This is a genomic window from Paenibacillus sp. NN59 (genome assembly GCF_057597225.1).
In genome coordinates, this window is the sequence record NZ_CP199678.1 from 4,959,481 (window position 1) to 5,074,823 (window position 115,343).

Sequence of the window (115,343 nt, forward strand, 5' to 3'; positions counted from 1 at the left end):
CCCCGCAATGTGCTCGTCATCGGCGCGTCCACAGGTTACGGACTGGCTTCGCGCATCGTCTCCGCTTTTGGAGCAGGCGCTAATACAATTGGTATTTACCGTCCCTCCAGCTCTACGGATAAACGAACAGCTTCTGCTGGATGGTATAACTCTGCGGCATTTGAGAAAGCTGCGGATGCCGCAGGTCTTAAATCCTACAGCATCACCGGCGATGCTTTTGCCAATGAAACCCGTGATAAAGCTGTTGAACTGATTCGCAGCGAATTGGGTCAAGTGGATCTGGTCGTATACAGCGTTGCTTCGGCACGCCGTACCGATCCAAATACAGGCGAAGTGTCCAACTCCGTGCTGAAGCCGATCGGACAAGCGTACACCAACAAAACCGTCAATTTCCATACAGGTGAGATCACTTCAGTGACTCTCGAAACAGCGACAGAAGAAGAGATTCGTCAGACGGTTAACGTTATGGGCGGAGAAGACTGGGAACTGTGGATGGATGCACTGAAGCAAGGCGGTGTACTCGCAGACAATGCAACAACGATTGCCTTCTCTTACATCGGCCCTGAGCTGACACAAGCAATTTATCGTGAAGGCTCCATCGGTCAAGCGAAAGATCATCTGGAAGCAACGGCGCGCAAAATGCATGAGCAACTGAGCGCAAAAGGCGGACGTGCCTACGTTACCGTAGCCAAAGCACTGGTTACACAGTCCAGCTCGGCTATTCCAGTTGTGCCACTATATATTTCCGCATTGTATAAAGTGATGAAGGAAAAAGGACTGCATGAAGGATGCATCGAACAGTTGCAACGGCTGTTTGCGGATCGTCTGTACGCTGGGGGTGAAGTGCCAACAGATGAGCAAGGACGCATTCGGATCGATGATTGGGAGATGAGAGCAGACGTACAGGAAGAAGTGGCGAAGATCTGGAACGATCTTACGAGCGAGAATATCTATGACCTGTCCGATCTTGAAGGTTACCGCCGCGAGTTCTTCCAGCTGTTTGGTTTCGAAACCGATGGCGTCGATTATGAGGCCGATGTGGATCCAAACGTGGAAGTACTTCATCTCGTTCAGTCATAAGTTTAATGTATATTGCATCCAAGGAGGAGATTCCATGCTTCTCCTTTTTTTATTTCCATACGTCTCCGTACGTCTCCTTCCATCCACGCACACATTCATCACCTTTTCCTGACCTACTCGGCTCGAAGATAAAATAAAAAGAAGCACCACCATCCTGGATGATTTGCTTCTTGTGTTTGACCTTTTGCAATTTTTCGTTCTTGGTTGGTGTCAAGCGAACATGTTGCGATAATGCGCCATAATTTCCATTCACTCTGCGGCTTTGCTCTGGGGTCCATTGTCCGGACCGCTCTGCTTTGCGTAGTGCCTTTTGTGTCTGTGTACGTGCCATAATGATGAACACACTCCTTCAGTTGAACTACGTTCAATATATCATGTGTAACGTTGCAAGTGAAGGTGCAACCAGCCCAAACTCATATATATCCGTATACAATCGAGACCACTCCTCGTTAACTAAGGAACGAAGGAGTATTCCAAGTACTCAAAGAAAAACTTGGGCTCCTGCTCCTAGTTTGTAACCTCCCATAGTTGAACGGAAAAGAACTATCTTTATATACTAAAATTGAGGCCTTTACATCTAAGTAATCTTAAACTTGTTTAACAAAAAGTCATAACGTCTCTTTAACCATTGAAGTGACCTACTTATGATCTTTGTAAATACATATGTATGAGTAATCCAGTAGGACGTCCAATTTTATAAAAAAAATAATCCCAACCTTTATTTCTCCTGGCACACTATATAATTGTCAGGAATTACAGATGCAAATATGGAGGAAAAAATGGATTCAATCAGTAATAACGGAAAAGAAGCCGCGGAAGCGATTCGGAGCTATGTCAAACCGATTTTCGGTTATGCGTTAAACCGGGTCAAGCACCGGGCCGAGGCGGAGGATCTGGCTCAGGAGATTATGCTGCAGTTGTTGAAATCCTTCTCTGGGGTGCGAGACATTAGAAGCCTTGACGCTTACGTCTGGACGGTTGCTCGATACACTTGGGTGAATTGGTTGAAAAAGCGCGAGCACGCTCCCCAAGTGATTGAAATCAACGGTATGTCTGAATTGTCTGCCGCCCCTTCCCGGGAGCCGCTTGACCGGCTACTGGCAACCGAAGCTTCACGGGAGCTGCGCCGAGAAGTCGCGTTTCTGTCCGACATCCATCGCCGGATCGTGGTCATGCACTACTACGATGAGTTTAAAATCGGCGATATCGCGATTGCTCTGAACATTCCTGAAGGCACGGTGAAGTGGCATTTGAGCGAGGCTAAAAAGAAGTTACGGAAAGGGATGAAACGTATGCGTACAACAGGAACTTTAAGTGTCAATCCGGTCAGCATGGGGGAAATGGGCCATTCGGGTTCGGCCGGCAGACTGGGCGAAACCAACGATTTTCTTGGACGCGCCTTGGCGCAAAATATCGTTTATGCGGCTTATCACAAGGCGCGCACCGTACATCAAATCGCGGAGGAACTGGGAATGCCGCCGTCTTTGTTGGAAGGCGAAGTCCGGCACCTAACTGATTACAATTTTCTCATCCAAACCTCTCCCGGCAAATACCAAAGCAATACCATCGTCTGGGACCTCTTCGAGTTGGCCGTAGCTGGTCATGCATTTTGGCAAGATTGCGCTGCCGAAGTAGCCGATGTTCATTTTGACGCGTTAATGGAAGTTCGCCATCAAGTCGAGGATAGCGGAGTGTACGTTCCGGATGGCGACTATAACTTCCTGCTCTGGACCTTGCTGCCCAAAAACATCGAGGAGCAATCCTGGCGGAGCATGCCAGCGGGCGAAAACTTCGATGCGGTCGCACCAATTCGAAAAGACGGTGGTCAATATATTGCCTATGCGGCGTTAGATCGAAGCCACTATGCCGATCCGGGTTTTGATATGGGTAGTTACGTCACCTTCGGTCCGTCGCTCCGCTACGTCGAAGACACTCCTTTATACTTATGGCAATTCAATACTTACTGGAGCGACCGCGAGACGGATTGGCGTTTCCTGGAATACCGGAATGTCGAGATTTGTCATGCGTTCCAACAAGGGGAACTGCCCGACAACGAAGAGAACGCCGAGCAGTATTCGTTCCTGCTGGAGAAAGGATACATCCGCAAGACGAAGGAGGGGTACAAGTTCAATGCGGTTTGGTTTGACTCTCCGCAAACGTTGGATCGGTTGAACAAGGCAATGCCGGATTTGTCCGCTCTGTATGCGCCTGCTGTCGGCAAGCTCTATGACAAAATGCTCAACCTGTTCCTGCAAAATCAGCCGAAACATTTGGAGCCGCAGCTTGCTTACATGGTGAGAGGCAACACCGGCGGAGGCCGGCTGGTCGCTTATATTTTGAAGCATTTGATCGATAACGGGAAGCTGAAACCGCCGTTGCCGCACCAGCAGAAGACGATTTCAACCTGGATGGGACCAGTCAAGTAAGTCGCTTCGGAATTGTATACGAAGAACGTATGAAAATGATTGAAAACTACCCATGATGCATGTGCGTCATGGGTAGTTTTCAATCGCAATTATATATGCCGGATTTCTCCTTTACCTTACTGACATCAAGATCGCTTGCGCCGAGACTGCCACGTCTCAATGGGTTCGTGGTCATGCTCTTCGATCAGTTCCATCGCTTCGTCCAGCCTGCGCGACTTAAACAGGGCAATCAGCTCGATCAAGTCCTCGCGATCCAGCAGTTTTACCTCATTCACCGCAGCCAGCGTGCGGCAAGCCTCCGTGTACCGGGCAGAAGTCAGTACAATGGATCGATCCGCCTCATAATAACGAATGGAGGTATAAATCTCTTGCACCGCGCTAAGACCAACAGGATGATTGGCACCGTAGCGTTTGGCCTGTACCACCGTGCGTCTGCCCAGTCTATCCACAAACACGAGGTCTGCACCGAAATCCCGGCTGCTCGTCGTTTTGTGAACCTCTTCATAACCGAGGCGCTCGAACAGATTGAAGAGATATAATTCAAACTCTGATCCATCCTCCATTTTATCGATATCCTTTATCGTGATTTTCTGGGGATTCGCCTCACTTCGTATGCGTTGCCCACGATAAATGATCCGCCGAGTCATCCAGGTTAACAGCAACAACAGGACAATGCCTGCGATAACCCATAAGATGATGTTTTCACTCCAATTCATGCCGCTTCTCCTCGTCATCGTTACTTCGTATTTCTCTTGTCACAGCCCTAAATATATCAAACTTTAAAGGTCTTCTAAAGAAGATGAATTCCCTGTAACTGTTTCACCTCTTTTAACATTGCATTATCACATCCGTGGTGTAAAAAGGTTACAGCGTGTTCGGTTGAATTACACTAGAAATCAATGGTAGAATTCTACAATCGGTGTTATTTTACCGAAGACGAAAGGTGGTTTATCACTTGCATACTACTTATACGAATCGCAAACGCAAATCCACAACTTGGGCCGTTCTTTTGCTCAGTGGCATGCTGCTCTTGAACATGAATACAACTACAGGATACGCGGCGGCGTCCACAGAATCCTTGTCTAAACCGGCATGGACCTCCTCCTCCCTCATGTTAAATGAGGCTAATACGGAGAAAGACGTCATGATCAGGAACATTTACGCTGTACCTGCTAAAAATCTGGTATATGTACACACTTCTCAGCCCGTAACCAAAACCAGTAGCAAAACAACGCTGGACTGGCAGCTCGATTCGCTTCAGGCACTGGATGCCAAAACAGGACAGCTCAAGTGGAGCACTATTTTCCATGAGAAAAGTGGCCCTTATACAACCTACTCCAATTCTGTATATGCAAGCAACGGTACGGCCTACGTATATATGGAGTATTCGGATAAAAGCAAGAAATTATATTCGTTTAATACGTCCGGCAAGACCAACTGGGTGAAAACCGTGAATTCGTCAGCTAACATCTCGCTCATGGATAACGATAATCTACTGGTCGCTACAAGTCAGGGCGTACAATCCAATGGCTCTGTGCGTTCTACCCTTTCTCTTTATGACCAAAAAGGTAAGCTGTTGACCGAAAAAACAATTGCAGGCACTGTACTCAAAGCAGCTCAGGGCAGGATTGTTGTCGATGCTAGCAAACAGGTCAAGTCGGGAAACTTCTGGCAACCGGTTGCCAATCCGAAAGTTGAAATCTATGACACCTCATTAAACCGTCTGTCCTTCTATCAATTCCCGGCTGATGCTAATACACAAGGAGATGGCGGCGGTGAAGCTCTGGCGATTCTGGATGATGGTTCCGTCCTGATGCGTGCCAACTTCGAAACCACCGGCAATCGGTTGATGGGATTTGGTTCGGATGGCAAGCTTGCATGGGGGCGTGCAATCGCCGGAGATGCGTATATTCAAACAGCGGGTAATGGGTACACCGTGCTCACTGGCTCAAAGCTTGAGTTATACACGATGAAAGGCAAAGTGACGGAGCGTATGTTCAAGGATGCTCAGCCTGTGCTCATGCATGTGGACCGAACACAAGACGGGCAATACCAGCTTGATTTTGCTAAAACAGGATATATTCTGAACCCACAGACATTGGAAGACGTGCATGTGTACACCGTCAGCACTGCTGTTCCTTCATTAGAAAGTATCTCCACTTATATGAATGATGTGATCTATTCGATGAAGGGTGAAGCTCTTTCTAAGTATGCACTCAAGTCGTCGTCGCCTAAATAATGAATGTTGCTCTTACCTGACATAGCTTTAGTCAAGAAAAAGCCGGAACAGCTCCTCGCGGTGCTCTCCGGCTTCTCTTATTTCCAATTCTCGTTAATGAATTCGTCCCTACCGGACAGTGCCCGGTCTTCCTTGTAATGCTTCTCGTTTTTCTTGTGATAGTCCTGGTGGTAATCCTCTGCCGGGTAAAAAGTAACAGCATCCCGAATCTCGGTCACGATGGGCTGATTGAACCGCCCACTGGCCGCGAGTTCCTGTTTGGATTGCTCGGCAAGCTGCCGCTGGCGTTCATTGTGTACAAAGATGGCGGTACGATACTGCGATCCTCGATCCTGAAACTGTCCTCCATCATCCGTGGGGTCAATCTGAGGCCAGTATAATTCTAATAAGCGCTCGTAAGGGAATACATCTGGATCAAATGTAATCTCCACGACTTCCACGTGCCCTGTTTCCCCAGTCTTCACCTGCTCATAGGTCGGATTTTCGACATGGCCACCTGTATAACCTGATACGATACCGTGGATGCCTGGTTGTTCCTCAAACGGGGTAACCATACACCAGAAACATCCGCCAGCAAACGTTGCTTTTTCCATTCCATTCAACTCCTCTGGTTCAAAACAATATCATGAAAGCATTAGCTCAGACACGCATTCATATTCCTACATTGTAAAACAACAAGAGGTTGATGGAAAGCCACCGCAATGGCTCTTCATCAACCTCTTCATTCAGCTTCGCATGGAAGCATTCATATCGATATGGTTCATACAGCTTTCAGCTGCACCATAACTTCTTAATCAGGAACATCGCTCGCTCTAGTTTACCCGCGGCTGCGTCCCATCGAACGGAAGATCAAGCTGACAATCGCTACAAGCACAATCGCACCAATCAATGCCGGTACAATGTGGAATCCGCCCATCTCAGGACCCATGTCTCCAAGAATGACTCCACCTAACCATCCACCGATAAAACCAGCAACGATATTACCAATAATACCGCCTGGGATGTCACGACCAACAATCAGACCTGCGAGCCAACCAATGATACCACCGATAATTAATGACCATAACCAACCCATATCATTCACCTCTATTTTATAATTTTTGTTGCGTCTGACTACTATTAACCGCTCCGAAGGCATTTAAACAACTGGCATAAAAATTGTTGCATATTACCATTGTCCAAAATGCTTCTTTCTCTGCTAACAGGTGCTCTGCGAGGGCATGACAACAGGCCGTGTCAGTTTCCGGCATCTCATCAGCACATGGCTGCGATATGTACCTCCCGAGAGTCATTGTATGTTACCAAAGACAAGGTTAGTATACCCAGTAAAGGTGAATTTATATTTATGGCTCAGAACCATTTATACTCCAAACTTTATAGTCCATCAGAATGGTATCAGTCAACGTATTAGATCAGAAAACAAGACTCATATAACAGATCAATAAAATCCAGCCCGACCCTTGCCCGGTTGTGCAAGCCAATTATGTTTATGACTTTTGTCCAGTTCTCCCCGCATGGACTGAATGACCTGAACAATATCGGTTCGCCCGTTTTGATGCCACTCCAGCGCAACGCTGACATACAATTCGCCGAGTTGGGCAAGCGAGAACGTATCTGTCAAGCGGGCCGCTTCGATCGTCCCTTCTTCACCTGCAAACACGCTAAACCCACGCTGCCGCAAATATTGCAAGCGTAAAGCTTCATCAGGCAGTGGAATCTCATAGGCCCGGTCGAATCGTCCGGCACGGTTCATGAGACCTGGATCGATTTTTTCCGGATAGTTTGTCGTACCGATCAAGAAAATCCCTTCTTTCGACGTCGCACCATCCAGTGTATTCAGGAAAAAGGAACGAACTTCATCCGGCATCGAGTCGATATCTTCAATGATCAGCACCATCGGTGCCAGTCGTTTGGCTGCATCAAAAACTTCACGCACAGACTCGCTGTTGGTGTACTCCGTAATTTGCCAATAAGCTGCCGGTCCAGGAATACTGCCTGCTATCGATTTCACCAGCGTTGTTTTTCCGTTCCCTGGATGCCCATAGAGCAGAATACCGCGTTTGTAAGGGATGTCATAGTCCCGGTAAAAGGAACGATCCGCTTCAAAGAACTGATCCAGCGAGCGGAAAATATCCTGTTTGATCTGTGCGGAGAGAACTACATCTTCTCGGCTTACCGAACGAGTTATGGACTCTACATGACGGTCACTGCCATTGCGGGCATCCGTGTAAACCGTTACTTTTTTCATATTTTGCTGACGTTCGCGTTCCCTTACACTTCCCAGGAAATGCTTCATCTCTTCATCCCCTACAGCGAACACAAAGTCTTCACTATAGATCCCGTTCTCTCGGAAAAAAGGTACCCGTACCAAAGCTACGCCCCATTTGGGATAAGCAAATACGTTGTTGCGGATGGAATAATGCACACCGTATGTTGGCACATCTCCATCATCATCGTAATGCAACGTTTGGAGCTCCAGATCCTCAAAGATACGAGCAACAAGCTCGACCTCGTCACTTCCGTTCTGCAAGTCTTCCCGCAACAGTTCCCAATATTCGTTGTTTGGATCAGAACTTGAATACAACTTGTATTCAACGCCGTAACGCTTTAGAAGTGCCTCACCAATTCCCCGAATCAGTCTCGAATAGACCGCGTATCCTTCAACCCGGATACGTGTATCATGCTGTTCGTCGTAGGAATAGATGGCTTTTGTTTCGTTCATTGGATTCATCTGTTTATCGTTATCGTTCATCATTTCGCTCCCTTTACCGCAGCAAGCGGTTTACATTTGGCTACCACTTGAGCCAGTCCGGCGCCGGTAACACTATCTATAATTTCATCAACGTTTTTATACGCCTGAGGTGATTCATCAATAATGGATTCCAAGGATCGCTGGTTCACAACGATCTCGTCCGCCGTTCCTACGCCAAGAGCTGTAGCAAAATCTTCAACCGTCACCAAACGTTTCGTTGCGGTACGCGACCGTACACGGCCCGCACCATGACATATCGAATAATAGTTGTCTGAGCCTTCTGGCTGACCGACCATGATATACGAGGCCGTCCCCATCGAGCCAGGAATCAGAGCCGGATGGCCTGTAGCCATGTAAGGTTTTGGATTATCCTGGTGGCCTGCAGGCAATGCCCGTGTTGCCCCTTTCCTGTGTACAAACACCGAACCACGCTCTGCATGGGATTCCTCCCAAGCATAGTTATGCATCAGGTCGTACAGTGTACGAAATTCGCATTTTGACCCGAATACATCCCGGAATGCTTCCCGGATTGCATAAGCGATGAGATGGCGATTCACTACGGCATAATTCAATGCGGAATACATCATGTTGACGTAATGGCGGCCTTCCGCATGCTCCAGCGGGGCAAATACCAATCGGGGATCGGAAGTTCCAAGGCCCAGCCGCTGCATGACTTTGGCAATCGCTGTCGAACTTGTCTGGCTAACATATCCGCCCCAAGCGCGGGAACCAGAGTGAATCATAACAGCAATCTGTCCATCATAAAGCCCCCAAGCCTCAGCTACTTCGCGATTTTCCTCAGCAATCTCAATCGCCTGAATCTCGGCAAAATGGTTCCCGCCCCCCAGCGTCCCCAGTTGACGATGCGAACGGTGCCAGGTCATATCCGGAACAAGATTCAGTACATTCTCGTCATACGTAAACTTACTGCTCTCCACATGCGTCAGTGAAGTCGACTTTTTCGGTGTATAGCTATCCGGAATATATTTTTTCGGCAGTCCGTGTAGTCCTTTTTTCACAATATGCTCTAATCTTATATCGGAAAAATGGCCTCGCTGGCTGGCTTCCATCGGTAACACTTTTTCGATCGCTTTAACCAATTTGCGGCGCAGCTTTACATCTTTCAGATCATCCTTATGCAGATTGGTCAGATGAACTCGCATGCCACAGCCGATATCACTACCCACGATGGAAGGTGATACATATCCACTCTGTGCCTCCCATACCGCCGTCGTCCCAATACATGTTCCTACACCGACATGCACGTCCGGAGTATAACCCATATAAGAGATATCCGGAATCTGCAGATTATTGTTAGCCATCTCGAATACTTTGTAGTCCAGAGAAGAAAATAATTGCTGTGCCGCATATACGGTAAGTTCTCCCGCTGGTAATATCACTTGATGGCGATAACCCTCAGTCATGTTGCTAAAATTTCCAACATTGTTCATTTCGTTATTCATAAATGATTGTAATTCCTTCCTGTTCCGTTCAGCAAATGTAGTTTGCCGCGTGTTGTTTTGTAAAAAATACATAAAAAAGCCATGGACTGATCGTCCATGGCTTCTACTACATGACAATAACGGATAACAGCACAAATGAGTTTGCACCTGTTATCCATCGCTGGATACCGCGAAGAACACACATTGCCTATAGCGCTACACGCTGTATTCTATAAACAATATGCCCGTTCTTTATGTCGACCGTATGAGGCCAAAAAGACGATGAGCCGGATATACAATTGTGTCGATGCTTCTGTGTCCTAGATTCAATTCATAACCTAACGTCATGTCTCTCGGCCTCCCTTCATCATTGATATGTATATATTAATAGCACATCTTTTCAAATGTCAACCCTTTTCTTGGAAATTAATGCATTCTTATATTCTAACGAATGATGAAAAAGAGGAGGTTGTCCGGGGACATCCTCCTCTTTTTCATCAGTTTATTAGGTTATTCACCGCTGTTTCTGTCATATTCATCAGGCAAACAACATTCTCATGATCATGACCTTAGAGTTTAGCCTGTTCTTGCAATTCTTCCACAGGATTCTCATCTTCCTTCTCAGGTACTTTGGATGAAAGGAACCATCCACATACCGCAATCGTGATCAGTACAACATAAAAACCGATTTTCCATATTTTATTTTCCGGGAAATGCTCATCCAGTACGCCTAAGGAAGGGTGCGCCAATGTAATTACGGACAGCTTAACCCCTACCCAACCTACGATTACAAAAGCAGCAACTTCTAGACCCGGACGCGAATGAAGCAATTTCACGAAAAACGATGCTGCAAAACGCATGATAACGAGCCCGATAAAACCGCCGAGGAAGATGACAATGAACTGTCCACCATCCAAGCCGCCAATTGGCGGCAATCCGCTTGGTGGCAACGCAACCGCCAAAGCAACAGCTGCTAAGATTGAATCTACTGCAAAAGCAATATCTGCGACTTCAACCTTAAATACAGTCATCCAGAATCCAGATTGTTTCTTTGGTTTTTTTGGTGTATCGTCAGCTGCCTCGTCTGTTTTATTTCGACCACTCAATATCTTTTTGACGATATGGTTTATCGAAATGTACAGAAGGTATAATGCCCCGATCGCTTGAACCTGCCACACATCCACAAGGAATGAGATAAGGAATAACGACCCGAGACGGAAAACAAAAGCCCCCATCAAACCATAAAACAATGCTTTTTTACGCTTTTCCTCAGGTAAATGTTTTACCATAATTGCGAGTACCAGGGCATTATCTGCTGCCAGTAATCCTTCAAGGACAACAAGGACTAAAAGTACCCACCCATATTCTAATAACAGTGCTGCATCCAACATTGACTCCTCCTTAATATGCTTATGATGTACAAAAAAAAGGATCTTTACCATCGCTGGTAAAGATCCTTTTATAACCACAAAAAGAGACCTTTACCGAGCATAAAAACTTGGTAAAGGTCTCGCTAACAACAAAATGCTGCCAATAAAGCCGGGGATGTGATCCCGAATTGACGACTTTACTGTAAAAGCTACTCCCCTTTAACAGGAATATGTAGTTTTAGTTGAAACCGGTGAATAACCTGTATACATCATATTTCATAACATAAAATAAAGTCAAGCTTTATTTTCAGTGTTAAGGGCCAATTTTCGAAAAACAAAAAAATCATAAATCATATTGCCCAGCGGTACAAACGAAATGAAGAATAACGCAATGGGACGGCGCAAACGCCACTTCTGAGTTGTGTATAAAGATACCATAAACAAGAGATGCATCAGAAACAAAAAACCATACAAGTTTCCGAACCAAGTCACCGCTTGAGGCATAACTCCTGCATCCCGAAGGGGAAACGCAACGAACAACAGTAAAATATATGAAATCCCCTGTAACCATAACATTAGCCGGAAACGACCCAGCATTGAACGTAACATCATCTTCCTCCTGCTTCTATGCAATACACGCTAGTTGAACCCTGTACATTATATCACAAAAGCAGTGTCGATTTGCATCCAGCCAGGCTGTATTATATTCCATGTCATTTGCATGATCCAATATACGTCTCACAGGAGCCAAATATCCACCTCTAACATACAATGCATGAAATGTGTCATGAACATGTCGGACAAGGAGGAGTGGATTCATGAAGATCGTTCTGGTTGCACCAGAGAAGTTACCACTGCCTGGCAATGGTTCCGTGGAAATCTGTATATTAGGTATCGCACACGAACTTGCGCTCCGTCATCAGGTAACCGTTGTAAGCCGTCAAATTAAAGGGCTGTCGGCACTTCAACAGATCGGACAGATAACGATTCAGCGAATCTTTGCATCCAGTATTGTAGATTATACCCGGTCAGTTATTCGTTTGCTTCGTACACTCGATGTTGATGTTATTCAAGTGGATAACAGACCTCACAGTATGGCTACCATTAAACAAGCCTTTCCGCGAACACCTGTTATCCTCTATCTCCACTCACTTACATTTGTTCAACCCGGACCTCGGAAACTGTCTAGTCTGAAAAAAGCGGATTGTATTGCCGTGAACAGCCAATCATTGAAGCGTAGACTCAGCCGCCGTTTCCCTCCTGTAACGAAACGGTTAAATGTCGTTCCGCTAGGTACTGATCTTGACCGTTTCCGACCCGTTGCCAGCAATGAAGAACGGCTTCACTTGCGAGAGAAGTTTGGAATTACTGAACGTTTCACAGTCCTGTATGCAGGCAGAGTCGTCCCTGGCAAAGGGGTCGATATTCTAATTCGTGCTATTGCTTTAGCACAAAAGCAAGTACCTGTCCAGCTGGTCATTGCAGGCAAGGGCCCTCCAAAGTATGTACGCTCATTACGTAAACTGACACAAAAACATAACGTTCATGCCGCCTTTTTAGGGCAGATGAATCATGAACAGATTGATCAGCTCTATCGAAGTGTAGACTGCCTGGTCTGTCCTTCACAGAACCACGAGGCCTTTGGCTTGGTGAATGTAGAAGCTATGGCCTCCGGCATTCCTGTCATCGCTTCGGATAATGGGGGTATAAGGGAGATTATCCATTCGGGAATGAACGGATACTTGATATCAGAGTATAAGCACCCTCAGCAGTTTGCTTCATCCTTGCGTCAATTGGCCACACGACCTGATCTTGTGCAATCCATGGGAAGAAGTGGCCGCGAAACAGCAAGTTCTCATTTCAGTTGGTCAAGAACCGCTCTCTACTTGGAGGCAGCTTACACAAGGCTCATCCGTTCATGAGCCTTTTTTCTTGATCAGGCTTTCTCACGGAACTGCCATTCCGTAATAATAGAGTCCATCTGAGATACAGGTACATGCATGATTTCGATCAGTTCAATAATCACCATATCCTTCATCATAAATCTTACTTTTGCACAAGTTTGTTGGTAGAAGGCATCGTAGAATCCCGCACCAGTCCAGCATCCATGAGGTACCATAGCAGCATGGTTTACGATATACCCCACCTCCCCTATTGGGGGGATAACCACTTTAATGGCTTGATGATCCAAGCGATTATCCGGGTCCTTTACAAGATACAGTGTATCCCCCACATGCAGAGCTTGTGCTCCATGATAGTTTTCCATGCCCATCAAAGCGGCAAAAATTTTGTTACTCATACGAATGCTCCTTTTTACAGATATTCCTTGGCTTATGGCTATAAAGCCTCTTCATCTTTATAGTGCTCCAACCATTCCAAAAGTTGTTTGCGAATCTCTCTCCGATACTCGCGAGGTTCAAGTACCTCAGCCTCAGCACCGAACTGATATAACCATTGCAAAAATTCACGACTGCTATTCAGTGTTACTTCGAATAACAAACCACCATCCATAAGATCTGTCATTCGTGGACGAACAAACATCTCTTCTTCTTTTATGTAAGGGGCCACCTTTTCGGAGAATCTTACCTTAAAATGAATATGCTCGTCCCCTCGGTCAACAGACCAAGTATTCTTCATATACTGAGTGATATTGAAGTCACCCATATCAAATGCAGCATTGGTTCGTGTTACATCCAGGAAGCGGCTAATGCGAAACAACCGAACTTTCTGCTGTAAATGACAGTACCCAATCAGATAGAAACGTTGATCACGCGGTACGAGATAATAAGGGTCTATTTGTCTAACCGTAATCTCGTTATTCGTGAGCGTATGATATTGCGCTTGAATCGTCCGTCCATCTAAAATCGCTTCGATAATGGGAATTAACAAGTTTGGATCCTTTCCTTCTTCTCGGTAAGCAGGTATCCCCATCCGAATAATTCCTGCAATATTTTCCACAATTTCACTGTTCCTTGTTTTTTGTTTAGTATGTGCCGATATAACCTTATCATATGCTGAGTCAAATTCAGCAGGTAATTTAGATGTATCGACTAAGGCCGGAAGCATACAGAATAGCATGGCTTCCTGTTCGGTAAAATCTAAAGGATACATGGCAAACTCACCGATAAATCGATAACCCTTTCCATATCCTTCGTTCATTATGGGAGCAACCCTGTCCAAAATCCGGAGATCGCGGTAGATTGTGCGCACCGTTGTACCACATTTCAGCGCCAATTCCTTTGCAGAGATTCCGGGATTAGCTTGTATAGCCTGAAGTATACGCAGCAGACGAATTAATTTCTCTGTCATGTAGTTTCTCCCCTTCGATATTTTATCGGCAAGGAAAACTAGTTCCTTTAGTTCATATATAAATCTTTAGTCCCAATTGATTTTTCGCAATTTCACCTTTTATTTATAGTCCAATTGCACTTTTCCCCTCTCTAAATATACCTTCTCTTACTTGCTTGCGTAAATTAATAACCCGAAATCTAATTTTCCTATGCCTGAAAGCCTATACAAATATCTAAAAAAAATACAAAAAAAGCCCTGATCTCCAAACGAGACAAGGCTTCAAAAAGTTCTATTTGTCATATTTTTATTAGTTTATTTCCCTCAACTTGTTCAGCACGTGAACCATGCAATCACATAACACTGGAATATCATGCATTTGATCCTCATTCACATGCCTTCCGAAATATATATTGGCAGAAACGTTAAATGATACCGGAGCTTCTCCAAAAAGGTAGTGGATATGCTGAACTATCCGCTGATCGGGCCAATTTTCCTGCATGATCGACTGGACGTTGTGACAACGTGGCTCCAGTTCTTTAGTTACCCACGCAAAGCGAAGCTCTAGTTCGCAGCCGGGATGGCTGCCTGGGGTCTCCAGAATCTCTGCGGCTATAGCCTGCAGCGAACTTCTCAGTACCACTTCGGCAGTAACAGCCGTATGATTTCTTAGGCAGAACCGCAAGGTGAATTCCCGGGACATGCTTGCCAATTCTAATTGATCCCTGCGATGGGTAATGTGAATGCTCTCATCCAGATTGTCCAGGTCATAGAGGTAATTCTCGAAAGCTACTTTTAAATTATCGTATATCGTGGGGTCAAACATAGGGCAGACCTGCTTTCTTTTCGATTTCATCTATCTTCACGTTGTACCACAAATACGCTCCTTAAATCCATATGAAAAAGCCCAGCCCACAAGAAGTGGACTGAGCTTGGACCTGATTTACGCAGAATTTTTGAAATTCCAGCGTTCGCCTATTCTTCTGCAGATTGACCTTCTTCTGCTTCTGGGGCCGCTTCATCAGCAGAAGCGGTTGGTTCCTCTTCAACAGCTTGCGGTGGCATAACCGAAGCCACGATAGAATCTGGTGATGTCACGAGCGTCAAACCTTTATCCAGTTTAATATCGCCTGCTGTCAAGCGGTCACCAATTTCCAGACCACTGACGTCGACTTCGATCGAAGTTGGCAGATCTGCTGGCAAACCTTCAACCTCCAGTTGCGTTTCTTGCGTCTGGAAGACACCGCCTGCTTTGGAACCAGCAGCAGTACCTTGGAAATCAATCGATACACTAACGCTAATCGGTTTATTTTTCGAAATTTGTAAAAAGTCAACGTGTAGCAGACGTCCATTACGCTCCTGCTGATCCTTGATCAGTACAGGAACGGTTTTTCCGCCCTCTACATTAAGGTTAAACATCTCTGAGCGGCCTGTACGAGCCATTTTCAGCATTTCTTTTTCATCCACATGTATGGCGGCACCTTCTTGTCCCGGTCCGTATACTACGGCAGGAACTCGTCCACCTTGTCTTAACAGGCGCAATGCTGCACCTTTCTTTTCAGTTCTTGGCGTTGCTGTAAGTTGAGCCATTTTTCCGTTGGATTTCATGGTTGAACATCCTCCTTCAAGGGATCCCTACTTTGGTTTTGTTGGCAAGCTCTACGGCTTCTCTCATAGACCAAAACGGTCTTTTTTCTGAGGCCATATGTTGGGCCATATCTATATTTACCCCAATGATCCGACATCTAAAACATAAATCCGGAGTTTTTTATCCTTTTTTTGTAATTATATGTGTTTTGGAGCATAAGAAAACAGCCGGAATTCCTTCCGACTGTAAGATTAGTAGTGCTTGGAGTGATGAAACGAATTACCTGTTCAAAACATTACAGAGAAGCATACATCATGCACTATTCAAATCATCCTTTTCAGGATTTTCTCGCACAATCTGCATTTCATCTGACCCACTTTGTACCCTAATCTGCAGGTCACCATCCTCAGGCATGATATCCACATAGCGATCTCCACAAGTGTCCTTGGCCTCCCACTCATTCAGCCTGATGACAAAACCCAGATGATGCAGACCGGGAGCTACGCGGAACCGTGCTTCCCCAACATGTCCTGCTCGCTCCAAGCGAATGGCCCCATCCTCCATACCCGTTCCCCATACCCAAACATCCCAGCCGTCATAACAGCCATCAGCGCGTTCGTAACAGATGGTCACGGTTCGTGACAGGTATCTGTGAACCGTAACCGCATATGCCGCACGAACGGAGCCTACTTCTGCGATGATCATGGACTTCCCCGAAGTCAGCGCCCTCACGATTCCCGCTTGGCTTACAGCAGCTACATCCGAATGAGCAGAACTCCAGCGAATATGAGCATCTGTAAGGGGTTGCCCATATTGATCCAGCACCAACGCACGGAAACGACTAACTCGAGTTGTATATAGCACTGGTTCACCTATGATCTCGATTCGCTCAGCGTAGCGGATATCGACCTGAACGGTACAAGACGCTGTGATCGAACCAACGCTTGCCGTAATTGACACTACACCACGACTCAATGTACGAATAGTGCCATCTTTTTCTATACGAACCATGTCTGGATCAGAAGAGTTCCATACCACAGGTACATTTTCCAATACATTGCCGATATGATCCCTCACCGTTGCTCGTAGCTGAGAAGTTTCCTGCGGAGCAAATACCCTGCGCGGAAGAGCGATTTGCAGTGCAGCCGGTTCTGACTTGGGCGTAAGCTCCTTGTCGTACAGAACCATAAGCGACCAACGTTCCACCTGAACCTCCCCCGTAACCGTCTCGATCACGTCGGTTCCAGCGGTATGATGATTCACAACAACCTTCCACTCACCCTCATCCAGGTGTATGGTCTGAGATTCCTCCGAGCCGTTATATATAATCATAATCCGATGCCATGAATCTTCGTTCGCTCCATGTTCAAGCATATACGCAACAACGTTTCCATCCATCCGAATGAAGCGGAGATGTCTGCGAATCTGTTCTGCCTCCATCATACGGAACGCCGGATGGGTGCGCCGCAAGTGGATCAGCCCACGATAATAGTCAAATACAGGCCTGAATCGGGCTTTATTGGCCCAAGTGATCGTATTTACCGCATCACCGCTTCGATAACTGTTATGATCTCCAGCCTTTGATCTTAACATCTCATCGCCGGCATGTAGAAACGGTATTCCCTGTGAAGTAAGCAGGATGCCAGATGCAAGAATGGAACGGCGAACCATTTCATTATGCAATACATCTGCTTCATCGACATATCGATACGGATCTGCCGCCTTAACCGCCGACTCGGCACTGCCTCCCTCCAAAGGCTGTCCGTCTTTCCATACAGGAAAGCCTAGATCATGTCGAAGATGGAGCGAGGTAGCCATTTTATCCCAGAGATTCAGGTTATCATGGGCGGTCACATAATTAACGGTTTCGGCGGGGGATGAGGTGAAGTCATCCAGTGCTCCCGCGACACCTTTGCTTATTTCATATTCCAAGCCGCCGGCACCTGTGATGAATCCTCTACTGCTACCGTCACTGTCTCCTTTAATCGCACCGCGAAAATGATCATTGAATACTGCAAATCCTTTGCCTCTCTGTGTTCCCTTGAGGGTTTGACGAGCCAGCGGAGAGTCGCCTCCCATCCACGGCTCTCCATAGATCAGAAAGGTAGGGTCTATCTTCTCTTTTAACTGACGGGTAAGCTCACTCATCGTGTCCAGATCAATCAGTGCCATCAGATCAAACCGGAATCCGTCAATATGATATTCTTCTGCCCAATAGCGTAAGGAATCCAGAATATATTTTCGTACCATAGGACGTTCTGTTGCCAGTTCATTCCCTACACCTGAACCGTTGCTGAGTGTACCATCTTCATAATAACGATAGAAGTAACCTGGCACGATTCGCTCAAAAGGGCCTTTTTCCACACTGTACGTATGGTTGTAGACGACATCAAGCACAACACGGATCCCTTGCTGGTGCAAGGACTGAATCATCGCTTTGAACTCCCGAATACGAACAGCAGGATCTCGGGGATTCGTCGAATAGGAACCCTCAGGTACATTATAGTGTTGCGGATCATAGCCCCAGTTATAGGGTACTTTGGCCGTTGGATCGGTGTTCGCTACTGCGAGTTCATTTACCGTCTGGTAATCGGCCACAGGCAGCAGATGTACATGGGTAATCCCCAGTTCAACCAAATGATCGACGCCAATTCGGTTGCCTGTCTCATCGGTAAGCCCGGTAGCCGTAAAAGCCATATACTTTCCTTTGTACGGAAGTTCGGCCTGAGGATCGGAAGAGAAGTCTCTTACGTGCAGTTCATAGATGATCGCATCAACCGGGCTTACAAAGGCGGGCTTTACATCTTGATCCCATCCCTCTGGATGAGTCATATTCAGATCAATGATTGCCGTCCGTTGCCCATTGGCTGTAACTGCTCTGGCGTAAGGGTCCGCTACTATTTCTGCCCGTTGATCATGATGAACGATGCGATACATATAAAAGTGTCCTGCCCAATCGCCCGAAAGAGTCCGTTGCCAGATCCCGTCCGGGTCACGTGTCATCTCAAATGCCTGACCATCCTCATGATGGGACACTTCGCCTAGATCGTTATACTCTCCCTCATTTTCGAAAACTAATATATTAACCAGCTGTGCTGTAGGCGCCCATACTTTGAACGTACTCGCAGCACTGGTATAAGTTAAGCCAAGATCGCTGCCTTCATAACAAAAAGAAGTCCATTCCGGCATCGTTCTCACCGCCTTTATATCCTTTAATTTCGTATTGTCCCGATGTTACGAAGTGGGACGCCTTTTGTCAACCCGGGGTTGTCTGTACTCAACATATCGGTTAGATCGAAACAATTGATGAGCAATCGCTTTCATCTATCATATGTAAACAAGCGCACCGGTTGACAACGTATGTACCTATGGAATCAAAAAAACACCCTCTTTTGATATCAAAGAGAGTGTTCCACTGTGTGACTTTTAAACTGAAATACATCGTTATGACTTACTGCCCTGTTGTTAGATAAAAGCAGACATTTTGTCATCCTTGTACAAGCCTGACTCTCTTCAAGAGGACTGCGAAAATAATACGGTCATGGATAACATGTTGACCTGTACTTGATTGTTGTTAGTCTCTTGATTGTCTGAGCTGCTCTTGGTGCTCTTTTTGCTATGCTGAGTCTGATCGTGGATGGTGCGAAGCGTATTTACACCAGCCTGTCCATCTTCAACTACCACTCCCCATGCGCCTGAAGGGATAGAGATCCGACGAGATTCTTTGGTCGCATTGTAGATCACGATAATCCGTTGCCATGCATCATTCACATCTGCACCCTGCAACTCGAATGCTAAAAGTCCTTTATCTTTTTGCAAAAGTCGAACATGCTTCTCAATCGCTTCGCGTGTACGCAGGCGAAAAGCAGGATGCTCCCGCCGCAGTCGAAGCAGGCCACGGTAATAGTCGAATACGGGCTTAAATCGTTGCTTCTGATCCCAATGTATGGCGTTGACTACGTCTCCACTCTCATGACTGTTAGCGTCCCCGTATTTACTTCGTAATATCTCATCTCCTGCCGCAATCAGCGGAACACCTTGTGAGGTAAGTACAATACCGTTTGCAAGAAGGCAGCGTCTCACGGTTTCGTTTCCGAGCACATGCGCTGGATCGATCTGAAGATAAGGATCAGCCTGTCGCACAGCCTCTTCCACATTGTCGAACCCCCGGATACTCCCATCCTCATCATACGTCAGAAAGCCTAGCTTATCTTGTAACCCTTGCGTACGGGCCACCTTATCCCACAGATTAAGATTGTCATGTACAGTTACATAATTAATAGTCTCAGATGGACCTTCCGTAAAATCATGAATAGACCCTTGCACGCCTGTCCATAACTCCGCTTCTTTCCCGTCTTCACCCGTCGCAAAACCTTTGCCGTCCCCATCACTGTCTCCTTTAATGACACCACGGAAATTATCATTAAACACGGCAAAGCCTGATCCGCGCTGTGTTCCTTTCAAGGTCATCTCATCACCCAAAGGTGATTCCATTGCTCCCCAAGGTTCGCCGTATAACAAGATGGAGGGAGATACCTCAGTATGAAGCTCGGATGCGAGCTGTTTCATCGTCGTAACATCCATCAGCCCCATCAGATCAAAACGAAAACCGTCCACATGATATTCCTCTGCCCAGAAACACACCGAATCGATAATAAATTTACGAACCATAGCTCGTTCTGTTGCCACTTCATTGCCTGTGCCTGAACCGTTACTGTACGTTCCGTCGGCATGCTGACGATAATAATATCCGGGAACGAGCTTCTCAAATGAACTCTCCGCTGTATCAAACGTGTGGTTGTACACGACATCCATAATGACACCTATCCCTTTACGATGAAGTGCAAGCACCATGGACTTGAATTCACGAATTCGCGTTACGGGTTCATCTGCGCGTGATGCATAAGATCCTTCCGGAACATTGTAATGTAGCGGATCGTAACCCCAATTATAGTTAGAGGCATCCTTAGGATCATCATCTACCTTCGCCTCGTCTACCGTAGCAAAATCAAATACAGGCAACAGGTGTACATGTGTAATGCCTAGTTCAACCAAATGATCAATTCCAAGCGTATTACCTGTTGCATCTTGAAGCCCAGTCTCGGTGAAAGCCAGATACTTTCCTTTGTTCGCAATCCCGGAAGAAGCATGAATGGAGAAATCCCGGACATGTAGCTCATACAGGACAGCATCCGTGGGATGACTCAGTTCGGGACGTTCATCCTGTTGCCAACCCTCAGGGTGAGTCTCTTGCATGTCCACAATAACACCCATTTCACCGTTCATGGTTACGGCTCGCGCGTAAGGATCAACCGCGATCGTTGAAGTTCCATCGGCAAAAGTTGGCTTGAACATATAGCGATAACCTCGTAAATCCCCTTCCACTTCTAAAACCCACACATCCTGTTCACCGGAATGCATTGGGATGTTGCTCTGCTTCAACGCGTTCGGGATGTCATTGGGACTTCCACCTGTGAGGGGTGGGTACAGAAGCAGTTCCATTTGAATCGCAACGGGAGACCAAACTTTGAAAGAACAAACAGCCGGTTGAAGGGTAACTCCCAGATCCCCCCCTTTATATGTACTCGTGATCGAAGCTATATCTGTTTTCCGGGCGATTTGCTGTTGCTGTTGCTGTTGCTGAACTTCGTCAATCATATCAATTCCCCTCTCGGTGAGCGTCGTATGTTATTCATATAAAACGGAATGTAGAGCGTAGTGTCGAGTGAGTATCAGGAAAGTGCTCCTTACCCTTTATACCCGTTCAACGGATCAAGCATAATCTGTTTATACAAAAAAGAAGTAGCCGTGACGCAGACTCACATCACAGCTACTTCGTATATAAAGCTTCTACTTTTATTTCAAACCCGTCGTTTCGCTAATGAGATACCTGCGCTTGAAAATCATCACGGCTAGATTGATCTGCATGATACCACACCACATCTCCATCTCTCGTCTGCCATCTTATCCCCTGTTCATCCACTGGACTTCCATTAAAACCTTCCAGTTTCCATTGATTCATTAATGGGGCGTGCATATATTGCAGATGAGGCGCGAGTGTATTGCCATTTTGTAACGTTTCCAGATTAAAGTTCACTACGATGTATCCATCTTGCAGGAATACAGGAGCCTTGTCATCTAGCAAAGTTTCTCGGGCCAGACGCTCCAGATTCGTGCCTTTGGGAACAGCATATACATCGGCTGGCAGGCTATATTCTCCGTACCAGCGCTGTATGGCGGCATTCGCCCGATCTATATCCACCCCGGAAGGAAGCTCTGTTTTTGGACCTATGAGTGTACGAATCTGTGACGGGAGAATCATCCAATCGTACCTGCCTGTCCAAGTTTGACGATATGACGTCTGGGTCACAAACCAAACCATCGCCTGTTCCAGCGTATACAACTGCCGATCTTCTGATGTCCATTCATGGGTGTACTGATAGCGTGCTGTATCGCTGAGTTCCATTCCAGGCACGTTTCGTAGCCTTGCGTTCAGCACTACATAACGCTTCTCAACATCCTGTGCAGATCCAATACGGATAAGTTGCTGCTGACCTCGATGGTAGTACAAATCCACTTCCTGCCTCTTGGTTCCGTCTTTGGGGATATAAAAGAAAGTTGGAGTTATTCGGATACCATCCTGTTTTCCAAACATGTTCCCCTTGGTCTTCACATCAAACTTAAAGTGATAACCTGTCTTCACAGCGACATTGCGGTATCCCTGCACAGGGTGGCTACCTGGGCGGATTGGCAAAACATACGGAGCCAGGTTGCCCCTCGGATCTCCATCAATTTCATTTGTTCCTGTCCAGTAGTTAACACCCGTAGGCTCGGGACTTCCTGGTCTTTGACGAAACACTTTCTCCCAATGATAGTCCGCAATATCTGTGATTCGAAAATCATACAATCGCCCAATGACCTCCACAGCTACCGTATCCGTTGCGACATGATGTGCCAGATCCGTATTAGCATCAGGTTGTTCTGTAAACTGCATGGTTGCATTTTCTGCGATGTTGCGGAACTCAATCTGATAGGCGCCTTCATCGATCCAGACAGGAAGCACAAAGGTAGTATCCAGTTGATTGACGGGAATATCAACCCAGGTTTTGGCTGGAATAAAGCTACTTTTGCCATCCGTGTAAACATCGAACGGGAAACGCACCTGTTTACTGCGAAAATACTTCCCGTAATCGCGATTTCCGTAACCTGGATAACGTACTCCATCTAGATGTTGTCCTGACGTGGGGATACGGACCAGGAATGGACGCTCCAGAATTAACGCCGCCCGCATATGATCTGGCTTCGTTTTCTGGTTATGCGGCTGGTCATCCGAAACCCAAGCATAGTCGACCACTGGTGTATGTACCGTGACCGGATTGATTCCGGGAATTGAAAACCGCTGATTTTGTCCACCGTTTACGTTTTCAGGCAGTAGTGCGTAGAATATTTCACCCGTGCTCAGCTGATCTGCTCTGTTCATCAGTGTGTTCTGAATGGTTAATCTGTTCTGATATAACACATCATCCCCGATCATATGTGGCTGCGGAATCATTCCAGGTCTGGGGGCTTCCTTCTGGGCTGGGCTATTATTCATAATAATCGTACCATTAAAGACCACTTTGTCATTGTTAACCGCATTCTCCTGAACCACCGCTTCTGCTTCTGCTTGAAAAAGTGAAGTTTCCATCGGCGTAGGCGGCTCAGTGGAACCTCCAGGGACAGTCTGGGTACCCAGATCAATCTCACGACATGGCGAAGGTTTAACATGGCTCTGCACAGCAGTATCCGTCATAGATTGTAGAGTTGGAGGTATGTAAGAATTTGGTGTCAGCGTAACCATACCTCCGTAACCACCAAGCGCATAGTTAGATACCTTGGCTTCATTTAATTTGTAGACTTCTAAGTTATCAATCTGCCAATAACTATATCCCCTTGTTACTCGCATCGATCGATCACCTGGCACATCACGTTCTTTGGGCTCTGGTTGTGTGCCTGGATCCCCCTCACCGCGAGAAGGTCGGCCTGGTATTGTCCACGTTTTGTGGTACGTCTTCTTGACTTTAACATCATAGGTCACTGTGCCCGTCATGTTCACCCATCGGTGCTGAAACAAATATCCTTTGGCGAGAACATTTGCATACAGATCTTCCGACGTTGGGATTCCACGCGTGACATCAAACTTCTCGGCACCCCGGATGTCTGCTCTGAGCACCCCTTGAACCGAAGGATCCATCACTTTAGCTTCAAGTACTGCGCCTCGACTTGGTGGACTGATGCTCACCGGACAGGCATTCGCAGGATCATTTCCTGGATCTTCACCGCCCGTGTCTCCTCCACCTCCGCCATTAGAGCAGTCCTTGACCTCAAGCTCTTGTTCAGCCTGTTCATCTATACGCTGGGCGGTATCCAGGAAATGAGCTTTGATGATCGTAGTACCCACAATACCCTTTGTTGTAATTTTGCCATCAGCACCGATTGTCGCCACAGAAGCATTCGAACTGCTCCACGTCAATTTGGGATGCACCGTCAATTTATGGATACTTCGATCCGATTTGGTAAGAACCGCTCCCGCCTGCAATGGTGTTGTCGTAGATTTACAGGCATTAGGCAGGTTCACAACCAGTCCCGGTTCGGACGTTACGGTAACGGTGGTTGTATCCGAAATGAGATATGTACCATTGTTCCAAATTGCACGTACCGTAACCGTTCCAGGGCTTTCTGCTTTTAACATACCTGTCTTTAGTTCAATGCTTGCCACCGCTTCGTCCGAAGAAAACCATTTAATCTCCGTCTCCCTGCCAGATACATCGACTCCCTCACTCCACGTTGTGGAACCATAGCCTTTGGTCTTTACTTTGGCTACCATCTGTTTGGTCTGGCCAATGGTTAGGGTAGTATCAGGTGTAACGTCAATTTCTTTTTCTTCCTCTAGATCACCTTCCCAAATGATGTCCATAGGGGTGAAGTAGGCTACGTTGTACTTTGGACAGCCAGCAGTTGTTCTACCACCATTATCAAATGGCTTATGCTCCGTTGGTACATGATATCCTCCAGTTATTGTCCTGATCCCAACAACAGTTGATAAGAACGGAGGTCTAATATCTCCTATACCAGTATACGAATTTTGATCTGCTCTTCCTTGATATTTAACATCATGAATACGTATGTTTTTAACTTTATTAGTATCAATTCTTGTAGAATTGTAATCAGGCCAGTCTGTTGGTGGCCAATTACTAAAATCTACACTATCGGGAACCTCTGTAGCTGCAGGAAATGGATTTGAGCAACTCCCTGCATTATTTGCATAGGTCGGTCCTCCTGAATGATCAGCTCTAAATTTCCCATTATTCTCTTGGTACCAATACACTCCTGGATTTCCCACTCTAGGGTTCGCTAGTATGGTAACATACTGAGGGCTCTTCATTCTTTTAGGGCCATACTCACTTGTAACAGCATTTACTATGTTTGACGTCAATATTAACGCTGTGAGTTGTAAGATCAACACTCCAAATAATATAGCTACACAAGAATATATTACTTTTCTCATTACAACCTACTCACCATCCTACTGAACTATCTTTGAATTCTAAATTCACCTAATTGATCTGTTTTCAGAGAATAAGACCACGATGTGTTTCTCAGAGTTGAAGTAACCCAAAATCTTTTTTGAATACCCTTCTTTAATAATTGTCCCGAGTCCATAGGTATTGTATTAATACCTTGTTTCTTAGCCACATCCAAATTGAGACGATTAAACTGTATTAGTGAATCAGGTAACCCCCTATTGAATGTGATCAAATTAGAACTTTCTAAATTAGATTTGAAGGAAATATCTACAAAAGTCCTATACGAACCACTTGCATATTTTTCAGGCATAAAAAGCTTAGCATAAATTCCTTCTGGTTTACTTTGAGTCGCATCCACAACGATAAAACGATGAATTTGTAATACTCCAGACTTGTTACTAAGGCTAATATCAGCTTCTGATAGATCTGAAATCATGACAGAGCCAGAGCTATACTTATAATTACTAATCGTCGTTAAATTCGTACCTGTCGTGCCCACTTCCCGCATCTCGTTCAGGTCGCTGTACTTGGAAGCATCTGTTCCCTCCACGTCCATGTAGCGAAGCAGAATAGCAGAAACCTCTGCACGAGTTGTCGTATCTGCCGGTTTTAACGTGCCGTCTTGAAATCCACCGACAATGCCTGTTCCGCGCACTAGGGCGAGGTACGGAATCTGTTCGTTACGAATCGTTCCGCGGTTTACTTCGGGTGTAGGCAGTAAGGTGTTTTTCGTATCATTAAAAGCATTCTGAAAACTGCTGTCTGACTTGATCAGTCCGTTTGCAATCCACTTCATCATTTCATATCGTGTCAGTTCCGTATTGGGCTTAAAGCCGCCTGCATAATCACCAGCGTCAATAAAGCCTTGTCCCACCAACTGGCGGACAGCCGTTTCAGACCAATGTCCTTGAAGATCAGAGAAAGAAGACTGCTCCTGCCCCTGAGCATTCTCGATTCTGGTCGCGCGAGCTAGTATTGCTGCATATTCCCCGCGGGTGATCTTACCATTCGGGCGGAAAGTGCCATCCTGATAGCCGGAAATCAATTTTTTCTCATATGCTTTTGCAATCGTTGCCTGAGCCCAGTGTCCTTTGATATCGCTGAACCGACTCACTGCGCTTTCACTCGTTCCTGCAGCACTAACCACTGTCGTCCACTTCCCAGACCCCATTCCAAAAGAAAGACATGTACCTGCCATCATGACTGCTGTTAACAGCCCTATCATATAAACAAATCTTCTTTTCTTCTTAACTTGAACCACTCGCTTCATCTTCAATCTGTTCACGCTCCTATGTACCTTAGTATGGGGATGCTTCATTTGCTCAAACGGATGACTTGCTTATCAAACATAAGCCAAAATCCTAAATATGGAATTATAATCAATATTCTACCATGTATAACTAGTATTTTGGTATCATTTTCATACCTCTCCATGATTCTAAGGTGACTATCTCCCCTCCTTGAGACCTAATATTTATCCTAAAAAACAAAAAAAGGCCATGAATCCGCAGATTCATAGCCTTATGCTTTAAGGTGTGGTCTCACTTATTAAATTATGGAATTTATCCTCTTTTATAGAATAAACTTATTCCTTGCATGAAATCAACCTTTTTTTATGGCAGTCTCATTTATTTCCCGTTCAGTTCTTTATACGAAGCTTCCAGTTCTGTGATCAGCTGGTCACCGCCTGCTTTTCTCCAGTTGGCAACTTCCTGTTCCCAGCCAGCATCATCGATCTTGCCCATAATGTATTTGGTCTGCGCATCCCAGATCATCTGATCCAGTTCCTGACCGCGCTCTGTATAGATCACCGAGGACAGCGTAAGTGCAGGATTAGCAATTGCATACTGTTCATTTTCTCGAGCCATCTTCGTGCCTTTCATACCAATAGGAACGTCGACCAGTTCAGGCACATTGTATCCTTCCACACTTAGCAGATTATCACGATATGGTTTAACCTCACGCTGATATGCGTCGAAGTCTTTCAATTCCGTTTTACCGTCAGCGGTCTTGCTGTAGTGCACATCGAGTAAACCACGCAATTGCAGCGTGCTGAGTTCCTCGTCCATCAGCTGATCCAGGAAGGTGAGTACCTTTTTGAGTTGCGCTTCATCCGTTACAGATGCTTTCGGAATGACAAGCATACCGTAGTTTCCAGGCTCACCGGCAATGCGAATGCCATCTGGCCCTTGAAACGGCGCTACATCAATGACACCATCCGGTGCATTAGGTGTGAGCCGTTGCTGGGATGATTTCCCGTTCTGAGCAACACCGTTCAGTTTCATAGCAACGAGACCTGAATCCATTTTTTTGTCCGCATCGGAAGGGTCCAGTGCAGGGAAATCACTATTGATCAACCCTTCATTAAACAATCGCTTGAACAGCTTCATCGTATCCACATATTCAGGAGTCAGAAATTCTGGTGTTAATTTACCAGCGTCGTCTACACCCCATTTGTTGACTCCACCAATACTTACAGCAATCCGGGTCAGCGGTGAAGATACACCCTCGTTATACTTTTTAAACAACAACGCACCATACGTATCTTCCTTGCCATTACCATCTGGATCATCCTTGCGGACAGAACGCATAACCTCATACCAATCATCCAGATTTTTCGGGATATCCAGTTTCAGCTTATCAAACCAGTCTTTCCGATATACGATTGCCGTTCGTCCTATATCCCGGAAATTCGGGATGCCGTAGATTTTACCTTCGATCTTGATGTTATTAAAATGAGCCTCCGACTGGGCAGACAAGTTTTTGTAATCTTTCAGGTAAGGCCCGAGTTCCCAGAACAATCCTGTCTTTGCCGCATTAAAAGTTGTGGGTACATAATTGACACGCATAATCGTTGGCATCTCCCCTGATGCCACCATGACATTGACTTTGTCGTCGAACGCCGATTGCGGAATCCACTGCACGTTTACATCGGTATTCGTGTATTCCTCAATCTTCTTCTCGATTGCATTTTCCTTAGCGGGCACATCACCCACCTGCATCAATGAAATGGAAAGGGGCATTTTGCCTTCCCCGGCGGCTGGAGCTTTTTCTCCCCCACATCCAGCCAGCAAACCGGCAGACATCGCGCCAACAATAACGAAGCTTCCTACGCGAAACATTGGACTCTTTGAACGTTTTGGACTTTTTGGACTCATGAACCATCTCTCCTTTTGGATAAACCTATTGTTCAGCGGACTTGCCCTCATTCCTCAATCATATATAAGTTGGACTAAAGATTTTACATAGAACACTCCGATGACAGAATAGCCTGGAGAGTAGCGGTATCCCCAGATTTTTTTGATTCCCTTTTCCCTTGGGAAAATCCGGTAATAAGCATATGCTTCCGATGTAGCTTTCTTGCAGAAAGCTTTTAGGCGAACGCTTCGCTTTTCCAGGTTTTTTCTGTCCTCTCCGTTAGAGTGTAAACGAATAGTTCAACTTATATAGATGTCTTCAAACTCGTAATGTATGCGCTATCATAATGCTTTGGAGAAAAGAACCGGCATTATGCCAGTTCCATCTCTACCCCTGCCAAAATAAATGGAGCAACGGATTTCGGATCATTAATACGAATCGATTCAGTCACATAGTACTCATAGGACCCGTCACGATACGGAGTTCCTCCAAGACCCGCTCCCCCGTTGCACTGTGTCAGGGAAAGCACACCCTCCTGGTCTGTTTGCAACAGATGTTGCAACAGGCCTTGATATCCTTTTTCCGCAATCGCTTTGAACTTCCCGCTCAAGTATCCTTTGCGCACACCCTTGGCAAGGGCATATACAAACATCGAAGTGCCCGAAGCCTCCAGATAATTCCGCTCGCGTCCTGGCTGATCGAGCAGATGCGGCCACAATCCTGTCTCCTGATCCTGTACATGGATAAGCGCATTTGCGAGTCGCTCAAAAATACCGATAATCTGTCCACGTTGCTCATGATCAACTGGCAGATAATCCAGCGTATCTACAACCGCCATCACGTACCAGCCTACTGCCCGGCTCCAGACATGTGGCGAACATCCCGTATCTCCGGAGCTCCAGCGTTGCTCTTTGCTCTCGTCCCAAGCGTGGTAGAGCAGACCACTGCGTGGATCACGAGTTTGTGCTTCCACCAAAAGCAATTGCAAAGCAGCCTTGTCAAACCACTTCTCTTCACCAGTCACGGCTCCATATTGAGTCAGATAAGGTGTCGCCATATACAATCCATCCAGCCACATTTGGAACGGATAGATTTTCTTGTGCCAGAAACCGCCCCCACTTGTGCGCGGTTGCCCTTTCAGTTGCGTCATCAGCAACTCAGAAGCTTTGCGATACTTTTCCTGACCTGTTTTCTCCAGCAGGAAAAATAGTGATTTTCCCTGGTTGATCTGATCCAGATTATATTCCTCAATCGTATAGGACCGAATCGATCCGTCTTCCTGAATGAAATGATCCATAAGTTCCTGAATATAGTCAAAATATCTCTGTTCACCTGTACGAGCGTAGAGTTCTTCCAGTGCTTTGAGCAGACAACCGTTCTCATAATGCCAAGTCGCATACAGCTCATGGCTGCGATAACTCTCCATAAACTGGTCGGCCATGCGCATCGGTGTATGTTGTAACGTTTCCTTCATGATCAAACCTCCGGTTTCGCTCCTTATTGAGCCTGTTTTTTGTAATCCTCGGCATATTCCTCGCGGATTTTGGTACCGCCTGCATTAGCCCAATTCTCAATTTCCTTTTCCCAGCCGCTTTGATCGATCTTGCCCATAATGTATTTGGTTTGCGCATCGGCAATCATCTGATCCAGATCTGCTCCGCGGTCACCATATGTTGGAGAATACAACGTCAATGCAGGGTTTGGTACTGCATGTTCTGCCAGTTCCTTCACCAAAGCTGTTCCTTTTTCTCCAAGCTCGGTGTCCTTCAGTTTAGGTACATTGTAACCATCAACATAAGGGAAATTATCCCGATATGGCTTCACTTCACGCTGGAAAGCATCGAAATCACTCATTTCCACTTCGTTGTCTCCGACTTTGGTGTAATGTTTGCCTTCCAGACCACGCATTAGCAGCGTTGCCATCTCTGGATCCATCAATTTATCCAGAAAGGAGAGCAAGTTTTTCAGTTCCTCTTCCGATTTTACCGTTGCTTTCGGGAAAGCCAGAATACCCGAGTTACCTGTCTGTCCAGCTACACGGTCACCATTTGGCCCTAACAGACCGGCAATATCTACAACACCGTCTGGATTATTTTTCGACAGACGTTCTTGCTGACTTTTACCATTCTGTGCCACACCTACACGCATGCCGACAACGCCGGAATCATACTTTTTCTCCGCTTCCGTTGAATCAAATACAGCGAAATCCTGGTTCAACAATTTCTCTTCATACAAACGTTTCAGCAAATCCATCACTTGCATATATTCCGGTGTCATGAATTCTGGTGTAAAGCTCCCATCACTCTCAACCTTCCATTTGTTCGGTGCGCCAAAGCTTACACCAAGACGAGTCGTAAAAGAATACTGATCTTCGTTATACTTTTTAAACAACATCAATCCAAACGTATTCGCCTGTCCATCGCCATCCGGGTCGGAAGTAGACAACGTCTTGATCGTTTCATACCACTCATCCGGTGTTGTTGGTACTTTCAGATTCAACTTGTCGAACCAATCCTTGCGGTAAATAACAGTTGCACGTGCAATATCAGAGAATACCGGCACTCCATAAATTTTCCCTTCAACCTTGATGTTGTCAAAGAAACGTCCGTTTTGGGCTGAAAGGTTTTTGTAATCATTGAGTAAAGGTCCAACTTCCCAAAATACGTCATTTCGCATCGCATTCGTTACCGTCGGGTTATATTGCACCTTTACGATTTTCGGCATGTCGCTGGAGGCGATCATGACATTAATTTTGTCATTGTACGCAGATGCCGGTATCCACTGGATGTCCAGTTTGGTTTTGGTATATTCCTCAATTTTTTTCTGTACATCGTTGCCCTTGCTCGGCACGTCACCCACCTGTGCAATAGCGATAGATACATTCTGTACGCCGCCTTCGGCAGCCTGACCTTCATCTGATCCGCATCCTGCCAGCAAACCGGTCACCAGAGCCAGTATACTCAGAACAGCTACGGCTTTCTTTTTTGTTGCCTTCATTCATGAAAACCTCCCTTTTGATATACAGTCACAGACTGGTATTCACAATTTCAGTAATACGCTTCACACCACACGCTACACTAATCAGCCTTTTACCGAACCGAGCATCACTCCCTTGGCAAAATGCTTTTGCAGGAATGGGTAGACCAGCATAATCGGAATGGTAGAGAATACGATTACAGCCATGCGAATCGTAAGCGGTTGAATTTCAGTTTCTTCAATGCTCGTATCTCCAATTCGACTCTGTGCCAAAATGACAATTTCACGTAGCCAGACTTGTACAGGCCACTTCTCACTGTCGTTGATATAGATGACGGCACTGAAGAAGCTATTCCAGTGTGCCACGGCGTAAAAGAGCGAAAAGGTAGCCATGGCTGGCATCGAGAGTGGAAGCACAATGCGGAACAAAACGCTGACATCGTTACAGCCATCGATTTTGGCCGCATCTTCCAGCTCATCCGGGATGGCTTGGAAGAAGTTTTTGAGTACGATCAGGTTGAAGGCACTGATAGCCGTTGGCAACATTAGAGACCAGAGTGTATCGGTAAGATGCAAGGATTTAACGACGAAATACGTTGGAATCATACCGCCACTGAACAGCATCGTGAACAGTACACCCAGCAGAATCGGCTGGCGTCCGCGTAAATACTTTCTGGATAGCGGGTAAGCCATAAGCGATGTAAACAGCAAGTTGATTAGCGTACCCACAACGGTGATATAGATCGATACACCAAGACTTCGAATCAATGTATCCGTAGAAAAAATGTAACGGTAAGCTGCCAAGGAGAACTCTTTCGGAAAAAGAATAAATCCTCCTTTGGCCACTTCATGCGGGCTGGTAAACGACACAGCCAAAATATAAATGAACGGGATTACGGTCACAATACCAATCAAAAGCAGCAAGCCATGATTCACAAAATCAAAGATCCGGTTGCTCCATGTTTTGTCCTGTTGCATCTAATGTTCACTCCTGTCTGATGAAGAGCGTCTGTCAATATTGCATTAATAGACGCCTTCCTCCCCGAATTTTTTGGCTAACGTGTTGGCACCAAGCACTAGCGCCAGTCCGACAACCGACTTAAACAATCCGACAGCAGCACTATAACTGTACTGTGCCTGGGTAAGCCCCTTCGTGTATACGTAGGTATCAAATACCTCGCCCACGTCACGGTTAGTAGGTGTCAGCATCAGGAAGATTTGTTCAAAGCCTGTATCCAGGAAGTGACCCAGACGCAAAATGAGCAAAATGATGATGGTACTCCGAATCGCTGGCAACGTAATGTGCCAGGTCTGACGCCAGCGGTTAGCACCGTCAATCCGAGCAGCCTCATAAAGCTGCGTATCTACGCCAGAGAGTGCCGCCAGGAAGATGATTGTGCCCCAGCCTACTTCTTTCCAAATGGATTGTCCTACAATCATCGTACGGAACCATCCTGGTTCAAGCAGAAAGGCAATTTTTTGTCCCGTCAGGTTGTAGAGCAGTTCATTGATTGCACCGCCTTCAGTCGTGAACAGCATGTAGAACACACCAACCACAACAACCCAGGAAACAAAGTGTGGAACGTAAACCAATGTCTGCACGAAGCGTTTAAACCGCTCCCGCCGAACCTCATTCATCATGAGCGCAAGCACAATAGGTAATGGAAAAAAGAAAACCAGATTATAAATCGCAAGCAAAAACGTGTTTCTAAATAAGGTCCAGAACTGCGGTTCTCCAAAAAAACGCTGGAAGTGTTTGAATCCTACCCAATCACTCCCCAGGATGCCTTTGTACGGCGTGTAATCCTGAAAAGCCATCGTAATCCCATACATCGGTATGTATTTAAAGATAACAAAGTAAAGCACTCCCGGAATCAGCATAATGTACAGCCACCGGTTTTTGATGACGTCCCTCCAGAGCAGGTTTTTGTCACTGCGGGTAGCGGGCCTTGTTCGAGCAGCCGTTTCGGCTTTCATAGTGTCTTCCTCCCCACGTTGGAAACGATTACAAAAGATCACTTCCTGAATTCATGTCTCCATTGTGGCGGATAATCGAATCACTGGCTATCATCTCGTTTTAGCCTCTTGTTTTTCCTTGTGTATCAAGGGTTTCAACCACTTAAGAATGGCTGGCGATACTTGAAATGAACTGCTTTCAACCTGCATGTTCCTGGTTTAACTATGGCTTATAAGCTGCAAATGGGCTTAAAAAGAAAGTTAAATTGAACGACAAAAGCCTGCCTGCCATGGGGGGCAGAGCAGGCCTTGTTCTCTAGCGTTGCTGCTCCCGGTACTTGCCGGGAGTTGTTCCTGTTATTTTGCGAAATGTACGGATAAAAGCTGTCGGGTTCGTGTAATTTAATTTTTCGGCGATTTCCGATATTTTTAAATCTGTCGTCTGTAGCCACGTTTTGGCTTTTTCCATGCGGTACTCTGCTAGATATTCGGTAAAATTAACACCCGCTTCCTTCTTGAAGACCCGGCTTAGATAGACAGGATGAAAGTTCAATTCCTCAGCACAAGCCTCCAGCGATAAATCCCGATCATACCGTTCCTCGATCAGTCGAATCATCCGGCGGGCGATATTCATATATTGTGACTCCTCTTGTTCCTTCCAGTAACGAATCACAGGCAGAAATAAACGCTTACGGAACCAACCCGTCATCTCGTCCAGTGTAGATAATTTCAGCAAGTATGCCATGGAAGCTTTCTCACCAAGCACTTCTGCCACATCTCCGCCCTGCTCTTGCACAAGTTGATATACCCGTGACAATAACTGCACCATGATGACTGGATACTCGGTGAAATGCAGCTTTTTATCCGCCAGTAATCCTAAATATTGTGTAAAATAGATATCTGTTTTTTCTTCGTCTCCCTGTTTAATCGCTGAAGCTAACTGATCTTCGATCATTCGTAACTGCGTATACAGCGCAGCTTCCATCTGACCTCTTGGTTGGATGTCCTCATAATGTAAAATAATACGGCTACCCAAGCTGACTCTGCCTTGCAACGCTTCTTTGCTCTCTTGATAGGCTCTAGGCGTATCTCCAATGCTGGAATAAGCCCGGCTAATACCTATGCTTACTGGCAGATTCAGATAGGTTACAACCCGTTCACGAATCCAATCGGCCTGTGTGTGCATCCATTCCTTCAGCTGCATCTCATCACTCAGTTCAGAAGCAAGCACGGTAACCTGCGCATCATCTAGCATGACCGGTGTGAACCGAATCTCGGAAGGAATCAACTCACCTACCATATTATTGACCGCAAATAGCAATAGATCCCGATCCTGCTCCTCATATCTCGTGCCTTCAAGCGTATCAATCTGAAGCATCAGTACGCCCAGATGTGACCATCCGGTCGGGAAATCATACAATTCGCCCTGATATCTGAAATCTTCTTCCGATATTTTACCTGTCAGCAGCTTGGTCATGAAAAACTCCTGAAGATGCACATGTTGCCCCTTCATCTGCTCACGCATCGTTCTCTCCGAACTGAACAGGGTAGACAAGCGTTCCTCAATATAAATAAACTCATCCTGACGGCGTCCAGCTGGAGGGAGCGGAGAATCTAACCCTTTTGTAAACTGCAACAGTCTAGAGATAGGTGAGTACATACGCCGGCTACCGTAGATGGCCACAAGCCCTGTCACCAATAACATGATTAACGTCGCCACACCGGTCACCACTGCGATTTTTTGCGACTGGGCTGTAATCTGTCCAAGCGAAACAACCGATACGTATAACCAGCCGTTTAGCGGAGACTGCCTGTAGCTGACGGCTACGGGTTTGCCCTCCACTTCTGCGCTGTAAAAACCTTGTGCTTCCCCCGTTGTCTGAACCTTCTCCTGAATGTCTTGGTTGAGCAGATCGTATTTATTTCCATAATTCGTGTCATTCAGAAAGTATTTCTGGTCTTTATCCAGAACATACAAATCACCCGAATTCGGATTCCGGCTCAAAAAGCTGCTCAGCTCTGCATCCGCAATATCAATGACAAGGAACCCTTTCGGTTTCACATTTGTGGGCACCATCGGAATTTTAAAAACCATGCTGACTACATTATCAGAAGAGATCAAGGTAGGAGCCTGTTCTGTTAAAGCCTCACCCATGCCAGCAGATACAGGCACACTCTCTTTGGATGAACTTTTATTCTGAGTCACCCAGAACAAACTGTTGGTGTATGTAAGATAAGTTCCGATTCGGTCTCGAATGCTGAAATCATTGATTTTACCAAATGAACGCATCGATACGACCCAGTCCTGTTCCAGATTTACAAGGTAAGCCTGATCAATACTTGTGACTGCCTGAAGATTGTTAAAACCGGATGTCAAATCACGAATTTCTTGAAATTCGCTACTATTCAGCGGTTGCTTCATTGCACGGAGCACCAAAGGTGAATTGACATACTGGATTGAGGACAGTTGTAAACTTCGTAATACTTGTTCCACTCGCATCTGAGTCTGATGTAGTATCTGAAGATTACTCTCGCGCACTTTCTGTTCGATATCACGCGAGGCAATCGTATACGAGACGGAACCAATCACAATGACTGGCAATGCCCCAAGAATCATCGTAAAGCAGAGCAGACGCAGTAGATATTTAGGCAAGAAGAGCATCTCCCTTTTATAAAAAATCGCTTACATTGGATTAAATTACTATTGTTATTTTAAAACCCAATCATAATCAAGTCCACATCTTTATTCAGAATTGTTGACTTGAAGTGATTTCCAGTTTATATTACATGTATATTCCTCAGGTCGAAGGAGAGATTTTGATGTCGGTGAGCGTTCTTAACTAATCAAGTTTCATATTCAGGAGTTTGGCTTTTCATGACACTTTTGCCGTCAAGGCATACGTGTGTTTCATGATGCGTCAGATCCCTGTACTTAGTTAAGAACAGCGGAAATCAAACATCGCCTCCGGGATTGCCTATGTCCGGGTCTATTTCCGCGCTGTGTTCAGCGCGGATTTTTTTTGTATAGACTCTCTTTATGGACTCTGCTTTCCCATACGTTCAGGGCGGAGAATGACGTTTGTTCATTCTCCGCCCTTTTTGTGTTTTCCATGAGGAATTTTTTTGACTATAAGCACAACAAAAACATTTTACATGAAGGAGAGATTTACACATGAACAACAATACCAACAATAATGACGCTAGCAATACGGCAAATATCAAGAGTTCAAACGAACAAACCCTAACCATTCTTGGCTTCCATCATATTCAAAAAAATATTGCTGACTGCGCCCTTTCCTATCTGGGCAAACGTTATGCCCGTGAACTCAAACCGATGACCGATGTGCATCTGATTCAGATGCGTCTGGACGAAGCTGCGGAGGCCACAGCTCTTGTCCGTTTTGGGGCGAGCGTGCCCATCCCTTCGCTGGAGGGGATGGAAACGATTATTAACCTGCTTGGCACGGGATATCTGTTCAGTGAACGCGACTTCAGTCATCTCGCGCAATTTCTACACAGCTGCACACAGCTGATGAAGTATATGGAGAGTAAATCCGGCATCGCTCCCATCGTAAGTCGTTATGCATCATCTATGATGCTTATGGAATCCTTACGAAGTGAAATTGAACGTTGTATCCACAACGGTCGAATTCAGGATCAAGCGAGCAAGGAACTCGTACGGATTCGAAAAAGAATGACCGTGCATGAGGAACGCATGAAGCGCAAGCTGGATTCACTGGTTAGTAAGCACCGTTCGATCATGCAGGAGCAGGTCGTGAGCCAGCGAAATGGAAAAACCGTACTGCCCATTAAAAAAGAGTTCCGTAAACAGGTTAAAGGCAGTGTACTCGACGAATCGGGTAGCGGCCAAACCGTATATATCGAACCAGCCGAGCTGTCAGGACTGCAGATAGAACTCTCTTCACTGCAAGCCGAGGAGTCCAGGGAAGAGATGAAAATCCTTGGAGACTTGACTTCTCTGACCGAATCGTACAGCCGGGAAATTGCACTGAATACAGAAACCGTTGGCGTGCTTGACTTCCTGTTTGCCAAAGCAAAATATGCGGCGGCTATAGATGGTCGATCCGTAAGCGTTAATAGCAACGGTAAAGTTAAACTGCAACGAGCGAGACACCCCTTGATGGGGCCGTCCATGGTCCCGCTTGATTTTTCCATCGGATACACTTACTCGTCCCTTATCATTACAGGCCCGAACACAGGCGGTAAAACCGTTGCTCTCAAAACATTGGGGTTGCTCACTCTCATGGTGCAATCTGGGCTGCTTGTTCCTGTGGATGAGAGAGGTGAAATGGCCGTGTATGAACAGATCGCAGTGGATATTGGCGATGGACAGAGTCTTGAGCAGGCACTAAGCACATTCTCAGCGCATATTCGGAATATGATTACCATTTTGGAGCAGGCGAATCCTTCCACGCTTGTACTGATTGACGAGATGGCATCAGGTACAGATCCTGGAGAGGGCGTAGGGCTTTCCATTGCTATGCTGGAGGAATTGCATCACCGCGGAGCAACCGTGGTAGCTACAACACATTTCGGAGAAATTAAGCATTTTGCCTCTGCGACGCCTGGGTTTGAAAATGCACGCATGGAGTTTGATACCGTATCTCTCCAACCTCTGTATCGACTTCGGATCGGAGAAGCCGGTGAAAGCTATGCATATTCGATCGCGCTGAAGCTGGGCATGCCCCAGCATATCATTGCTCGTTCCAAATCTGTTGTGGATGAAGCTCTCACGAAGAACATGATGCAAGATGTTGCAAAAGAATCGCAATCACAAACAAATAGTGAACATCACACTACCTTGTCTGTCTCTATGGAACACACTGATTCTATAGAGCAAAATGCACATACGACCGTCCCAAATAAGACTATATCTCCAAACGGTGCGCCTCCCGTCTCCGATCCGGCACCAGCACCAATACGTGCCTTTCGTAAAGGAGACCGCGTCTACGTTGCCTATCTGGATCAGGCAGGTATAGTAAGTGAAGAAGAGGATAACCGTGGACAGATCGGGGTCATGATTCGGGGCCGCAAACTAAAAATTCATAAGAAACGTCTGCGTCTGCACATCTCTGCTGATGAGTTGTATCCAGCCGATTATGATCTCGACATTGTGCTGGAAAGCAAAGAAAACCGCAAAAAACGCAAACTCATGGGGCGCAAGCATGTCGAGGGATTACAAATTGAGCTACCACCGGAAGATTGAAGGTACGCCCACGCATTTAAAAAATCAACCTGTGCATACGTTACTCTCATACGGGTACTTGCGGTGTAGATGGAGTAAGTCACGATTATAAAAGTTGGGAGCAAAACCAATGTATTTGTTATACTGAAATCAACAAAAGGTCATTGCCCGGATTGTAAAACAATGTAAAGGAGGGAGATAGGCCATGTCTGATCAACAGGACAGCACTCCCAAACAATCGCTCAATGCTCTGATATGTCCACTTTGTGGGGAAAGCAATGGTTGTGCCTATGCTGAAGGTAAACCACATTCGGAATGTTGGTGCGGCCATGTTTCCTTCCCCGAAGGTGTGTTTGAACGCATTCCAGCCGAGAAACGCGGCAAGTCATGCATTTGTCAGCAATGTTTGGAGAACTATGTACGTGAGCATGAGTAACTATTTTGCTATAACCAGCTCTTATTCGCTAAAAGCGATATGAAGAGCCGATTGTTAACTAGGATCGAAAAATAAAAGAAACCATTCCCTCTCAAATGGAACTGTATCATGAATTTGAAGGGATGGTTTCTTTATATTGGAGACTTAAGTTCGTTATTACGTTTGGTATCTCTATTTCATCTATATTTCTGTATAAACAGATAGATAAACTTGCTAACGTTCCAGCCTTAGTGGATCCACGCTGAGCTTTCAATACACTATGCCAGACTTCGATTACTGTTATACAAACCGATTACATCTGTTTGTACTGCTTCACTGCCTCCACCAGTACCGGATGATTCTCATCCATACCAGTATAGTGCGATAATGCGGCTTCAACGCCTTTTTCGCGAATCATGCTTTGTAGCTCCACCGCTTCGGGATCATCAGACACATCAAACTTGCAGGCCGCACCCATGCCCATGGCGAGATGTGTCACTGGCATGTCTTCTTCATACGCCAGAAGTGCCGGGCGAACGAGACGATCATTCGGGGAAAGCTTGCGTAGTGGCGAGCGCCCCACACGGGTTACCTCGTCGGTCAGATAAGGATTAACAAACCGCCCCAAAATTTTTACAATATACTGCTCATGTTCTTCCGGGTTGAAACCAAAGCGTTTCACCAGCACCTGACCCGTTTCCTGCAGTGCTCCATATACCACGGATTTCATCTTTTCATCGGCAATAGCCTTCTGAATGGTATCATATCCGTGCACATAGCCGATATATGCCGCAACGCAATGTCCCGTATTCACAGTAAACAGCTTACGCTCAATGTACGGTTCCAGATCGTGCACATAAACGACACCATCCATTGGTTTGAATGCAGGTGCCATTTGCGAGCGATCCACTACCCACTCGTAAAAAGGCTCCACCTGAACATGCAACATGTCTTCATGATTCTGGATGGGTACAATCCGGTCTACGGCCGAATTGGGAAAGTAAACATATTCATCAGCAAACCCGCGAGCCTGCTCATCCAGCAAAGCATACACATGCTCTTTCAGCTGAGCGCTTCCACCGATGGCATTTTCACAAGCGATAATATGCAACGGCTTTTGTACAGAACCTGCACGTCTTCTTTGCTCCAGACCTTCTGCAATTCCTGGTGCAATATGCTTTAGTATGCCTACACCAACTGCGGTTGTAACCAGGTCAGCTTCTGCCACGGCCTTAGCAACTGTCTGCAACTCCCGTCCATCAATGGCTGTTACTCCGGTTATGGTCTCCTGATCTTTGCTTTCATTGGCAAGCTCTACGGTGTACTCCCCGCGCCTCCGAAGAGCATTCACTAGTTCCTGATTTACATCCGAGAACGTCACTTCATATCCGGCACGGGACAGAATCAAACCAATAAATCCGCGTCCGATGTTACCTGCGCCAAAGTGGAGGGCCTTCATAGCTCCATTTCACTTTCTAGAATGGTGATTACTTCCTCAGCAGTTTTCGCATAACGCAGTGCTTCCATATTCTCTTCTTCGGCACAGATTACTGCAATGCTCGTCAGAATCTCCATATGTTCGCCGCCTTGTGCAGCGATGCCAATGACCATATAAGCTTTTTCTTCTCCAAAATCAACCCCCTGCGGAAACTGAATTACCGAGATACCGGTCGAGAGAATGAACGTTTTGGATTCTTTTGTACCATGCGGAATAGCCAGTCCATTGCCGACATAAGTGGATACAATCTCTTCACGCTCAATCATTTTGTCAATGTAATCTGCAGTGATATGACCTGCATCCTTCAAAATCTGTCCTGCCATACGAATCGCTTCATATTTATCTTGAGCCGTCGCGTTCATGATGACTTTGTCTTTTGTTAACATACTCATGTTAAATACCTCCAATTTCATTTTTACTGCGATAGAACCCAACCAGTTCACGGGAAAGGTAATGGATGATTTCATCCCTGTTTCCTTTGCCCAGCAGTGTAATCATCTCTTCTTGCAGAAGCAGTGCACTAATCTCGCTGAGCACCTCCAAACTTTCTTTGGACAACTCCTTTGGCCCCAGCATCAGTAATACATGACTGACACCTTCCGGGTCCTCCACTGTTCGAAGCAGAGGTTCCTCTAGTTGAAAAAGACTGATGGACGGCTTGTAGATACTCTCACTCCGTGTATGGAAAAGGGCCAGCTGCGTCCCGGGAATCTTCTGACTTCCCATCGACTCGCGAACCTCAAGCAACTTGGCGACCTCGCCCGGGTCTTTCAATATGCCTGAGCGATGTGCAACCTTACACATCCCAAGCACACTTTGAGCAAAATCAAGATGCGCATTATCCATTGCATGTACCTGAAACTTACCGATAATGCGTACAATTTCAAGCAGCGTTGCTTCCATTCCGTCCGCATCGGAGATCCTACGAGTGGGTGTCTCCTTGCCCATGTCGCGGGATTTGCGATGTTGCCGCTGTAACGTTGTAGTTTTGATAAAATGTCGCAAGCTCTCGCTTTCTTCGGCTGTCAATAGCGGACTGACCTTGTAATACTGATCTTCCTCCATCGGTAAATCGACCGTAGACAACACCAGATCATACTCATCGGTTGGCATTCGTGCGGCTTCGTACCAAGAGACACTGTCTATAATCTGGATCTCCGGAAATTCCTTCGACAACCGGCTGGATAACATGCGCGAGGAGCCAATGCCACTGTTGCATACAACGATGGCCCGAATTTCCTGCTTCAACGCTCGCAACCGTTCAATGGATGCACCAAAGTGCATGACTAGAAAACCGATCTCCTCATCCGGCACTTCTGCTCCCGGCCATGCATGTAACACAGACCTTTTCACCTGTTCAAAAAGAGTGTCATAATCCTTGCGAATTTGTTGCAGCAGTGGATTACGTATCATCTGATGCCCTTCAAGTCGCTCCATTACCGGTACCATATGTGCAATTAAACCTTCACGTAGCAAGCGGTCTTCATGAAACGCATAACCTGTTCTTTGTTGCATCTGGTCCGTAAGCGAATGCACCCTGTCCATCAGAATCAGATCATCGATCGGGAGCAGTCGTGAAGAATGGATCTGTTGCTCTGTCTCCGTAAGCAATTGGTGAAAATAAGCTTGCTCTTCATCCGAGAAGCCGACTCCAAGCTGTGAGGATAGAACACTGCAAAGGCGCGAAGCCATGAAAACTGGCACTCTCTCTTCATGTTGCTCTGCCACGGTTCCAGTGCCTGCAATCGTTCTTATCCCTGAGGAAGAACGTTCTATGTTAAAACCTTTACGTATCCGAACCACAGCAGCCGATAACTGAATGAGCAATTTCATGTATTGCCGCTCAGGTATCTTTTCAAGCCATTCGATATCCGGTTGCCACAATGCATTTTCAATGGTAAGTACATCGCTGTGACCAATCATACTGAGCAACTTTTGATTAACGATGGAGCCTCCTTGCTCAGGCTGTCTACCAAAGAGATCCGACTCATCCAGTACTTCCAAAGCAAGCGCTGCAATGGCTCTGCGATGAATCGCTTCACTTCCGGTAATTTTGACACCGTAGCCTCGCCTTCGAACAAGCTTCAGACCCGCCTGCCGAATGCGTGACTCCAGATCATCCAGATCGGTGGTGACCGTCGAAACGGTCACTTTCAGATCGGAAGCGAGAGCAAGCAGTTTGACCGGCTCAGCTTCATCCAGCAGGATGCAAAGCATGAAGAGCTTACGCTCTTCCGGCGTAAACTCTACATATTCATTACCCTCCAGTTTCTGGCGTAATGCACTGAGGTCATCTGAACCGGAATCAATGCGTATTCCGGTTCCCGACTTTTTTTCGAGGCGCATACCGAGTGGTTCAAGCCACTGTTCAATCATCAGCAGCTCACGATGCACGGTACGTGTACTCACTTTTACTTCAACGGCAATTTCACCCGCGGTGACTTCATGGGGATGTTCCAACAGGAATTCCACGATTTCACGTTGTCTTTTGGTAATACTCATATCTCAGCCTCCGGCTCTGGGAAAACGGCTGCCCTTGTTTGAAGCTGGTTCGCAGTCTGCTCCCTTTTACTTCAAACGTTCAACAAGCGCATCGTATTCCGGGCTTTTTAGGAAGTTGTCAATGGATATATGCTCTGCATTAGGTGCTACCGAACGTGCACGATCCGTTAGTGTTTTTTGCGTAATAACAACGTCTGCGTCTTGCGGAATTTCACTGATCGCCGTGTTAGTTACAGCAACGTCAATTCCTTCGGTTTTCATTTTCTTGCGCAGAATCGAAGCACCCATTGCACTCGACCCCATACCTGCATCGCAGGAGAAAACAATCTTTTTCACATCTGCTTTTGCCTTGGATGCAACGGAAGTTGCGATATCCGCTACTCTGTTCGCTTCATGGTTATCCGCTGTGATGGTTGCGTTTGCAGTGTTGCCTTGGCTCTTCATATCTTTCATTCGACTGGAGGCTTCTTCCAGATCCTCTTCCTTCTGTTTACCCGTTTTGAGTAGCAGAGAGGCAATCAGGAAGGAAACCACAGCTGCCACGATAACCCCGGCAAGCATTGGGATATATCCACCTTTTGGCGTCAACAGAAAATAGGCAATGATACTGCCTGGTGACGGTGCCGAAACCAATCCCGCGCCAGTTAGCATGAACGTTAACGTACCCGCTACACCGCCGGCGATGGCTGCCAGAATCAAAATAGGTCTCATCAGGATGTACGGGAAGTAAATCTCATGAATCCCGCCGAAGAAATGAATGACCACCGCACCAGGTGCAGAAGATCTCGCCATTCCACGACCGAAGAAACAATAAGCGAGCAAAATACCTAGTCCTGGTCCCGGGTTAGACTCAAGCATGTAAAGAACGGATTTACCTAATTCTCTTGCCTGATCTGTTGCAATTGGTGTTAAAATCCCGTGGTTAATGGCATTATTAAGGAACAATACTTTACCCGGTTCAATAATCAGATTGACGAGTGGTAGCAAGCCCAGGTTCATCAAACCTTGTACGCCAGCAGACAACACTTTGCTAATGGCCTCTACTGCCGGCCCGATACCGAGCAAAGCAAAGATCGCCAAAATACCACCGATAATTCCTGCCGAGAAATTGTTGACCAGCATCTCAAAACCGGCTCTGATCTTGCCCTCAATGGATTTATCGAACTTCTTGATCACCCATGCACCGAAAGGCCCCGCAATCATGGCCCCGAGGAACATTGGAATATCCGTTCCGACAATGACACCGATGGTCATAATCGCCCCGACGACACCACCACGCGTGCCATGCACCATCGTACCCCCGGTATAACCGATCAGTAGCGGCAGCAAATAAGTAATCATCGGCCCTACAAGCTGCTCTATTGTCGCATTCGGAAACCATCCTGTTTTAATAAACATCGCTGTAATTAATCCCCAAGCAATAAATGCTCCCATATTGGGCATGACCATACCGCTCAGAAATCGTCCGAAGCGTTGCACACCAACACGTAACCCACCTTTGGAATTGGATGTTTGATCCAAATTACTCATTGGTTTATCCTCCTTGAATCAAGTCATTATTTCGTATGAAAGGGGTATCATTGATCCCCTGCTGTAATCCTAAGCGAGAAAACCTTCCTGTTCAATCAAATGAAAGCGTACTTTCGTCATGAACAATGATGACAACATTGGATTATGTAGTCGCTCTTAATTAGGAATATATGCTCAACCCTTTGATACGCAAGGCTTTTCTTGCCTATGACTTTATTCATATACAACATACAAAGCAATAAAATAGCTTGGTCCGTTTGCAATTTTTTTATTCATGATGCTATGTCACTCCTACTTAAATTCCTCCAATATGCAGAAAAAAACAGCAAAAAAACCTGCATAAGCTCATAGCTCACGCAGGTTTAAATAGCAAGATTTTTTATATTCAATTAGGATCATATATATGTCAATAAGTACAAATCAACTCGACAATCCAGTCGAATTCTATTCCTCAGTATGTTTAAGATAAGCATCCGCCTTCAGCAATGTGGATAATGCAGCTGTTACATCTCCATCGACACGGATTTCGATCATCCAACCTTCTTCGTAAGGAGAGCTATTCACCAGTTCTGGCGAGTCTTGCAAAGCTTCATTCACTGCAACAATGGTGCCGCTGACAGGTGAGAACAGATCAGATACCGTTTTGACGGATTCAATCGTACCGATGCTGTCTTCTGCTTTTACACCGGCTTCAAGATCAGGCAATTCTACAAACACAATGTCACCCAGCTGATGCTGCGCGAACTCGGTAATGCCAATACGTACGGTATCCTCCCCTACGGTTTGCACCCATTCGTGCTCTTTACTGTACAGGAAATCATTTCTCAATTCGCTCATCGATATCCGCCTCGCTTTTCATTAATGAGTGCATGCGTTCTTTGACCTTCACCTTTTTCCCAGACAATAGCGTATGATATTTCAGATTCAAATGTCAAGTTAGCTCACAGTTTATTTCAATTTCGATACCCACCTTGTGTAACCTCACACTACTCTTTCTGCATATAATGGCGAATATTAGAATAGTAAGCGCACTCTTTTAAAATAACCGAACATTAATATAGTATAAACATTAAATATTCGTATTTTACACAATTTCAATGATATCGTTCTTGACATCAGGACTGTATTCACGTTTTAATGAGAAGAGCAACTGAAGTTAATTGGACTACGTATGAACCGCGGATGAATGTAAAGGGAGAGATTGCCCGTACACCCGGTTTGGGGATGTGCATGAGGCGGCGCCGAAGGAGTAAACCACCGACAAGCGGGGGTGAATCTCTCAGGCAAAAGGACTTTTACAGGACGCAACTCTGGAGAGCATCTAATCGTCCTATACGGACGTTATGATCACCCAAGGGGAAACCTGTCTGAATAAACGGCGGGGTAACTCTCAGGTACAAGGGACAGAGCCTAAGAATACAGCGTGCTACTTGGCATGCCGGTTCTTTGGCCTGTCCTTTTCCTTTTTCCCAAAAAATGAATTGCAGGTTCTAGAATCGTACTGAACATAACCAATGAAAAAATGTAGAACAGTCGGCTGTTAACTCTCGATTACCAAAATTACTTAAGCATTATTGATCTGGCTCACAGAACGTGTTTTCATACTTGGCCTACTACGGCCCATGACGAGGTGATTGGATGTCTGATTTATTAAGAACACCACTCTTCCCCCTATACGCGCAATATGAAGGTGTACGTTGCATTGATTTTGGCGGTTGGGAGTTGCCCGTGCAGTTTAGCGGTATTCAAAAAGAGCATGAAGCCGTGCGCGAGCGCGCCGGGCTGTTTGATGTATCCCATATGGGCGAATTCACCGTAACGGGTGAACAGGCAGAAGCCTTTTTGCAAAACATGACAACCAACGACGTGACCGCAACTGTACCAGGTCAGGCACAATACACACTGATGTGTTATCCCGATGGCGGTGTAGTGGATGATCTGCTCATCTATAAACTCGCGGAGCAACACTACATGCTGGTCGTCAATGCCTCCAATATCGACAAAGACTGGGCATGGTTGCAGGAGCACATTATACCTGGGGTGAACATCACCAATGATTCCGAGCAAACGGCGTTGCTTGCGCTACAAGGCCCTTTAGCGGTCGATATTCTCTCGAAGGTTACAGGTTCAGAGATAGATGCAAGCTCCATCGAACCGTTCCGCTTCGTGCAGCATGCCGAGGTATGCGGAGTAAAGCTGCTGCTATCACGAACCGGTTACACCGGAGAAGATGGCTTTGAACTGTATGTTGCAGCTGATCAGGCAGCCCTCGTATGGAACGGACTGATGGAAGCCGGTGCTGATGTAGGCCTCGTTCCAGCAGGACTTGGTGCACGTGATACACTGCGATTCGAAGCGAAGTTGCCTTTATACGGGCAGGAATTATCACCAACCATCTCTCCACTGGAGGCAGGGCTGGGCATGTTTGTGAAACTGAACGCCGGGTCTTTTATCGGACACGAAGCTTTGTTGCAACAAAAAAATGACGGCCCTGCCCGCAAGCTGATCGGTATCGAAGTGCTGGAGCGTGGCATACCGCGGCCCCATTACCCGATCTATGCGGATGGCGTTCAGATTGGTGAAGTGACAACCGGTACACAGTCGCCGACCTTGAAACGTAATCTGGGGCTTGCCCTGATTGACAGCAAATATACTGCACTGGGTACACCACTGGAGATTGAGATTCGTGGCAAAAAGCTAAAAGCCGAGGTCGTCAAGACCCCTTTTCATAAACGGACACGTACGTCAAAGACACCTACCCAAGGAGCTGAGCAAGCATGAGCAAGCACCGCTACATCCCCATGACAGAACAAGACCAGAGCGCTATGCTGGCCACGATCGGCGTGGATACTCTTGAAGATTTGTTCAAAGATATCCCGCAGGAAATTCGTTACCAAGGCGAGTTGCCTGTGTCCTCCAAACTGGATGAATATGCCTTAACTCGCCATATGTCGAAACAAGCTGGCTCCAATGCCAACTTTGAAACACACGCCAGCTTCCTCGGCGCAGGCATCTATGACCACCACATCCCTTCGGTCATCAACCATGTCATTTCCCGTTCGGAGTTCTATACAGCCTACACCCCTTATCAGCCGGAGATCAGCCAAGGAGAATTGCAGGCTATCTTTGAATTTCAGTCGTATATTTGTGAACTGACAGGTATGGCGGTAGCCAACGCGAGTATGTATGATGGTGCAACGGCTTTTGCAGAAGCTGGCAATCTTGCCGCCGCAGCTACCCGTCGTAAACAGCTTATTGTATCTCGCACCGTTCACCCTGAAGCCCGTCAAGTATTGCAGGCGTACGCACATGGCCTGAGTCTGGAGATTGTAGAGATTGGTTATAAAGATGGGGTTACAGATTGGGATGCCCTGCAAACGGCAATTTCGGAAGATACCGCAGCGGTTATGATTCAGAGCCCGAACTTCTTTGGTGCCGTGGAAAATATAAAACAGGCTGCCGACCTTGTGCACACGCACAAAGGACTGCTCGTGGTGAGCGCCAACCCGCTGTCGCTCGGTTTGCTGGAAGCCCCAGGCAAGCTGAGGGCCGACATCGTCGTAGGCGATGCGCAGCCCCTCGGAATCGCCGCTTCGCTCGGCGGACCCACTTGCGGATACTTCGCCGTGTCCCAGGCTCACATGCGCCGGATTCCTGGTCGAATCGTCGGCCAGACGACCGATCGCAACGGCAAACGAGGCTTCGTGCTGACGCTGCAAGCCCGCGAGCAACACATTCGCCGCGAAAAAGCGACATCTAACATCTGCTCAAATCAGGCGTTATTAGCGCTTAGTGCTTCTGTCTATATGTCTACCATGGGAAGACAAGGCATGATTGATGTTGCTGATCTGAATTTGCAGAAGAGTCACTATGCACGAAATACGTTAACAGCTATTCCCGGAGTGAGACTTACTTTTACTGCTCCTACGTTTAACGAGTTCGTCATCCAGCTCCCTGAAGAAACCGATGTGGATGCTCTTCAGCTGAAACTGCTGGATGCAGGCTTCATCGGCGGTTATGAACTCGGACGTGAATATTCGGAACTGGCAGGACATATGCTCATTGCGGTCACCGAACGACGCAGCAAAGAAGAGATCGATGAATTCGCACGTGTATTGGAGGGAACGCTGTGACTCAGGAAACGACCACAAAAGTAACCATTGCGGGAGCTTCATCGGAAACATCTAACCTACATCAGTCAGTCAATCAGCAGACTGGAGTGGACTCGCAAGCATTAGGAACCCCAACCAGTCCGCAAGTCGCACCATCCGTTGCTCCCGAACAAACTCTGATTTTTGAACTGAGCAGTCCCGGACGTGTGGCCTATTCCTTGCCGGAATGTGATGTTCCCCGTCAGGATGCTGATACGTTGATTCCCCGGGAAATGCTGCGCTCGGAAGCGGCCGCGTTGCCGGAAGTATTCGAGGTTGATGTTATTCGTCATTATACGGCATTGTCCCGCCGCAACTTCGGGGTAGATAACGGCTTTTATCCACTTGGTTCCTGTACAATGAAATACAATCCAAAGATCAACGAAGATGTAGCACGTTACAACGGCTTTGCCAAAATCCATCCGTATCAGCATGAATCCAGTCTTCAAGGTGCTCTCGAACTGCTCCATACTTTACAAAATGATCTTGCAGGTCTGACCGGTATGGATGCCGTAACTCTGCAACCTGCTGCCGGAGCACACGGGGAATGGACCGGGCTTATGATGATTCGAGCTTATCACGAAAGCCGTGGTGAACTGCGTACCAAGGTTATCGTACCCGATTCATCTCATGGCACGAACCCGGCCAGCGCAACCGTAGCTGGATTCGAAACGGTGACAATCCCGTCGCGTACGGACGGTTTGGTCGATCTTGATGCTCTCCGTGCAGCAGTCGGTTCAGATACCGCAGCACTCATGCTGACGAATCCGAATACGCTCGGTTTGTTTGAAAAGGATATTCAAGATATTGCGTCCATCGTACACGAAGCTGGCGGATTATTGTATTATGACGGAGCTAACTCCAATGCCATCATGGGCATTACACGTCCGGGAGATATGGGCTTTGATGTGGTGCATCTGAATTTGCATAAAACGATGAGTACACCTCACGGTGGTGGTGGACCTGGTGCCGGACCTGTCGGTGTGAAGAGCCGCCTGATCCCGTTCTTACCTAAACCGATGGTTGTTCAAAATGATCAAGGCATGTACGCTCTGGATTACGAAGGAGATCAATCGATCGGTCGGGTCAAAGCCTATTATGGTAACTTCGGTATTCTTGTTCGTGCTTATGCTTATATTCGCACTTATGGACCAGAAGGGCTTCGCCGTGTGTCCGAATGTGCTGTGCTGAACGCCAATTATATGATGGCTCGCCTGGCACCTCATTACGAGATTCCTTATCCTGGCGTGTGCAAACATGAATTTGTCATGTCAGGCCGTGGCCTGAAGCAGTATGGTGTACGCACACTGGATGTAGCCAAACGCCTGCTGGACTTTGGGTATCACCCGCCAACCATCTACTTCCCGCTTAATGTCGAGGAGTGCATTATGATTGAGCCAACGGAAACCGAGAGCAAAGAGACGCTGGACGGATTTATCGATACAATGATCCGCATTGCGAAGGAAGCCGAAGAAACACCGGAATTGGTGCTCAACGCTCCGTACGGCACGCCGGTAACTCGTCTGGATGAAACGACCGCAGCACGCAAACCTGTATTAAACTGTGCTTGTAGCTAAATAAGTTAAACTAATTTTTTATACAGTCTATTTCGGTGACAGAATCCCCTGTGCGTGATGAGATATTCTCTCACTCCCATAAGGGGATTTTATTTTATTTTATTCACTTGTAAGAGTAGCTATCCTGTCACTACGATAAAAAAGCAAAAAAAGCCGGCCCCACTGGATCGTGGACACCGGCAATATTGCTGCAATAACGCAGCCCTTTATCGGAAAAAGAAAGACCTCAAATCCGGAGGAAACTCCGGCAAAATTACGCTTGAATGCTTTGAACCAGTTCAACCACTTGTTCAGCGGTTTGCATTTCCAACGCTTTGGCAGCGAGTTCCTGCATGTCCGCACGGGACAATTTGGTGATTTGGCTACGCGCTGGCAGAATGGAAGTTGCGCTCATGCTGAACTCATCCAGTCCAAGACCAAGCAGCAATGGAATTGCTGTTTCGTCTCCTGCCATCTCACCGCACATGCCAGCCCATTTACCTTCACGATGCGCTGCATCGATAACCATTTTGACCAAACGCAAAATAGCTGGGTTGTATGGTTGATACAGATAAGATACACGCTCATTCATCCGGTCAGCAGCCATCGTGTACTGAATCAGATCGTTAGTACCGATACTGAAGAAGTCCACTTCTTTGGCGAATTGATCTGCCATTACAGCTGTTGATGGAATTTCGACCATGATCCCGAGTTGAATGCTGTCGGAAACAGCGATCCCTTCAGCGACCAGCTTTTCCTTCTCTTCGAGCAGGACAGCTTTGGCTTCACGGAATTCACCCAGTGTTGCGATCATAGGGAACATGACACGCAAGTTTCCGTGTACACTTGCACGCAGCAACGCACGCAATTGAGTACGGAAGATATCCAGACGGTCCAGACACAGACGAACTGCGCGGAAGCCGAGGAATGGATTCATTTCTTTTGGCAGATCCAGATAAGGAAGCTCTTTGTCTCCACCGATGTCAAGTGTACGAACTACAACAGGTTTGCCTTCCATTTTTTCGAGTACCGCTTTATAAGCATTGTACTGAATGTCTTCGGAAGGAAGCTTGTCTCTGCCCATGTACAAGAACTCGGTACGATACAAGCCTACCGCCTCGCCGCCGTTTTCCAATACACCTGTTACATCGTTCGGCGTACCGATATTTGCAGCCAGTTCCACATGAACGTTGTCCACCGTAACCGTTGGTTCGTCACGCAGTTTTCTCCACTCCGCACGCTGTGCATCATACTGTTCCTGTTTGGCACGGTATTCAGCAACGACGTCATCTGTAGGGTTAACCAGAACTTGACCGTCCAGACCGTCAACAATGATCAAGTCTCCTTGTTTCGCTTGAGCCAAGATGTCTTTCGTTCCAACCACAGCCGGAATCTCAAGCGAACGAGCCATGATAGCGGAGTGAGAAGTACGTCCACCGATGTTGGTTGCAAAACCTTTTACGTATTGGCGGTTCAATTGAGCTGTATCAGAAGGTGTTAAATCCTCTGCAAGCACAATCACTTCTTCACTGATTTCAGCCGGGCTCATGAAGTCGATACCAAGCAAGTGATTTAGCACACGCTTCGTAACGTCACGCATATCCGCAGCACGCTCTTGCAGGTATGCACTCTTCATGTTTTCGAACATCGAGATGAACTGGGAAGCTGTTTCATTCAATGCGAATTCTGCATTGATCATGTCATCAGCGATCTTCGCTTTTACCGGATCAATCAGTTCCGGGTCATCCAGGATGAGCAAATGCGATGCAAAAATCTCTGCTTTTTTCTCGCCAAGCTCTTGTAAAGTACGCTCTTTGATTGCCTCAAGCTCAGCGCGGGATTTACCCAGCGCCGAGTCAAGTTTAGCAATCTCTGCGTCAACGTCGTTAATCTGGCGTTTTTCTACAGAGTAGTCAGGATGCTCCAAGATAAACGCCTTGGCGATAGCAATACCCGCCGAAGCCGCGATCCCGGAAACATTAAGCATTAATTTCGCCCAACCCTTCGTTAACCATAACGTCTGTCAGAGCTTGAAGAGCTTCAGCTTCGCCTTCACCTTCAACGATGATGCTGATGGTGTCACCTTGCTCCAGACCGAGGGAAAGAACGCCCAGAATGGATTTCAATGTTACTTTTTTGCCGTTAGCTTCTGCGAAGGATTCAGCACCTTTGAATTTGTTTGCTGTATTAACCAGGGCAGTTGCCGGACGTGCGTGGATACCATCTTCGTCTGTAATTCTGAATGTTTGTTGCATTACAATCATCTCGCTTTCAGTAGTTTAGTTTAGGCATTGCATATATTTACACTTGCTTGCCATCGTTGGAACAGTTCTTATTTTATCTCAATGATCGGCTGATCGCCAACTTTGAGCACGCCACTCTTCTTCAAAGTGACGGTAGAACCTTCTGGCAGGTTGGTGAATATCACCGGAGAAATGATCGAAGGAGCGTTCGCTTTGACATACTCCAGATCCACTTCCATAATCGGTTGTCCTGCGGATACCAGGTCACCTTCCTGAACCAGTACGTTGAAACCTTGGCCTTTCAGTTTCACCGTATTAACACCTATGTGTACAAGCACTTCCTTACCGCCGTCGGACATGATGCCCACGGCATGTTTGCTTGGAAATACATTAAATACTTTACCATACACAGGGGATGTAATCGTTCCGTCATGTGGCAAAATGGCGAACCCGTCACCTGTCATTTTCTCAGCAAAGACTGGATCAGGTACATTGGTAATATCCATCAGCTCACCATTGACTGGCATCACGATATCCTCTGTGACAATGCGTTCACCTTGTTCTCCTTGTGCTTTCTCCTCTTCAGGAGTTGGTTTAACTTCAGCAACTGGAGTTGGTGCAGGTGTACGCCCTGCAATGATATCTTGCATTTGGGACTTGATCGTATCGGAACGTGTTCCGAAGATGGCTTGAACATTATTACCCACTTCAAGCACACCAGATGCACCCAATTGTTTCAAACGATCTTTTTGTACATTGGATTTCTCATTCACTTCAATCCGCAAACGAGTAATACATGCATCCAGATGTTTAATGTTTTCCTTCCCGCCAAAGGCTTCGAGGATATTGTGAGGCAGATCGTCCGTGGAGCCTGAAGAACCGCCGGATACCGTTTCCGCAGATGCCTCTTCACGTCCAGGTGTTTTGAGATTGAACTTGCGAATGATCAATCGGAATCCGAAGTAATAGATCACGGCAAGGATCAAACCGACGATAATAACATCCCACCATGGTGTGCGGTTTGGAATGATACCAAAGATCAGGAAGTCAATGAAACCGCCTGAGAAGGTCATCCCGATCTTGACATCGAGCAATTGCATCGTCATGAAAGACAAACCTGCAAAGATACAGTGTACTGCAAACAAAATCGGTGCTACGAACAGGAATGAGAACTCGAGTGGTTCTGTGATCCCTGTCAGGAATGATGTCAGCGCAGCTGAACCCATGATCCCTGCAACATATTTTTTATGCTCTGGTCTTGCTTCATGGTACATCGCAAGTGCCGCTGCTGGCAAACCGAACATCATGAACGGGAATTTACCAACTTGGAACGTTCCCGCAGTCAATTCAACGCCATCGCGCAACTGGCTGAAGAAAATCTTTTGGTCCCCGCGAATAACATCGCCGGCTTTGTTCACATATTCACCGAACTCAAACCAGAATGGGGAGTAGAAAATGTGATGCAGACCAAACGGAATCAGTGACCGTTCTACAACACCGAAGATAAAGGCCGACAAAGTCGGGCTGGTATCTACCATGAAGTGAGAAATGGCATTTAGTCCGTTCTGGATTGGTGGCCAGATGACCACGAGCAGTAACCCTAACAACAGGGAAACTACTGAAGTGACAATAGGAACAAATCGTTTACCCGCAAAGAATCCAAGGTAAGACGGCAGTTCAATTTTGAAGAACCGATTGTAACACAGCGCTGCAGCGATACCAATAATGATACCTCCAAAAACCCCTGTGCTTAGTGTAGGAATACCCAAGATACTTGCATAACCAGGTACTTTGCCAATCATGGCAGGCGTAACACCTACTGCAGAACCCAGAGTTACATTCATCACCAGGTAACCGATGATGGCTGCAAGTCCTGCTACACCTTCACCGCCAGCGAGTCCAACAGCTACCCCGACAGCAAACAGCAATGCCAGATTATCAAATACGATCTGACCTGCGTTCATCATTATAGTTGCAATCGAGTTAACCCACGGGGTATCGAGCGCAGTCACATATTGCAGGAAATCCGGATTCACCAGCATGTTACCAATTCCGAGCAGCAAACCTGCGGCTGGCAAGATCGCTACAGGCAACATGAGAGCTTTACCTACTCTTTGCAATACACCAAAAAGCTTTTTAAACATCGCGTCGTATTCTTCCTTTCGTCTAAGTCTGTATGTCGTGATGCAAGCAATGGAACACAAAAAAGGCATGAACTAATAAAAGTGAACTGCGCCTACCTTGGGGTATAGCATACCCTTAAAAAGGTAGAACAATCACACTCTAATTAACTCATGCCTGATCGAGTCAGTAACACGTCGCTTATGTTTATTCAGTTGCTTGATTACGGTCACCATTGTAGCACCACTTCGAACGCATTGCAAGCCTTTACAGAAAAAAACGTAATTTTGCTAAAATTTCTGACATGATTTCACTTATTCTCTTCTTCTTTCCGTTGATTCAGCCGTTGCAGATGAATGGTTAAATAACCAACTTCTGCCGGATATACAGGTAGCTTTAAGCGCTTTTCCATCACTTTAGTGAGCTTCCATGCAAGCGAGTACATTTCGGGGTACTCTAATTTGAGCAAGGAATCCAGCTTGTGCAGTTCCTCCACCTTATCTCCGCGGCGCACACGTTCCAGGGCAAACCTAAGGTGAGTTAACAGACGGGAATAATCCAAAGACTGCGTTTCGAAGGAATAGTCGAGCTGGTCTGCAACCAGGTTCACCAGATCCGTAATTAATTGAGAATGCTCTCGTACTTGGGATATGTTCTGGTTCGTCATCGCGCTATAGATATGCAGAGCCACAAAACCAATCTCATCTTGACCGAGATCTACATCCATCTTTTCCTTAATTAAACGAACCGCATATTCGCCCATCCGATATTCATCAGGGTAAATTTCTCTTGTCTCATATAAAAAAGGATTTTGAATGATAATACCCTGCTCTTTGCGTTTCAGCGCAAAAGAGATATGATCTGTTAACGCAATATGAATATGTTCATTAAGCGGAACGTCCGTACGCTCTGCGATATACGTAATGACTTCGTTAATTATCTCGATCAAAGCTTCATCCACCTGCGGAAGAAGTTGCTTGTACTGCTCCTGCTCCTGTTGGTTTTTCAAAATAAACATCTTCTCCACAGCCGTCAGTGGGATGTCATCACTCGGCTTCCGGTTAAAGCCGATGCCCTTGCCGATGACCACAACTTCGCCGTGTTCAGGATGCTGTGCAATAATTACATTATTATTTAGTGCTTTATCTACATGCAGGCTGCTCATTTTTGCACCTCTTTTTTTCACACCATCTTGGATGTGTCTGACACATCTTCAAACCAAATCAAAAAAAACATCCGGAGCGGGCAAACCGCGCCGGACGTCTCGCTTAAAAAGTAACAAAAATTCGCCATAAGGTCAATAGACCAGCCATGTAATTAAGCTGCCATTTCTTACTCTTTACTATCGCTACGCTCTACAATGCTCTCGATAATAGGTGACGTCTGTTTTACTGATTCACTCGATTGCACAGCCACTGGTGTAGCTGTTTTCGATTTGGTCAATCCTTTGATCAGTTGTTCCACGTCGATGCCTGACACACTTTTCAACATCTCAGGTGCAGTAGCCATCAGTTCCGTGACGTAGTTGCTGACACGTGCAGCACCCTCGCCCTTACCTGTATCTACTACCGTCAACTTGTCAATCGAGGAGATTGGCTCAGCGATTTTACCAGCCAGTTCAGGCAACATTTTGACAATGATATCGAGTACCGCAGCTTCGCCAAACTTCTGGAACGCCTCAGCCAATTTTTCTTTGGCTTCCGCTTCGGCAAGACCACGCAGACGAATAACTTCTGCATCGGCTGTACCTTTTGCACGCTCTGCATCCGCAATGGCCTGACCTTCAAGTCGTTTCTGCTCAGCTGTTGCTTTGGCTTGGGTTTCGATGGAGTACTGCACTGCATCAGCTTCACGCATCCGTTTTGCTTTGTCCGCTTCCGCAGCCTGCTCAACAGCATAACGATCTGCTTCCGCTTTTTTCTTCACTTCCGCATCGTATTGTTTCTCACGCACCGTAATCTCTTTTTCCTGCAAGTCAATCTCACGTTCTTTACGTACGAGTTCTACTTTCATCTGCTCTTCTACAACCGTTTGTCTTGCGCGTGCTTCATGGATATGATACGCCTGATCCGCTTCCGCCTTGGCTGTATCCTGATCACGTTTAAAGGCCGCGACCTTCAATTCTTTCTCTTTGGCTGCCTCAGCAATGTTGGTATCACGCAGCAACTCAGCCTTCTGCCCTTGTTCTTCGGCATTTGCCTTCTGAATCCGTGCATCCCGCATCGCTTCCGCTTCGGCAATTTCAGCATCACGTTTCACAGCTGCGATTCTTGGTTTACCGAGTGCATCCAAGTACCCTTGTTTATCACGGACATCCTTAATGGTAAAGGAAACGATCTGCAGCCCCATCTTTTTCAGATCCCGTGCGGCCACGCCTTGAACCTCTTGAGCAAAACGATCTCTGTTCCGATATACCTCTTCCACCGTCATCGTACCGAGAATGGCCCGTAAATGCCCCTCCAGCACTTCCTGGGCTTCTCCCCTCAGCGCGTCAACCGGTTTGCCGATAAATTGCTCAGCAGCCGTTGCAACGTCTTCTACAGCGCTTCCGACCTTGATGATCGCCACCCCGTCAGCAATAACAGGAACACCCTGTTCCGTGTATACTTCAGGCGTGGAGACATCGAGCTTGTGTGAAAGCAACGAAATAAATTCAGATTGCTGGAACACAGGCAGGATGAACGCACCGCCGCCGCGCACGATTTTGATTTTACGTCCTGACTCATCTTCCGAAATATTTTTGCTACCCAAGAATGAACCGGTTACAATCATCGCTTCGTCGGGACCGACCGTTTTGTATCTCGCCCAGAAAGCTAAACCCAGAATCAAAATTACACCAACAACCACAACAGGAATTAACAACACATCCCAATCCAGATTACCCATTCACATCTCTCCCCTTGTCTCGTAAGTATTAAAAATCATTCTGCTACCGTCAGTTCCCCCGCATTATTAGGAAATTTCACTGACCTAGACATCCTTAAGTACATCTTCTTCCCACTCGGATACGCGCAATACTCCGTCCACCACATCAATGACAACCACTCGTGCCCCCGCCGCAATGGGTAGCTGTTCGAAGCTGGACGCTGTCTGAATGGTGTTACCAGATGCAAAACGAATCATGACTTCACCAAATCCGTTTGCCGGTATCGGAATCGTGATTTCACCAATTTTGCCCGCTAACTCCTTCATGGAGAAAGCAATTGAAACGTCACTGTTACGCATCGGCTTGATATATGCGAAAAATACCAGCATGGCTGCAGCAATACCGATCAGCAGGGATAAGATCAGATTCGACATCACACTAAGAGAGCTGTACCGCGTCAGTAGTATGCCTGCTCCACCAAAAGCAGTGATGGATCCCGCCAGTACAACAGGTTTAAAAAAATCAACACCAGGCATTTCGAAAGCACCATCCAGCAAACCGTCAATCAAGTCACCTAGCACCAGACTCACGATGGCAAAAACGGCACCTCCGATGAGACACCCCCAATAGATTGCTTCCATCCCCTCTTCCTCCTCTCCGCTGCAATTTCTCCCAACTGTGCATTCCACATGTAAATAAATACGTACATCCAGGCAAAATGTTTCAAAATCTTCCCTGAGTTGTATTGAGAAGCCGCTAATGGGTATTAGCATCATAATATTCAGGAATGCTCCATTTTTCTCTTCCATGCCAATTCACGGTGTGGAATCATAGAAGTGATTCACAGTAGTCCAGACATGAAAAAACGCAAGCCTCCAACAGGAGACTTGCGTTTATTATCAGTATTCCAATGGATATTAAGCTTACATGCCAAGCTTCTTAATTCACTTACAGCGAAGCTTTGTAGATGGATACCACATCTTCACGTTGCAACTTTTTAAAGTTACCGAACGGCCCAAACAGCATCGCTTTATCCGCCATAACCTCAATCTGACTGTCATCAATATCATAGTCGGCCAGACGGTTTGGTGCACCAATGGATGTCCAGAACTTGCTGAGTGCATCAATACCTTCCTCGGCAATCTGTCTGTCGGATTTACCTTCAGGGTTCACGTCAAACACGTTGATCGCAAGACGTTTGAAACGATCTACCTTCACATCAAGGTTATGTCTCATCCAGTGTGGGAACAGAATTGCAAGTCCACCACCATGCGGGATGTCGTAGACCGCAGATACCGCATGTTCAATATTGTGCGTTGCCCAGTCTCCTGCAAGTCCCATGTTCAACACGCCATTAAGTGCCATTGTTCCGCAATACAGAATCGTCTCACGAAGTTCATAGTTCTCCAGGTCATCCACCAAACGAGGAGCTGCTTCCATTACTGTACGCAGAATCGTCTCGCAGAAGCCGAGTTGAACAGGCGTGTTCGGATCCAGATGGAAATAATGCTCCAATACGTGAGACATCATGTCCACCATACCGTATACCGTTTGATCCTTCGGTACCGTGTATGTATTTACGGGATCAAGAATGGAGAATGCAGGGAATGAATGCGCACTGCCCCATCCGAGTTTCTCTTGTGTTTCTTGGTTTGTGATTACGGAACCGGAGTTCATCTCTGAACCAGTAGCCGCCATGGTAAGCACTGTGCCGAGTGGAAGCGCGTCTTGTGCAACAGCTTTACGCTGTGCAAAGTCCCACATGTCTCCATCATATTTGGCTCCAACGGCAATCGCTTTGGCGCAATCAAGCACACTACCGCCACCAACAGCCAGAATGAGCTCAATACCGTTAGTTTTACACAAGTCCACGCCCTTATGTACAGTGGATAGACGCGGATTCGGCTCCACACCTGCGAGCTCCGTTACTTCTGCTCCGATTTCCTTGAGCAAACCGAGCACTTGCTCATACAGTCCGCTGCGTTTGATGCTTCCACCGCCATATACAAGCAGAACCCGTTTGCCGTATTTCGGCACCTCGGTTTTCAGCGCTTCGAGCTGGCCTTTACCGAAGATTAGACGAGTCGGGTTATAAAATTGAAAAGATCTCATGATCTATAATCGCCTCCAATGGAGTTTAGTTTTTAGTGCAACCTCAATTATAGTACCCCTTTTATAGAAAAACAAATCGATAGCCGCTCACTTTAGTTCAATCCGTTGATCTTCAGATGTGCTTGAAGAAGTTCATTCACGGATGGCAACTCTTCGGATTTCGCCCATGTTGCAGCGTCCCATAACCCTGCCTGATTGAAAGCCCGCGGACAATGGATGAAACATTCCTCGACTTCAACAATGACGGCTGCTCCAATCGTTTTACCACTCCAGTTCATGCTTGCGATGAATTCTTCATCCTTTGTGATCCGAGCTGTTCCATTGATACGCAACACTTCATTTAATCCCGGAATCACAAACAACATGCCCACGCCCGGATCTGACAAGATGTTCAACAAGGAATCGATTCGGCGATTTCCTGGACGTTCCGGGTACACCAGTCTATAAGAATCAAATACACGGACAAAGCCGGGTTCATCCCCACGCGGTGATACATCACATTTTCCATCCTGATCCGAAGTGGACAAGAAGAACAAGGGTGACTTCGTGATAAAATTTTGAACATGCGAATCCACAAACGGGATTACTTTATTGCGCACACGTTCGCTGGATTCTCCAACCATGCTTTTAAGTTCCTTGGCATCTGAAATAAATGGAAGATTAAGCGGCTGCTTTTTCAAATAAATCGTCCCCTTTTCCTTATGTAGTGTGGGTCATTCTAACTGTTCTTCTTTCGTTCCTTACTCTATTATACATCTCGAACCATGCCAAAAAGCACCCGTTCACAATTGAACGGATGCCAAATGGTCTTCCTACTCTGTATAGCCCATGCTACTTACGAAGCGACGGAATGCTTGACGTCCAGCTTCATCATGTTTGTACACACCTGCATGTTCCAGAATTTTGGAGAATTTCAAACCTACCTGCTGTTGTACAAGTGTAACCGCTTCTTCCTTCGTCAAGCTGGAGCCATGCTCCTGCTTCAACTCTTCTGTCCACGGTACATGTTTGTTCAGCTCGTGATCCGCTGCCTGGGCAGCTTCTGCAAGCTGTGTATCACCCGCCAAGATGTCGGCAATGCCATCCAGCTCTTGCTTCAGGCGTCCCGGCAAAATAGCCAGTCCCATGACTTCGATCAAGCCGATATTCTCTTTTTTCAAATGGTGCATTTCACGGTGTGGATGGAAAATCCCTTCCGGATGCTCGTCATTTGTACGGTTGTTACGCAACACGAGATCCATCTCAAAACCGCCATCCGCACTACGGCGAACAATCGGAGTTACCGTATTGTGAGGTACCTTTTCCCCATCGATCTCACTAAAAGCTTCGATCGCTACTGCGGAGTCACTGTAGACTTTCCACGCTTCATAGACCGCGTTACCCGCTTCTAGCAATTCCGCAGGATCATGTGAATGCAGACGCATCACGGACATCGGCCATTTGACAAGGCTAAGTGTCAGCCCTGGTGCATCCGCATGACGGAAGACCGCCTCTGGCTGTGCGTTTTGAATGGCAAACGTATGACGTCCACCCTGGAAGTGGTCATGGGTCAGAATGGAACCGCCCACGATTGGAAGATCGGCGTTAGACCCGATAAAGTAATGCGGATATTCCTGAACAAAGGCAAGCAGTCTGCGCAAGGTATCCTTCGTCAGTTTCATCGGCACATGATCATGATGGAAAATAATGCAGTGCTCGTTGTAGTACACGTACGGCGAGTATTGGAACAACCACGGCTCATTGTTAAGCTGTAGCGGAATGACACGCAGATTCTGGCGAGCCGGGTGATTCACCCGACCAGCATAACCTACATTTTCACGACACAGCTGACATTTCGGATATACCGGAGGTGGAAGCAATTTCGCCATAGCGATTTCCTTTGGACTCTTCTCCGGCTTCGAAAGGTTGATCGTGATCTCCATCTCGCCATAAGCGGTATCCTGCGTCCAATAGACGTTCTTGGATACGCGATCCATTCGGATGTAGTTCGAGTTAATGGATAAGTCATAAAATTGCGATGTTGCCGCCTCGATACCTTCCGTTTTCTCCTTATCACGGAAAGCACGCACAACTTCTGAAGGGCGCGCCATCAGATGACCCATAATTTTCGCATCCAGCAGGTCACGGAAGGTATCGCTATTTTCAGGAATGAGTCCAATCGTATATCCATAGTCAATGAGAGTGTCCAGCATGGTCTGTGGACTATCAGGAACTGTAGCATGCAATTCACCGGCATAAGGCTCCGAGAATCCGAACTGTTCCATCAGCAGGTTGCGACTGTAATCATAGTCCGCTTCCTCGATCAATTTTTTCTGTAAGGCAAATTCGACCAGACGCTCAATGGCATGCAGTGCTTCCTGCTGCTCGGGTGTACGCTCTGTGGCCTCTGCTCCAGGTTGAGTCTGTGACATAAGATGTTCGCCTCCTAGTTTTTTCCGTAGCCTTCAGGGCGTGATTGATGCCAGTTCCATGCGCTTTGAATGACATCTTCGAGATTTGTCCATTTTGGGTTCCAACCCAGAACGGATCTTGCTTTCGCAGAAGATGCCACCAGCACAGCCGGGTCACCTGCACGACGTGGTTCCTGAACAACCGGAATATCCAGGCCTGTTACTTTTTTAGCGGTTTCGATCACTTGTTTTACCGAGAATCCAGTGCCGTTACCCAGGTTGAACACGTTGCTGTTCTCCCCTTTGCGCAAGTAATCCACTGCACGCAGATGCGCATCAGCCAGATCACTAACGTGGATATAGTCGCGGACACATGTGCCATCCTCTGTTGCATAGTCATCTCCGAATACAGCGATATGCGAACGTTGTTTCAGTGCCGTTTGCAATACAAGCGGAATCAAGTGACTTTCCGGCTGGTGATCTTCACCGATTTTGCCACTTTCGTGTGCACCGGCTGCATTGAAGTAACGCAGGGAAACGTATTTGATATCCTGCACTTTGTCGAACCAGGACATCATGCGCTCCATCATCAATTTGGTTTCACCATATACATTCGTAGGCTCCGTACGGTCGCTCTCTTCGATCGGCACTTTCTCAGGCTCACCATAAGTTGCTGCTGTAGATGAGAAGACGATGCGACGTACATTCGCTGCATTCATTGCTTCAAGCAGGCAAAGTGTGCCGAATACGTTATTATCGTAGTATTTAGCCGGTTCTTTCATGCTCTCGCCGACGAGCGAGTTCGCCGCAAAGTGAATGACAGCATCAATTGAATTTTCCGCGAACAGTTTCGTCAAGATTTCCTTGTCACGCAAATCACCTTCATACAACTTACCGCCAAGCAATGCCTCGCGATGTCCTGTTTGCAAGTTATCCAGTACAACGACTTCTTCGCCACGTTCGAGCAATGCCGCCACCGTATGAGATCCAATATATCCTGCTCCACCTGTCACCAAAATTGCCATTTTACTTCGCCTCCTTGAGTTCGTTAACACCTTCGCCTACACCACATACATAGAAATCACCTTTGAGACCGGTGCGTGCTTCATATGCTGCACCCACTTCACTCACAAAACGTTCCACATCATTCTCATGTACCAGAGACACCGTACATCCACCAAAACCTGCACCCGTCATACGTGCACCCAGTGTTCCTGGAATCCGCTGCGCTTCCTCAACCATGACATCCAGCTCGTTGCAGCTAACTTCATACAAATCACGCAACGATTCATGTGAAGCATTCATCAACTGTCCAAACGTCTGCAAGTCATTGTTCTGCAGCGCTTCTACGGATGCAAGTACTCGTGCATTTTCTTCTACAACGTGCTGGGCACGCTGTCTGACTTTCTCATCCTTGAGCTGATCCTGTAAAGTGTCAAACTGCTCTGGCTTTAATTGAGCCAGGTAATTCAGTGCAGGCAGCTGTTCCTTCAAAATGGCAAGTGCCTGCTCGCATTGAGAGCGCCGCTCATTGTAAGCCGAATCAACTAAACCACGGCGTTTGTTTGTGTTACCGATAATCAGTTTGTAAGCACCTGTACGGAAAGGAACCTTCTCGTACTCCAGCGTATCACACATCAGCAGAATCGCATGATCCTTCGCCCCGTTGGCTACAGCAAACTGATCCATGATGCCGCAGTTGACACCAACAAACTCATTCTCTGCTTTCTGGGACAAAAGCGCAAGTTCCACGGTGTCAATGCCGAGTACCCCTTCCATGGATTGAATCGCATACCCGGTGAGAACCTCCAGAGATGCTGATGAGGAAAGTCCTGCGCCATTTGGTATTTCACCGTGGTAGAGGAAATCATACCCTCTCGTCACTTGCACACCTTTGCCTTGCAGCTGTACCATGACGCCTACCGGGTAGTCCGTCCACTCCCCCGTTTTCTCCTGACCAATGGAGGCTCTGTCCAGAGTCCCCTCGTAAGCCATATTGGTAGAAGCCAGCTGTAATGCGTTATCCGTACGTTCACGAATGAGCAAGGTTGTGCCAAACTCAAGCGCGGCCGGGAGCACATAACCACCGTTGTAGTCGATATGTTCACCAATCAGATTCACACGCCCAGGGGCATGGAATACACGGATGTCCGCTCCACTTTCTCCGTACCTCTCAATAAACTTTTGTTGCAAATCAGTTACATTCAAAGCTGATGCACCTCGCCTCTTTGTTGTGGTTTTCTTAATGTTATTATACAAGGAAGTGATCTCTGTTAAAATGAAACCATGTGTGATTCATATGGATAAATGTGACCTTTAATCATATAATGAATCTAACGACTGAAGCTCTAATCAACGGAAAGAAGGATTTCACATGAAAGATTACAAAACAAATCCGGCAGAAACATCCCATAACACAACAGGTTCATCCAGTTCGTCTAGCTCCAGGCCCTCACAGGAAACAGCCGTAAGCAAAAGCGGAGCACTTAGTTATTCGGTTGCCTCCAATCCCACCTATGATAACCGAGGGGCACTTCATGTCCTGTTTGCTGGTGCAAGCCAGACTCTCCCTGGACATGCACTTGGACCGAAGCTATATGATTATTATCTTTTGCATTATGTAGAAAGAGGAGCCGGCACGTTCCGTACGGAGCTGCACACCTACGATCTCGCCGCAGGTGATTGTTTTTTGATCCATCCGGGACAACTGGTAAGCTACCAGTCCCATAACCGCAAGCCGTGGCAATACCGCTGGATTGCCTTTACAGGCAGTGAAGCTGCCGGGCACGTCGAACAGGCCGGGTTTAGGCCCGAGAAATCGGTTTTTCATGCTGGTACAGCCTGTGACATATCCAACTGGTTGTCGGTCATGCAGGACGCTTTTGCCGAGCGAAAAGAAAGCGCCCATTATACATCACTCGGTACACTGTACATGATTTTAGCCGAGGCCCAGACCCATCTCACCGAGGGACAGACATTAACATCAGGAGAATCCTCCATCCGGCGGACGGTAAAACAGATGATTCAATATATGTCCACGCAGTACGCTTACCCTGTATCCATTGAACAAATGTCGGAGAGTCTCGGATATAATCGTGCATATCTCTCGCGTATTTTCAAACAGGAAACCGGACTCACCCCTGTAACCTATTTGTTGAAACTGCGGATCGACAAGTCACGTCAATTGCTTCGGGAACGGCCGGACTTGTCCATTGAACAGGTATCTGCTTCTGTTGGTATGCCTGACGCTCTGTATTTTTCCCGTCAATTCAAACGTTTCCACGGCGAAGCCCCCACTCTCTATCGGGAGAAACTGCTTGCGCGTCCATCACGCTCAAAATAAAAAAAGTGCATCTTGCCTTTATGGCTAAGATGCACTTTTTGTGTATGATTTATTTCTGAACACTACCCTAATATGGGACAGGTTCTAATCTTTGTTTTTATTCGTAGACTCTGGTCTCAAAATGGATTCAATCCGCTCCAGTTCCTCCGTGGAAAACTCCAGCTGACTAAGCGCAGCTACGTTCTCTTCAATCTGAGACGGACGGCTTGCGCCAATTAGCGCAGACGTGACTCTTCCATTGCGCAGTACCCATGCCAGTGCAAACTGGGCAAGACTCTGACCACGGGATGCCGCAATCTGATTCAGAGCACGTACCTTACGAAGTGTTTCGGGAGAGATATTATTTTCATTTAAAAATACAGAAGGACCTTTGGCACGGGAATCTTCTGGAATGCCATTCAAATATTTGTTCGTAAGCACACCTTGCTCCAATGGACAGAACGCAATACTGCCTGCTCCGTATTCGTCCAGCACATCCTGAAGTCCATCTTCAATCCAGCGATCCAGCATGGAATACCTTGGTTGATGAATCAGCAATGGCGTACCTAAGCTTTTCAAGATCTCTGCCGCCTGTCTCGTTTGCTCTGCAGGATAATTGGAGATACCAACATAAAGTGCCTTGCCGGAACGAACCATATGATCAAGTGCCATCATTGTTTCTTCCAGCGGCGTATCTGGATCATAACGGTGTGAATAAAATATATCCACATAATCCAGTCCCATTCGTGTAAGGCTCTGATTCAGGCTGGATATCAAGTATTTGCGAGAACCCCACTCACCATAAGGTCCTGGCCACATATAATATCCGGCTTTGGTGGAGATAATCAGTTCATCCCGGTATGGTTTCAGATCCTGAGCCAACACCTGACCAAACAGTTGCTCTGCTGAACCTGCAGGTGGGCCATAATTGTTAGCCAGATCAAAATGTGTAATGCCGAGATCAAATGCACGTGTAATCATGTTGCGTCCATTCTCTACACTGTTAATTCCACCAAAATTATGCCACAGTCCAAGTGAAATCGCTGGCAACTTGAGGCCGGAACGTCCCACGCGGTTATATTTCATCGTTTCATAGCGTGTTTCAGCAGCTACATAGACCATCATGAATCCCTTCTTTCCACAGGTTCGCGCATCCTGTATCCAAGCCTTAGCCGGAGGATGCAGTAATTCAGTCCATTTTTATAAGGCATAAGTTACTTCACAACCTTGGTTACCCAATAAGCTGATTCACTAACAACCTTAAGTTAACCAATAAGCTGGTCTACACCCTTCATTACCTCGCCAATCGGCTCTGTAATCAACAAGTCTGCCCGATGATCGTAAGCGGTTGGTGTGGCATTGAGCAGAACGGTGTGTTTTCCCTGAAAATACGTAATTAATTGAGCTGCTGGATATACCGTCAACGAAGTCCCACCTACAAGCAATAAATCTGCTGAAGACAGGGCGTCGATGGCATGATACAACGTTGCCTGATCCAGTTCTTCTTCGTACAAAACTACATCTGGCTTGACCACACCTCCGCATGACGAGCAACGAGGTACAACCTCTTTCGATTGCATAATGTCATGCAGCGAATAGAACTGCTTGCAATCCATGCAAGCATTGCGATGAACCGAACCATGAAGCTCCAGCACATGACTGCTGCCTGCCTTTTGATGCAAACCATCGATGTTTTGCGTAATGACAGCGTGAAGTTTACCTTTCTGCTCCAGCCTGGCAAGTAAACGATGACAACCATTCGGTTCCGCATCGGGATGAAGCATTTTCCCCCGGTAAAAGTCATAAAAAATATCAGCGTGCTGATCAAAAAAATGTCGGCTTAACAGTTCCTCTGGAGGATAAGGGGAGTGCTGCTCCGTCTGGTACAGTCCCGCAGCCGAGCGAAAGTCGGGAATCCCGCTTTCCGTTGAAGTTCCGGCTCCTCCGAAAAAAACAATGCGTGAACTTTCCTGAATCCAGGCAGCCAGTTGCTCTGTTGCGTTCATCCTCTCTCCTCCTTTGATTTCCTTATACATACGAACATAGCGCAGGATCTATAACACAATACCTAACTCATCATAATGACGAATGACGGCGTCCGCATCATGCAAATGCGCACTCTGGTCCGATGGAAGACAGTACCCCAAAGTATATGTTGCTCCTGCATGGCGGCCCATTTGCATATCACCGTTGCTGTCTCCAATGACTACAGCCTCATGAGGCTCAACCGCTAATTCCCGGCAAGCCAGCAGGAATGATTCACCATCGGGTTTGCCGCGCGTTACCCGGTCACAGCCTACAATCGAACTGAAAAAGGAACGGATGCCCATCCAGTCCAGATGTGTCTCAGCCGCTAATGTACTGTCGGAAGTCACCACTGCAAGCTGAATGCCTGCTTCCTTACAACGTTGTAGTAAATCCAGTAATCCAGGCATGGGTTCAGCGGATTTCCGCTCTCTTACAGACTTCATCGCTATACTTGAAAACTGGCGTATCGTTGTAATAGCTTCGTTCCATGGCGTACCCGTAGCATAGAGCTGACCTGCCAGCCAGCCGTTACATTCATCTACAGTTGCAATGGCAAGCGGCCCTTGCACATCGTAGCCGCTGAGATGACCTTCCGAATCGTGAACCGTACCCAGCACATGTTCGAGTTCCACGGTAAAAGAGGCATCACGTTCTCGCATCCATGCTTGCATTTGCACGAGCATACTCTCGGCCCAAGGACCCCATAATTGAAGAAAATCCAGCAAGGTGCCATCTTTGTCAAACAGAATTGCCCTGCAGGGGATCTTCTCTCCCTGCACCTGTAGCAAAGCCACTCACCCTCACCTCCGCTGAAAAATAGACTACTTGATGGTATCTAACCAAGATAACAACGTTTTGACCGTCTGCTTCAACTGATCCTCTTCACTAATTGATGGCTCACCGTCACCCTTCTGATGACCATAGTCACCAAACTGAGCGTGGTTCCCTCCTTCAACGGTGTAATACACGGTATCTGGTGGCAAATACATGCGTCCAGCCTGATACTTGGTCATATTCACAACTCCATCATTCGTGCCGAGAATGGATAAGGCCGGAATATCCAGCTTCTGCACACTTCCTTTTTCATCCGGATAGGACGCCAGGAAAAAAATGCCGTGAAGGGCATCCGGATGTGCCACTACATATCGTGCAGCCATGGAGCCACCTAACGAGTGACCACCCATGACGAACTGCTCTTCAGGGTATGCTGCCAAAATATCATCGGCCAGATCGGGTTTGATTACAGCCAAATTTACCGGCATCTTAGCAATAATGGTATGATGACCAGCTGCAGCGAGCTCATGAGCAAGAGGAGCATAACTTTCTGGTTTAACTAATCCGCCAGGATAGAAAAGTATACTTTTTCCGTTTGCTTTAGGTTTATCCGGCTTAAAATCGATCCAATTCTCCTGCTCACTGACGGTAACCCCGCCGGATGTTTCCATCGCAGCCTGCGCTGCTTCCTGTGGGCCATAAGGCGTGAGCAACTTCCATGCAACATATCCGCAACCAATAACAATGAGCGCCAAAAGTACGAGCAAAAACTTGCCAATGCCCCTCTTCTTGCGCCCCGTATTATAACGATTTCTCAACATCATTCACCTTTCTACACTTCCGCAAATTACCGCGGCTTATGGAAGCGGGAGCCCGCTTGTCGCAGGCTCCCTTCCATCTTGAAACATTATTCAGCCTTGGCTTTGCGATAAGCTTCCATATATTGTTCCGCTTTGCGGCGGACATGACTCAAATCTCCCGTCTTCACAGCTTCCGACGTCAGGTCAGAGCCGATCCCGACAGCTACTGCTCCACCTTTGATCCACTCACCAAGATTGGACAAAGATACACCGCCTGTTGGCATGAAGTTCGCCTGTGGCATAGGGCCTTTCATCGTTTTGATAATGGATGGATCATACAGGTTGCCAGGGAACAGCTTGATAATATCCACGCCAAGCTCCAGTGCACGCTGCACGTCAGCAATGGTCATGACACCCGGCAAGATCGGCACACGATACAAATTACACATCTGAACGGTCTCAGGGTTAAGAGATGGTCCTACGACAAACTCGGCACCTGACATAATCGCAGCTCTCGCCGTTTGCGCCTCAAGCACAGTTCCTGCGCCAATAATCGCGAATTTCTCCGGATCTTGCGTATTCCAATGATACACACGGCTTAATTTTTCGATCGCTTTGAGCGCACCCGGAACGGTCATCGTAATTTCGATAACCTTGATCCCACCCGCGATTGCCTGCTCGGCCATAGCAATGACCTGGTCAGCTGAATCTGCGCGCAGAACCGCCACCACACCATTGTCCGTCATCTTTTGCAACAGTTGAAGCTTCTTCATTTCATTCTCTCCCTTGTTCATGTGGTGGTTGTGTATACAAACTTTACATTTTTAAAGAACGAAGATGAGTCATCCTGATTTTAACGCGACTTAACGCTCAACGTGAGCAACATTATTCAACTTGGCCTCGACCTGTGCCCATGTCGGGAGTGCTTCCCAATCCCCGACGGCCTGAATAACCATTGATCCGTTCAAATTACCAAGTCGGGTCGCTTCCTGCGGAGTGTATCCCTTTAACAGACCAGCTAAAAAACCTGCACAGAATCCGTCTCCAGCTCCGACAGTATCAAGAACTTGATCTGCTTTAAAGTACGGAACTTCCGTTAGGGTACCATCCGCAAGTACGTAGGTCAAATCAGGCCCACCCTTAACAATGCACACGGCATCCATGGCAGCTAAGCGTTCAAGCACCTTCTCATCGCTTTCTTCGTTATATAACAGTTTCATCTCATCCAAACCTGGTAAAAAGTAGTCAGCCTGTTCTGCCAAACGCAGCAACACAGGGCGAGCCTTCTCTGCTGACCATAGCTTGAGGCGCAGATTTGGATCGAAGCTCACTTTCACCCCCGCCTGCTTGGCAATATGTATGGCGGCTTCAACCGTGGAAAGTCCTGAATCGCTGATGGCTGCAGTAATACCTGTGACATGCAAAATCTTGGCCCCGGCAATATATTCCGGATCAAGATCATCCGGTGTCATCGCACTCGCCGCGGATAACTTCCTATAATAATGCACCGAGGCTTTCCCGGAAGCGTTCTCACGAATCATCAGACCTGTAGGTTCATGATCACTTAATTTGGCCCGGGATACATCTACACCTTCGCCGCGAATGGCTTTCAGAATCATGTTACCGATCGGATCGTTACCGAGCCGTCCAAACCAGCCGCTGGTATGTCCAAGGCGTGCTACGCCAATGGCCAGATTGCTTTCGGCACCTCCGAACGTCTTGTCCAGTGTAGCTGCATATTCAAGCCCTCTCGTATCTCTGGCCGTCAGCAACCCCATACTCTCCCCGAATGTAATAATATCAGGGCTTTGAAAGGGACTCGTTGACATATTGCCTTCCTCCTTAATATTGACTACCTCATCTTCTTCTACCATTGTCATCCCGTATGCAACCGTTGTCAATCCCGAAGCATTCTTTTTGTTGTCACATCTTTGAGAAAAGATAACGTTTACTAATGTGAATTAAATCACAATCATTAAAGTGAATCCATATTAACCTTAGTACAGATGTATATAACGAATGCAGATAAACTTTTAATGAAGTTTTCGAGGGGGCTACATCATGAGAAAACAGATACTGATTCAACATGATCAGGAATCTTTCTTTTACAATCTTCGCTTTATGTTAATTGTGTGCGTACTTGCGGGAAATGCACTGGAACCACTCATTACTCGCTTTGCCGGAGCAGAGGCATTGTTTCTGTGGATTTATACGTTTCATATGCCACTGTTCGTTTGGGTGACCGGATATTTTGCCAAACCTTCTATCCAGGGTGCCTCGGGGCGCAACGTGCTGAAACAGATTGCACTACAATATCTTCTGTTCCAAACGTTATATGCATTGATGGATGCGACCGTGTTTCATACACCACATATGCGCTTATCCTTCTTTGCACCGTACCTGTTGCTATGGTTCCTTGCCAGCCATTTCTGCTGGAGGTTACTTGTCCGTCTCACTATCTCTTGGAAACCTGTATATCGGTTGATTGCTTCAATCGCACTGGGAGTCATTGCCGGTTACTTGCCTGTCGACGGTTTTTGGCTCAGTTGCAGCCGCACCTTTGTATTTCTTCCATTCTTCGTAATTGGATATGACTATGGTTCAGCCATCCGTGCACGCCTGCTCCCAGGCTGGGGCCGTAGAGTAGCCGGAATCCTATCTGTTGCTCTGCTGGTCTATATTGCATATGGCGGTTTAAACATTCCGCAAGGATGGCTGTTTGGAAGCAAAACTTATGCAGAACTGGGGCATCAGGAGTGGTATGCCGGGATTTTCCGGCTTGGCGTGTACCTGCTGGAGATCATCTCCGCTACGCTTTTCCTTGCCTGGGTTCCGAACTTGACCTCCAAACTGACAGACCTGGGGCGTCGTACTTTGTACGTCTTCCTTTTACACGGATTTCTTGTACGGCTTGCAATCTGGTCAGGGATCTACAGTTATATGGGTAGCGCACTCTTCATCCCGGTTATCCTTGGTATTGCTGTGCTCTTCTCGGTTACTCTGGCTCACCCTCTTGTACGGCATACCTTTAAAGTACTCATTGAGCCGGACATCTCCCGGATTTCAATTCATCGACATGGTTTTTTCAAACGTTCTGCTTGAGATTTAACTCACTCCTATTATCCAACCGTTTCCATTTAAGTTGTTTCATGCTGGAAAAACCGTGGTAATTCAGCATACACGATGCAAAAAACAACTTATCATGGTAAGGAGTGATTTGTAATGGCACAAGGGCAGACATCAGAACGCAAGATGAGCAGAGAAGAAGCCGGAAGGTTAGGCGGGAAAGCTACATCAAGAAACCATGATCGGAGCTTCTACCAGACGATTGGTAAAAAAGGTGGCGAAGCGACTTCGGACGCTCATGATGCAGATTTTTACAAGGAAATCGGACGTAAGGGCGGCGAAGCGACTTCCGAAAACCATAGCAAGGAATTTTATCGCGAAATCGGTCGCAAAGGCGGAAGTAGTTAACTGAGAGCTTATAAAAGACGTATACCATTCAAAGCGAACCTCGCTTTAACTTAATTCAGAAGCCAAACTCCATGTTAATGGAATGTGGCTTCTTTTCTATATGTCTATTGATTGTAGAAATATGACGATGGTTGTGATAGACTCTATAGAAAAACCGGGTGTTCACGGGTTTAAAGCAGCAAAGAAATTCACAAACTACGGGGAGCCAGACACCAGCCCACGGGTTATTTTTTAGAGTACGGATGAAATTAAACGACAGATGTACTGCCATTTATTTTTCCATTCATGTTGCTCAATATTATATATTTGGGGGGAATACACCATGTCAGCCAATAAAATGCGTTCCGATATGATCAAAAAGGGGTTTGACCGCGCACCACACCGCAGTTTGCTCCGTGCAGCGGGCGTAAAAGAAGAGGATTTCGGCAAGCCGTTTATTGCGGTATGTAACTCGTACATCGATATCGTACCTGGTCATGTTCACTTGCAGGAGTTTGGTAAAATTGTTAAAGATGCCATTCGTGAAGCCGGCGGCGTTCCGTTTGAATTCAACACCATCGGGGTTGATGACGGGATTGCGATGGGACACATCGGTATGCGTTACTCCTTGCCAAGCCGTGACATCATTGCGGATTCCGTAGAAACGGTTGTATCTGCTCACTGGTTCGACGGCATGGTTTGTATCCCGAACTGTGACAAAATTACACCAGGTATGATGATGGGCGCACTCCGCTGCAACATCCCTACCGTATTCGTAAGCGGTGGACCGATGAAAGCAGGCCGTGACAGCAACGGTAAAGCTCTTTCCCTCACTTCCGTATTCGAAGGCGTAGGTGCTTTCCAGGCGGGTAAAATCGACGACAAGAGCTTGCTTGAGCTTGAGCAGTTCGGTTGTCCAACTTGCGGATCATGCTCCGGTATGTTCACCGCGAACTCCATGAACTGTCTTGCAGAAGCGATGGGACTGGCTATGCCGGGTAACGGAACCATTCTGGCTGTTGCTCCAGAACGTCGTGAGTTTGTTAAACAATCGGCGAAACAATTGATGGAACTGATCAAACTGGATCTGAAACCACGCGATATCGTAACTGTAGAAGCCATCGACAATGCGTTTGCTCTGGATATGGCGATGGGCGGTTCTACCAATACTGTACTGCATACACTGGCTCTGGCTCACGAAGCTGGCATTGAATATCCGATCGAACGTATTAATGAAGTTGCTAACCGCGTTCCGCATCTGGCGAAACTTGCACCAGCTTCTGACCTGCACATCGAAGATGTTCACAATGCAGGCGGCGTAAGTGCGGTTCTGAATGAATTGCTCAAGAAACCGGGCGCAATCCACGCGGACTGTATTACGGTTACAGGTAAAACCATCCGTGAAAACGTGGAAGGCCAGGAAATCAAAGATACAAACGTAATCCACAAGCTTGATAACCCGCACTCCGAAAAAGGCGGACTGGCTGTATTGTTCGGAAACCTTGCACCACAGGGTGCAATCATCAAAGTTGGTGCGGTTGATGCTTCGGTTGGTGGATACCACAAAGGCCCTGCGATCTGTTTCGACTCTCAGGAAGAAGCACTTGAAGGAATCGCTAACGGGAAAGTTAAAGAAGGACATGTCGTGGTTATTCGTTATGAAGGACCAAAAGGCGGACCAGGTATGCCTGAAATGCTTGCGCCAACTTCCCAGATCGTAGGTATGGGACTAGGTGCCAAAGTCGGTCTGATCACGGATGGACGATTCTCCGGCGCATCCCGCGGAATCAGTATCGGCCATATCTCTCCAGAAGCAGCGGAAGGCGGCCCAATTGCCTTTGTTGAAGAAGGAGATATCATTGAACTCGACCTGAACAACCGTACGATTGAGTTGCAAATTAGCGAAGAGGAATTCGAAGCTCGTCGTGCGAACTGGAAAGGTTTTGAACCAAAAGTCAAAACCGGCTTGTTGGCTCGCTACTCCAAACTTGTAACCAATGCAAGCAACGGTGGCGTTCTGAAAATCTAGGTTCTAGGTTCGGCTGCAATCTTGCCATCTTACATGGATATAAGCATATAAACAACGAAAAAGAATGTGCTCTGCCACACTGGCAGAGCACATTCTTTTTTTGCATCGAAATTGCGTACAAACACTCTTCTCAGAAAAATTGCGCTATTCAAATGAATAATTAAATTCGTATATAAATCCGTTACAACATTACCAGCAGATTCAGTTCTCATCCATGAAATCAATTCTGTTCCGTTAAAACCTCATTTTCTATAACAAAGGAATCGTCTTCTGCTTGTTTAGTTACACCTGAAGCGACCGTATGATGTTGCTGTCCATAACGTTTCAACAGTTCTTCAACAGGCATCACAATCATTTTAGGCACCAATTGATCTGTCCGCTGTTTCAAGCGCTTTTGCCCTGCCGGATGAATAACGCTAAGCAACATCCTCAGATATAACTTGGAGGCCAAGCTGAACGGGCCTGGTGCCAGCCCTTGCACAGTGAATCCAAATTTCTCAGGACCACGGTTAATCATGCTCACGCCATAAAGTGCCTTTGCCGAACGTAATTCAGGATCGGCTGCAACAATCTGTGCCAGGTCTGGCAGTTGTTGTTCCATCGTACGGATCATACGAATCGCTAGATGCATCGTTGAACGGGATGTAACACCAAGTTCGAATAATGTTTGATTGTCAAAATGTAGCTCTATAATCGGATCTCCATTCTGCATCACATAACCATGTTCCATCTCAACTCGTGCACCGTGGTACACACGGGAACGAAAATGGAGCATCGGATCTTTAGATGACGCGGCTCGCAGATGGTATGCCCAATGAAACAGCTTTTCCCATCCTAACCACAAAGCAACCACGGTACGTTTCCACAGCTTCAGCTTCAAGCGGGGTTCCACTTCTTGCCGTGCAACCACTGACGACAATTCGGTTATTGAGCTACCATTCATCAACGTGTCCACACGAACACTTTCCAAACCACGTCTCTCGGCCTCCTGCAATAAGGCCTCCAGCGCCTCAAGCATCTGCTCTGGCGCGTGTGCATCTGCTCCTAAGGTTGTGCCGCGATCATGGAGCAACATAACCTCTCCGCCCTTTAATTTGTTCAACATACGTTTTTTCAATTGCTCCGTACCTACGCTACATTTCCAGTCCTCAAACATGGCGGACCACAAAATGATCTTGCGATCTTTTTTACTAAAAAAATCAAACAAGTTCATAATGCCCCATGGCGGACGATAATAACAGGTTTTCTCACCCGTAATCTCTTGAATAATCTGACCTGTTCGATCGATCTGATCCCGAACCGTTCGTGGACGCATCAGCCAGTTTGTTTTGTGAATATAATTATGAATTCCGATTAAGTGTCCTTCCTCATGCATACGTCTGATTAACTCCGGATGACTTGCCGCATGTTCTCCCACGACAAAAAAAGTTGCCTTCACATTGTACTTGCGTAACAGTTCAAGCAACCGGGGTGTATACAAAGGGTCAGGCCCATCATCAAATGTGAGGGCATAGTGTGTCTCACTTTTCCCCCTTCTGAACACACGAAATCCGAACAGTCTGCTGATCAAACTTGGAATAAAAGCATAAAAAGAGGACAGATACAATAACCACAGTAAAATACTCTGAAGCATCGTTGTCATGATGTCGATTCCCCACTTCTCCTGCTAATTTACGGCCATACGGCACTTTCTAAAATAAACCACCTTTAATTTTATCATAGTTAGTTCTTTTATTAAATGCTGTTTCCTCAAATCCCCACTATCATGTACAATGAATACAATCTAATTTCTGCCTGTAAAGGAGTCTATGCCCATGTTGCCGCTTTATAAAAAGTACGGGCGCACCGTGTTTGATATCGCTCTGCTCGTGTTAACCGTGTATGTGATCATGTTTGCTTTTAGTAAATTGTATCATATCGCTGCACCCGTTTTTCTTTCATTTATTGTCTTTTGGATGATTGAGCCATTAGCCAAATTCCTCCACCGAAAAGGATTGCCCAAAACAGCTGGAACTGCCATATCAGTGTTATTGTTTCTCGGGCTCATTGTAGCTGCCTTTTTCGGTCTAGGCTTTTTTATCATTTCACAAATTTCCGATCTTCAGCTCAATTTCCCGGTGTATGTTGAGATGATCCAGCGTGAGTTCACGAATCTGGTCTTGCTCATTCAGGACAAGTCCAATGCCCTTCCTGACGGAATATTGGATAAATTAAACGAATATTTCGCTACACTGTCCGGGATACTATCCCGGTGGGTCACTAGTGGAGCACAGTTCATCATCGGCTTTCTCAGCTCATTCTCTACCTTCATTACAAACTTTGGGATCGCGATCATTCTCGCATTTTTCCTCAGCATTGAGATTGAATCCTGGCGTAAGTTTGCTCGTGCCAAAACGCCTAAAACACTGAAAACGGCGAATCAATTTATGCGCACTCACGTGTTCAAAACGATCCGTTCTTATATGAAGGCACAATTGATCATGATGCTTATTACTTTTGTATTGATATATGCGGGGTTGCTGATTCTGGGAACCTCCAATGCCTTTACAATCGCAGCGATCTGTGCCATTTTTGATCTGGTACCGTTACTCGGAGTCCCAGTGATATTTATTCCGTGGATTGTTTATTTGTTTATCGTGGGCAATACTACGCTTGCCATTGGCTTGATTGTAGTTTTGGCTGTGACCATGCTGACGAGACAACTGCTTGAACCGAAAATTTCAGGGAATTCCATCGGTGTTTCCTCTGCTTATTTGATGCTTTCGTTTATGTTAATTTCCCTGTCGGTCTTCGGACTTGCAGGTGTCGTGTTATCTCCTGTGCTTCTGATCTTGTTAAAAGAACTTCTACAGCAAGGTTATCTGCAGAAATGGATTCATCTGCCCACTGACGAATTCGAATCGTCACCATTAGTAGTTGATTCTCCTGCCCCTGATGTTTCAGAGAGAACAGAACATCAGTAGATGACATGCTCGTGATCTTTTCCTGTGAACCAATCACGAGCACTCTGCCAGATAGTCCATAACTTTGCGAAACAGAGCTGTAGCCTGATGTGAGGCTTCTGAAGAGACATTCTGTACCAACACAGCAACCGCGTATCTCGGCTTCTCTACGGGCCCATATCCTATAAACCATTGATTGTTTTTGGCTTTCCCATTTTGTTGTACCTGAGCTGTCCCTGACTTCCCTGCAACATGCCATCTCGCATGTTGCAGGGATTTTCCTGTTCCCTCTCGTACTACGGTATTCATCCAGCTTAACAGCAGATGAGCTGTGGTCGGAGAAACCTGTCCTTCTGCTGAAGGAGATGCATGTAAAGGCATGTCCAGCATCGTACCTCCATCCGCGTAACGGATTCGTTGCACAAGCCGGGGGGCATTTACCTTTCCATCATGCAACAATGTCACGATCAGGTTTGCTGCTTGTAGCGGAGTCACCAGAACATCCCGCTGTCCAATGGCTGTCTGAATTTTGGCTCCTTCGTCTGCAGACTTCACGGCTTCTGTCCGAATACGCCCCGGTTCTTCATGATCAAAATGTTTTAATATCGGCATCCCCGCGATATGTTGTGCCTGCCAGCCGACAGAACGTGCAAGCCCCAGACGATTAGCGGTTTGTTCCAATTGCTCCATGTGCAGTCTACGTGCAGTCTCAGCAAACACAATGTTACATGACTCCGCGAATCCCTTTTCCAAATTCAATTCACCATGTCCATGCTCTTTCCAGCAGGATAGTCCATATTTTCCATAATCCCCTTCGCAGTGGAACTTCTCACCACGAGAAACAACCTGATTTTCCAGAGCTGCTGCAGCCGTTACGATTTTAAAAATAGAGCCTGGTACAGCCGCTTGTATCGCTCTATTCCCCCAGGAGGAGTGCTGTGGATTGACATGCTGCGGTTGATAAAAGGGACGTGATACCATTGCGCGTACATCTGCATTTGCAGTATCAAGAACCACTATAGCGCCTTCCTGTAACCCGGAGGCTTCTGTTAATTCTTCGATGCCTTGCTGTATACGTGCATCAACAGTGGTCTCCACCACTAATGGATAGTGCGAATTCGTAGGTGCGATCACGCGCGGTCCCATCTCAGGAATGACCTGCCCATTCCCTGTTACCATACGAGTTATTAACGTAGGTCCCACACCTCTTAGCAACGGTTCCAGCGTCCTTTCCAGTCCAGCTGCTCCCGATTTCATGGCAAAAGGCTGTTTTACTTCATCTTGATGTCTGTGAAATCTCCCATGATCTTTGGGCTGTTCGTTCAAATAGCCCAGCCACTGGCTTCCACTGGCCTTCGGGAAATACCTCGTCATAACAGGATACACATCAGCTCCTTGGAGGTGCAGGTCCCGTACATTTACAACTTGAGCATCCGTTAATAAAATAGGCTCTGAGCCGCCTCCGCCTCCAGTCCAAAGATGTGGCGTTCTCGCTTTATGCCATTCCCTATTTAGCTGATTCACATCTGTATGAAGGAAGGAGGCAAGTTGTTTGAGCTTAAGATCATGCTTAACTTTCCCATTGGATGGATAAAGCACAAGCCCCCATTGCAACTTTCCTGTTAATGGACGCCCGTGGACATCCGTAAACTGCCCACGGCCAGAATCCAGCATCACACCCTGTTCACGTTGCAGCACCGACATCTCCCGCACGGTTCGCTGAAACCCTGGCATGATTCGGTTCACTTGAACCATTTGAATCCAGCCCAGTCTCAGTACCAACACTGCGAAGAGAATAGTAAGTCCGGCGCTTATTATGGCTATACGACGTTTCCACACCAGTTGCAACTGCACACCTGTTCCACCCTCACCTTTTTCGTGTATTATGCGCTGCCCTGTCTGGAATTATCCGGAAAACAAAAGAAAACCTGCCTCGAAAAGGCAGGTTCGTTTGTAATTTGTAGCATGTTGTGTCTGCTGATTACACCGTAAAACGTGAGAGTGTTTCTTTCAGTTCAGTTGATACATTCTCCAGCTTGCCAGAGAGGCTGACGAGTTGATTACTGATGTTTTGCTGTTCACTGCTCAAGGAAGCTACTTCCTCTGAAGTTGCCGAGGACTCTTCAGCAACAGCGCTGACATTGCTCATCGCTTCAGACAACGTTGCTTGAGATTTGCTCAACTCTCCAATGGAGCCTGTAACCATACCCAGACGTTGCACGAAGGCACCCATCTGCTCCTGTACAGAAGCAAAGATCACATTCGTATCTTTTACAGCATCCATCTGTTCCTTAAACAAAGGATATGCATCGGACAGAGCTTTTACCGTTTCGTTCATCTCTGACATGATTTTGTCGGTAATCTCCCCAACCATATCAATGGACTGTCTGGACTGTGCAGCGAGTTGACGCACTTCATCCGCTACGACCATAAAGCCACGGCCAGCTGCACCAGCACGCGCTGCTTCAATCGTTGCATTCAGAGACAAAATGTTGGTCTGCTTCGTAATATTTTGCATAACATCGAGCACCTTTAATACAGAGGATGTGCTCTCTTTTAACGAATCAACTTTGTTAACCAACGCTCCAATCATTTCTTCGGTCTTCTGCGTTTTGGTCATCAACTGATTCAGATGCTGTGTTCCTGTTTGACTGGATTTCTCCACATGACGGGCAGAACTGCCCATCTCTTCATTGGCTGCAATCACACTTTCCATCTGACGGGAGATATTATCCGTCAACTCATTGCCTCGTTCCGCTTCCGTTGCCAGGCTACCTGCACCGCCAGCAATTTCTTCAGTAGCTACAGCAATCTCGGAAGCAGATACAGCTGTTTTCTTCGAAGCATTGCTCAGTTCAGTAGCTGTATCCAATACTTCCTGTGCAGAACGATTGGTCTGCTCGACCAGCTTCGTGATTTGTTCCATCATCGTATTAAATGCAGCGGATAGTTGCCCAATCTCATCTTGGGAACTATACGGGGTGCGTACTTTCAGATTTCCTTTTGCACCCTCCTGCATCAGATCCTTCAATCCGCTGAGCGGACGAGCAATCATACGAACCATCCATACACCGATTACCACAGCAAGAGCTGCAAATGCAAGCGCCATCCACAAGGTCATCGTCAAAATGCCTTTTGCATCCTTAACCAGCATTGAAGTGGGAACCATACCGACCAGCTTCCACGCAGATGAATCGAGCGTACTGTATACGGACAGCATATTCGTCGATTTTCCATCGATATCATATTCGGTATTCATACTTCCTGCAGGCTCTTTCAAATCTTTCACAAAGGCAAGATCCGTCTCTTTTCCTGCACGCCCCGCGACGGACGAAGCAACGACTTTATTATCCGGAGCAATCAATTGAATGACCGAGCCTGCCCCCAGATCCAGTGATTTAAGTTGCTCCTCCAGCACTTCCAACTTCAACTCAATAATCAGTACGTAAGACTGTGTTGTACCTTGCAGGTTCTTCATCGAACGTGCAATTTGGAAAGTCTGAGTCGTACCATCATTCTTCTCTTTTGTTGGGAGCCAGCGGTAACCTCCCTGTGCTACGAGGTCTTTATACCATGATTCCTGACGAATGCTTCCCATCGTTGAACTGCTGTTCCCAGTTCCCATAACGGATTTAGATTCATCTGTTGGCACCAAATAAATCGCTTCCATGGATTTGTTTGTAAAAGCTACATTGGATAACTGTTTATTAATTGAACTCGAATTGACGAATGTATCATAGGCCGTCAGATTCGGATCTGACATTTTCTGAAGCAAAGACTGCATCTCTGGATCAAAGAAGATCTGTGTGGACGTATCCACAAAACGCTCCAAAATGATATCCAGCTTCTGCTTGGTTTGATCAATCGTCTCCTGATTGGCTCTGGATGCATTAGCCTCGATCGTATTTTTAGCCTTGGAATAGGATAATAGACCCAAACTAATAACAACAATCATAATGGCTGCAAAAAAGATTAAGAATAGTTTAACCCCTACAGATTTGACCGGATTCACTTTTCTAATCTGTTTGAATGAATTGCCTCCAAGCCCTTTCCAATCACGATTCTTCAGTTGTTTCTTCAACCAATCCACTTTGATCCAATCAAATCGGATCTTACTACGATCAATTTTAAAAGTTTTCTTATGTATCCCTTCTTTTTTGATTTTGACCGGTTTAACTTTCTTTACATTCTGTGTCTTATCAGGCTTAGCCTGCTCGGGTTGTGTGCTGTGTTCCCCACTGTCTTTATCCTTCTTTTGTACCATCCCAATCACCTGCCAGTAATTTTCTTGTTAGATTTTTCAATCTCTCCCCTATAAATATGTAGTATTCGACAGCTTTCCTGCTTTCCCTCCAATCCCTCAGAAATATATTACAACTTTTTTCCTATTTTTCTATAAAAAAAAGACCCCCATATACCGATATACGGAGGTCCATTCCTGTAATTTATAACACAAATTTGCGATTCGTTAACATTATTTTGTTTCAAACTAGGAATATAAGCCTACTTCTTTTTCCGCATCATATCAAAATAAGAAACTGGCTGATCTACTTTCATTTTCACCAGTTGCAACGGATGTCTGGCAGCATCCAGAACATTGCCTTGTTCATCCTGAATTTCTCCTACCACTTGTTTGAAAAAAGTACCATTGGGGCCGAAGAACTCGATTTCATTTCCCGGCTTAAAGTGATTCCGCTGCTGAATGGTCGCCATGCCTGTTTCTTCATCATAACCCATAACCAGACCAGCAAAGTCGTAAGGCACTGCTTTCTCTTCCGGCTCATAGATATGATCTTCATGATCAGGGGTGTCGTAGAAGAAACCGGTATTCAGCGGACGGTTCGCCGCTTTATTCATTTCTTCCACCCACTCCGGTTTCAGCACATAATTTTCAGGATCAGCCATGTATGAATCAATCGCCTGACGGTATACGTTGACGACAGTCGCTACGTAGTGGATCGATTTCATCCGTCCTTCGATTTTGAAGCTGTCCACACCGACATCAATCAATTCCGGGATATGACCGATCATGCACAGATCTTTGGAGCCCATGGAGAAGGAATTATCCTGTTCCTGGAACAGAGGCAACTGATTATCTCCCAGTTTAAATGGTGCAGGAGCCTTCATCTGCATCTCCTCTTCGCTTACCCAAACCGTATCTTCTCTGACATCCTCGAACAGATCATATTTCCAGCGGCAAGACTGACAGCAGCCCCCACGGTTGGAGTCTCGGTCTGTAAAGTGGTTAGACAATACACAACGGCCCGAATAGGAAGAACACATCGCTCCGTGAATGAAGGCTTCAATCTCGATATCCACATTTGCCTTGATCTCTTCAATCTCTTCAAAGCTTGTCTCACGCCCAAGCACAACCCGCGGCAGACCCTCGTCCTTCCAAAACTTCACGGCTTGCCAGTTCAATGTAGACTGCTGTGTACTCAGGTGAACTTCCAGACCCGGTACAGCACGCAAAGCTACTTCAATGATGGCCGGATCGGCAACAATAACTGCAGAAATACCTGCATCATACAGGTTCTGCAAATATGCTTCAATGCCAGCCACATCTTCGTTATGGGCATAGATATTTGTGGCTACGAACACTTTGGCTCCATACTTTTTCGCAAATTCTACACCTTCACGCATTTCTTCAAAACTGAAGTTATCGGCGTTCGAGCGCAGCCCATAAGCCTGTCCGCCAATATATACGGCGTCAGCCCCATAGTGAATCGCAAATTTTAATTTTTCCAGATTTCCCGCCGGAGCCAAGAGCTCCGGTTTATCCAGACGGTTACGTTTACCGGAAAACTTCCGTTTGACCGCCACTGTTTCCATCTTGTTCACCTCGTCTATTAATACACTTGTTCTTTATAGAAAAATCCAAATGACAATTCCCGCTCAGGGTCTTGCAGCTCACGGACCTCACGTAACCATTCTTCGTCGTATGCATAAGCCTCTGCGTCTGCCTCATAAAGATCTATCGCTTTACGGTAAGCACGAACAACCGCTTCATTGTAAGCAAGAGATTTCAAAATCCCCTCTACCTTGAAACTGTGCACACCTGCTTCCATCATCAGATGAAGATCTTCCAGAATGCAGATGTCCTCTGAACTCATAATATGCGTTCCATTGATGTCCTCATAGATCGGAAACTTCTCATCCCGTCGCTCGGCTTCAATCAGGAACAATCCGCGTTCCTTGCCGAGATGCCCTTCCACTGGACGTCCTTGATGAGCCATGTAACTCTGAACCAGGCTGCGCTTGGAGTGATAAATATTGGTCATGCCATGAACCTGCACCTGCGCCTCCACTTTTAAAAATGGAACCATCTCCGTGATTTCGTCCATGTTCAACTCACGGGCAAGGACAACGCGGCTGGCCCCCTTGGTTCCCCAGTAATTGGCCGTTGCATAGTTTGTAGACGTCATCTCTGCGTTCCAATGCAAATGAATATGCGGTGCATGTTCCTTGATCGCAGCCAGTACAGATGGATCATTGAACTCGACCGCGTGCACGCCAATTCGGCCTAACGCTTGCACATAGTCAGGCAATTCTTTTAATAATTCATTCGACATCAGGTTGTTCATAGAAACAATAACCCGAGCTTCGTGTTTGGTAGCCATAGCCACCACTTCTGCAGTTTCTTCCAGGCTAAAGTTACCTGGCAGACGCATGCCAAAGCGATCATCTCCAATTAATAAAGCGTCAGCTCCGGCTTGAAGCAATGCTCTTGCTTCTGTTACATTTGCTGCTGTCACGAGCAGTTCATGTTTAGTACTCATCTAATCCCCTCCGCTTATTGCGCAGCCTTACTTTTGGCTATATTTTGCTGATGTTCCTTGTATGTCTTGGCAAACAGATGCCCTGAAGTTCCATCCTTTTTCGTCACATAAAACAAATATTCCGAAGCTTCCGGATTCAACGCTGCCTTGATGGAAGCAAGACTCGGACTGGCAATCGGGCCAGGTGGTAGACCCTTGTTTAAGTAAGTATTGTACGGACTCTGTACCTTCAGGTCTTTGAAAAACAGTCGCTCCTTCGGTCTATCGAGCAAATACTGCACAGTTGCATCAATTTCCAACTTCATATCCTTATTAATCCGATTGTAGATTACACCTGCAACCAGAGCACGTTCCTTATCCACCACAACTTCCTTCTCCACAAGTGACGCAATCGTCAGCAATTCATGCAAGGAGAGTTTCTTTTCCTGAAGCTTCGCTTCCAGATCCGGTATGGAATTGATTTTAGTCTCGAATTCTTCCAGCATTCTCTGCATAACATCGTGGGTGGAACTTCCCTTTTTCAACTCGTACGTTTCCGGGAAAAGATAACCTTCCAATGCGTAGCGAAGTTCTTCATCCACAGGAATTCCCTTGATGATATCCACATCAAAGGCCGAGGGATCGTTGGCCAGCTTGATGAATTCATCCCGATCAACAACATGTTCGTAAGCGAGCTTACCTGCCGTCTGCAAGACGGTATACCCTTCCGGGATCGTAAACTTCACCATTTCTTCGGGTACAACCTCGCCGCTACTCAGTTTATGAATAATCTCATCGTATGTTACACCTGGATTCATGGCGTATTTTCCAGCCATAAAATTACTACCCAGCTTATTCCACTTTAAATAACCTTTGAAAACGAGACTGTTTCGAATCAATCCTTCTTGCTGCAGTTGGTCCGCAATTTTGGAAATGCCCGATCCGCTCTTGATTTCAAATACAACAGGCTCGGAAGAAGCTTGTACCGGACGCATCATGCTCCATACATACCCACCAGCTCCTCCGGCCAGAATTAATAGTATTAGAAGCAGAATACCTATGACTTTGCCTTTCAACAGAGACACAACTCCTTTACACAACCAAAAAGAGCGGACTTCTCCGCCCTTCCGGTTTTTTCAATTTGAAGCTGATTAATCTTCGTCAATCGGGAGTGTACATTCATCATATAGCTCTGAAATGCTCTCCCACTCATCGTCATCATCAATCGTAACTAACTCCGGCATGATCTGGTCTTCGCTGCCCGGAACAACCCGTAGCAGTTCAACCTCGTCATACGGACGCAATGAACTGCGGAGCACCGCGTATTGCTGCCCATGTACCTCAAACTCAGCGAGCAGTTCATACGGATGTGATTTACCGTTCTCTTCCTCGAGCTCCACATGAGCACCGAATGCCAGACGCAGCGAATCTGTCCATTTCAGGTCCTTGCGATTATATTCCGTCATTTAGTTCGCTTCCTCTTCATCTTCAGCAAGAAATGTATTAAAGGTCTCCTCGACGATATCCCACTCGGCATCATCTTGGATCACAAAAAGTTTGATATCATCGCCGTCTTCTTCATAACGGAATGCATACACATCCGTCTCGCCATCTTCAGGTTCAACCGGAGCAACCATCATATACTTGGCCTCCGAACCGTCCACTTCGAATTTCATGATGACTTCGAATTCCTCTTCGTTACCCTCATCATCTGCAATGTAAATGATCTCAGCTTCTTCTTCCATACCCAGTTGATCTTCAGCCATTGTTGATCCCCCTCACCTTGTACTATTGGCATCCAAATAATTTTGCAAAATCAGGCTAGCGGCCATTTTGTCCACGACCTGTTTGCGTTTTTTGCGACTGACATCCGCTTCAATCAGCGTACGTTCTGCTGCCATCGTTGTCAGCCGTTCATCCCAAAGGTGAACAGGTAAATTCAGTTCGCCACGCAGACGTTCGGCAAAAGCAATACATATTTCACCGCGCGGTCCTACGGTGCCGTTCATGTTTTTGGGAAGTCCAACCACGATTTCACTGATCTCGTGCTCACGCACCAACTCAGCAATCCGTGTGAACTCACCTTCATCCCGGCGGCGTTCAAGCACTTCCAATCCCTGGGCAGTCCAACCGAAGGCGTCACTGACAGCAACTCCGATTCTGCGGTCCCCATAGTCCAAACCTAATTTTTTCATCATGCTCTCCCATCCTGAGCCTGTTCAGAACGATATGCATTCGTCTGTGCAGACTTCAGTCTGTCTTCTGTCGGTTCATTATCCGTTTGCCTACAAGGCTGCAGACAAACGGAAGTGGCGTATATTACCGGTGATTGGCCAGGTAAGAACGAACAAGCTCTTCAATCAGCTCGTCGCGCTCCTTTTTCCGGACCAGACTGCGTGCGTTGTTGTGACGCGGAATATACGCGGGGTCGCCGGATATCAGATATCCAACGATCTGGTTAATGGGATTATACTCTTTATCGACCAGCGCGTCATATACCGTGAGAAGAATCTCTTGTGAAGATGCCTCCTGTTCGTCACCTTTCACATTAAATTTAACCGTCTTATCCATGGAGTCCATTGATGACACCTCGCTCCTGCATGAACATGGGGACCATGTCCTGCCGAATTGATTTCTGTTTATATAATAACATATTCTGACTGCCACAAGTACACAAAGGATAAGGCAATTGTGTTTTTTGCTTGTCCTTTACTGGCTGACGATGGAAATCGCCAATTTCAATGCTTCATCCAGCTTACTTGCGTCCTTGCCTCCGGCCTGAGCCATATCCGGACGTCCACCGCCGCCGCCGCCGCATACTGCAGCAACTTCCTTCACAATCTTACCGGCATGCAGACCTTGTTTCACCTGCTCAGCAGGTACTGCGACTACAAAATTCACTTTGCCATCCGCCGGCGCACCGAGTACAAGAACGGCATCTGGCAGTTTTACTTTCAGCTCATCCGCGACGGTACGAAGTGCATCCATATTCGGTGCATCTACACGAGCGGCCAGCAATTGGGTATTACCTGCTTGTACCACTTGATCCGTCAACTGGCCTGCTTCCATCGCGCTGAGTTTGCTTTGCAGCGATTCAGTCTCTCTCGCAGCTTCTTTCAGTTGTTGATTCAGACCTTCAATCCGCTTTGGCACATCCGCTACATTCGCCTTAAGAAGGTTTGCGGACTGTTTGAGCAGTTCCAACTGGCTTTCCACATACAAATATGCACCACGGCCTGTCACAGCTTCAATCCGGCGTACACCGGAGCCGATTCCACTTTCGCTGACCAGTTTGAAAATTCCAATCTCTGAAGTATTATTTACGTGACAGCCGCCACAAAGTTCCAAACTGTAATCTCCAATTTGCACGACGCGCACAATATCTCCATATTTTTCGCCGAAAAGAGCCATAGCTCCCATTTCCTTCGCTTCATCGATGCCTTTCAGCTCAATGTTTACGTTCAGACGATTCCAGATCTGTTCATTCACTTGACGTTCAATCTCTGTCAACTCTTCCGGTGTAATACTGCCGAAGTGAGAGAAGTCAAAACGTAGACGCTGTGGTTCCACCAAGGAACCAGCCTGATTAACATGCGTGCCGAGCACATCTTTTAATGCTTTGTGGAGCAAGTGTGTTGCCGTATGGTTTTTAATGATATCGCCGCGTTTGGTTGCATCCACTTCTGCTTGAATAACATCACCCACACGAAGCTCACCGGACTCAATCGTCACCACATGCACATGCTGCCCTTGCGGAGCTTTGAACAGACCTTGAACCTTTGCTACAGCACTTCCACTGCGAAGCAGGCCTTGGTCACTGACTTGACCGCCACTTTCTGCATAAAATGGAGTTTGATCCAGAATAACCTGAGCAGTCTGTCCTTCTCCTACAGAGTCTGCAAGAACATCTCCGGTAACAATAGCTACCACTTTTGCTTCCGTCAAAAGGTCAGTATATCCAACAAACTCGCTTTTAACCTCCAGGTCAGCCAGCGGTCCACCTTGAATCTTCATGCTTTCGTTCTCTTGACGCCCTGCACGCGCACGATCACGTTGCTCTTGCATGGATGCATCGAAGCCCTCACGATCTACGGTCAGACCATGTTCAGACGCATAATCCTCAGTCAGGTCAAACGGGAATCCGTACGTATCGTATAGTTTGAATGCTTCTGGTCCGCTAATCACTGTACGTCCTTCGGCTTTGGCTGCAGCACTGATATCTGCCAGAATGGAAAGTCCGTCTGACAACGTTTCGTGGAAACGTTCTTCCTCGGTTTTGATCACTTTGGCAATAAATTCTTGCTTCTCTACCACTTCAGGATAGTACATGCCCATCACTTCACCAACAGTCGTTGTCAGCTCATACAGGAACGGACGATCCAGGCCCAATACTTTACCGTAACGAACAGCACGACGCAGCAAACGGCGAATGACATATCCGCGGCCTTCATTGCTTGGCAATACGCCATCACCTACAGCAAATGCCACGGTACGGATATGATCGGCAATGACTTTGAGCGCAACATCAATCTCAACGCTATCATTATATTTAACGCCTGCCAGTGCAGCCGTTTTCTGAATCATCGGTTGGAACAGATCGGTGTCAAAGTTGGAATCTACATTTTGCAGAATGGAAGCAAAACGCTCCAGACCCGCACCTGTATCAATATTTTTGTTCGGTAGCGGTGTATAGCTACCGTCTTTGTTATGGTTAAATTGCGAGAATACAAGGTTCCACACTTCCAGATAACGCTCGTTCTCTCCACCTGGGTACATTTCAGGATCGTTCATATCGTTACCGTAAGCTTCCCCACGGTCATAGAAGATTTCAGTACAAGGTCCACATGGGCCTTCGCCGATATCCCAGAAGTTTTCGTCTAACTTGATGATGCGTTCAGCTGGCAATCCGATTTTTTCATTCCACAGCTTGAAGGCTTCTTCATCTTCCGGGTATACGGTAACAGACAAACGTTCCGGATCGAATCCGATCCACTCTTTGCTCGTTAAGAACTCCCAAGCCCAAGTCACTGTTTCTTCCTTGAAGTAATCACCGATGGAGAAGTTACCGAGCATTTCAAAGAACGTATGGTGACGACGCGTTTTGCCGACATTCTCGATATCGTTGGTACGGATACATTTTTGTGAGTTTGCAAGACGTGGGTTCTCCGGCTTCTCCCGTCCGTCAAAGTAAGGTTTCAGCGGTGCCATACCTGCGTTAATCCACAACAGGGAAGGATCGTTGTGTGGTACAAGCGACGCGCTTGGTTCAATTTTGTGACCTTTACTTGCAAAAAACTGGATCCATTTGGATCGGATTTCACTGGCTTTCATACTGGTTGCCCCCATCAAATTATAAGTTCCGCAGCGAGATCGCCCCGGTTGGTTAACAGATTGTTTGTACGTTTTCCAGGTAACACATCTGTAAAAATAAACACAAAAAACGCCCCTGAATGATCAGGGACGATGTTATCGCGGTACCACCCTGGTTATTGTTCTTCTTCCCTTATTGAAAGGATTCAACTCCCGTCATTGAAAAGGGTTCATCTCCCGTCATTGGAAGGATAAAACGAACAATCGCCTCGTTCATGCGAGTAACGGTCGCGCCCGGCAGGGTTGTCCTGCACTCCGAAATCAGCTTTCTGCCGCTTCAACTTTCAAGACTCTCCCAGCCAGCGAACTCAGAACATGTCTGAATTCGAAGAAGTCTATTCTCTGAGGAAAGGAACCCTCGGCATACTTCATTTCATCATCGATTTTAATTTAGTAAACATACACCCTCATTATATCGATAGAGTTACCCAGTGTCAACGCGCCTTCTGAGGCGATTCCAGATGATTTCCTGTCTCACTCGGCCATTTGATCACTCGGTTCTCCGCTTGATGTAATAGGCGAAGAAGTGTTGCACGATAACCTTCAACACGGCAAAGACCGGTACTGCCAAAATCAGACCGACGATCCCCGCCAATTCTCCACCGACCAGAAGCGCAAAGATAATGGAGAGTGGATGCAAGTGTAGCGTTCGTCCAACCACCTGCGGGGAAACTACATTGCTCTCTAGCACTTGGCAGAGTGTGTTCACCGCGATGACCAGTAGTACCATTTTGAAAGAAACCGTTGAAGCCATCACCACTGCAGGTGCCGCCCCCAGAAAAGGACCCAGATACGGCACGATGTTGAATACCGCCACAATACTTGCCAGAAGCAGAGCATAAGGCATATCGATCACGATATATCCGATATAGGCAAAGATCCCCACAATCACACAGACGATAAATTGTCCCCGGATATAATTGCCGAGTGCGGTGTCGATCTCTTTCATCACGGAAACAATGGCTTTACGGCGAGAACGAGGCAGATAAGCCACTACTGTGCGTTCAAATACATCAAAATCTTTTAACATATAAAAAATCAGAAACGGCACAATAAATACGTTAAACAGCACATTAATCGTCGCTCCGATATTGTCCATTAGCACGGTGATTCCTTGCGTAAGTCGGTCTTCCATCTGAAAAAACCAACTGTTCATGCCTGTGCGTATGCTTGGCGGCATTAATTTGTGATCCATATTGTTCATCAGGTTTTGCGCCCGCATGGACAATTCCGGCATATGTTCATTTAACTCTTCCAGCTGTTCAATCAGCACAGGGATGACATTCATTAAGATGACTCCAATGCAGGTCAGAAAAAAAGCATAGATTAACAGAACCGCAATGGAACGCGGAACTTTGCGTCCACCAAGCATGCTCACAATCGGATTAAGCACATAAGATATGATCAGTGCAACGATGAATGGGGCCAGTACCGTTTTCAAAAATCCATAGATATGTAATAATAACGGCCGTAACAGCCAGATAAAATATAGAATGATTAATCCGAGCAAGAGCCAGATCGCGTAACGAAACATTTTATTTTTGGTTAGTTGCTCCACTTCGATTCTCCCCTTTGGACTGCCTCTACAGTTCAGTATATGGACTGGCTCTGAAAGTCAGTATATGTAGGAGAGGGAATTTTTATTAACTCCGTGCAGATGTGGTAAATGAGAAGAGGAAGGGAATAAGAATATGTTCTGTGTTCATCATTGCATAACAAAAAAAACGCTCTCCTCTAAAAAAGAGGAAAGCGAATTTTATGAATCATTGCCTCATATAATCAACCATATGCTTCCTGACCACTATGTAACTACATCTATATCCATCTGTCGCCAGATTGCGACATCATTAAATGACATGTATTGTCATGAAACCGCATATAGAGGAAGTTAAACCGCGTATTAAGAAGAAGCGTGAATATGTGGGAAGTCTTGTGGCAACTCTTCTCCGAAGAACAAATCATCCAGAGAGCTTAAAGTGCCGTCCTCTTCCACCTGATACACAGACATTTTCTCACCGTTTACCGTTAACTCAATAAAGCATCCCCAGCAATAAAACTGATGGGAGCCAATTTTTCCGATATCTTTCGAACTACAATTTGGACATTTCATATTCATTCACCTATCCATTAACAGAATGAATGGCATTTTCCAAGCGCTGTTCACTCAGTGGCGGTACCATAATGGCACTTTCTCCGATTGACATATCACTTGTACATGGCAGCCATTTACGGCCCTCGATCAGATCGGACACAAAACCGTCCGTAATTTCAATCCCTATTATTGTATTTCCCAACTCTTGGTCAAAATAAACATCAGAGACACGTCCAAGCAGCAAACCTTCTTCGGTGAGCACGGACATCTCCTTCAATTTAGAACGACCAAGGAGGTATGTGTATTTTATGTCGTCGGCCCCCGTCTTGCGGACAGCCTGTTGATTACGGATCATGACGGCATCTTCGCCATAGGCAACGATATCTTCCCATTGCACCATTTTGACATGATTGGTAAACAGGCCCTTATTCTCAAGTTCAATGCCTTCAATCTCCCAATCATCATTCACAATGAAATCCTGGATTTTACCGACCTGCTTCCCGTCCTCAACATCAAAAACGGCAAGTCCGATCATTTCCTGAAGCTTCATCGCTGGGTCCCCCTCATCTTCTTCACATTGTATAGGCGCGGCGCTATTGCTAGGTATGCCCAAAGTTGATGAGTGGCAATCAGACGCCGATCATCAAACCGCTACTATTCAACCGATGAAAATGGAACTCCTTCCCTCCTTCTGTTCCATGTGTAAAGAACCCCTTAAGGTTTATTACGTAGCCGTTGAAGAATGGTTCCAATTTTTTCGGCGGTTGTGATGATTTCTTTTGTAGTATTACCCAACCCCCAGCTAAATCGAATCGCAGACTGTAAAAATGCTTCTGGCAAGTTCATCGCTTTGAGTACGTGGGATACTTCCAGGGAACCAGAAGTACAAGCTGAACCACTTGCTACAGCGATGCCCTCCATATCCAGATTCATCAGCATCGTTTCAGTAGATACCTCTGGGAAGCTGATATTGAGAATATTGGGAAGCGTATAATCATGATGTCCGTTGACATGAAAATGTTCTGTCCCTACATGAATGGCAAGCTGATCAAGCAATGTTTTTTTTAATTCCAGTGCATGCTGCAGGTGCTCCTCTGCATTCTCGGTAATGATCTTTAACGCCTCTGAAAAACCTGCAATCCCCGCAATGTTCTCTGTACCTGCACGACGTTGTCGTTCCTGTAAGCCACCATGTGATCTGGCTTCCAATGTTACACCACGTCTAACATACAGCGCACCCACACCCTGCGGTCCGTTAATCTTGTGCGCAGAGAAGCTAATCAGATCTACAGGCAAGTCTCTACAGGAAATCGGCTGGCTGCCCAGTGCTTGAACCGCATCTGTATGAAATAAAATATCATACTGACGCGCGAGTTCACCAACCTCACGAATCGGCTGAATCGTGCCTACTTCGTTGTTGGCATACATCATTGTGATCAGCACGGTGTCAGGTCTGATGGCTTCACGCAGTTCCTCCAGCTTGATGCGCCCAGACTCGTCCACAGACAGATAGGTCACATCGTATCCCTGCCGCTCAAGTTCTTGACATGAGTGCAGTACAGCATGATGTTCAATCTCCGTCGTAATCACATGTTTGCCTTGATCTGCTCTGGCAGCAACCGCCCCAAAAATCGCCAGATTGTCGCTCTCTGTCCCGCCACCTGTAAATACAAGCTCGTCCGGTTTACATCCCAAAGATGCCGCGATACTGTCTCTCGCTCCACTGACCGTGCGTTTGGCTTCACGTCCAAAGGCATGAATGCTGGATGGATTACCATATTGCCCTGTCATCACATTCATCATCGCTTCTGCGACGCGTGGATGCATAGGTGTCGATGCGGCGTGATCTAAATATATACGATTCATCGATATCACCCCGTTAGTTATTGGATTTCGTTTTTATGATCTTAACACTTGTAAAGGCAGGCTTTGATCTCTGTTGGCATGGCTAAAGCCCCCATTATGGGGGCTTCTATGTTATCTTCTAGATGATCAACTTCATTCCTTAATTTCTTCCTAAATGTAGCGCATCTTTAGATTTAATTGCCGCTATTCTTTCGTGAGCGCATATTATATTCTACCACTTTTTTTCAACTAAAGTAACCTATTTTCATTCATGAATGTTATGAGTCACACGCAGAATTGGTGATGATCCTATACGTTCTATGTGTCTTGTTAATATTGAAATACGGAAGGAAATTGTTGGACAATTCCACTTGTCATCATATCAGCCATCCCCAAAGCCTGTGGCTCAATAGAATCACTTAATTCAACATTCCTTACGTAATCTTTCGCAATGCGACTGCCGACCTCTTCCGTAAGAAGACGTAAATGCTCATACATCATCCTTTGCCATTCCACTTTTGACCAATATGGATTAATTTGCGCCAAAAAAGTAGCAATTTCATCAGCATTGGCATACCAACGTTTCTGGGCATCTGCTGCTGCTGTACTATTGCCTGACTTCAAGTCAGTAACAAGTTCTGCGGCAATCGTTAAATGTTCTCTAAGCAGTTTTTCAAATTGACCGGCAATAGCAGTCCCATAGATCGGTGCAAGTACCTGAGCAAAATCACTTGGATTTCTTAACAGTCTTGCGGTTGTAGGTTGGACGTCACCAACTCCATCAACGATACTATTCACGGTTAATCTCGTCCAGAACACATGCTGTTCCCATAGTGATCTGAGTTTCCTGTTCAAATCTACGCTAGCTGTTGTGCACTGCAAAGAATCCGTTTTCCGAAAAGTTGGATAATAATAGGTCGGAACATAATTAAACATCATCCGTCAACTCCTTTTTACAACAATATATAGGGAACAGCCTACATTGGTGCAACCCAATCAGATGTTGATCAAAATCGGGAGTCGGAACAAAAAAACAACCTCACTGCTATCAACAGTAAAGTTGTTTTTTGCTGGCGTTGATTGAAACACTATAAGGAAACTAAATATAAAACATGTACGAATCTTTCTTTTCCTGATCCTCAAAAGTAATTAAGTCTTTCAACGTTGTTGAATCCAGCACTTCTGCAATGCCATCACGGATGCGTAGCCACAAATCACGCTTAGCCGGGTCATCTTCTTCCGTAAAGTCTACTGGCGAGATCGGCCCCTCCAGTACACGAATGACATCCCCTGCGGTCACCGTTGCAGGATCACCTGCCAGAATGTAACCGCCATATGCACCGCGGATACTCTTAACAAGGCCAGCATTACGCAGTGGCGCAATCAGTTGCTCCAGATAATGTTCAGAGAGCTGGTTGCGCTCAGCAATGCTCTTCAAGGATGTTGGACCTTCGCCGGTTCTTGCGGCCAGCTCCATCATGATTGTGAGGCCGTAACGGCCTTTTGTCGATATTTTCAAAGGAGTCACCTCTTTCAATTTTCAAAAAAATACATCTAATCCTCCGTATTCCGATCATAACCCTCAAGTAATGTTAACATATCTGCATGCGTTATGGAAAAGAAAGATTGACGATATTGCAAAATGTGCGTCTGGAGTGGACACTATCCAAAGTTGGCCGGGTGTATCGTAAGTTCGGTCGGGTTATGCTAGAATAGTAACGAAACACATTTATATATAGAAATGGTGATAACGATGTCCAAAGCAAATGAAAATACACGGGTCGTCGTTGGCATGTCCGGAGGTGTGGATTCATCGGTTACCGCATTGCTTCTGAAAGAGCAAGGTTACGATGTCATCGGCATTTTCATGAAAAACTGGGATGATACGGACGAGTTCGGCCATTGCACCGCTGAAGAAGATTCAGAGGATGTGCGCCGGGTGTGCGAACAGATCGGCATTCCGTACTACACTGTCAACTTCGAGAAAGAATACTTTGATAAAGTATTTACCTATTTCCTTGATGAATATAAGTCGGGTCGTACGCCGAACCCGGATGTCATGTGTAATCGTGAGATCAAATTCGGTGAGTTCCTGAACAAAGCGCTGGATCTCGGCGCAGATTATGTAGCTACTGGCCATTATGCGCGCCTCATTGAAGAGGACGGCACGTTCAAATTGTTGCGCGGTGTGGACAACAACAAAGATCAGACTTACTTCCTGAATGCTCTTAATCAAAAGCAGCTCTCCAAAGCCATGTTCCCGATTGGTCACCTGCCTAAACCGGAAGTGCGCAAAATTGCTGAAGCTGCCGGTCTGTACACAGCCAAGAAAAAAGATAGCACAGGTGTATGCTTTATCGGCGAACGCAACTTTAAGGAGTTCCTGAGCAACTATCTGCCAGCCAAAGGCGGAGACATGGTTGATATCGTAACGGGTGAAGTCAAAGGCCGTCACGACGGTCTGATGTACTACACGCTGGGTCAACGTCAAGGACTTGGTATTGGCGGTTCCGGCAACGGCGAGCCTTGGTTTGTCGCCGATAAAAACCTGGAGAAAAATCAATTGCTTGTGGTGCAGGGCGACGCTCATGCCAGCTTGTACTCTACAGGTCTGACGGCTACAGGCGTAAACTGGATTGCAGGTGCAGAGCGCACACCGAATGTGCCTTTCCGCTGCACAGCCAAGTTCCGTTATCGTCAACCGGACCAAGGCGTTACATTGACTTGGCAGAAGGACGGCAGTGTGGATGTACAGTTTGATCAACAGCAAAAAGCGATTACGCCAGGACAAGCCGTTGTTTTCTACGACGGAGAGGTTTGCCTTGGCGGTGGTACGATTGATCAGGTACAGAAGGTCCCTGTACCGGCGATGCAATAACAGGACTTACTCATCACTTGAGAGTGGTGAAGTCAATTCCCTGTATTCCTACAAAAAAAGCCGTCTTTCATGTAATACCATGAAGGATGGCTTTTTTCCTGCTTTTTTTTGCAAAAAAATTTAAATATTTACCTTATGCAGTGAGCCAAACTCCTGCCAGACAACCTAATATCCCCACCACCACTGAACTTACCACGTAAATAACGGCTCTGGCTTGTCGCTGTTGCCCCATTAACGTTAATGTTTCATACCCAAAGGTAGAGAACGTGGTGTACGCTCCGCAGAAGCCAGTCCCCCATACTACCCACATTGCGTCTGGCAAACTTCCTGCTTGATGCCCGCCGTACAACATTCCCAAAATAATAGAACCGCTGATATTAATTACCCACGTTCCCCAGGGAAAGGCGGTTCCCACTCTACCTGAGACAACCTTTCCTAGACTATAACGGAGTAGTGCGCCTAACACACCTGCTAATCCTATCCAGATGATCATAGGCCATCACCCTCTTTGGGGGAGACACTTAACATTCGATTGCCCAGCTTGATCCCAAGGGCGCAGAGCACCAGTCCTGCCACTACACTTAGAAGGAGATAAGCCGCTGCTGTCAACCATTCTCCACCCTCCGTTAAACGAACGAAGTCCAGTGTGAATGTGGAAAAGGTCGTGAAGGCTCCAGTAAAACCTGTGCCAATGGCGAGGCGAAGCTGTGGTGTTATTTTCTCAGGAATAGCGATAGTAAAAAAAAAGCCCAAAAACAGGCTGCCGATCGCATTGATCAACAGCACTGCCCATGGAAAACCTGTATTGGCCGAGGGGAGCATCAGTTGAATGGTGTATCTGGTTAATGTGCCCAGAAACCCCCCAGCTCCGATATATGCTAACTCTTTCATCTCTACAGCTCCCTGCGCCGCTGTTGGTTCAGCCTGATCTTCGACTCATTCCCCTGCTCTGTCGCCTCATAAAATACTCTTCGAGACAGCTGTTTTGGCAGATACTCCTGTTTCACATAATGTCCCGGGTAGTTATGAGGATACTGGTATCCTTCATGTCCCAGCTTGGCAGCACCTGAGTAATGGGTATCCCTCAAATGCAGCGGTACTTCGGCCGACTTCACCTCATCAATCGCGCTCATCGCTTTGGATATCGCAGTATATACTGCATTGGACTTCGGACTTTCCACCGCAAACAAAATGGCTTGCGCAATATTAAGCTTCGCCTCCGGCCACCCGTTATTTCGGTACGCATCAAGCGCTCCTATCGCTTGGGTCATCGCCTGTGGATTCGCCAGCCCAATGTCCTCACTACTTGCGGCAATCAGGCGCCGAATGAACGTCATGGGGTCCATGCCCAGTTTCTCCACCGCATATAGAAACCAGAATAACGCTGCATCACTCGAACCACGAATGCTTTTGTGAAAAGCAGATAATACGTCATACTGCGTGGACTCGTCTGCCTTGACAATGGGACGACGGATCGACTCTTCCGCGACAGCCAGCGTGATGTGAACCGTTCCATCCTGCTCAGGCGGTGTCGTCAGCGCGGCAAGCTCCAGAGCATTCAGGGCACGGCGAATATCACCATTCGCCATCGTAGCAATGTGTGCCAGCGCTTCATCATCGGCTTTCAGTTCCATAAACCCAAGGCCTTTATCCGCATCGCTTAGCGCTCTGCGCATCGCAATCAGGGAATGCTCCTTATTTAAGGATTCCAGTTGAAAAAGGGTGGAACGACTCATCAAGGCTCCGTTTACATAATGGAAGGGATTTTCCGTCGTTGCCCCGATAAAAATGATCGTGCCCTTCTCCACCGCTGGTAGCAGTGCATCTTGACGCGAACTGTTAAAACGATGTACCTCATCGAGGAAGAGAATCGTTTTGGTTCCGTAGAGCTGTTTGTTCGTCTGTGCCTGCTCAATGACTTCTCGTACATCCTTCACAGAGGCATCCACAGCATTCAGTCGCACGAATTGTCCTTGAGTGTGCTGAGAGATGATGTGAGCAAGTGTTGTCTTGCCACATCCCGGAGGCCCGTACAACAGGATGGATGAAATCTGATCAGCTTCAATGGCTCGGCGTAGCAGCTTTCCTGGCCCGATAATATGTTCCTGCCCTATATATTCATCCAGATGCTCAGGCCGCATGCGGTCTGCAAGCAATCTGGCCTGTGGTTGTGTATCCTGTTGAAACGAAAATAAATCCATGGTTTTATCACTTCCTTAACGGATTGCCAATCTGATATTCAGTTATTAACGTGATCAAAATGTTAAAATGAATCTCCACTCGCTATCATATCATTCCTGCGGAAGCATCGCCATAAATGCCCCAAGCGCACTGCTGACAAACGCATCCTTACGAGTAATAAATCTTGTCATCATACGGTTCATGCCAACCGGAAGAGCATATTTACGCAGCAAACCACTTTTGATCTGCTGGTGAATGACGATTTCAGGTAATAGAGAGATGCCCATTCCAGAGGCTACGCCACTGATAATCGCCTCGAGCGTCCCAAATTCCATAATAACAGGCCTGTGAACACCACTCAGAAGCATCCAGTCCTCCAAAATTTTACGGTAAGAGCACCCCATACTGTAAACCAATATCGGCTTTCGGATCAGTTCCTTCTCTGACAGACTAGGAGACGATATCACAAAAAGTTCTTCATCAAATACATCCACAGATTTAATATCAGGATGGTCGCAAGAACAACCAATAAATGCGCCTTCCAATTCATACCCGATAACCTGGTCAATAAGCATTTGTGAATGACCTGTAGCCAGCGCTAGTGAAACTTCCGGGTACTGGCTGTAATATGTTGCAAGAAGACGTGGCAACCTTACCGCCGCGGCTGTCTGTATGGAACCAATTTGCAAAGGGCCAGACGGTGTATTGGTAGCCTGGAGCGCTTTGGATGCATCATTCAACATACCAATGATTTTATCTGCGTAAGTTAATAACGTCTCTCCCGCTGGAGACAACGTCATTCCCCGATTGTGACGGATAAATAAAGGTGTGCCTACTTCAGCTTCCAGATGCCTGATGCGTGCCGTAACGTTGGATTGAACGTACCCCAGCTTGGCTGCAGCTCTGGTCAGATTTCCTTCCTGTGCAACACATTGAAATATTCGAAGATCCCCGCTCTCCATCATGCCTCCGCTCTGACATCATTCAAAATGATATCCAGTTCATTTGTAATCATTATACTCTCTTGCCAGAGCGTACTACAATGATGACATATTCATCTGTTGTTCGAAATTCAATGGTTGAAAACAAAAGAAGGAGTGTTCGAGATGACATACTGGACCGATAGAGTGGTTTTAATTACAGGCGGAGGAACAGGTATAGGCCGCGCGGTCAGTACCTTGCTGGCTGAACGCGGTGCACGGGTCGCATTGAACTATTCTCGATCACAGCAGGCCGCAGAAGAAACCGTTCAGCATATCCTAAATCAAGGCGGGCAAGCATTTTCCATTCAGGGGAATATTGCAAATGATAAAGAGGTTCGCCAAATGGTCGCAAAAGTAACCGAAATCTATGGCCCCATCACCGACCTTGTAAATAATGCGGGCATGACCCATCATATCCCCCTCAGCGATCTGGAAGCTGTCACAGATGATATCTGGAACGAACTGATGGATGTGAATGTGAAAGGTATGTTTCATTGTGCTCGTGCCGTAACCGAAGGAATGAAGCAGGCCGGTGGAGGTGCCATTGTAAATATGGGCAGTATTGCCGGCAGCACCGGTTCGGGTTCATCTCTTCCATACGCCGTATCCAAAGCAGCAGTACATGGTCTGACTTTATCTCTAGCCCATGCACTCTCCCCGCTCATACGTGTAAATGCCATCATTCCTGGAGCTGTCTCCACACGTTGGTGGGCTGGCAATGAGGAACGAATGCACCAACTCGGTGGACAATTGTTACTACAGCAAATCGCTCAGCCAGAGGACATCGCCCACATGGTCTGCGCTGCTCTTGAACAGCGATCCATGACAGGACAACTTATTACTGTCGATGGAGGACAGACATTATGAGCGCAACAATTCATAATCCGGCTAGAGCGAAACGCGTACCAGCTTCCTTAAAACCAGTCCAATACATCGTATTGATTATCGTGACAACGCTCATTATGGGAACTTCTTTTCCTGTAGGTAAAATAGGACTCAGTTACGCACCACCTTTTCTATTGATGGGCTTGCGGTACATCCTTGCTGGTGGTTTGATGGCCCTAGCCCTGCGTAGGCACCCCTTACCGAGGGGATGGCGAGCCTGGGGTAAAATCATGCTCATCGGCTTGTTTCAATCCGCCGGGGTGATGGGCTGCGCCTATTACAGCATGAACTGGATTTCATCCGGTGAATCGGCCATTATTACATTTACGAATCCATTGATCGTCATTGTTCTCAGTGCGCTACTATATAACCTGAGATATCGATTAAGCCAGTGGATTGGCGTAATTGTTGGGTTTGTCGGCATTTTGTTTACCTTTGGATGGCATATGAGCTTCACCCCGGGGACCTGGATCGGTTTTGGCGGAGCAATTTCATTTGCCGTATCCACACTCCTGATTAAGCGCTGGGGCGTTGATTATGACACTTTCGTGCTTACCGCTTATCAAATGCTCGCCGGAGGTGTAGCATTGCTTCTGCTAAGTGTATGGACGGAGCAGCCTCATTTTACAGTGACTCCAGTCTCTATCCTATCGTTGTTATATCTAACGCTGATTTGTTCCATCATGCAGTTTTCCCTCTGGTTTTATCTGTTACAGCACAGTGATCCCGCCCAGACCAGCAGTTACCTGTTTCTCGCACCGTTCTTCGGTGTGCTTTCAAGCTGGATTTTGTTAGGTGAGGAGGTTCAATGGTTGGTCGGAGCTGGTGGGGGGCTAATCGGGGTAGGCATCTATCTGGTGAACCAGCGTTCTTCAGATAAATAGATAAAAAAATAATCAAAAGTAAATTATTCCTTTACTTTTGATTATAAGTGAGATTAGATAAAAATAATCTTGAAAACTATTCTTTTAGCCATGATGGGATTTCCATACCTAATAATTGTACATTCTTAAATCTCTCGTAATACGACATACCATTTGGATCAGAAACGAAATTACCTCTGGTCAATAGACCAATGACCAAATGTCCCTCTGGGTCACCTTTCAAGGCTAACTGACCCCACCAGTCAAGAACTCGGGTAAAATCGTTGATTTTATTAAGTAATTTAATACATTCTTCTTGTTTTATTATATAGATATTTAATAATAACTTATTCATAATAGCAAAAGGTTCATCTTTTTTCAATGATGGTGCTAATAATTCTTCCTGACTTGGTATATCCTTATCGGAAATTTCACCCCTTCTAAGCATAAAGGATAGATTTGATCCTGAAATTGTTCCCCCACATTTAAATGCTAACAAAAATGCTTCTTTACTTAGTTCATACTGTTTTTCAATATAAGCTTCAAAACCTATAGAGTTAATCTCTCCAAGGAAATGTTCACTATGATTTTCGCTCAATTTTTCTAAGACTTGTTTAATATCCAGGAACACTTCTAATGCTTCTTTTAAATTACCTAGCCCCTTTAAGCATTCGCTTTTATACATCCTGTATATGTATTCAAAGGACATGTCATCTACATCTGTAGTAATGTAATATGTTGTCTTTACTAATTCAAGTGTTATAAGTGACTCCTGATATTTCTTTATATCACATAATCCCATTGCCTTTCCTAGTAAAGATTTTCTTGCTAAAATTTTTAAATCATGTTCTGTCTCATCTTTTAAATTAACATACAGAGAATCTAGTTCTTTAACCGCTCTATTCGTTTCCCCTACTATCCCTAGAGTTATAGCTTTTTCATAATAACTGGATTGGATTAATTCGTTCAAAACCACATCATTTTTACTGAGATTTCTAAATTTCCTGATAACTTCTTTAAAAACATCCATCGCTTTTGAGTGTTCCTCTAAGTTATTTAAGTTAAGCCCTTTGTTGAATAATGCGAAGGCTACATATCTTTTCACTTGTAATTCTTTAGTTCTCTTTACTTTGTCAATGAAGGTATCAATAACTTGATTAGATAATTCATATTCTTTTTCTTGTCCTAAAGCGAATATTTTCCCTAAATAAGATTTTCCTAACAAATCAATATTAGAAATATCAGGCTTAACTATGGTAGATATTATATCATCGTATACAGTCAATGCTTCTTTGAAACGCCCCATAGCGACATATGACTCAGCTTTCTGAAGTTGCTCAGTATCTGATATCTGTTCTAACTGGCTATAGTACTTGTTAAGTCTTTCATACATCTTAATCGCTTCAGTCCGATTCCCTATATTGTCCAAATAACGTCCTTTACTCATCATTGCGTTTGCTGCAATTTCTTTTAATGTTGATTCTTCTTCATCAGTATACCTCTTGGTGATTTCATCAAGTGTATCTAACACATCATTATGTCGCTGAAGTTTTGTTAATGTCTCACCCTTATTTTTAAGTGATCTAGCTACTGTTTCTTTAATCTTATATTCTTCACTCTCACCAAATAAATCTAATAATTCGTCGTAAACCTCTAGTTCTTTATCTAATAAGTTATTTGAGTTATAGAACATTGATTTAAAAAATAATGAAAGGCAAAATAAATATTGCATTTTGGAATCATTATCATTGGAATACTTAAGTTTGAATTCATCTAAAACTTTTATAGATTCGGATAGATTATTGTTTTGAAATAAATACATTGCTTTCTTTAAGTATGAGGATGCTAAGATATTTCTAACCTTCTGTACCTTAATATTTGAATATTTATGAATTATATAATCTTGGTTTTGAATTGCCTCCTCTAAATTTTGCAAGGCTTCATAAATAAGAGCCTTATGAAATAATGAGTACACTATATAGTAGACGTATCTCTTGCCTGTGAAATTTGAAATCACTTCATCATACACCCTTAAAGCTTCACTAAAAAGATCCTGATCTCGCAATACATCCGCTTTACCCACTAATGCTTCACAAATTACTTTATTAATTTCGAATATATCTGCACTTTTAATGTTCTTTTCAAGTAATTGCATAGAAATTTTCACTATTAAATCGTACCCTCTAAAATTATCGTATATCTTATCAGAAGCAGATAAGATAACATCTAACAATTCCGTATGCTCTTGAAAATTAAATATGGAGTAATTATAATTCTTTTGAACTTTGTTGATTACTTCTTCATACTGGGATTTCTTTAAAAGTTCTTTTAGCTCTTCTAAAAATAAATTAGTGGTATATTCTTTGCTCTCCTTAGCCCGTAGTAGCCTATCAATGACTTCTTTGAAAAAGTATTTACCCTCTTCATCTCTACTCAAATTATCGCTGGCTATAGAATTATTTATTGTTTTCACGTAAAATCCAATTGGATCTCTTGTGATTTCTGGAGATTCAATATTAAATTTATTAATGAATTGTTCAAAAACTTCTTTGGCTTCAAGAACGCTATTATCTTTTTCCACATCTTTAACTCCAAGTAAGATTTGATCTAAATCTTCCTCATGTCGTTGTTCATTGTTAGAGCTAGGAACAACAAATTTAACATCACTATTCTCTCGAAGCCACCTTGGCAATGATTCTATATCATTTTCAGAATAGCAGAACCAATATAAATTGAAAGGCAGAGGGCTTTCAAGTCTCCTCTCTAAAGCCTGCATAAAAACATCCTTTTCCCATCCACTGTATCCAATAACTATCGGAATACGTCTATAGAGCAATGAATCTATAAAGAATGACATAGTACGATTAGTATTTAATTGACGTTCAGCTCTCTCAATTATTTCTCCGCTTAAATTACAACAATCATAAAACCAGTATGTACCATGAATATGAACAATTTGAATTTCATTGTTTTCAGAATCTATTTTTTCTACTGTATGTGGATGATCTGAAACAATATGTTGTATACCAAACATATTTAAAGATCTAGACAAGAAATCGTCAAAATTGGTAGTTATAACCATATTAGTTACCACTTTTTGAGAGAGTAGATGAGCTAACTTGATATTAGCTAGATTAATCGGCTGATTATGAAGAATACTCTTAATGTAATTCTGTCTCTGAAATCTATTAGGGTAGGCTAGTTCAAACCAATCAGAATATGCATCCTGTACAGTGGATTCACTCATTGCATGTGCTCGATTATACTTCAATGCATGTTCTTTACAATGGGTTATGATATCTCTAGCCAAAGGTGCACTAGGATAAGATATCCCAGCTCCCACCATAAAGAAGAAAGGAGATTTTTTATTCAAGTATAACATTTCATCACAGACTTGTTTGATTTCAAGTATCCCATCATCTAATGTAATCTTTTTAATTTTTTCCATAGCAAGTACATCTCCCAATTTTTCATCTTATAATAGAGATTTTACCATTTAAATTATAGTTATTCTAGACAATTTCCAGATAAAAAATCATTTCAATCTGTGCGCAAAATAAAGAACCACCTAATTATACACAGTGGTTCTTTACAATTATTGCTCTCAGTGTAACTTTATTCATTTTAAGAATACTCAATGTAAAACAGTAAATCTTCTAATCAATCAAATTCATATCCCAGGCCAACCCTGAATCGTAACCTGTTCACCCTCAGGATTATGTGTTGCCGCGGCATACGCTGGCATGTTGCCGTCGTGGAATAACCACAATTCATGCAGAGCCCGTGTACAGCCGACATAGAGCAGTTTCGCATCACCCGCGCCAGGCAAATAGTGCTGCTGATCAACATCAGCGACGATAGCTGCATCGAATTCAAGCCCTTTGGACAGATAAACAGGCAAAATCGAATGTCCACCGCTGTACTGCTTTTTACCACCGTCGATCAGGTTCAAATCCCAGCCCGCCGCCTGAAGCTCACGATGGAGTTCTTCGGCTTCATGCAATGTTCGCGTCAGGATGGACACCGTCCGATAATCTTTCGAGGTAAGCATCTTCAGTGCCCGTTCTAAACTGCCCGTCCGTCCTTCACTCCCGTATGCAAGCGTACGCACCGGATCCCCGCTCCGGAACACGGGAATCGCCGTAATCCCACTCTTCACACCCTGCTCCAGGATGGTATTGGCATAATCAATAATTTCCATCGTTGAACGATAGCTTCGGGTCAAGGCAAAATACGCATTCTGTTCTTCCGGGAACAACGAACTCATCTCTTCCCACGCATGAACACCGCGGTACTCATGAATACCTTGGGACAAGTCCCCCAAAATAGTGAAGGAATGTCCTTTCACAAACTGATCCAGCAGCGCAACATGAAACGGAGAGAAGTCCTGGGCTTCGTCAATGACAACGTGGTCAAAACGCTCAGCTCCTTCAATATCATGCACCAGCGTATGGATATAGACCAGTGCCGGCAGGTCCTCTTCTCGAATGACATCTTTCTTCAAATCTGCACCGGTTTGTTTCATGATTGCTTTGGGTATCAAGTTGCTTAGCTCAGCAGGTACAGCCCCGCCTTTCACTGCCTTGAACAGCTGTTTGTACAACGTCAGCGGATTGTATTCAGGCCACTTTTTGGCATAGGATTTCTCCCGCGTTGCTGCCTTTTTCTTACGTTCTTTACGCACCGTTTCTGGCATGGGCTTTTTCAATTCCATCTCGATCCAGCGGTGAACCCGTGCCATGACCCGCTCTTTACGTTTAGCCAGCGGATAATGTTTGTACTCCGTTCCAAACCAGTTATCGATCTCCTGTTTACTGAGCACCGCACCGTCCCATGGACTGAAATCACCCTCCGGCACAGATGCTTCTTCCATCCCAGACAACCACTCCCGGATCAGTTCCATGAAACGAATCGAGCCTTTGTAACGTCCAGGGACATCATCGTTCAGTTCAGGCCGAGTAGCAGGGGTTTCGAACCACGTCTGCAACGTCTCTGACGCATCTGCAAGTGGCATTTCCAGCCCTAGCAGATTCATCGCCCAATCGGGAAAGGTTTGCTGCTGAATGTCTCCTACACCGAGCTCTGGCAACACATCCGAGATATAATCGAGGAACATATGGTTGGGTGCAAAAATAACCATTTTCTCCGCCGATACCTGCTCCTTGTACTGATACAGCAAAAAAGCAAGGCGATGCAGGGCCACTGTGGTTTTCCCTGATCCGGCGACCCCCTGAATGATCAATGCGGTGTTTCTCGCCGCCCGAATGATCTGATCCTGCTCGGCCTGGATCGTGGATACGATGTCCCGCAACTTATTGTCCTTATTTTCACCAAGGCGGTACACGAGGAACTCATCGGATACGGCAGGCTGGTCACTGTCCCGGTTATACGTATCTGCCACACGTTCCAGTATGCGCTGACGAATCACGACATTTCGTTTCAGGTACACCAGACCTTCAATCAGCCCTTCAGGGGCTTCATACGTTGCGGAGGCTTCCCCTCCGGTAAAAGAGTAAAACAGGCTCGCGACAGGAGCGCGCCAATCGATGACAAGCGGATGCTCACCGATCTCTTCGCGGTCTACGCCGATTTTGCCAATATACAGCGGTTTCCGTTCACCACTGCCCTGCTCTTCGAAATCCAAGCGTCCGAAATAGGGTTGTTGCGCGCTCTTGGACAAGGCATTCCGGCGTTCTTCACGTCCGGCTTCCAGCACTTGCTCCGTGAAATCGTGACCGGTATACACCGGAAAGTTCCGCAGCCGTGTGAGCTGACGATCCACTTCTTCCATCGTTTGCGCTAACCTGTACTCTTCTTCTTGATAGGCACTTTGAAAGCTGTCTGACATGTTTCAGTTACCTCCTAAGAATATATGTTTGCTCTGCATCGCTGTAGATCGCGCAATACAAAAGGATACCCAATATATCACAAAGGGCAACTGAAAGCCATATCCATTTTCCATATGAACAAATCAAACCATGAAGTCCTTGCCAAAAAAAGAAGGACTCTGTTGAATCATACCTTCACAGGTATCGCAGAAATCCTTCATTCCTCATCTCTTTATTTGTCGAGTGCTACTCTTTGTTTTGTATTTCCCCATTGCTACTTGTACTACCTTCTCCATCCTGTGCCACAAATTGCTTTTGTGCAAGCTCCCGATATACGGGATGTGTGTTGATTAATTCTGCGTGAGTTCCCGTTCCAGTCACATGACCATGTTCTAATACTACAATCTGATCTGAATCCACGACAGTGGACAATCGATGTGCAATGACAATAGTAGTTCTGCCCTCCATCAGATTGGATAACGCCTGTTGAACTTCGTACTCGGATGTACTGTCCAGACTGGAGGTGGCTTCATCCAGCATCAGAATATCCGGGCTACGCAGCAACGCACGGGCTATGGCGATCCGTTGACGCTGGCCCCCCGATAACTTCATTCCGCGTTCACCCACTTCGGTGTCAAAGCCTTGTGGCAGTTTGTCGATAAAGTCAGCCGAATAGGCCATCTCCGCGGCTCTTCTGATCTCCTCCATCGTTACTTCACGATTGAGACCATACGTGATATTATCCTTAATCGTACCTGCCATCAGCGGACTTTCTTGTGATACATAGCCAATTTTGCTACGCCAGGAAGCGAGCGAATACGTTGTTATCTCTTCTCCCCCATACGAAATGTGACCCGAATCAGGCAAGTAAAACTGCTCCAGCAAGGAGAACAGCGTAGACTTACCACTTCCGCTCGGACCCACAATGGCTGTTACTTTGCGAGTAGGCACCGTTAGATTAATACCATGCAACACTTCTTCGCCTGTAACATAAGAGAAATGTACATCGTGAAACGCAATCGTTTCATTGCCCTGGGGAGCCAGCTTTGTGTTATGATCCGGTTCTTCCTCATCCGCAAGAATCGCCTGGATGCGTTCGGTAGCACCTACGACTTTTTGCAAACGTGAATACAGCGTTGTGAACTGTCCCATAGGCATTATAACTTGGAAAAGTAGCAGAATGAACGCAACCAGTTCCCCCGGCGACAATATCCCCGAAGCAACCCGCATCCCTCCGACACCAAGAATAACGACGAGCACAGCCGTCATAACAAAAGTAAACAAAGGCCCTATCAACGCCAGAATGCGTGCTTCCTGTAATCCAAAAGCGAACATTTTACGAATGCGGGAATCCCCCGCCTCCGATTCCTGCTTCTCGGTTCCATATGCTTTGACCAAACGAATTTCACTAATCACCTGACTGAGCACCGACGTCAGTCCAGCCATCTCATCCTGCTGTTTTTTGGAGATTTTGTACATTTTTCTGCCCACAGGCAACAAGATCAGCATGGTCAGCGGCACCAGGCTTAGAATGATGAGTGACATCACCCAATCCAGATAAAAGAGCAGTGCAACCCCACCGATTACCGCAACGATGTTAGAAACAAATGATACGAGATAATCCGCAATTAATGTCATAATCTGACTGGTGTCATTGGTGATGCGGCTCATTGTATCCCCCGTACGATTGCGGTCGAAGTATGGCATACGGAGGGACAGTACCTTGTTCCACAGCTTGGTGCGGAGCGTCGCCACGACACGTTGCCCGGCATAATTCAACATATAGATGCTAATTCCTGAAGCAATAGCTTGGATCACAAACGCCCCGAGTAGCAGAAAAATCACCGATTTATTTAGAGCAGATGTGGTCAGTCCATCAATGAGACCTTTGGTCATCAAAGGAACGATAAGTCCCGCCGTCGTTTGAATCAATGTCAAGATGAGAGCCACGGTCAGGATCAATTTTGGCGGATTTGTGGAAGCGATCAGCCGAACAAAATCCTTGAATCCTTTTGTTCCGACTTTCGGTTTATTCGATTCCGAGTGTTGCTGTTGCTGTTCTTGCATTCCCTGTTCTTCCATCCATCTTCCTCCCGTTCTCTATCTCATCACTTTTTGTTTTACAAGATACCATGCAATACGAAGTTCGCCAGGAACAGAATCGAAATGCCATACATGACGACAGGCACTTCTTTTCCTTTTCCGGCGGCCAGTTTGGCCAGCGGGTACGCGATAAAGCCAAAGGCCATTCCATCCACAATGCTATATGTAAAAGGAATCATGACCATGATCAGAAACGCCGGAAATGCTTCGGTAAAATCGCTGAAATCCATATCTCTGACACCCTGTACCATCAAACCACCGATGATGATCAAAATAGGGGCAATCGCACTGTCGGGAATATACCCGAGCAGCGGAATGAAGAAAAAGGTCGCGCCGAACAGCACAGCTGTTACCAGCGGAGTCAAACCCGTACGGCCACCTGCCGCGATGCCCGCTGTAGTCTCCGCTGCCGCTACCGGCGGACTGCTACCCAAGATACCAGCCAGCACCGTGCTAACCGACAGTGCACGCAGACTGCCCTTGAAACGTTCCGGACGACCAATCATATTCGTTTGCGCGGTGATGAGCCCGATATTTTCAAACACAACTATTAATAACAGCAGAAAAACAGCAATCCAGAATGCAATATCCGCCAGTTTCATCAGAGATAATTCACCAAACAGACCGCCATATTGCCGCAGTGCTTCCATGGCAGATACCGCTTCACCGGGATGTACCGCTCCGAGCACATAAGCAAGTCCTGTCCCAATTAAAATGCTGATGAGCAAACCGCCTTGAACATTTCGAATAAATAAAATAACGGCGAGCACAAGTGTTACACATGCCGTAATGACATTGGGATCATTGAAGTGCCCGATGGCAACAAAGGTTGTCTGATGAGCAATCACAATGCTACTCTTTTGCAATCCGATAAAGGTAAGAAATAGTCCAATCCCGACGGTAATGCCATGCTGCAGATTTTTCGGAATGGCTTCACTGATCATTTTATATAATGATGTAAAAGCGACAACAGCAAACAGCAGGCCTGTAACAGCTACCACAGCCAACGCTTCCTGCCATGTCAGTTTCATCGAGTGCACAAGCGTGTATGTGAAAAATGCGTTAATTCCCATGCCGGGCACTACAACAATCGGTGATTTACCCCCAAAAGCCATAAGTAAACATCCTGCAATGGATGTAAGCAATGTACCTACCATGGCTGCCTGCAACGGCATCCCCGCATCGGAAAGAATCTTGGCATTCACCATCACAATATAAACGACCGCAAAATAGGATATGGCGCCAGCCACAATTTCCTTCTTCCACTGATCTTCTGGTTCCATGCCCAGTTTTCTGGACAACCACCCGTGTTTCATTTGTTCTGTTCCCCTCTCTGACCGCAAACCATTATATATGTATCATCATTTCGCGCAGCAAAACATATCATACACCGTTTTCAAAGTGAAGTACATGACGTAATCCTGACATATCGGCACCAAAAAACGCAGGTGCTCATAGCACCCGCGCTTTATTTGTGTATCTGTATACGATGTGGCTTAATTTGATCTGTTGTTTCGGCTTATGCCTCTGACTTCTCTTCTTTTTCAAGCAAGTCTTTCACGGCAACACTGACCATAATCAGACCAGCTACCGGCGGGACAAAAGCGTTACTTGCCGGCGGCTGTTTCGCTTTGCGAATCTCCGGCGCATTCTCTGGAACGATCTTTTGCGTCACGTCTGCACGTGGCTTCAATGGCTCCTCGGTGGAGAATACTACCTTCACGCCCTTTTTGATGCCGTCTTTGCGCAACTTGGTGCGCACTACACGGGCAATCGGATCCATGGACGTTTTCGAAATATCCGCAACCTGGAATTTCGTCGGGTCCATTTTGTTCGCAGCGCCCATGCTGGAGATGATCGGAATTTTGCGTTTTAGGCACTCTTTAATGAGATGTATTTTGTAGATGATCGTATCGGAAGCATCCAGTACATAATCCAGATCGTACTTGAACAATTCCTCATACGTTTCCTCCGTATAAAACATGTTCAGCGCAATGGCGTCACATTCCGGATTGATCAATTTCACACGTTCTACCATCAAGTCGGCTTTTTTCTGACCTACTGTCGTGGTAAGTGCATGAATTTGCCGGTTGATGTTCGTGATATCCACTACATCTTTGTCAATCAGGATGATCCGGCCGACGCCGCTGCGGGCAAGTGCTTCTACAGCAATCCCGCCCACACCGCCGATGCCAAGTACGGCTACCGTGCTATTTCTGAGCGTATTCAGACCTTCTGGTCCAATCGCAAGCTCTGTTCTTGAAAATTGATGGAGCATTGAAAATCGATGCCTCCTTTATTTCTTTTCCGCGACAGGTTTACGGGCTACACGGATGTGAAGTTGTTCGAGTTGAGATCCATCTACTTCGGATGGTGCATTCATCAACAGATCAGTTGCACTTGCCGTTTTCGGGAAAGCAATGGTTTCACGCAGATTTGTGCGTCCTGCCAGCAACATCACGAGACGGTCCAGACCAAAGGCGATACCGCCATGTGGTGGTGTACCATATTCGAATGCTTCGAGCAAATAACCGAATTTATCATTAGCCACTTCTGGCGTAAGTCCGAGCGCAGCAAACATTTTTTCTTGTACATCACGCTTGTAGATACGCATCGAACCGCCACCAACTTCATAACCGTTCAGTACAAGGTCATAGGCTTGAGCGCGGATTGCACCCGGATCTGTCTCGAATAGATGTACATCTTCGTCTTTTGGACGTGTGAACGGATGGTGTTCCGCCACATAACGTTTCGCTTCTTCATCATAGCCGAGCAGCGGGAAGTCCACAACCCAAGCAAACTTGAATTTGCTGTCATCGATCAGACCGAGTTGACGTCCGATTTTCAGACGCAGAGCACCGAGAACATCAGCAACCACTTTTTTCGTGTCAGCGGAGAAGAGCAACAAGTCGCCTTCTTCAGCGCCTGTACGTTCTTTAACAGCTTCAATCTCTTCCGGCGTAAAGAACTTCACGATTGGCCCTTTGAACTCGCCGTCTTTCACTTGAATCCAGGCGAGACCTTTGGCACCGTAACGGGCAGCGAATGGTCCGAGGTCATCGATCTCTTTACGGCTCCATGTACCACAGCCTTTGGCGTTCAGTACTTTCACTTCTCCGCCTTTTTCAATGACTGAAGCAAATACTTTCACACCGCTGTTTGCTACGATATCGTTCATTTCCACCAGTTCCATGCCAAAACGCAGATCCGGTTTGTCGGAACCGTATTTACCCATCGCATCAGCATACGTAATCCGTTGGAAAGGCAGCTCCAGCTCAATGCCTTTCGTTTCACGCAGCAATTTCGCCATCAATTTTTCCATCATCGGCAACAGGTCATCTTGTTGCAAGAAGGACGTCTCGATGTCGACTTGAGTGAATTCCGGTTGACGGTCTGCACGCAAGTCCTCATCACGGAAACAACGTGCGATTTGGTAGTAACGCTCAAGTCCACCAACCATCAACAATTGTTTGTAGATTTGTGGGGATTGTGGAAGAGCGAAAAATTCACCTTCATGCACACGGCTTGGTACGAGATAGTCACGCGCACCTTCCGGCGAGCTCTTGGTCAAGATTGGTGTTTCTACCTCAACGAACTCTTCTCCGTCCAGATAATCACGGAACACTTTAGACGCTTTGGAACGCAGTTTTAATGTTTCGAACATTTCCGGACGACGCAGGTCCAGGTAACGATATTTCAAACGCAGGGATTCATCTACCTCAACGCCATCTTCGATGAAGAATGGAGGTGTTTTGGCTGCGTTCAACACTTCGATTTCGGTAATTTGAACTTCGATCTCGCCTGTTGGCAAGTTTTTGTTTACGGTCTCTGCATCACGTTTAACCACTTTACCTGTTACCGCAATGACATATTCACTGCGTACACGATCCGCGATTTGCAATGCTTCACCGGAATATGCCGGGTTAAACACAACTTGTACAATTCCGCTGCGGTCACGCAGATCGATGAAGAGTACGCCCCCCAGGTCACGGCGGGTCTGTACCCAGCCGTTCAATGTTACTGTTTCACCGATATGTGCGTTTGTTAATGCGCCGCAATGATGACTTCTTTTCATAACCAAACTCCTCTTATGTTAAATTTCCGTTCTGTGTAAGACAAGCTTGTAGCATGCCACCCACAATCCGGTTGCGTAAAGATTTATTATTCGAAAGGCATCCTGTCTCTGGAGATTACCATCCGTACAACCGGAATCCTTTCACCATAGCCACTTGCCGATTCTACAATTGTCATTCCATCTTAGGTTCTTAATTATTTCCGCGTACCGTAGCAACCAGATCATCCAGTTTCACGGTCTGCTGCTCACCTGTATCCATCGCTTTGAGTGAAATCTCGCCACGCTCCAGTTCGTCATCCCCAAGGATCGCCGTATAGCGAGCTTTGAAACGGTCAGCCGATTTCATCTGTGCTTTCATCTTACGGCCCAGATAATCACGCTCACCGGATAAGCCGGATTGACGTAACTTGAACAAAAGTCGATTGACCTCACGATCCGCTGACTCACCAAGAGCGACGAAATATACGTCGAGCGGAGCAAGTGTAGTTACTTCAATATTCTGGTGCTCCAGAATGAGCTGAATACGCTCCAGACCAATACCAAAGCCGATGCCCGGCTGATCCGGTCCGCCAATATCGCCAACCAGACCGTTATATCTGCCGCCGCCACCAACGGTATCAATGGCTCCAATCCCTTGTGCTTTTAGCTCAAATGCAGTCAGGGTGTAATAATCCAGCCCTCTCACCAGACGGTTGTTCACCGCGTAGTCTACGCCGAAATCGTCCAGGTACGCTTGTAGTTTAGTAAAATGACTCAATGATTCTTCATCCAGGCTGTCCAAGATGGACGGAGCCCCAACGAATTTATCCTGATCCACCTTACAATCCAGTACACGTAACGGGTTACGCTCCATCCGGGATTGGCAGTCTTTGCAAAGTGTATCTTTCATTGGTCTAAGGAAACCCAGCAGTGTCTCGCGGTATTCCGCCCGACTAGTTGCATTCCCCACCGAGTTGATTTCCACTTTGACATCCTTTAGGCCAAGCTCCACACACAATTGATAACCAAGTGCAATAACTTCAGCATCAATTGCCGGATCAACTGCACCAAGAGCTTCTACACCGAACTGGTGGAACTGACGCTGACGACCAGCCTGCGGACGCTCATACCTGAACATCGGACCGATATAATACAGCTTGCTCACATCCGGTTCGCCATATAGCTTATTTTCTACGTAAGCACGAACTACGCCAGCTGTTCCTTCCGGACGAAGTGTCATACTACGGTTGCCCTTGTCATCAAAGGTATACATTTCTTTCTCAACGATATCTGTCGTTTCTCCTACGCCGCGTACAAACAAAGACGTTTGCTCAAAGATCGGCGTGCGAATCTCGCGATAATTAAAACGTCGACACAGATCCCGTGCCTTTTCTTCTACATACTGCCACTTCTCCACTACACCAGGCAGCAAATCCTGCGTTCCTGTCGGTTTCTGAAAACCCATCTGTATCCCTCCAGCATTGATTTTCTCTGTAAACGTTAAGATATTCCACGAGTCCCACTACGCGGACAGAATAACCTTTCAATCGCTGTTATCCCCAAATTTTTTTGAATAAAACTTTAAAATGTTAAAATTCGGTGATAAAGGCGAACGCTTCGCTTTTCCAGGTTTTTTCTGTCCTCTCCGTTCTTCGTGTAAATCTCATATCTTAACTAAAAAAACAAAAAAATCCCTCGCCCTGTGTGCTTATCAAAAGCAAACAAAGGGACGAGAGATTGTATA

At 46.3% G+C, this 115,343-nt stretch carries 88 protein-coding genes, 1 pseudogene and 2 riboswitches (1 of these 91 running past the window's edge); of the genes and pseudogenes, 17 read left to right on the forward strand and 72 right to left on the reverse strand.

Features of this window, described 5'->3' with window-relative positions; genetic code table 11:
• On the forward strand, positions 1-1,080 hold the 3' portion of the coding sequence (gene fabV / locus ACT89M_RS21645) for an enoyl-ACP reductase FabV (protein ID WP_090915423.1). 117 nt of this gene lie to the left of the window's left edge; only the last 1,080 of its 1,197 coding nucleotides appear in the window; its start codon lies off the left edge, out of view; the stop codon is at positions 1,078-1,080.
• 49 nt (positions 1,081-1,129) lie between these two features.
• Here the strand turns inward: fabV and ACT89M_RS21650 are convergent, their stop codons facing one another.
• Positions 1,130-1,411, reverse strand: a complete 282-nt coding sequence (locus ACT89M_RS21650) for a hypothetical protein (RefSeq protein ID WP_253491875.1) — start codon at positions 1,409-1,411, stop codon at positions 1,130-1,132.
• 448 nt (positions 1,412-1,859) lie between these two features.
• Here ACT89M_RS21650 and ACT89M_RS21655 point away from each other — a divergent pair, with 448 nt between their 5' ends.
• Complete coding sequence (locus tag ACT89M_RS21655) at positions 1,860-3,506, forward strand: RNA polymerase sigma factor (protein WP_308723469.1); 1,647 nt, start codon at positions 1,860-1,862, stop codon at positions 3,504-3,506.
• A 125-nt stretch (positions 3,507-3,631) separates the two neighbouring features.
• Here ACT89M_RS21655 and ACT89M_RS21660 read toward each other — a convergent pair whose 3' ends face one another.
• Positions 3,632-4,222: a restriction endonuclease gene (locus tag ACT89M_RS21660; protein WP_154887605.1), complete on the reverse strand. Its 591-nt coding sequence runs from the start codon at positions 4,220-4,222 to the stop codon at positions 3,632-3,634.
• A gap of 239 nt (positions 4,223-4,461) precedes the next feature.
• Here ACT89M_RS21660 and ACT89M_RS21665 point away from each other — a divergent pair, with 239 nt between their 5' ends.
• Entirely contained in the window at positions 4,462-5,745 is a 1,284-nt protein-coding gene (locus tag ACT89M_RS21665) for a PQQ-binding-like beta-propeller repeat protein (RefSeq protein WP_308723468.1), read from the forward strand.
• A 77-nt stretch (positions 5,746-5,822) separates the two neighbouring features.
• Here the strand turns inward: ACT89M_RS21665 and msrA are convergent, their stop codons facing one another.
• The 6 genes from msrA to ACT89M_RS21695 all read right to left on the reverse strand — a co-directional run bounded on the left by msrA (position 5,823) and on the right by ACT89M_RS21695 (position 11,921).
• Positions 5,823-6,338, reverse strand: a complete 516-nt coding sequence (gene msrA, locus ACT89M_RS21670; RefSeq protein ID WP_154887601.1) for a peptide-methionine (S)-S-oxide reductase MsrA — start codon at positions 6,336-6,338, stop codon at positions 5,823-5,825.
• 224 nt (positions 6,339-6,562) lie between these two features.
• Positions 6,563-6,820, reverse strand: coding sequence for a GlsB/YeaQ/YmgE family stress response membrane protein (locus tag ACT89M_RS21675; protein WP_090915436.1), 258 nt, complete (start codon positions 6,818-6,820; stop codon positions 6,563-6,565).
• Between the two features lie 363 nt (positions 6,821-7,183).
• Entirely contained in the window at positions 7,184-8,467 is a 1,284-nt protein-coding gene (locus ACT89M_RS21680) for an AAA family ATPase (RefSeq protein WP_154888561.1), read from the reverse strand.
• Between the two features lie 29 nt (positions 8,468-8,496).
• On the reverse strand, positions 8,497-9,948 hold the full coding sequence (locus tag ACT89M_RS21685) for an RtcB family protein (RefSeq protein WP_253499936.1): 1,452 nt from the start codon (positions 9,946-9,948) through the stop codon (positions 8,497-8,499).
• Between the two features lie 560 nt (positions 9,949-10,508).
• A complete protein-coding gene (locus tag ACT89M_RS21690) occupies positions 10,509-11,330 on the reverse strand; it encodes a TerC family protein (RefSeq protein ID WP_373323329.1) in 822 nt (273 codons plus the stop codon).
• A 273-nt stretch (positions 11,331-11,603) separates the two neighbouring features.
• A complete protein-coding gene (locus ACT89M_RS21695) occupies positions 11,604-11,921 on the reverse strand; it encodes a DUF3817 domain-containing protein (RefSeq protein ID WP_253491859.1) in 318 nt (105 codons plus the stop codon).
• Between the two features lie 206 nt (positions 11,922-12,127).
• On the opposite strand from ACT89M_RS21695, the gene ACT89M_RS21700 reads away from it, so the two are divergent.
• On the forward strand, positions 12,128-13,231 hold the full coding sequence (locus ACT89M_RS21700; protein ID WP_154957975.1) for a glycosyltransferase family 4 protein: 1,104 nt from the start codon (positions 12,128-12,130) through the stop codon (positions 13,229-13,231).
• 14 nt (positions 13,232-13,245) lie between these two features.
• Here ACT89M_RS21700 and ACT89M_RS21705 read toward each other — a convergent pair whose 3' ends face one another.
• The 14 genes from ACT89M_RS21705 to ACT89M_RS21770 all read right to left on the reverse strand — a co-directional run bounded on the left by ACT89M_RS21705 (position 13,246) and on the right by ACT89M_RS21770 (position 36,474).
• Complete coding sequence (locus tag ACT89M_RS21705; protein ID WP_154887597.1) at positions 13,246-13,608, reverse strand: HIRAN domain-containing protein; 363 nt, start codon at positions 13,606-13,608, stop codon at positions 13,246-13,248.
• A gap of 38 nt (positions 13,609-13,646) precedes the next feature.
• On the reverse strand, positions 13,647-14,618 hold the full coding sequence (locus ACT89M_RS21710) for a helix-turn-helix transcriptional regulator (protein WP_154887595.1): 972 nt from the start codon (positions 14,616-14,618) through the stop codon (positions 13,647-13,649).
• A 289-nt stretch (positions 14,619-14,907) separates the two neighbouring features.
• Positions 14,908-15,423 carry a hypothetical protein gene (locus ACT89M_RS21715; RefSeq protein WP_154887593.1) on the reverse strand — a complete coding sequence of 172 codons (516 nt, stop codon included), beginning with the start codon at positions 15,421-15,423 and terminating at the stop codon, positions 14,908-14,910.
• 149 nt (positions 15,424-15,572) lie between these two features.
• The gene (locus ACT89M_RS21720) at positions 15,573-16,205 is read right to left on the reverse strand and encodes a 50S ribosomal protein L25 (protein WP_090915447.1); all 633 of its coding nucleotides are present in this window, start codon (positions 16,203-16,205) and stop codon (positions 15,573-15,575) included.
• Positions 16,206-16,497: 292 nt separating this feature from the next.
• Positions 16,498-19,374 carry a type I pullulanase gene (gene pulA / locus ACT89M_RS21725; RefSeq protein ID WP_308723470.1) on the reverse strand — a complete coding sequence of 959 codons (2,877 nt, stop codon included), beginning with the start codon at positions 19,372-19,374 and terminating at the stop codon, positions 16,498-16,500.
• A gap of 324 nt (positions 19,375-19,698) precedes the next feature.
• Complete coding sequence (gene pulA, locus ACT89M_RS21730; protein WP_308723467.1) at positions 19,699-21,843, reverse strand: type I pullulanase; 2,145 nt, start codon at positions 21,841-21,843, stop codon at positions 19,699-19,701.
• A gap of 220 nt (positions 21,844-22,063) precedes the next feature.
• The gene (locus tag ACT89M_RS21735) at positions 22,064-25,732 is read right to left on the reverse strand and encodes a DUF5704 domain-containing protein (protein WP_373323328.1); all 3,669 of its coding nucleotides are present in this window, start codon (positions 25,730-25,732) and stop codon (positions 22,064-22,066) included.
• 26 nt (positions 25,733-25,758) lie between these two features.
• Entirely contained in the window at positions 25,759-27,021 is a 1,263-nt protein-coding gene (locus tag ACT89M_RS21740; protein WP_253499930.1) for an S-layer homology domain-containing protein, read from the reverse strand.
• 358 nt (positions 27,022-27,379) lie between these two features.
• Positions 27,380-28,909, reverse strand: coding sequence for an extracellular solute-binding protein (locus ACT89M_RS21745; RefSeq protein WP_260510700.1), 1,530 nt, complete (start codon positions 28,907-28,909; stop codon positions 27,380-27,382).
• Positions 28,910-29,259: 350 nt separating this feature from the next.
• Positions 29,260-30,363 (reverse strand): glycoside hydrolase family 88/105 protein, encoded by a 1,104-nt coding sequence (locus ACT89M_RS21750; protein ID WP_154887583.1) that lies wholly within the window; start codon positions 30,361-30,363, stop codon positions 29,260-29,262.
• A gap of 23 nt (positions 30,364-30,386) precedes the next feature.
• On the reverse strand, positions 30,387-31,886 hold the full coding sequence (locus ACT89M_RS21755; RefSeq protein WP_308723465.1) for an extracellular solute-binding protein: 1,500 nt from the start codon (positions 31,884-31,886) through the stop codon (positions 30,387-30,389).
• 84 nt (positions 31,887-31,970) lie between these two features.
• Positions 31,971-32,843, reverse strand: a complete 873-nt coding sequence (locus tag ACT89M_RS21760) for a carbohydrate ABC transporter permease (protein ID WP_090915457.1) — start codon at positions 32,841-32,843, stop codon at positions 31,971-31,973.
• Positions 32,844-32,888: 45 nt separating this feature from the next.
• Positions 32,889-33,842 carry an ABC transporter permease gene (locus ACT89M_RS21765; RefSeq protein WP_090915459.1) on the reverse strand — a complete coding sequence of 318 codons (954 nt, stop codon included), beginning with the start codon at positions 33,840-33,842 and terminating at the stop codon, positions 32,889-32,891.
• A 295-nt stretch (positions 33,843-34,137) separates the two neighbouring features.
• Positions 34,138-36,474, reverse strand: a complete 2,337-nt coding sequence (locus ACT89M_RS21770) for a helix-turn-helix domain-containing protein (protein ID WP_308723464.1) — start codon at positions 36,472-36,474, stop codon at positions 34,138-34,140.
• Between the two features lie 519 nt (positions 36,475-36,993).
• Here ACT89M_RS21770 and ACT89M_RS21775 point away from each other — a divergent pair.
• Both ACT89M_RS21775 and ACT89M_RS21780 read left to right on the forward strand, forming a co-directional pair.
• Entirely contained in the window at positions 36,994-39,048 is a 2,055-nt protein-coding gene (locus ACT89M_RS21775; RefSeq protein ID WP_308723463.1) for an endonuclease MutS2, read from the forward strand.
• 184 nt (positions 39,049-39,232) lie between these two features.
• Positions 39,233-39,463, forward strand: a complete 231-nt coding sequence (locus ACT89M_RS21780) for a cysteine-rich CWC family protein (protein ID WP_154957982.1) — start codon at positions 39,233-39,235, stop codon at positions 39,461-39,463.
• A gap of 292 nt (positions 39,464-39,755) precedes the next feature.
• Here the strand turns inward: ACT89M_RS21780 and ACT89M_RS21785 are convergent, their stop codons facing one another.
• The 5 genes from ACT89M_RS21785 to gcvH form a co-directional block, all read right to left on the reverse strand.
• Positions 39,756-40,901 carry a mannitol-1-phosphate 5-dehydrogenase gene (locus tag ACT89M_RS21785; RefSeq protein WP_308723462.1) on the reverse strand — a complete coding sequence of 382 codons (1,146 nt, stop codon included), beginning with the start codon at positions 40,899-40,901 and terminating at the stop codon, positions 39,756-39,758.
• On the reverse strand, positions 40,898-41,332 hold the full coding sequence (locus ACT89M_RS21790; protein ID WP_090915471.1) for a PTS mannitol transporter subunit IIA: 435 nt from the start codon (positions 41,330-41,332) through the stop codon (positions 40,898-40,900). Before ACT89M_RS21790 ends, ACT89M_RS21785 begins: the two co-directional genes overlap by 4 nt.
• A 1-nt stretch (position 41,333) precedes the next feature.
• Entirely contained in the window at positions 41,334-43,442 is a 2,109-nt protein-coding gene (locus ACT89M_RS21795; RefSeq protein ID WP_154887575.1) for a BglG family transcription antiterminator, read from the reverse strand.
• Positions 43,443-43,508: 66 nt separating this feature from the next.
• Entirely contained in the window at positions 43,509-44,972 is a 1,464-nt protein-coding gene (locus ACT89M_RS21800; protein WP_154887573.1) for a PTS mannitol transporter subunit IIBC, read from the reverse strand.
• Between the two features lie 444 nt (positions 44,973-45,416).
• Positions 45,417-45,809: a glycine cleavage system protein GcvH gene (gcvH, locus tag ACT89M_RS21805; protein WP_154887570.1), complete on the reverse strand. Its 393-nt coding sequence runs from the start codon at positions 45,807-45,809 to the stop codon at positions 45,417-45,419.
• 345 nt (positions 45,810-46,154) lie between these two features.
• Positions 46,155-46,277: riboswitch (glycine riboswitch) on the forward strand.
• A gap of 3 nt (positions 46,278-46,280) precedes the next feature.
• Positions 46,281-46,381: riboswitch (glycine riboswitch) on the forward strand.
• 229 nt (positions 46,382-46,610) lie between these two features.
• On the opposite strand from gcvH, the gene gcvT reads away from it, so the two are divergent.
• From gcvT to gcvPB, 3 genes are all read left to right on the forward strand, one after another.
• Positions 46,611-47,753, forward strand: a complete 1,143-nt coding sequence (gene gcvT, locus ACT89M_RS21810; protein WP_154887568.1) for a glycine cleavage system aminomethyltransferase GcvT — start codon at positions 46,611-46,613, stop codon at positions 47,751-47,753.
• Positions 47,750-49,105, forward strand: coding sequence for an aminomethyl-transferring glycine dehydrogenase subunit GcvPA (gene gcvPA / locus ACT89M_RS21815; RefSeq protein ID WP_154887565.1), 1,356 nt, complete (start codon positions 47,750-47,752; stop codon positions 49,103-49,105). Before gcvT ends, gcvPA begins: the two co-directional genes overlap by 4 nt.
• A gap of 86 nt (positions 49,106-49,191) precedes the next feature.
• The gene (gene gcvPB / locus ACT89M_RS21820; RefSeq protein WP_373323330.1) at positions 49,192-50,700 is read left to right on the forward strand and encodes an aminomethyl-transferring glycine dehydrogenase subunit GcvPB; all 1,509 of its coding nucleotides are present in this window, start codon (positions 49,192-49,194) and stop codon (positions 50,698-50,700) included.
• A gap of 253 nt (positions 50,701-50,953) precedes the next feature.
• Here the strand turns inward: gcvPB and ptsP are convergent, their stop codons facing one another.
• The 11 genes from ptsP to ACT89M_RS21875 all read right to left on the reverse strand — a co-directional run bounded on the left by ptsP (position 50,954) and on the right by ACT89M_RS21875 (position 64,619).
• The gene (gene ptsP / locus ACT89M_RS21825) at positions 50,954-52,666 is read right to left on the reverse strand and encodes a phosphoenolpyruvate--protein phosphotransferase (RefSeq protein ID WP_090915483.1); all 1,713 of its coding nucleotides are present in this window, start codon (positions 52,664-52,666) and stop codon (positions 50,954-50,956) included.
• Positions 52,659-52,934 carry an HPr family phosphocarrier protein gene (locus ACT89M_RS21830; protein ID WP_036617010.1) on the reverse strand — a complete coding sequence of 92 codons (276 nt, stop codon included), beginning with the start codon at positions 52,932-52,934 and terminating at the stop codon, positions 52,659-52,661. The genes ptsP and ACT89M_RS21830 overlap by 8 nt, the downstream gene beginning before the upstream one ends.
• A gap of 77 nt (positions 52,935-53,011) precedes the next feature.
• On the reverse strand, positions 53,012-55,066 hold the full coding sequence (gene ptsG / locus ACT89M_RS21835) for a glucose-specific PTS transporter subunit IIBC (RefSeq protein ID WP_154887563.1): 2,055 nt from the start codon (positions 55,064-55,066) through the stop codon (positions 53,012-53,014).
• A 287-nt stretch (positions 55,067-55,353) separates the two neighbouring features.
• Positions 55,354-56,208, reverse strand: a complete 855-nt coding sequence (glcT, locus tag ACT89M_RS21840; protein WP_154887561.1) for a glucose PTS transporter transcription antiterminator GlcT — start codon at positions 56,206-56,208, stop codon at positions 55,354-55,356.
• Positions 56,209-56,375: 167 nt separating this feature from the next.
• Positions 56,376-57,929 (reverse strand): flotillin lipid rafts scaffold protein FloT, encoded by a 1,554-nt coding sequence (floT, locus tag ACT89M_RS21845; RefSeq protein ID WP_090915488.1) that lies wholly within the window; start codon positions 57,927-57,929, stop codon positions 56,376-56,378.
• An 84-nt stretch (positions 57,930-58,013) separates the two neighbouring features.
• Positions 58,014-58,550 carry an NfeD family membrane protein gene (locus ACT89M_RS21850; RefSeq protein ID WP_145332645.1) on the reverse strand — a complete coding sequence of 179 codons (537 nt, stop codon included), beginning with the start codon at positions 58,548-58,550 and terminating at the stop codon, positions 58,014-58,016.
• 307 nt (positions 58,551-58,857) lie between these two features.
• Positions 58,858-60,021: an iron-containing alcohol dehydrogenase gene (locus ACT89M_RS21855; RefSeq protein ID WP_154887559.1), complete on the reverse strand. Its 1,164-nt coding sequence runs from the start codon at positions 60,019-60,021 to the stop codon at positions 58,858-58,860.
• Between the two features lie 92 nt (positions 60,022-60,113).
• A complete protein-coding gene (locus tag ACT89M_RS21860) occupies positions 60,114-60,644 on the reverse strand; it encodes an MSMEG_1061 family FMN-dependent PPOX-type flavoprotein (protein WP_154888541.1) in 531 nt (176 codons plus the stop codon).
• Between the two features lie 189 nt (positions 60,645-60,833).
• Positions 60,834-62,432 carry a UDP-glucose--hexose-1-phosphate uridylyltransferase gene (locus ACT89M_RS21865; protein ID WP_154957988.1) on the reverse strand — a complete coding sequence of 533 codons (1,599 nt, stop codon included), beginning with the start codon at positions 62,430-62,432 and terminating at the stop codon, positions 60,834-60,836.
• Between the two features lie 14 nt (positions 62,433-62,446).
• A complete protein-coding gene (gene galE / locus ACT89M_RS21870; protein ID WP_090915498.1) occupies positions 62,447-63,436 on the reverse strand; it encodes a UDP-glucose 4-epimerase GalE in 990 nt (329 codons plus the stop codon).
• Position 63,437: 1 nt separating this feature from the next.
• Positions 63,438-64,619, reverse strand: a complete 1,182-nt coding sequence (locus ACT89M_RS21875) for a galactokinase (protein ID WP_154887554.1) — start codon at positions 64,617-64,619, stop codon at positions 63,438-63,440.
• A 166-nt stretch (positions 64,620-64,785) separates the two neighbouring features.
• On the opposite strand from ACT89M_RS21875, the gene ACT89M_RS21880 reads away from it, so the two are divergent.
• On the forward strand, positions 64,786-65,754 hold the full coding sequence (locus tag ACT89M_RS21880; RefSeq protein ID WP_308723461.1) for an AraC family transcriptional regulator: 969 nt from the start codon (positions 64,786-64,788) through the stop codon (positions 65,752-65,754).
• An 84-nt stretch (positions 65,755-65,838) separates the two neighbouring features.
• On the opposite strand, the gene mgrA is transcribed toward ACT89M_RS21880, so the two are convergent.
• The 6 genes from mgrA to ACT89M_RS21910 form a co-directional block, all read right to left on the reverse strand.
• Positions 65,839-66,855: an L-glyceraldehyde 3-phosphate reductase gene (gene mgrA / locus ACT89M_RS21885; RefSeq protein ID WP_154888539.1), complete on the reverse strand. Its 1,017-nt coding sequence runs from the start codon at positions 66,853-66,855 to the stop codon at positions 65,839-65,841.
• A gap of 143 nt (positions 66,856-66,998) precedes the next feature.
• Positions 66,999-67,739 carry an NAD-dependent protein deacylase gene (locus tag ACT89M_RS21890; RefSeq protein WP_154887550.1) on the reverse strand — a complete coding sequence of 247 codons (741 nt, stop codon included), beginning with the start codon at positions 67,737-67,739 and terminating at the stop codon, positions 66,999-67,001.
• Positions 67,740-67,787: 48 nt separating this feature from the next.
• Complete coding sequence (locus ACT89M_RS21895; protein WP_154887548.1) at positions 67,788-68,555, reverse strand: HAD family hydrolase; 768 nt, start codon at positions 68,553-68,555, stop codon at positions 67,788-67,790.
• Positions 68,556-68,582: 27 nt separating this feature from the next.
• On the reverse strand, positions 68,583-69,359 hold the full coding sequence (locus ACT89M_RS21900; RefSeq protein WP_261764473.1) for an alpha/beta hydrolase: 777 nt from the start codon (positions 69,357-69,359) through the stop codon (positions 68,583-68,585).
• Between the two features lie 83 nt (positions 69,360-69,442).
• Entirely contained in the window at positions 69,443-70,108 is a 666-nt protein-coding gene (locus ACT89M_RS21905) for a bifunctional 2-keto-4-hydroxyglutarate aldolase/2-keto-3-deoxy-6-phosphogluconate aldolase (protein WP_090915508.1), read from the reverse strand.
• Between the two features lie 90 nt (positions 70,109-70,198).
• Positions 70,199-71,164, reverse strand: a complete 966-nt coding sequence (locus ACT89M_RS21910) for a sugar kinase (RefSeq protein ID WP_154887546.1) — start codon at positions 71,162-71,164, stop codon at positions 70,199-70,201.
• Positions 71,165-71,396: 232 nt separating this feature from the next.
• Between ACT89M_RS21910 and ACT89M_RS21915 the strand changes: the two genes are divergently transcribed.
• The 3 genes and pseudogenes from ACT89M_RS21915 to ilvD all read left to right on the forward strand — a co-directional run bounded on the left by ACT89M_RS21915 (position 71,397) and on the right by ilvD (position 74,817).
• Positions 71,397-72,437 (forward strand): acyltransferase family protein, encoded by a 1,041-nt coding sequence (locus ACT89M_RS21915; RefSeq protein WP_308723460.1) that lies wholly within the window; start codon positions 71,397-71,399, stop codon positions 72,435-72,437.
• 120 nt (positions 72,438-72,557) lie between these two features.
• Positions 72,558-72,806, forward strand: a pseudogene (locus ACT89M_RS21920) (KGG domain-containing protein); the annotation flags it as partial.
• A gap of 325 nt (positions 72,807-73,131) precedes the next feature.
• On the forward strand, positions 73,132-74,817 hold the full coding sequence (gene ilvD, locus ACT89M_RS21925) for a dihydroxy-acid dehydratase (RefSeq protein ID WP_154887542.1): 1,686 nt from the start codon (positions 73,132-73,134) through the stop codon (positions 74,815-74,817).
• Between the two features lie 220 nt (positions 74,818-75,037).
• Here the strand turns inward: ilvD and ACT89M_RS21930 are convergent, their stop codons facing one another.
• Positions 75,038-76,459 carry a polysaccharide deacetylase family protein gene (locus ACT89M_RS21930; protein WP_308723459.1) on the reverse strand — a complete coding sequence of 474 codons (1,422 nt, stop codon included), beginning with the start codon at positions 76,457-76,459 and terminating at the stop codon, positions 75,038-75,040.
• A gap of 172 nt (positions 76,460-76,631) precedes the next feature.
• On the opposite strand from ACT89M_RS21930, the gene ACT89M_RS21935 reads away from it, so the two are divergent.
• Entirely contained in the window at positions 76,632-77,780 is a 1,149-nt protein-coding gene (locus ACT89M_RS21935) for an AI-2E family transporter (protein ID WP_487344829.1), read from the forward strand.
• Between the two features lie 33 nt (positions 77,781-77,813).
• Here the strand turns inward: ACT89M_RS21935 and ACT89M_RS21940 are convergent, their stop codons facing one another.
• The 16 genes from ACT89M_RS21940 to cymR form a co-directional block, all read right to left on the reverse strand.
• The gene (locus ACT89M_RS21940) at positions 77,814-79,613 is read right to left on the reverse strand and encodes a peptidoglycan D,D-transpeptidase FtsI family protein (RefSeq protein WP_308723457.1); all 1,800 of its coding nucleotides are present in this window, start codon (positions 79,611-79,613) and stop codon (positions 77,814-77,816) included.
• Positions 79,614-79,740: 127 nt separating this feature from the next.
• Positions 79,741-82,023 carry a methyl-accepting chemotaxis protein gene (locus tag ACT89M_RS21945; protein WP_253491794.1) on the reverse strand — a complete coding sequence of 761 codons (2,283 nt, stop codon included), beginning with the start codon at positions 82,021-82,023 and terminating at the stop codon, positions 79,741-79,743.
• A gap of 239 nt (positions 82,024-82,262) precedes the next feature.
• Positions 82,263-83,591, reverse strand: a complete 1,329-nt coding sequence (locus ACT89M_RS21950; protein WP_253491792.1) for a peptidase U32 family protein — start codon at positions 83,589-83,591, stop codon at positions 82,263-82,265.
• A 17-nt stretch (positions 83,592-83,608) separates the two neighbouring features.
• Positions 83,609-84,538 (reverse strand): peptidase U32 family protein, encoded by a 930-nt coding sequence (locus ACT89M_RS21955; protein WP_253491790.1) that lies wholly within the window; start codon positions 84,536-84,538, stop codon positions 83,609-83,611.
• A 14-nt stretch (positions 84,539-84,552) separates the two neighbouring features.
• On the reverse strand, positions 84,553-85,593 hold the full coding sequence (gene mltG / locus ACT89M_RS21960; RefSeq protein ID WP_260510720.1) for an endolytic transglycosylase MltG: 1,041 nt from the start codon (positions 85,591-85,593) through the stop codon (positions 84,553-84,555).
• 75 nt (positions 85,594-85,668) lie between these two features.
• Positions 85,669-85,983 (reverse strand): DUF1292 domain-containing protein, encoded by a 315-nt coding sequence (locus ACT89M_RS21965; protein WP_090915530.1) that lies wholly within the window; start codon positions 85,981-85,983, stop codon positions 85,669-85,671.
• Complete coding sequence (locus ACT89M_RS21970) at positions 85,984-86,283, reverse strand: DUF1292 domain-containing protein (RefSeq protein ID WP_090915532.1); 300 nt, start codon at positions 86,281-86,283, stop codon at positions 85,984-85,986.
• Positions 86,284-86,295: 12 nt separating this feature from the next.
• Positions 86,296-86,712: a Holliday junction resolvase RuvX gene (ruvX, locus tag ACT89M_RS21975; RefSeq protein WP_186809628.1), complete on the reverse strand. Its 417-nt coding sequence runs from the start codon at positions 86,710-86,712 to the stop codon at positions 86,296-86,298.
• Positions 86,713-86,836: 124 nt separating this feature from the next.
• Positions 86,837-87,097 (reverse strand): IreB family regulatory phosphoprotein, encoded by a 261-nt coding sequence (locus tag ACT89M_RS21980; RefSeq protein WP_090915537.1) that lies wholly within the window; start codon positions 87,095-87,097, stop codon positions 86,837-86,839.
• 129 nt (positions 87,098-87,226) lie between these two features.
• The gene (gene alaS, locus ACT89M_RS21985; RefSeq protein ID WP_154887527.1) at positions 87,227-89,848 is read right to left on the reverse strand and encodes an alanine--tRNA ligase; all 2,622 of its coding nucleotides are present in this window, start codon (positions 89,846-89,848) and stop codon (positions 87,227-87,229) included.
• A gap of 529 nt (positions 89,849-90,377) precedes the next feature.
• Positions 90,378-91,445: an AI-2E family transporter gene (locus tag ACT89M_RS21990; RefSeq protein WP_090915541.1), complete on the reverse strand. Its 1,068-nt coding sequence runs from the start codon at positions 91,443-91,445 to the stop codon at positions 90,378-90,380.
• Positions 91,446-91,787: 342 nt separating this feature from the next.
• A complete protein-coding gene (locus ACT89M_RS21995; protein ID WP_090915543.1) occupies positions 91,788-91,997 on the reverse strand; it encodes a hypothetical protein in 210 nt (69 codons plus the stop codon).
• Positions 91,998-92,007: 10 nt separating this feature from the next.
• Positions 92,008-92,529: a PRC-barrel domain-containing protein gene (locus tag ACT89M_RS22000; RefSeq protein ID WP_090915545.1), complete on the reverse strand. Its 522-nt coding sequence runs from the start codon at positions 92,527-92,529 to the stop codon at positions 92,008-92,010.
• A 164-nt stretch (positions 92,530-92,693) separates the two neighbouring features.
• Positions 92,694-93,845 (reverse strand): cysteine desulfurase family protein, encoded by a 1,152-nt coding sequence (locus ACT89M_RS22005; RefSeq protein ID WP_154887525.1) that lies wholly within the window; start codon positions 93,843-93,845, stop codon positions 92,694-92,696.
• Between the two features lie 309 nt (positions 93,846-94,154).
• Positions 94,155-94,763 (reverse strand): acetylglutamate kinase, encoded by a 609-nt coding sequence (locus ACT89M_RS22010; RefSeq protein WP_261769209.1) that lies wholly within the window; start codon positions 94,761-94,763, stop codon positions 94,155-94,157.
• 160 nt (positions 94,764-94,923) lie between these two features.
• Positions 94,924-95,343: a cysteine metabolism transcriptional regulator CymR gene (cymR, locus tag ACT89M_RS22015; protein ID WP_090915550.1), complete on the reverse strand. Its 420-nt coding sequence runs from the start codon at positions 95,341-95,343 to the stop codon at positions 94,924-94,926.
• A gap of 234 nt (positions 95,344-95,577) precedes the next feature.
• Here cymR and mnmA point away from each other — a divergent pair, with 234 nt between their 5' ends.
• Entirely contained in the window at positions 95,578-96,702 is a 1,125-nt protein-coding gene (mnmA, locus tag ACT89M_RS22020; RefSeq protein ID WP_154887523.1) for a tRNA 2-thiouridine(34) synthase MnmA, read from the forward strand.
• A gap of 133 nt (positions 96,703-96,835) precedes the next feature.
• On the opposite strand, the gene crcB (ACT89M_RS22025) is transcribed toward mnmA, so the two are convergent.
• The 4 genes from crcB (ACT89M_RS22025) to ACT89M_RS22040 all read right to left on the reverse strand — a co-directional run bounded on the left by crcB (ACT89M_RS22025) (position 96,836) and on the right by ACT89M_RS22040 (position 99,845).
• Positions 96,836-97,195, reverse strand: a complete 360-nt coding sequence (crcB, locus tag ACT89M_RS22025) for a fluoride efflux transporter CrcB (RefSeq protein WP_253491786.1) — start codon at positions 97,193-97,195, stop codon at positions 96,836-96,838.
• On the reverse strand, positions 97,192-97,593 hold the full coding sequence (gene crcB, locus ACT89M_RS22030) for a fluoride efflux transporter CrcB (protein WP_253491778.1): 402 nt from the start codon (positions 97,591-97,593) through the stop codon (positions 97,192-97,194). The genes crcB (ACT89M_RS22025) and crcB (ACT89M_RS22030) overlap by 4 nt, the downstream gene beginning before the upstream one ends.
• Before the next feature lie 2 nt (positions 97,594-97,595).
• Positions 97,596-98,903 (reverse strand): replication-associated recombination protein A, encoded by a 1,308-nt coding sequence (locus ACT89M_RS22035; RefSeq protein WP_090915558.1) that lies wholly within the window; start codon positions 98,901-98,903, stop codon positions 97,596-97,598.
• Between the two features lie 90 nt (positions 98,904-98,993).
• Entirely contained in the window at positions 98,994-99,845 is an 852-nt protein-coding gene (locus ACT89M_RS22040) for a LysR family transcriptional regulator (protein ID WP_154888528.1), read from the reverse strand.
• A 144-nt stretch (positions 99,846-99,989) separates the two neighbouring features.
• Here ACT89M_RS22040 and ACT89M_RS22045 point away from each other — a divergent pair, with 144 nt between their 5' ends.
• The gene (locus ACT89M_RS22045; RefSeq protein WP_154887517.1) at positions 99,990-100,733 is read left to right on the forward strand and encodes an SDR family NAD(P)-dependent oxidoreductase; all 744 of its coding nucleotides are present in this window, start codon (positions 99,990-99,992) and stop codon (positions 100,731-100,733) included.
• The gene (locus ACT89M_RS22050; protein WP_487344830.1) at positions 100,730-101,635 is read left to right on the forward strand and encodes a DMT family transporter; all 906 of its coding nucleotides are present in this window, start codon (positions 100,730-100,732) and stop codon (positions 101,633-101,635) included. The genes ACT89M_RS22045 and ACT89M_RS22050 overlap by 4 nt, the downstream gene beginning before the upstream one ends.
• Positions 101,636-101,711: 76 nt before the next feature.
• Here ACT89M_RS22050 and ACT89M_RS22055 read toward each other — a convergent pair whose 3' ends face one another.
• From ACT89M_RS22055 to hisS, 7 genes are all read right to left on the reverse strand, one after another.
• A complete protein-coding gene (locus ACT89M_RS22055) occupies positions 101,712-105,062 on the reverse strand; it encodes an SIR2 family protein (protein WP_487344831.1) in 3,351 nt (1,116 codons plus the stop codon).
• 222 nt (positions 105,063-105,284) lie between these two features.
• Positions 105,285-107,462, reverse strand: coding sequence for a HelD family protein (locus ACT89M_RS22060; RefSeq protein ID WP_487344832.1), 2,178 nt, complete (start codon positions 107,460-107,462; stop codon positions 105,285-105,287).
• Positions 107,463-107,688: 226 nt separating this feature from the next.
• Positions 107,689-109,524, reverse strand: coding sequence for an ABC transporter ATP-binding protein (locus tag ACT89M_RS22065; RefSeq protein WP_090915568.1), 1,836 nt, complete (start codon positions 109,522-109,524; stop codon positions 107,689-107,691).
• Between the two features lie 38 nt (positions 109,525-109,562).
• The gene (locus ACT89M_RS22070; RefSeq protein WP_154887509.1) at positions 109,563-110,861 is read right to left on the reverse strand and encodes an NCS2 family permease; all 1,299 of its coding nucleotides are present in this window, start codon (positions 110,859-110,861) and stop codon (positions 109,563-109,565) included.
• Between the two features lie 203 nt (positions 110,862-111,064).
• Positions 111,065-111,823 (reverse strand): tRNA threonylcarbamoyladenosine dehydratase, encoded by a 759-nt coding sequence (locus ACT89M_RS22075; protein ID WP_154887507.1) that lies wholly within the window; start codon positions 111,821-111,823, stop codon positions 111,065-111,067.
• Between the two features lie 18 nt (positions 111,824-111,841).
• Positions 111,842-113,620 (reverse strand): aspartate--tRNA ligase, encoded by a 1,779-nt coding sequence (aspS, locus tag ACT89M_RS22080; RefSeq protein ID WP_154887505.1) that lies wholly within the window; start codon positions 113,618-113,620, stop codon positions 111,842-111,844.
• A gap of 190 nt (positions 113,621-113,810) precedes the next feature.
• On the reverse strand, positions 113,811-115,064 hold the full coding sequence (gene hisS, locus ACT89M_RS22085; protein WP_308723456.1) for a histidine--tRNA ligase: 1,254 nt from the start codon (positions 115,062-115,064) through the stop codon (positions 113,811-113,813).
• Positions 115,065-115,343: the final 279 nt, after the last annotated feature.

Coding starts and splice junctions, on each gene's coding strand:
- ACT89M_RS21650 (WP_253491875.1), bottom strand. CDS start 1,411: ATGGCACGTACACAGACACAAAAGGCACTACGCAAAGCAGAGCGGTCC.
- ACT89M_RS21860 (WP_154888541.1), bottom strand. CDS start 60,644: ATGGTTGGAGAATCCAGCGAACGTGTGCGCAATAAAGTAATCCCGTTT.
- ACT89M_RS21675 (WP_090915436.1), bottom strand. CDS start 6,820: ATGGGTTGGTTATGGTCATTAATTATCGGTGGTATCATTGGTTGGCTC.
- ACT89M_RS21965 (WP_090915530.1), bottom strand. CDS start 85,983: ATGACGGAATATAATCGCAAGGACCTGAAATGGACAGATTCGCTGCGT.
- ACT89M_RS21695 (WP_253491859.1), bottom strand. CDS start 11,921: ATGATGTTACGTTCAATGCTGGGTCGTTTCCGGCTAATGTTATGGTTA.
- ACT89M_RS21655 (WP_308723469.1), top strand. CDS start 1,860: ATGGATTCAATCAGTAATAACGGAAAAGAAGCCGCGGAAGCGATTCGG.
- ACT89M_RS21785 (WP_308723462.1), bottom strand. CDS start 40,901: ATGAAGGCCCTCCACTTTGGCGCAGGTAACATCGGACGCGGATTTATT.
- ACT89M_RS22070 (WP_154887509.1), bottom strand. CDS start 110,861: ATGAAACACGGGTGGTTGTCCAGAAAACTGGGCATGGAACCAGAAGAT.
- ACT89M_RS22050 (WP_487344830.1), top strand. CDS start 100,730: ATGAGCGCAACAATTCATAATCCGGCTAGAGCGAAACGCGTACCAGCT.
- ACT89M_RS21765 (WP_090915459.1), bottom strand. CDS start 33,842: ATGAAAGCCGAAACGGCTGCTCGAACAAGGCCCGCTACCCGCAGTGAC.
- ACT89M_RS21955 (WP_253491790.1), bottom strand. CDS start 84,538: ATGAGTACTAAACATGAACTGCTCGTGACAGCAGCAAATGTAACAGAA.
- ACT89M_RS21735 (WP_373323328.1), bottom strand. CDS start 25,732: ATGAGAAAAGTAATATATTCTTGTGTAGCTATATTATTTGGAGTGTTG.
- ACT89M_RS21700 (WP_154957975.1), top strand. CDS start 12,128: ATGAAGATCGTTCTGGTTGCACCAGAGAAGTTACCACTGCCTGGCAAT.
- ACT89M_RS21710 (WP_154887595.1), bottom strand. CDS start 14,618: ATGACAGAGAAATTAATTCGTCTGCTGCGTATACTTCAGGCTATACAA.
- ACT89M_RS21910 (WP_154887546.1), bottom strand. CDS start 71,164: ATGTCAACGAGTCCCTTTCAAAGCCCTGATATTATTACATTCGGGGAG.
- hisS (WP_308723456.1), bottom strand. CDS start 115,064: ATGGGTTTTCAGAAACCGACAGGAACGCAGGATTTGCTGCCTGGTGTA.
- ACT89M_RS21750 (WP_154887583.1), bottom strand. CDS start 30,363: ATGAAGGAAACGTTACAACATACACCGATGCGCATGGCCGACCAGTTT.
- ACT89M_RS21685 (WP_253499936.1), bottom strand. CDS start 9,948: ATGAACAATGTTGGAAATTTTAGCAACATGACTGAGGGTTATCGCCAT.
- gcvT (WP_154887568.1), top strand. CDS start 46,611: ATGTCTGATTTATTAAGAACACCACTCTTCCCCCTATACGCGCAATAT.
- ACT89M_RS21980 (WP_090915537.1), bottom strand. CDS start 87,097: ATGGACTCCATGGATAAGACGGTTAAATTTAATGTGAAAGGTGACGAA.
- ACT89M_RS21890 (WP_154887550.1), bottom strand. CDS start 67,739: ATGAACGCAACAGAGCAACTGGCTGCCTGGATTCAGGAAAGTTCACGC.
- ACT89M_RS22045 (WP_154887517.1), top strand. CDS start 99,990: ATGACATACTGGACCGATAGAGTGGTTTTAATTACAGGCGGAGGAACA.
- ACT89M_RS21780 (WP_154957982.1), top strand. CDS start 39,233: ATGTCTGATCAACAGGACAGCACTCCCAAACAATCGCTCAATGCTCTG.
- alaS (WP_154887527.1), bottom strand. CDS start 89,848: ATGAAAGCCAGTGAAATCCGATCCAAATGGATCCAGTTTTTTGCAAGT.
- ACT89M_RS21900 (WP_261764473.1), bottom strand. CDS start 69,359: ATGATGTTGAGAAATCGTTATAATACGGGGCGCAAGAAGAGGGGCATT.
- ptsG (WP_154887563.1), bottom strand. CDS start 55,066: ATGTTTAAAAAGCTTTTTGGTGTATTGCAAAGAGTAGGTAAAGCTCTC.
- ACT89M_RS22075 (WP_154887507.1), bottom strand. CDS start 111,823: ATGCTCCATCAATTTTCAAGAACAGAGCTTGCGATTGGACCAGAAGGT.
- ACT89M_RS21760 (WP_090915457.1), bottom strand. CDS start 32,843: ATGCAACAGGACAAAACATGGAGCAACCGGATCTTTGATTTTGTGAAT.
- pulA (WP_308723467.1), bottom strand. CDS start 21,843: ATGATTGACGAAGTTCAGCAACAGCAACAGCAACAGCAAATCGCCCGG.
- ACT89M_RS21905 (WP_090915508.1), bottom strand. CDS start 70,108: ATGAAGAAGCTTCAACTGTTGCAAAAGATGACGGACAATGGTGTGGTG.
- ACT89M_RS21715 (WP_154887593.1), bottom strand. CDS start 15,423: ATGTTTGACCCCACGATATACGATAATTTAAAAGTAGCTTTCGAGAAT.
- ACT89M_RS21950 (WP_253491792.1), bottom strand. CDS start 83,591: ATGGAAACAGTGGCGGTCAAACGGAAGTTTTCCGGTAAACGTAACCGT.
- ACT89M_RS22065 (WP_090915568.1), bottom strand. CDS start 109,524: ATGGAAGAACAGGGAATGCAAGAACAGCAACAGCAACACTCGGAATCG.
- ACT89M_RS22035 (WP_090915558.1), bottom strand. CDS start 98,903: ATGGATTTATTTTCGTTTCAACAGGATACACAACCACAGGCCAGATTG.
- ACT89M_RS21830 (WP_036617010.1), bottom strand. CDS start 52,934: ATGCAACAAACATTCAGAATTACAGACGAAGATGGTATCCACGCACGT.
- ACT89M_RS21800 (WP_154887573.1), bottom strand. CDS start 44,972: ATGAGTAATTTGGATCAAACATCCAATTCCAAAGGTGGGTTACGTGTT.
- ilvD (WP_154887542.1), top strand. CDS start 73,132: ATGTCAGCCAATAAAATGCGTTCCGATATGATCAAAAAGGGGTTTGAC.
- ACT89M_RS21930 (WP_308723459.1), bottom strand. CDS start 76,459: ATGACAACGATGCTTCAGAGTATTTTACTGTGGTTATTGTATCTGTCC.
- glcT (WP_154887561.1), bottom strand. CDS start 56,208: ATGAGCAGCCTGCATGTAGATAAAGCACTAAATAATAATGTAATTATT.
- ACT89M_RS21775 (WP_308723463.1), top strand. CDS start 36,994: ATGAACAACAATACCAACAATAATGACGCTAGCAATACGGCAAATATC.
- ACT89M_RS21850 (WP_145332645.1), bottom strand. CDS start 58,550: ATGGAAGCAATCTATTGGGGGTGTCTCATCGGAGGTGCCGTTTTTGCC.
- ACT89M_RS21995 (WP_090915543.1), bottom strand. CDS start 91,997: ATGAAATGTCCAAATTGTAGTTCGAAAGATATCGGAAAAATTGGCTCC.
- ACT89M_RS22060 (WP_487344832.1), bottom strand. CDS start 107,462: ATGTCAGACAGCTTTCAAAGTGCCTATCAAGAAGAAGAGTACAGGTTA.
- ACT89M_RS21935 (WP_487344829.1), top strand. CDS start 76,632: ATGTTGCCGCTTTATAAAAAGTACGGGCGCACCGTGTTTGATATCGCT.
- ACT89M_RS21660 (WP_154887605.1), bottom strand. CDS start 4,222: ATGAATTGGAGTGAAAACATCATCTTATGGGTTATCGCAGGCATTGTC.
- aspS (WP_154887505.1), bottom strand. CDS start 113,620: ATGAAAAGAAGTCATCATTGCGGCGCATTAACAAACGCACATATCGGT.
- ruvX (WP_186809628.1), bottom strand. CDS start 86,712: ATGAAAAAATTAGGTTTGGACTATGGGGACCGCAGAATCGGAGTTGCT.
- ACT89M_RS21680 (WP_154888561.1), bottom strand. CDS start 8,467: ATGAACGAAACAAAAGCCATCTATTCCTACGACGAACAGCATGATACA.
- gcvPA (WP_154887565.1), top strand. CDS start 47,750: ATGAGCAAGCACCGCTACATCCCCATGACAGAACAAGACCAGAGCGCT.
- ACT89M_RS21865 (WP_154957988.1), bottom strand. CDS start 62,432: ATGTCACAGACTCAACCTGGAGCAGAGGCCACAGAGCGTACACCCGAG.
- msrA (WP_154887601.1), bottom strand. CDS start 6,338: ATGGAAAAAGCAACGTTTGCTGGCGGATGTTTCTGGTGTATGGTTACC.
- ACT89M_RS22055 (WP_487344831.1), bottom strand. CDS start 105,062: ATGGAAAAAATTAAAAAGATTACATTAGATGATGGGATACTTGAAATC.
- mgrA (WP_154888539.1), bottom strand. CDS start 66,855: ATGGTCTATGTAGCTGCTGAAACACGCTATGAAACGATGAAATATAAC.
- crcB (WP_253491778.1), bottom strand. CDS start 97,593: ATGAAAGAGTTAGCATATATCGGAGCTGGGGGGTTTCTGGGCACATTA.
- floT (WP_090915488.1), bottom strand. CDS start 57,929: ATGGGTAATCTGGATTGGGATGTGTTGTTAATTCCTGTTGTGGTTGTT.
- pulA (WP_308723470.1), bottom strand. CDS start 19,374: ATGCCGGAATGGACTTCTTTTTGTTATGAAGGCAGCGATCTTGGCTTA.
- ACT89M_RS22000 (WP_090915545.1), bottom strand. CDS start 92,529: ATGAAGCTTCAGGAAATGATCGGACTTGCCGTTTTTGATGTTGAGGAC.
- ACT89M_RS21855 (WP_154887559.1), bottom strand. CDS start 60,021: ATGAGATCTTTTCAATTTTATAACCCGACTCGTCTAATCTTCGGTAAA.
- ptsP (WP_090915483.1), bottom strand. CDS start 52,666: ATGCTTAATGTTTCCGGGATCGCGGCTTCGGCGGGTATTGCTATCGCC.
- ACT89M_RS21690 (WP_373323329.1), bottom strand. CDS start 11,330: ATGTTGGATGCAGCACTGTTATTAGAATATGGGTGGGTACTTTTAGTC.
- ACT89M_RS21745 (WP_260510700.1), bottom strand. CDS start 28,909: ATGAGTCCAAAAAGTCCAAAACGTTCAAAGAGTCCAATGTTTCGCGTA.
- ACT89M_RS21880 (WP_308723461.1), top strand. CDS start 64,786: ATGAAAGATTACAAAACAAATCCGGCAGAAACATCCCATAACACAACA.
- ACT89M_RS21790 (WP_090915471.1), bottom strand. CDS start 41,332: ATGAGTATGTTAACAAAAGACAAAGTCATCATGAACGCGACGGCTCAA.
- ACT89M_RS21795 (WP_154887575.1), bottom strand. CDS start 43,442: ATGAGTATTACCAAAAGACAACGTGAAATCGTGGAATTCCTGTTGGAA.
- ACT89M_RS21740 (WP_253499930.1), bottom strand. CDS start 27,021: ATGAAGCGAGTGGTTCAAGTTAAGAAGAAAAGAAGATTTGTTTATATG.
- crcB (WP_253491786.1), bottom strand. CDS start 97,195: ATGATCATCTGGATAGGATTAGCAGGTGTGTTAGGCGCACTACTCCGT.
- ACT89M_RS21720 (WP_090915447.1), bottom strand. CDS start 16,205: ATGAAATCCAACGGAAAAATGGCTCAACTTACAGCAACGCCAAGAACT.
- gcvH (WP_154887570.1), bottom strand. CDS start 45,809: ATGAGCGAATTGAGAAATGATTTCCTGTACAGTAAAGAGCACGAATGG.
- galE (WP_090915498.1), bottom strand. CDS start 63,436: ATGGCAATTTTGGTGACAGGTGGAGCAGGATATATTGGATCTCATACG.
- ACT89M_RS21915 (WP_308723460.1), top strand. CDS start 71,397: ATGAGAAAACAGATACTGATTCAACATGATCAGGAATCTTTCTTTTAC.
- ACT89M_RS22040 (WP_154888528.1), bottom strand. CDS start 99,845: ATGGAGAGCGGGGATCTTCGAATATTTCAATGTGTTGCACAGGAAGGA.
- ACT89M_RS21970 (WP_090915532.1), bottom strand. CDS start 86,283: ATGGCTGAAGATCAACTGGGTATGGAAGAAGAAGCTGAGATCATTTAC.
- ACT89M_RS22005 (WP_154887525.1), bottom strand. CDS start 93,845: ATGAATCGTATATATTTAGATCACGCCGCATCGACACCTATGCATCCA.
- ACT89M_RS21705 (WP_154887597.1), bottom strand. CDS start 13,608: ATGAGTAACAAAATTTTTGCCGCTTTGATGGGCATGGAAAACTATCAT.
- ACT89M_RS22010 (WP_261769209.1), bottom strand. CDS start 94,763: ATGATGTTTAATTATGTTCCGACCTATTATTATCCAACTTTTCGGAAA.
- mnmA (WP_154887523.1), top strand. CDS start 95,578: ATGTCCAAAGCAAATGAAAATACACGGGTCGTCGTTGGCATGTCCGGA.
- ACT89M_RS21945 (WP_253491794.1), bottom strand. CDS start 82,023: ATGGTACAAAAGAAGGATAAAGACAGTGGGGAACACAGCACACAACCC.
- ACT89M_RS21755 (WP_308723465.1), bottom strand. CDS start 31,886: ATGAAGGCAACAAAAAAGAAAGCCGTAGCTGTTCTGAGTATACTGGCT.